The sequence below is a fragment of the Nannocystis pusilla genome, from assembly GCF_026626665.1.
Classification (GTDB): domain Bacteria; phylum Myxococcota_A; class Polyangia; order Nannocystales; family Nannocystaceae; genus Nannocystis; species Nannocystis pusilla.
The window spans coordinates 6575282-6690624 of the sequence record NZ_JAPNKE010000002.1 but is presented as its reverse complement, the minus strand read 5'-3'; the positions used below and the strand labels follow the sequence as shown (position 1 = coordinate 6690624).

Below are 115343 nucleotides of genomic sequence, written 5' to 3'. Positions count from 1 at the left end.
CGGCCCAGCGCCGCGCTCTCTCGCGCCACGCTGCCGGCAGCTCCTCCGAGCTCGGCGTGGAGCGCGAGCCCCACGCGGAGCCCGGCATAGAGGGCGGTCAGGATGCCCTGCGACGACAGCGGATCGAAGGCCATCGCGGCGTCGCCGACGGCCACCCAGCCCGCTCCGTGCGCCTGTGCCAGCCGCGAGGTCGAGGCCGGGCCGCCGCGCGGTCCGAGGATTCGCCGGTAGGGAGCCGCCTCGAGCCTTGCGCGGACCCGGCGGGTGCGGGCCAGGAGCTCGTCGAACCCCGCGGGCGTCGCGGCGACGCGGGCGGCGGGCAGATCTGCGTCCGTCAAGAAGACCACGACCCGCCGCCGCCGCGGCAACAGGGCCGTGTACCACCAGCCCTCGGGGACCGACTCGACCAGGGTGAGGCTGTCCCGATCGCAAGGCTCCGCCTGCTCGTCGCGCTCGTGGACTGCGATGATTGCGATCTGCGCGTCGTCCTGAATTCGGCGCGCGCCGAGCCGGCGTGCCACGGACGCGGCCCGGCCGGTGGCGTCGACGATGAACGCGCAGCGGGCCTCCGCGGCCGCGCCCTCGTCGCCCTTCAACGCGAGCCGGAAGCCCCCGGCGTCGTCGCGCACGAATGTATGGAGGCGCGTCGCGGCGCGGACCTCGACCCCCTCCTCTCGCGCGCGGCGGCGGAGGGTGGCGTCGAAGCGAGCGCGGTCGAGGTGAAAGCCGTGGCCCCGCGGATCGCGGAGGAAATCGTGGATCACGGGCGAGGGCCCGCCCCACACGCTCTCGTTGCCGTACGACGGCAGGTGCTCGTCGGCGAGGAATGCCTCGAGCGCCCCGAGATCGTGCAGCAGAGGGACCGCGGCGGGGGGCAGGCCCTCGCCGGCCGCGAAGCCGAGGCCGGCGGGGGTCGCGTCGACGAGCAGCGCCCGACGCCCCGCGCGCGCGAGGGTCAGAGCGGCCGCCGCACCGGCTGGGCCGCCGCCGATGACCGCCACGTCGAACGCGCGAGGTTCGTCGTGCGCTGTCGTCATTTCAGTCCTCCCTCTTGTGCGGGTAGCCGACGAACGGGCGGGCGCTCGCGTTGTGCGGGACCGTGAGCGGGGCCTCCCCCGTGAACTGCACGCCCGTCTCCACGTAGAGCTCCGCCGGCATGTTGTTGACGTTCGTCGGCCCGGGAAGCGCTCGACGATCCCCAGGTCGCCGAAGCGCTGGATCATCGTCTCGAGCTGGCCCTGGTAATCGTCGTCGGCGCCGAGCCAGCGGTACCAGACCTCGCGCCCCTGGAAGGCCGCCATGGCGTCCTCGGGGGTCGTGGCCGCCATGATCTGCCGGTACGCGGCCTCGGTGAGCACATGGTTGGGGACGCGGTGCGGCCAGAAGGTGGGCAGGTAGGGGTCGTACTCCGGGACGTACCCCGAGCGGCAGCTCGCGGTGTCGGTCTGCCAGGGGACGGCCATCCAGCGGGTCAGGTCCCCGGGGCCGTTGAAATAGAGCGGCCCGCCGACGGTGGCCCCGCGACCCTGCACATAGACCTGCTCGGGCGAGAGCTGGTCGCCGTAGTCCTGATTGGCCACACCGTCGGGCCACGTGCGGATCCGGAACGGCTCGGTGAACATGGTGTAGTTGCGGATGGGCCAGGTCACCTCGCAGCCGGGGTGGAAGGGCCCGCCCAGGCAGAACTCCATCGCCGCGCGGTCCAGCGTCGCGGGCTGATCCTGCACGGGCACCTGGTCGATCGACGTCGGGGCCGCGGGCGGGGCGCCCCGCCAGTCCGCGTCGAAGTCGCCGTTCGCCCACTGCCAGAGGTACTGGTATTGCAGCTCGGTGACCGCCATATAGGCGTCGCTGGTGGGGTCGCTGAAGGCAGTGGCGTCGCCGTAGTACGACGGCCACTCGGCGATGCTGATGCCGCCGCTCAGGCCGGTGTTGTCGGGCGCGGTCAGGCGGATCTTGCTGTTGAAGCGCCGCGGGTAGCGGAACTGATTGAAGAGGATCCGTCGCTGGGCGGCGAACTCCTGGCCGGGCGCCGCGAGCACGTCGAGCTGGTCCGGGAAGTAGTTGGGCCCCTTCCAGCCGAACTGCGCGGCGAAGCCCTTGTTCACCCACTGCGTGGCGCTGAAGCGCTCGAGGATCGGGTAGATGTCGCTCGTGAACGACGGCCGCGCCTTCTGCGGCCACCACTGGCCGGTGTAGGTATTCGCGAGGATGTCGTAGAGCGTGACCATCGACTTGAGGTCCGGCGCGTATTGGGCGGCGCCACGACGACCCAGGCCGGCTTGGCTTGCAGGGTCTGCTGGCCGAGCTTCACGGTGGCCTGGATGACGCCGTCGCAGGTGTCGTCGCAGTAGCCGTCGTTGTTGCCGTACGTGTAGGCCCTGCCGCCGTCTACGGCCGGGATCGACTGACCGCGACCGCCGAGGAAGAGGAGTCGGCCGGCCTCGTCGGTGCCGAGCTCGGCCAGGACGACCGACTTGCCGAAGAACTGGCCCGCGAGCTGGTGCGCGGCGAAGTCAGTCTGCGACGCGCCGGTGATGGACGCCGGGGCCGGGGTGATCTCGAGCTTCTTGCGGTCGTCGCCCTTGATCAGCGCGTTGCGGCGACTGACCGGCACCGACTCGGGCAGGTCGAGCGCGACGCCGAACTGATACCAGGACGCCTTCTTGTTGGCGACCTGCACCGTCCAGGTGATCTGCGCCTCGGCGGCCGTGATCTCGCGGACGACGTTGCCGTTCGCGTCGAGCCCGTAGATGCGGAAGCGCGCGGCCTGGCGCTTCAGGGCGCCCTGCTGGTCGCGGTAGAAGCCCGGCTGCTGGGCGACGGGGGTGGGTACCTCGGGGCCGATGAAGTACTCGTCGCTGTTCCCGATTCGCGCCACCCCGATGCCCGGGTAGATGGCGACGCTGACGATTTGCGAATCCACGGGGTCGTCTCCGTTGATGGTGGTGGTGTCGAACCAGGCGCTTTTTTGGATCGTCTGTTCGACGGTCGAGCTGTCAAACACTCGGACGAACGAGTCGCTCTGTCCGACGGCGAGCGGGCTCTGATTCGGCAGCGTCCCGCCCTGGTATGGCGGTACTCCCGGCAAGAGCACCTCGAGGAAGCGATTCTTGTCGTCCCAGGTCTCCCCCGGCGCGTCCGCCCAGGGCGGGTAGTCGCCGCCCGTCTGGATGGCGTCGAAGTCGGGGCGCCGGGTGAGGTAGTGAGCCACGTGGCAGGCGCCGTCGGGGCTCGGCAAGAAGATGTACTTGCTCTGTGACGGATACTGCGCGTCGGGGTCGAGCTGGCGAAAGTAGAGGATCTTCCGCACCGAGGCCATGAACCGAGAGGGCCCGAATCCGACGCTGCCGCTGGCCCCCTTGCGCTCGAGGGTGGCCTGGAATTGGTACGGGGAGTCCATGGTCGGCGCGGCGTCCGCGATCGTCTGCAGCGTCAGGTCCTGCGTGCTCTGCAGGACCCGCATGAAGCCGCCGCTCGTGAGCAGGCCATTGTCTCCGTACGCGGCGAGATCTGCGTCGAGCGCGTTTGCGGCGTCCTCGGGCAGGGAGACGAGCATGGCCATCTGATAGGCCTGCGCCGGCGCCGTGAACACCGAGGCGTGGTAAAGGAGGGTGAGATCGATCGTGTAGCCCTGGTCGAGGGTCAATCGTTGCGGCCGCGAGAGCACGAGGAACTCGTGCGCTGCCGACAGCTCATCGCCCTGCGTCGCTTTCTCGGCCGACATCGCTCACATGTCTCCGTTGATGACGGTGGTGTCGAACCAGGAGCTGCGCCGGATCGCCTGCTCGACGGTCGAGGTGCCGTCGACGACGCGCACGAACGAGTAGCTCTGCCCGACGGCGAGCGGGCTCAGTCGCGGCAGATCGCCGCCCTGATAGGGCGGGACCCCCGGCAGGAGCACCTCGGCGAACGCGTTCTGCTCGTCCCAGCCATCCCGCGGGGGTGCGCCCCACGGCGGGTAGGCCCCGCCCTTTTGGATGGAGTCGAAGTCGGTGTAGCGGGCGAGGTAATGGGCCACGTAGCAGGTGCCGTCGGGGGCCGGCAAGAAGATGTACTTGCTCTCCGACGGGTACTGCTCGTCGGGGTCGAAGGGACGGAAGTAGAGGATCTTCCGGACCGACATCACGAACGGGTTGGGCCCGAACTCGGGGTAGTCGTCGGGCCCCTTGCGCTTGAGGGAGGCCTGGAAGTCGTACGGCGCGTCCATGGTCGGCTCGGCGTCCGCGATGCTCTGCAGCGTCAGGGGCGCGGTGTTGTGCAAGATCCGCATGTAGCCGCCGCTGCTGATGAGGCTGTCCTCGCCGTACCGGTCGATGTCGGCGTTGAGCGCGGCCGCGACGTCGTCGGGCAACGACGCGAGCATGGCCATCTGGTAGGCGTGCGCCGGCATCTTGAACACCGCGGAGTGGTAGATGAGGATCAGGTTGAACGTGAACCCCTCGTCCGAGACGTAGGGGAACGCCCGCGAGAGCACGAAGAACCCGTGCTGGGCGGAAAGACCATCGCTCTGGCTTCGTTGTGGTTGGGACATCGGTCGCTCCTGATGGGAAGGGCCTCGCGCCCGCGGGGCCACGAGGGCCTCCGGGCGCGGGGCGGGGTGGACAGGGTCGGCGCGGGCTAGCCGATCTGCAGGAACGGATCGAAGGAGTAGTACCGCGGCGCCGAGCCTTGATACGAGACGGCGATCTCGACCCGGTACTGCATCAAGCCCCGGTTCAGCGCCGTGAACTTGATGGACGGGACCCGCAGACCGGTGCTCTTGACGATCGAGTTCCGCGTCGTCATGACGCCGATCGGATTGTTGCCGTAATCGATGGTGTTGCGCACCCATCCGGTGCCGGTCTGCGACGTGCTGGGGTCGTAGTCGAGGTAGGGCAGGGTGGCGGGCAGGCTGATGAACTCGGGCAGGTCGATGGGCGTGAGGTCGTCGTTGTTCATCGTGTCGAGCGAGAGCTGGTTGCCGTTGAAGTTCATCGCATTGAACCGCACGACCGCGCACTTGTAGTTGTCCTGCTCCGAGCGGTTCACCGCGTTGATGGACACGTCGTCGCCGAGGGCGATCTGCACGTGCGTCTGCACGTCCGACTGCAGGATGTAGTTCACGTAGAGCACGACCTGGCCGTTGTTGCCGGTGTGGCTGAGCCAGCCGGGGCTGTCCAGGGTGTCGTTGCCGTTGTTGTAGGTGTCCCAGATCGTGGCACAATCTACCGAGAACGTCAGTTTCTGATCCGCCATGGCTTCCTCTCCTTCGATTCGCGCGTCGGCTGGGCGACGCTCGTATGGTTGTGATCCGTCTTCGGGTGTACGAGCGCGCGGCGTCGGTGCCGGCGCTCGTCCCTCTTGCACCCGGTGATATCCGGGCTGTGTGAGGCCGACGCGATGCGGCGCGCGGTGCGGCGCGTTCATGGCGACGCCGCGGCTTTCGCAGCGACCTCGGCTCGCCCGGGCGCGAAGATGAGCCCTCTCCGCGGGTGAGAAGAAAGATCGGAGAATTTTGGATCGCAACGGGAAAGTCGTCGCTCTTTACCCGTGAGCGTCACGCGCCTCCCATCCGCGCGACGAAGCCCGGATTGGCGCGTCTCGATCCACCGATCGGCCCGCAATGGGGCTTCAGGACAATCTCACAGGAAAGAGGAGCCTCTCCATGTCCGAATTCGTCGGAATCGGTGTCGCGCTGGGTCCTGGCGCGCGGCGGCCCGCCCGAGTCATCGTTGGCCCGTCCGTACCTCCGAGTCGAGGGCGCAGCCGGGTCGCCGAGGTTGGCATAGGCCCCGACCGGCCGCCGAGAGCTGCTCCGATGCGGGTCCGGTCCCGGGCGCGGCTCAGCTCCAGCCTGCGGCGGCGCTCGAGCTCGCGCGCCGCGCCGCGCGGCAGGCATTACGATCGAGCGGCGGCCTCGCGCACGCCGACGCTGCACGCGACATCGCCGCAGACGCGCTCGTGGTGCTCCTCGAACGATCGATCTCCTTCGCGCCGCGGAGCATCGTCGCGGCTGCGAAGCACCTCGCCCGCAAGCACGCGCTGCGTCCCCGTCTGTCGGCGCTGATCGATCAGGAGCGCGAGCTCTCCGGGGTCGATCCATCCGAGGAAATCCGCTGAGCCGTGACGTCGAGCCCAGGGTTCGCGCATTCTTCGACGGCTCGACGGCGCGGCTCGAAGGGGAGCTGTGCACGGCCGACATCCCGGACTTGAAGCTCCGGCTCAGCGATGGCGCAGAGCTGTGCGGCCATGCGGCGCTCGAAGGTGCGCAGCGGCTGCTGCTCGCGGAGCGTCATCGCGGCGCGGCGCCACGCCAGGCCTCGAACGCGCGCCGCGCCGTGGCCGCGCTGGAGCGGGACGCGCTCCTGCTGTCCGTCGCCGGGCTGCCGTGGCGCGAGGCGCTCGACCGGCTGGCGGCGCAGGGTGTGGTCGTGACGCGGGACGGCCTGCGAAGCGGCCTGCGAGCGGCACGGCGCCGGTGCATGGGCCTCGCGGCGCATGGCAGCAAGGGCTCCGGCCGCGTCGCAAGCTCTGAAGACGACGGGTGCGCATCGGCTTCTTTGCCGTGAGCGGCGCCCGGCGATCGTCGTCCGAGCCATGCTCGCACCGGGTCAAGGCGGCGGCTTCAGGCCGCCCGCGGCCTCCTGGCGCAGCTTGGACCAGAGGCGCAGGAGCTCCGCGCTGCGCGGGTCGAGGCTGCCGCGGGCGTGGACCGCCGCCTCGACCACGAGCATCCGCGCCGCCAGGGCCGGCTGCACGTCGGCGGTCGGGAGGTCGCGCAGCGTGTTGACTGCCGCCTCGATGAAGTCGATCGGCGCGACCTCTTGCATGAACGTGAGCACCGGCTCGACCGACTCCGTCCGGGGCACGGCGCCGATCATCTCGAGGAACGTGATCACCTTCCAGCGCGGCCACAGGTCGCCGAACTCGAGGATCACCTCCCAGCACAGCGGCAAGATCGCCGGCCCGTAGACATCGCGGGCTCTCATGCGGTACCGGGTCCAGATCCGCGTGATGCCGGTGATCTTCCTGCCCTCGGCGGCGACGTCGACCTGGTCGAGCTCCGCGAGCACCTGCCGATACAGCGCCGCGTGCTCGCTCCAGCCGCGGACGATCGCCGCCAGCGTCCGCCACAGCCAGTCGGGGTCGCCGGCGTACGTCGGCAGGTAGGTCGTCGCCGCCGTCGGGTCGGCGAGCACGAGGTCACGCTGGCGCGCGTAGTCCTCGCCGTGGAGCCCCCGCAGGGCCACGAACTCTGGCCATTTCAGCGTCATACCTGCTGCTCCCACCACCACCGATCGATCGGCGGTGCCCGCTTGCTGTTGGTCCCGCAGTGGATCTCGCCGTAATTGACGTGATACGTGAAGAAGTCGTCGACGAACTCGAGGTCGACGCCGGTCTCGGCCGGCGGCCCGAGCGTGGCGCGGATGCTGTTTCGATTGGCACACCCCGTCGACCTCCGGCCCGAACGGTTTGGGGATCACGAGCCGCACCGTCTTGTCGGGTTTGGTCAATACCAGCATGTTGACCACCCCTGGCGTGTACGCGACAAACAGCGACTCGTCCATCGTGAACAGCACCGGCAGCGAAATGAAGTCGCTGGTTTCCAGGTCGAGCTCGTCCATGAGCTTGGTCTTGATGGCGTCGATGTAGCCCTGCACGACATCCTGCACGTCGATGTGGAATGGGTCGTCGAGGATCGCGTCGACCGAGCGCAGCGGGAAGTTCTGGTCGTACAGCTGCTCCGGCGTCGGTTCATTCGCTGGCCGATCGGGCCGCGGTGGCGGCGGCGTGAGCCGCAGCAGCGGCGCGGAGCCCTGCCGCGCCGCCCTCATGCGGCGCAGGATCGTCAGCGCTTCCGTCGGGCTGGCGAGCGCGACCTTGAACTTCTTGGGCGCGTTCTTCATCGGCACGAACGACATCACCTCGTCGACGTGACCGACCACCAGCCACCCGGTATCGAGCGCGAACGGCTCCTGAACCTGCTGTGCGCGCAGGAAATCGAGGACTTCGGGCTGGATGTTGCGCCGGGCGCCGCCGTCGGGGTGCTCGCCGTAGACCAGGCGGCCGAACTTGTACTCCTTGCCGCGACGGCGGTGGGTGAACGGCGGCGAGCACTCGAGGTTGCCGAACGAGTCGAGGCTGCCGCCAATGGTCGGAGGCATCGCCTGGACCCACTCGAAGCCGGGCTCGAGCATGCGCTCGCGCGGGTAGCGGTCGATGATCCCCCCCAGGGCATCTCGCTGCGATTGTTGGCAGTGCGCAGCACGACCGGCAGGTGGCGCGCCGCCAGCGGGCCGGTGCGCGGCAGGCTCGAGAACCCGATCTCCATCGCGTCCTGCAACCAGCGATCCGTGCCGTACGGCGGCGCTGCGGCCTCCGGCGCGGGCAGCCCGGCCGCGGCGACCTGGGCCGCGAGGTCGCGGCGAAACCCCGCGTTGTCGACCGCCTCGCCGACGTACACCCGCGTCGTCGGGTCGAGGTGGTTGAACGCGATCCACGGCGCGACCCGCAGCCGGGCCTGCTCCTCGTGCGTCCCCGCCCCACCTCGATCGATCCGCAGCTTGATCACGACCTCGCCGGTGAAGCTGCCCTGAGCGTACATCACCGCCTCCACCCCGAGCTCCTTCTCGGTGAAGTTCAGGTCCGGCAGCGGCCAGCTCAGCACCGCCGCGGTGCCGCCCTGAGCCGGGTCGCCGATCGCCGCGCCGAGCACCTGCGTCGCCTCGCTGTTGCGGCTGGCGAACACCCGCACGCGCGCCGCGTCCTCGGCCGAGACCTCGAGGAACCCGCGCCACGAGCCCGGCGCCGGCGGGTGCCCGGCCACGCGCCGGATCACCAGCGGGGCGATGTCGTCGGGGTCGGGCGCCGCGTTGATCTGCCCGTCCTCGTTGTCGCAGCGGCGCCTGCGATCCTCGTCGTCGTTGTTGCACAGGATGATCGCGCCCTTGCTGCCGGGGCCCCACGTCCAGCGGTCGTTGTGGCTGCGATCGTCGTCGACCACGCCGTCGCGGTCGGCGTCGACGTGCAGGTGATACTCGGGCATGCACGCCTCGACCGTGCTGTTCGGGCGGGTCGCCGCCGCCGGCCCGCGCTCGCTCTCCCCCGCTGGACTCCGCTGCCTAATCCCATCACCCCTCCTCGGCCCAGAAGCGATCGAGGCACTCGGTCGCCCCGCGCAGCAGCGCCTCGATCCGCGTCCGTTCGTTCGCGCCCCCGATCTCGGCGAGCGCCCGCCCGGCCCACGTGAATTGCGGATCGCCATGAAAACCGGCGCCGAAGATCACCGAGAGACCGACGAACAGCGCCTGCCCGCGCTCGGTGATCAGCGCGAAGGTCCGCGCCTTCGCCAGCGCCTGCTCGACCGTCCGCGTCAGCGCCGGCGCGCCGATGTCCTCGCACTTGGCGGGGAACACCCGGCGGAGCAGCGCGAGCAGGCGGGCCTGCAGGTCGAGCCCCGCGTCGTCGATCAGGCCGCGTTCGGGCCGGGCGAAGTGCTGCAGCGGGCTGCCGCCCGACCGGGCTGCGAGCGCCCGGCGGCGTCGAGGTCGTCGCCGGCCGTGCGGTCGAGGTGGCGCCAGGCCGCGTCGCGGAGCCGGTCGACCCGCCTGTACTCGTCGTCGTCCGCGCGCAGCGGCTCCACCGCCCACACGTGCTGCGGATCGGTGTCGAAGCCGACGCCGAACATGAGCGTCAGCTCGATGTAGATCCGCGCGCTGCGCTCGGATGCCAGGCCGTAGAGCTCGGCTCGCTTGTGGCCGGCGACGATCAGCTCGCCGAGTTCGGGGTCGCCGACGATCCGTCGGTGCCGCGGGCTGAATCGCTCGAGGTGCGCCGACATGCGCGCCACGAAGTCCGCGAGCGCCGCGCGTTCGAACATCCCCCGCTGCATGGCGCTGATCTTCAACATCGCTCGCCGTCGATCCTCTGCCTCGTCCGGCGCGATCTCACTCGAGGACGCCCATCCGCAGGTCGGGAGCGGGTCGTTCGAATAGGATTACGTCGACTGTCTTGAGAAGTTCCGATCTCTGCTCGGGCGTCATCGCCTCGGCGAAGGTGCGGAGCACCCGTGGGTCGTAGAAGCGAAAGAACATCGGCCTTGCCTCACCCTCGACTTCGACCTTGAGGAATTGGCGAAAGTGACGGCGGACCTTGTCGAAGCCGGCGCCGCTCTCGGCATAGATGCCCCAGGCGTCGCCCCAGCCCTCGGTGACGAGGCGCTCGAGCAGCCGCGAGCTCGGTTGCAGGTGGACGAGGTAGGGGGCGATGTCGTCGAAAGCGCGGCCCAGTTCGCCGTCGTAGAGCGAGGCGTAGGGGTCGATGCTCTCCTCGACGAGCTGGAGGGCGCGGTCGGAGCGGGCGGCGTCGATGATGGCGTAGAGCTTGCCGGTGTCGCGGCGGCGCTCGAGCTCGGTGAGGGCCGCGAGGGCGGCGGCGGAGGGGGCGACGGGCTCGGAGGGCGGGGTGCGGTCTTCCACCAGGAAGCGATAGGTCGTGCGAACTGCGGTCATCCAGCCGCGGTTGGCCATCTCGCCGTACCAGGCGGGCTCACCGGCGATGGAGAGGCGGTGCGAGCCTTCGGCCAGGACGTGGGCGCTGACGCCGTCCCAGACGATCTGAAAGTGCAGGGAGCCAGTGGGGTCGCCATGGACGACGAAGTCGGCGTCGGCGCTGCCGACGGTGCGCGGGACGCCGAGGTCGAGCACCAGCTTGCGGTAGGTCTCGCGCCCGGACCACACCTGCAAGACCCCGCGGCGGCGCACGGGCGGGCCGGAGGGCAATTGCGGGTAGCGGCGGAATGTGTAGTCGATCTCTTCGAGCTGGTCGGCGTACTCGGGGTCGATGCCTTCGAGGTTGCAAGCCGCGAGCGGCCCGAGGGTGGTGCGCAGGCGATCGTCCTCGTGAGGCACGCGGCCCTTCTGGGTCTTCTCGGCGATGAACTGGAGCTGGGCCTCGATCTGCGGCAGCAGCGGCCATCGGGAGGGGTCGAGCGTCCGGGTGCGTCGGCGTGCCTCGTTGAGGACCTCGGCGAAGGCGTCGCGCGACAGGATCCGCATCAGGTCGGCCATGGTGCTGCCTCAGCCGTCACGGCCGGAGACGTCGACGATCCGCGGGACGTACACCTGCGTGCCCGCGCGCGGGAGCTGCTCGCCGGGATCCGCGGCGGTCTTCGGGGAGGTCCAGGTGTCGACCCGCGAGGCGGCGGTGCTCTTGAGGCCGAACGCAGGGGCTTCGCCGGGACCGGCGGCGCGGCTGTCTCTTGGGACATGTGTTCCGCCGGACCCGGGGACGAGCGCGGAGAGCCCCGCTGGTTCGGGCGTCGGGTTCGGGCCGAACGTGAAGTACTCGCCGTCGTCCCCGCCCGAGCCACCGCGCCGGTGAAGCGTGTGGGTCGCGACCGTGATCACCTCGACGGGTTGCGAGAGGTCGATCGCGCGGATGTGCGCGGTCATCCTGCTCGGCTTGAACCTCTCGCCAGCGTGCGCGGCGCAGAACCGATAGGCGACGGCGAGTCTGGCGGCGACCCGTTCGGTGTCGAGACCGTCGTCGCGGTTCGGCTGGGCGGCGAGCCCCTTCTCGTCGAGAAGCGAGCTCGCCAGCGAGCCGCGACCGAGCGCGGCGCCAGGCGGAGGTCGGTCGTCGTCGGCGGTCGCGGTGTGGGGATCGGGCGGGAAGATCTCGGCGGAGTCGTCGTGGGTGTCCATTTCACGGCGCCGGCGCTCGCATTCCTCGCAGAACGGGGTGCCGCGCCGGGCGGCGCCGCGGAAGGTGAAAGCCTGCGTGGAGTCGCCGATCACGACCGTCGGACAGCCGGTGGCGATCAGGTCGCCGGAAATGTGTACACATGGGTCGGACCTGCGGGCAGCGGGGCGACTGTTGATCAGCACGGTCGCCGAGCCCTTCCTGATCTTGTCGGCCGGACCGAGCGGATAGCAAACGACGCTGTCGCCCTCGCGGGCGGCGGGCATGAATCCGATGATCACATTGGCGCTGCCGCTGAAGATCGGACCGCCGACGTGCGGGACGGGCTCGACCTTCGGGCACACGTGGAGGTCGCTGATTCGAGCGGCGTCGGGCATGGATTGGTGATCTTATCATGTTCCGGGCGCGGCGACCGAGACGGGCGCTGCGACCGATGCGCGCGCCCGAGATCGCGCCGCGCGCATGCGAACACGGCGGACATCGAGATCCGCCAATTTACGGACATCGACGATCACGTGCATGCTAAACATTCGTCGGCGTGTCGACCTCGTCCTCACCGCAGATCGGCGAGCGCTTCGCCGGTCGCTATGAGCTCATGTCGCCGCTCCGGAGCGACGGCGCGGTACGGTCGTTCCTGGCGCTCGATCACCATGCGGGCCTCGACGTCGCGCTGTTGCTGCTCGACCCGACGCGGGCGCACCCGAACGCGTGGGCTGCGTTCGCCCGAATCGTCGCTGCGGCGACGGCCGGTAAGATCGCGGGGCTGGTGCTGCCGCAGGGGGTGGTCAGCGCGCCACCGGTGCCGCCGTTCTGCCTGGCCGAGCCGCAGATGTTCCGCGGATTCGACCAATTGCGCGACCAGGGGCCGATGCCGTGGCGGCGCGCCCTGACGCTCGGCGAGCGCGCGGCCGAGGTCCTGCTCGCGGCCCTCGCAGCGACGGGCGTCGCTCATCGGGTCCTGACGCCGTCGCGTTGCGGGGTGACTGTCCGCGACGACGTCCGGGTGCTCGATTTCGGGATGGCCGAGCTGGAGCTCGACCGCCCTGACGAGGCGGGCTATCGGGCGCCGGAGCAGCAGCAAGGCGGCGGCGACGCGCGCAGCGACGTATATACGCTCGCGGTCATCCTGACCGAGCTGATCTCGGGACAGAAGTCGGCCGGAAAGACGCCTCCGCGGCTGCTCTCGCTCGCCGCGGTGCCGCAGTCGGTGGATGCGTTCATGGCCAGGGCGTTGTCGCGAGATCCGGCACAGCGGCCCGAGCTCGCGGCGATGCGCGCGGGGCTCCGCGAATTGCTGAGCGACGGGACGACGCCCGCGGCGGCTCCGCGACATACGCCCAAACCCGAGATTTCCCCGGTCTCGATCCTCTCGGCGCCGCCGTCCGCGAGGCCGCGGACGAAGCCGAGGGCTGGCGATGGATCGGGACCGGCTCTGGCGAATGGAGCGATTCAGCCGGCGCGGCCATCGGCAGCTTCTGCCGCGGCGTCGGCGGCTCCGCTGATGCCCGGATCGGAGGTCTACCGGCTGCGGCCGCCCGCGCTCGACGGCAGGACCGAGCTCCTCCCTCCGGCCTCGCCGACTCCGGCACCTGCGATTCGCGAAAGGACCGAGCTCCTGCCTCCGGTCGCGGCGAAACCTGCGAGCGCCGAAAAATCGAGCTCCTGCCTCCGGTCGCGGCGAAACCTACGAGCGCCGAAAAACCGAGCTCCTGCCTCCGGTCGCGGCGAAACCTGCGAGCGCCGAAAAACCGAGCTCCTCCCTCCGGTCGCGCCGAATCCGGTATCTGCGATTCGTGACAGGACCGAGATATTCCCTCCGGTCGCGGCGAAACCGGCAGCTACGCTCACCGACAAGACGGAGATATTCCCCCCGGTCGCGCCGAATCCGGCGCCTCCGCTCACCGACAGGACGGAGATATTTCCTCCGGTCGCGCCGAATCCGGCCCCTCCGCTCACCGACAGGACCGAGCTCATCCCTTCGGTCTCCCGTTCGACCGAGGTCGTGCGAGCGGACGTCGCAAATGTCGGCGGCCAACAGAGGACCGCGTCCGGAAAGCCGCTCATCGGTCCGCTCGCGTTGGCCCGAGCGAAGGCGAGCGCAGCCGTCCCCATACCGATCCCGCGAGCCACTGCGGGCGACGAGCCGCCGCCGGCGACAATCGTCACACCGCCGATCCCGGCCGATACGACGCTTCTGTTGCCGCCCGAACCGGCAGGCCCGGCTCCGACAGTCGAGCCGCTGTTCGTAGATCGGCGGCCTCGGGAGCCGGTCGGAGTTCAACCGGGCGCCGAGGTTCGACCACCCGCTGCCGAGCCGGCGCCGGCGACGGCAATGTCAGCACCGGCGCAACCGTCGACGAGCTCGAAACCGGCGGAAAAATTGTTCAAGAAGGCGTCGATCTGGATCTGCGTCACTTGCTTCGCGGGGCTCGTCATCGCATTGCTGTGGCTGCTGATCACGTGAGCCTGGCCCGGCCTCGCAGACGGTGAGTCGTCCCCCGCGCCCCCGAGCGCGACGGAGTGGAGCTCGCCCGCGCGAATGGTGGAGGTGCGCCGCACGCCCTGCGCGACGGCGATGAGCCTGAGCGGGTGCACTGTCGTCCGTCAGGGCGCGAACACGACGCACCGTACGAGGGTGAAGGCCGCGTCGCCGCCGTTGCGGGCGCCGTGAACGCGGGATTCGATGGCGCGGGCGAGGGCAGTGAGGGGCGCATCGGCGTGCGCGTCGACGAGCGCGAAGAGCTCGGTGTCGTCGAGGTCGAGCGGCCGCGATGAGGCGAGCAGCACGTCGCCGACCGCGAGCGCGGCCTCGAAGCGCTCGACGGCGCGCCCGCTCGTGGAGAGCATGCCGATCGCGTTGGCGACGACCTCGAACGGCACGCCTTCCAACAGCTGCGGCCCCACCAACTCCTCGAGTGTGTGCTGCCGCGGCGCAGCACCACCGCACGGCCCGAGCCTGCGTGCGCCCCACGCACGTGTGCGCCGTCGAGCGCGATGGCGATGCAGCCGACCGCGAGCGCGAGCGACGACCCCGCTGGCATGGGGACGGCCATCGCCTGGCGATCGAGAGCCACGAACGCTTCTGCGAGGTCGAGGGGCAAGGCGTCGAACTCGACGTTCGCATGGCCACCGAACCACCGATACCGGGCCTCGGGGAGGTCACGCTCGCTGGCCGCGCCGACGAAGGTGGGCGGCGTCGCTGCATCCCCGCGCTGCTTGACGACCGCACGGACGACGCGGCGCGCACCGAGCCAGCCGGTGCCGTGGCCGCACATGCCCTCGGCGACGGCGAGGGTGCTGGTGCTCGCGCCCGCCGCGACCTCGACGAGGTCGCGGTCGGGTCGCACGCACAGCCCAATCTCGACCTGGAGCGCACATGGGGCGCGAGGGTGCATCTTCGAGAGCTTCGCACGGTCCGCCGAGAACTACATCCTTCGGATGCTCGGAGCCGTTCCGCTCGATCGAGTCGATGCCGGGTGCTTCCGGGAGATGAAGGACGCCGTGGAAGCGCGCGAGTCGGGGAGTGCGCGGGGTTCCAGCGGAGGGGCATCGAGCCGAGCTTCGTCGCAACCTCGGCGCGGGTGTCCTCGAGGACAGCAACGAGTCGGGCGAGGATGCGGAGGTCCCGCTCGCGTTCAGAATCCGTTCGGGCGCTTGGGGCGCTGGAGCAGCAGGGCTCGATCGTACGTGGGTTCTCCCTCGGCGCACCAAGCGCGAACCCGAGCCTGGAGGCACCCCCAGCAACAACCTCGCGTCACCGGCCTCGAGGCCGATGGCGGTCTTCCGCTCATGACCTCCTCGGGTCCGTCACCCCAGGTCGACTCACCGGGAGCGGCCTGCCTGTGAGGGCTCTGAAGTGGCTGGCGCGACACGCGGGCGAGACCCCCGCGTGGTGCCCCCATCCAGGTGGACAGGTCGAGGATGGCGCCAGCGAGGCCGCGAGCGGCGCGCCATGACCCGGTGCTCCCGCCGCCGCCGTGCGGGCGGAGGCGCAGGTGTCCCGAATTGCGCCTATAGCGTGAGCGAAGCGCCGCGTGAATTCTAAGGAAAAGTTTCGCGTTCTCGGGCCGCGCGGGTAGCGTGAGCGCCCGACGTCGCCGGCAACCGATGCTCTTCGTCAGCTTCGACTTCCTGCTCTTCATCGTCCCCGTGCTCCTGATCTCGTGGGGGCTGTCGCACGTGCCGGTGATGCGGGTCCTGTTCCTGATCGCGGCCAGCTACTTCTTCTACATGGCGGGGCCCGAGACGGACCCGCTGCAGCCGCCGTGGTACTTCGTCGGGCTGCTGGCCCTGTCGACGGTGCTCGACTACCTGTGCTCGCGCCAGATCTGGCAGCAGCGCGCGGCCTTCGACAGCAAGGACCCGCGGACGAAGGCGAGCGCGGCCCGCGTCCGCAACTTCTGGCTCGGCCTCAGCCTGGTCGGCAACCTCGGGCTGCTCGGCTACTTCAAGTACACCAACTTCTTCCTCGGGGTGTTCTCCGACGTCGCCCACGCGCTGGGGATGTCGGTGGTGGTGCCGCACCTCGAGCTGCTGCTGCCGATCGGCATCAGCTTCTACACGTTCCAGACGCTGAGCTACACGATCGACGTGTGGCGCGGCCGGCTGACGCCGGAGCCGAACTTCCGCAAGTTCGCGCTGTTCGTGGTGTTCTTCCCGCAGTTGGTGGCCGGGCCGATCGTGCGCGCGCACGAGTTCCTGCCGCAGCTGCACCGCCCGCCGCGCCTGTCGGCCGAGACGATGACGCGCGGGATGTACCGCGTGATGATCGGCGTGGCGAAGAAGGCGATCCTCGGCGACTGGATCGCGTCGCAGTTCACCGACGCGGTGTTTGGCGCGCCGGAGAACTACACGTCGCTCGAGATCCTGCTGTCGCTGTACGCGTTCACGCTGCAGCTGTACGCCGACTTCAGCGGCTACACGGACATAGCGATCGGCGTGGCGCTGATGCTGGGCTTCGTGCTGCCGGAGAACTTCGAGCGGCCGTACCAGGCGAAGAACCTCGGCGAGTTCTGGCGCCGCTGGCACATGACGCTGTCGACCTGGCTGCGCGACTACGTGTTCTTCCCGCTCGGCGGCAGCAAGGGCTCGCCGGGGCGGGTGTACTTCAACCTGTGGCTGACCATGTTCCTGGTCGGCATGTGGCACGGGGCCAGCTGGAATTTCATCCTGTACTCGAACATCCACGCGCTGGCGATGGTGTTCAACCGCTGGAACCGGCTGCGGAGGCGCGGGACGGGGACGGCGAAGACGCGGGCGATGTGGGTCACGGGCATGCTGCTGCTGTTCGGCGCGGTGTACGGCCTGTCGACCGCGGTGCTGCAGCTCGGCCAGCCGGAGAGCCTGGGCCTGGCCGGCTTCGCGGTGCTGATGTTCCTGATCGTGGCCCGCCTGCCGGAGACGGGCACCGCGTGGAACACCGCGCTCCACGTGCTGCTGACGTTCCACTTCACGGTGCTGTCGCGGGTGTTCTTCCGCGCCGACGACCTCGACACCTCGCGCAAGATGATCGCGGGGCTGCTCCGCTTCGACGCCCACGGGATCCGCGAGGGCCTGATCACGCCGGCGGTGTGGACGGTGCTGCTGTTCGGGATCGGCTACCACCTGCTGACGCCGAAGGGCCTGGTCGACCGCGAGACGTACGCGGTGTTCCGCCGCCTGCCGGGGCCGCTGATCGGGCTGCTGCTGGCGGCGCTGGGCCTGGCGGTCCACCTGCTGCTTTCGAGCGGGCCGCGGGCCAACATCTACTTCCAGTTCTGAGGGACATGACCTTATGACCAGCAGGACCATGGCCGCGGACGAACACGAGGGGCTCCTCGACGGCGAGGAGCGCAAGGTCAAGGTCGACCTCACGCGCGACGAGGAGCACGCGACGAGCTACCCGCCCGGGACCTTCCGCAAGGCGATCGGGGCGATGATCGGGCTGGGCCTGGCGATCGGGCTGACCTACGCAGTGCCGGCGCCGAAGACCGTGGAGGCGGCAGAGACCGCCCAGGCGCAGGAGAGCTCGGTCGCGGCGTCGCTGGCCGCCTGCGTCACGGCGGCGGCCGGGCCGGAGGGGCTCGGCTGCCTGCACCTGGTGCGGCCGTGGACGCTGGCGACGGACCCGGACACCGGGGAGTTCCTGTACGTGCCGTTCTGGAACCTGATCGGCCGCGAGCTGCTGGGGATGGGCCAGAAGGCGGAGGTCGCCGACGCGGAGGTCAAGGAGGCGATCGCGGTCGCGCGGGTGGAGGCCGAGAAGGCGGAGGTCGAGGAGTTCAAGGAGGTCGAGGTCCGCGCGACGCCGGTGCAGGAGGACGAGAAGGTGCCGCCGCTCGCCCCGCACGAGGACGACGCGCTGCCGGTCGAGGTGCCGCTCGAGCGGCCCGAGGCGCTCGATCGCTTCTACGCTGCGCTGACCCGCACGCAGCTCGGCCTGCCGGGCGCGGTGACGCGGGCGATGCACTACGGCGATTCGGCGATCGGCAACGACGGGATCACGGGGGCGATCCGCAGCAAGCTGCAGGCCCGCTTCGGCGACGCCGGCCACGGCTTCCACCTGCTCGGCCAGCCCAACGCGAGCTACCGCCACCAGGGCGTGCGCTTCGACGAGCGCAGCCAGTGGCAACATTGCTTCATCATCTTCGATTGCAAGAAGGACGGCTATTACGGGGTCGGCGGGACGACCTTCGAGTCGGCCGGGGGCGCGGAGATCCGGCTGTCGACGGCGCAAAAGGGGCCGATGGGCCGCAAGGTGGCCCGCTACGAGGTGTGGTACGCGGGGCTGCCGAAGGGCGGCAAGCTGCGGCTCAAGCTCGACGAGCAGGAGCCGATCGAGCTCGAGACGGCGGCCGATCAGCTCGAAGACCGCTGGCACGTGATCGAGACCGACGACGGCGAACACACCCTGTCGGTCCGCGCGGCCGGCGGCGGCAAGGTCCGCGCCTACGGGGTGGCGATGGAGCGCACGGTGCCGGGCGTGGTCTACGACGAGATGAGCCAGATCGGCGCGCTCACCCGCCGCCTGCTCAACTTCGACCCGGAGCACCTGCAGCGCCAGATCCAGCGCCGCGACCCGGACCTGCTGGTGCTCATGTTCGGCGGCAACGACATGAACACGCAGGGCACGATGGAGAAGTACAGGGCGGAGTACTCGGCGGTGATCCAGCTGTTCCGCAAGGCCGACCCGCAGCTGCCGTGCCTGGTGATGGCGCCGCTCGACCACGGCGAGCGCGACGGCTCGGGCAAGATCGTGACGCGGCCGATCGTGACGAAGCTGGTCCAGGCCCAGCGCGAGGTGGCCGAGACCGAGGGCTGCGCCTTCTTCGACACCTACGAGGCGATGGGCGGCTCGGGCTCGATGGGCCGGTGGGTCCGCTCGTCGCCGGCCCTCGGCGCCGGCGATCTGTCGCACCTGACCCATCACGGCCACAAGGTGGTGGGCGCCATGCTGTACCGCTCGCTGATGCAGGGGTACGTCGATTATCGCAAGCGCGTCGCCGGAACGCCGGTCAAGGCGCTGGCCGGGGATTGACGAAGAGGAGCGCGGCGCGAAATCGCGCCCGCGGCCCCGGGCGAAGCTTGGTACAGTCGCGGCGTGCGAACGACGGTGACGTGGGCCCTCGCGCTGGCCGTGGCCGGCTGCGGCGGCAAGGGCAGCATCCTCGACGAGCTGACGGTCAGCGCCGGTCAGACTCAGGGCCCGACGTACGGGCCATCGGGTGAGCCGGACGACTCGGGCGACGAGCCGACGACGGGTGAGCCGACGACGGGCGGGCCGTCGGGGACGAACCCGATCGACGTGCTGTTCGTGATCGACAACACCGGCTCGATGGCGGACGAGCAGGCGCTGCTGGCCAAGAACATCGCCGCGCTGGTGAACACGGAGCGCGACCTGCGAATCGGCGTCACCACGACCGACGCCGGCAATCCGCGCTGCCCGCAGGCCCAGACGACGCCGGAGAACGGGGCGATGGCGATCCGGAGCTGCGTCCAGCGGGTCGCGCAGGGCGAGTTCTCGTTCAACATGGAAGATTTTTCGTACGCCTGCGACGATGTGTGCGACGTCGAATCGATCGGCCTCGTGCCGACGCCGACGACCGAGGAGCCCGAGGCGGCGGTGCGGCCGTGGCTCGAGCGCACGGGCGGCGTCACCAACCTCGCCGACCAGAACCTGAGCCTGGTGCAGGCGCTGCAGTGCGCGCTGCCGCGGGGCGTGAATGGTTGCGGCTTCGAGTCGCAGCTCGAGAGCATGCGTCTGGCCCTGGTGCGAACGATGGACGCGAACCAGCCGGAGTACGGGTTCCTGCGGCCGGAGGCCGACCTGGTGGTGGTGATCCTGACCGACGAGGTCGATTGCAGCTACAACCCGTTGTTCGACTCCATCTTCAAGGACAACAAGATCTTCTGGGAAGACCCGGAGCGTCCGGACGCGACCAGCGCGGTGTGCTTCAACGCGGGGGTCAAGTGCGAGGGCGGAGCGCCGACGTACACGGCGTGCCCGGCGACCAACTACGACATCGAGGGCAATCCCGACGTCGCCGACGACGACGCGGTGCTGTGGCCGGTGTCGCGTTATACCGATTTGCTGGACGGCATTCAGGCGAGCAAGACCGGCGGGGCGCGGGTGCGGCTGCTGGCGATCGCGGGCGTGCCGGTCGGCTTCGAAACTGGCGAGGTGCCGCTGGTGTTCGCGGACGACCCCGACCCCGCCGATCAGGACATTTTCGGCATCGGTCCCGGCTGCGTGCTGGTAGACCCCAATTTCCCCGACTTCCCGCAGACCGCCCGGCCGCCGGTGCGCATGCTCGAGGTCGGCGCCAGCCTCGGACCGCTCGAGTTCCATTCGATCTGCCAACACGACTACTCCGCGATCGTCGCCACCATCGCCCAGCCCTGAGAGCTCCGCATGTCCGCACGCCAGCACCACTTCTCGTTCGCCAAGAAAGTCATCCCGGCGGAGACGTTCCGCGCGCCCGACCGCATGTTCGCCGAGCTGACCGGGCCGCAGCGCGAGGCGTTCTTGTTCTTCCTGTGGACCGAGTCGGGCAAGGGCCTGGCCGAGGCGCTGCCGCACGTGGGGCTGGCGCCGGGCGGGCTCGAGATGGCGAAGCTCGACGTCGTCGGCCACGTGAAGTCGGGCGACGTCGAGGTCGTGGTGGTGTCGATGCCGCCGGCGCTCAACGCCAACGAGGCGATGTTCCTGGCGCTGGTGCGGCGGGCGGGCGCGCCGAGCGTGTTCTTCTACGAGCGCTGCGCCGACCTCGGGACCGGGCAGGTGCACGCGAACGAGGCGGTGCTGGCGGAGACGCGGCCCGACGGCAGCCGCAGCAACTACGGCTTCCACGAGGGCCTCGACCTGCAGGCGTTCAAGACCCAGCTCGAGAAGATCCTCGGTGTCTCGCTGGCGGGCCTCGAGAGCAGCCTCGAGCCGGTGACGGCGGCGGCGTTCGTGGCCGCCGGCGGGCGCGCACGAGCGGGGGGCGGTCGACGATCCGGCGCCTGCCGGAGGCGACGGGGCCGAAGCCCGGCGGGCTGCTCGAGGTGCTGCTGCTGGTGCGCTTCGCCCTGCCGCTGGTGATGTTCGCGCTGGCGTACACGGTGCCGTCGCTGAGCTATCAGCTGTGGCCGGTGATGGGGCCGCTTTACACGCTGCTGTCGCTGGTGATCGGGGTCGCCCTGCTGGTGTTTCTTTACAAGGTGTACGCGGCGAATCGCGGCAAGGCGCCGTTCGGGCCGGGGATGGCGGTGGCCGGGTGGATGATCCCGGTGGTCAACTTCTTCATGCCGCCGCTGATCGTGCGCGGGGCCTACAAGGCGGTGGTCGGGGCCGGCGCGGGCCTGATGGTGCTGGTGTGGTGGCTGGCGTGGCTGATCCAGATCGCCAACGAGATGATGCGGGGGATGCGGGCGCAGCTCAGCCGCGTGGACGGGGGCGACTGGTACATGTCGTTCCCGGCGGGCGGCGGGTTCCATCTGCCGGAGCCGGCGGCCGACTTCTACATCATGACGAGCTCGGGCATCGGCGGGCTGCTGGTGGTGGCCGCGGCCTACGGGATCCTGTGGCACCTGGTGCGGACGATCCGCGCCAAGATGTGATTTCGCTTTTTCACAAAGAAGCAATGGTGGCAGTCGGGCTCGCGCCATTCGGCGAGCCCGACGCGGCTGCGATCAATCGCGGCTGAAGCGGCGCCACAGGCCGAAGCCGACGCCGAGGCCGAGCAGGATCAGGATGCCCAGGGGGACGCGGTAGAGCAGCGGCTTGCCGAGGTCGTCGACCTTGACGCCGAGCAGGCCGGCGGCGTCCTCCGGGGTCAGCTTCCACACGTTGTCGCCGTGGTAGAGGCAATACTTGCCGTCCCAGGTCCACAGGTCGAGCCAGAACACGCCGAAGTGACTGTAGAGATAGCCGACCCGTACCTCGTGGCCGGTGGTCTCGTCGGCGAACTTCTTGGCGTCGCCGGTGAGGTCGTCATAATGCAGGACGCTCTCGCCGTGGGTGATAAGGACGATGCCCTTGCCGGCGTGGGCCTCGCCGGCGGTGAGGGCGACGCCCGCGAGCGCGAGCGCGGGGAGTGAAACGGACAACAGTGGGCGCATTCGGACCTCCGCCGGCGATGCTCCCAGCGCGCCCCCCGAGCTGTCAAACGAGGGGTCGATGGCCGCGGAGGAAGGGCGGTGAGCGAGGGCGGGAGAACGAGGTTCGGTCGCGGGGGGCCGGAGTGGGGCGGAGAATTCGTGCGAGTCGACCGGAGATCGGGCCGGCGTAGGCGCTGGCGCAAAAGATCAGGGGGCGGGCTGGTACGCGACGTCGAGCGCGGCGGCGTCGGGGTCGCGGAAGGTGAAGTGCCACCATTCCTTGTCGTAGGGGGTGAAGCCCTGCGCCTGCATGATTCGACGCAGCCGCCGGCGATGGGAAAGGGCGTCGCCGCCGGCCCGCGCGTAGTGGCTCTCGGGGCCGAAGTGGTCCCAGGCAGTGCCCATGTCGAGCGGCTCGCAGGTGCCGGGCCGGGCGAGGGTGAGGTCGACGGTGTCGCCGCGGTTGTGACCGGAGCGCCGGGCGATGTAGCCGTCGTCGACGAGCCGCCGAAGGCCGCTGCGCTCGGCCCACTCGACCATGGCGAGGCTGGCCCGCGCGGGGCGGTAGGCGTCGTAGACGAGGAGGGTGAGGCCCTCCGCGCTCACCGCGGCCTGGACCTTCGCCAGCGCGCCGGCGGGGCGGGGCCGCAGCCAGGCGCCCGCGGCGGCGTAGCCGGGCAGGACCGCGCCGGTGAAGTTGTCGGCGGTGGCGTAGCGGATGTCGAAGCAGGCGCCGGGCAGCGCGGCGCGCAGGTCGACGAGGCCCGGCGGCGGAGGGCCGACGGGTGAGATAGCTTTCGGGACAGGCGGCGCGGGGCGGCCGGGCTCGGGGTCATGGGCGAGAGGCGAGCGGCCGGGCGCCGGGCTGTCCTCGGGGACATGTGGTGAATCGGGGGCAGAGGGCCGGCCGGGCTGTGAAAGATCGGCGGGGCGGGACTGGATGTCCCCGGGGACAGGGGATGTCTCGTCCGGATGATCGGAGCCGGCGGGCGCTTGCCCGGGGACGGAAGAGTCCGCGGGGACGGCCGATGCGCCGGCGCCGGCAGCCGTCCGACCGGTCGCAGCGGGGACGGGGGCCGAGCTGTCCCTGAGGACATGGGAGGGAGCGGTCGGCGGCGGTCCGGCGCACGCGACGACGAGGAGGCAAACGGCCGGGCGCCAGCCTGCAGCGAGGGCGCGGACGAGGGCGAGCGTCGCGCGGGGCATGTCAGAGGCCGCGGAGGAGGCGGGTGGCGCCGAGCGGGTCGACCGCGGCGGCGGCGAGGGCTCCGCCCATCATGGCGCCGATGACCCCGACCGTGGCGACCTCGCTGCCGGCGAAGAAGAGGCCGGGGATCTTGCTGCGCGGCCGCAGGTAGGGGTTGGCGAACCGCTCGGGGGTCGGGAGGATGCCGTAGATCGAGCCCTGCATCGGCCGCGCGAAGGTCTCGGTCGACAGCGGGGTCGAGAGCTCGACGTGGTCGAGCATGGGCCCGAGGCCCGGAAGCTTTTTGAGGAATTGCGCGAGCAGGTGGTCCTGCAGGACCTTTTTGAATTGATCGTAGTCGTCGCCGCGGCGCATCCAGCGGGTGCCGAGCCAGCCGGAGAAGCGGTCCCACGGGACGAAGGTGACGACCTCGCCGGTGTGCCGCTGCTCGGGGCCGGGGTCGTAGGCGGGGTCCTTGAGCGAGGGGAAGCTGCAGTACAGGACCGGCGCGTCGGGGAGCCGCTCGGGGTCGGCGATGTCCCAGGCGTCGACCTCGGTGTCCCAGGTATCGTAGTACCATTGATTGGAGGCACCGGCGCCGGCCGAGCGGATGTCGCCCTTGAAGCCGAGGTACAGGCAGACGTGGGCCGGGGCCGGCGGCAGCGCGCGCACGCTGGCGGCCCAGCGGGTGTCGGCGACCTCGCGCGGGAGCAGCCGCTGCACGGTCGAAGAGACGCCCGCCGCGCTGATCACCCGGCGGGCGCGAGCTCCTCGCCGTCGCGCAGGCGCACCCCGACCGCGGAGCCGTTCTCGAGCACGATCTGCGCGACGTCGGCGGAGATCCGCGTGTAGCCGCCGGCGTCGGCGACGGTCTGCAGCAGCTCGCGGGCGATCGCCGAGGAGCCGCCGACGGGGTAATAGCCGCCCCACTGGAAGTGCTTGGTGACGAGCGCCTGGATCGCCAGGGAGGCCCGGCTCGGGGTGGCGCCGTGGTAGGCCCACTGGGCGGCGAGGACGGTCTTGAGCCGCGAATCGTCGGTGAGGCGGTCGAGCGCGTGCTTGGCGGTCTCGCCGAAGGCGCGGCGGGCTGTCCTCGTGAACATGTCCATGAGGACATGTGCGGACGGCGGGGCGAGGCGGGCCAGGTAGTAGGCGCGCATGGCCGCCGAGACCTCGCGGACGCGGGCGAAGTAGGCGTCGACGGCGTCGCGCTCGGCCGGGAAGGTGTCGTGCAGGAGGGCGCGGAAGGCCTGCGGGTTGTCGGGGAAGCCGAGCTGGAGGCCGTCGGGGAAGACGAAGGCGTCGTAGACGGGGCCGAGCGAGGCCCACTGCAGCCGGCGCCCGGTGAGCCCGGCGAGGAGCCGCCCGGGCATGCTGCGCTCGGTGACCTCGCCGACGGCGTGGACGCCGACGTCCCAGTGGTACTTGCCGCGCTTGAAGCTGTGCGTGAAGCCGCCGGGGACATAGTGCTGCTCGAGCACGAGGACGCGCTGGCCGAGCGCGGCGAGCATGGCGGCGCAGGTCATGCCGCCCATGCCGGAGCCGATGACGATGCTGTCCCAAAGTGCAGGTGCGGCGAAGCCGGACGGGAGGTTCTTCGACCAGGGGTGACGCACAGGGCGGTCGGACATGCGCGCCCAGCATACAGCGCGCGGCGGCCGCGGTGGCGGAAGGCCGCAGAACGGCGGCAGAGGCCGCCAGAGCCGCGAGCGCGGGCCTGCCCGGGCGGCGGCCGCAGCGACGCCGGCGAGCACGACGGTACACGGGCCATGGACGGGGCCTGTGCGGGCGATCGCGCGATCCGGAGGGCGCACGGGCCCGATCGGTCCCACGCTCGAGCCGAGGAGGTCACACACGATGACGCCGCTCGTCCTGTTGCTCCTGCTGTTTACCGGCTTCGGGCTGTTCGGGGTGCTCAGCGATCGTGCTCAGCGCGCAGAGGCGCTGCGCCGCGGACGCGAGGAGCGCCGCACGACGCTCAAGGACTTCGTGGTGCCGGTGGTGCCGGTGCGGCACCGGTGGCTGCGGCCGCGAACGCATCGCGGGTGAGCGGCGCGCCCGAGGTTCGTTCAGCCGGGCGGGACGACGACGCCGCAGGCGCACTTGATCGAGACCTGGACCTCGCCGTTCTGGATGGCGTCGCAGGCGTCGCCGACCAGCTCGACCTCGCCGGGGTTGTTGAGCTGCCAGCCGTTCTCGTCGCCGAACGGGATGGCCTCGCCGTTGACGTAGACGGTGCACTGGTCCTCGCCGCCCTCGGAGACCGTGCCGTCGAGGGTGAGCTTGCAGTCGCGGACGCCGTCGACGATGTCGGCGAACGCGTCGGCGAGGGCCTGCGCGTCGTCGGCCTTGTAGAACGGGGCGTCGGGGTCGCCGTTGCCGACGCCGGCGCCGGCGTTGGCGACGTCTTGCAGGTGCTGGTCGCTGACCTCGTTGCCGACGCTGATCACGTAGGTGCGCACGCCCTGCCCGAACGCGGCGGCGGCGGCCTCGACGGACTCGTCCTGGCCGTTCTGCGGGTTGGGCTCGGCGCAGGTGTCAGGCTCGCCGTCGGTGGCGAGGACGATGATCTTGGTGCCCTCGGAGGGGTCCATGACGAGGGTCGGCGTGACCGCGGCGATCGACTCGCCGGTCGGGGTCTCGTCCTCGGGCTGGCTGGCGTCCCACGTGGCCGCGATGGCCTGGTAGTTGTCGAGCGCGGGCGGGGTCTCGGTGATGACGGGACACTCGCGGCCGCCCTGGTTGCCCTCGAAGCTGGTGTAGAGCGCCATGCCGAAGCGGACCTGGCCCTCGAGCTGGGGGACGAGGCCGTCGTCGGGGTCGAGCAGGGCGTTGTAGACGGCCTCCCAGCGGTCGGTGTCGCCGAACTGGGTGGTCATGCTGCCGGATTGATCGATGAGCAGCAGGACGGTGGGGATCTGCGGCTCGAAGGTGACGTCGGCGTCGGCACACACGCTGGTGTCGCTGCCGTCGCTGTCGGTCTCGCTGCCGGGGCCGACGGGGAGGTCGAACTTGACGGCGCCGTCGGTGGTCGTCCCGGTGGTGGTCGGCCCGGTCTCGGTCGCGGTGACGCTGGTGATCCCAGGGATGCCGGTGGTGCTGCTGCCGGTATCGGTGTCGGTCCCCGGGGTGCCACCGACGCCGCCGCAACCGCTCAGCGCCGCGACCATTGCCCACATTGTCCCGCATGAAATGCTAATTCGCGCAAGCATCGAGGCAAGCATAGTGAGGTCGACGCGACGCGCTAGCCGGATTACACCTGCCGCTTTCCTCGTGCCTCGACGGGGTTCGCGGAACCTCGCTCGCTAGCGATGGCTGCGCGCGCGCGTATAGCCCGCAGCGCGCTCGCGCAGATCATGCCACATCGCGCTCGCATCGACGACGCGGGGCAAATGCTCGATCGGGGCTCGATCGCCGTATCGCGGCACTTCACGGCCTGCAGGCGCGACGGCGGCCTGCTACGCGCGAGCGCGGGCGCGAGCGGTGAGGCGCTCGTGCGTCCGCGAGGGCGGGGTCGGGGATTCGTCCTGTCGTGCGCGGCCGACAAGCAATGCGGCAAGACGGCGACGGGTGCCTGGATTGCTGTCAATGTCGCGCCGAGGCGCGACGCAGGGCGATCCTCCGCGGTTCGCTCGCGGTGGTGGGGAGCTTTGTCCCTGGTCGACAGGGGTCTTTTGCGCGGTGGGGCGCTAGCCCGGGTGGCGCAGGCCCTTGCGGTGGATCAGGCGGGCCAGGGGGCCGCGCGGCGGGACGGACCACAGCGGCTCCTCGGCGGCGCCGTGGTGGTGAAGAATGTGATTGGCGGCGAGGATGCCGGTGCTGGCGGCGCGCTCCATGAGCGCGGTGGGGAACGGGGTGTGGGCGAAGTCGCCGGCGAGGTAGAGGGTCGGGTCGGGGGTGTCGACGCGGAGGCGCTGCGGATGGGCGCCGGGGCGGAAGGCGGGGCAGTCCTGGCGCAGCAGGAAGCGCTCGTCGAGGGTCTTGGCGGCGCGCGTCTCGGGGTAGAGCTCGTGGAGGGCGCGCAGGAGGTCGGCGCGGATCTCCGGCTCCTCGATCGCGTCGGGCAGGGCGTAGGCGTGCAGCTCGACGACGCTGCCGCCGGTGCGCGCGGCCCAGTCGCGGCTCTCGTCCTCGAACAGCGGGTAGAGCGAGATGTTGTCGACGAGGCCGAGGCCGGTGGTGCCGACGAACGGGGCCCGGCCGGGGGCGCTCGGGCGGTCGAGCCACAGCCGCCACACCGCGAAGCGAGCGGTGACGGTCTGGGCCGCGACCTGCTCGCGCCAGCAGTGGCCGGCCCCGGGGTCCTCGGGCGCGGCGCCCCGCGGGTGGCCGAGCCCGGGCGACTCGGCGACGAGCTGCTGCAGCGCCGGGACGCTGGGGGCGAGGATGCAGGCGTCGACGTCGTAGACCTGTCCCTTGGAGCTGGTGATGCGATGGCGGCCGTCGCTGGTGCGGGCGAAGTGGACGGCGCCCTCGCCCGTGCGCAGGCGGACGCCGCGGCGCTCGAGCACGGCCGCCATGGGCTGCCAGATCGCGGTCGAGAACGGGCCCGAGGCGACGTCGAAGACGATGCCCTCCGGGTTGCCGACGAAGTAGAAGTGAAACATCATCAGCAGCTCGGCGGCGCTGAACTCCGGCTCCGGGTTGAAGAAGGAGTGGGCGAACACATCGAACAGCATCTGCCGCGCGCGGCGGGAAGCCGAGGCGGTCGAGGAAGCTCTTCGCGTCCTCGCGGTCGAACTGGGCGTAGGTGGCGAGCGGGTCGTAGGCCATGATGGCGCGCCCGCAGGTGTCGTCGACGCGCAGGGCGTCGCGCAAGGTCATGGTGCTGCTGCGGCGGATCAGGCTGACGAGGTTCCAGATCGGCAGCTTCGGCAGGCCGGCGAACGACTCGCGCAGGCCGTCGGGGCCGAGCAGCGGGTAGTCGTCGACGGGGCGCAGGAAGCCGAGCTCCGGGTCGATGCGCCGCAGCCAGGCGCGCACAGTAGTACTGGCGGAAGAAGGCGTGAAAGCCCCGCTCCATCTCGAAGCGGGTGCCGTCGGCGAGGGTGTCGGTCCAGGCGCCGGCGCGGCCGCCCAGGAAGGTCTCGGGCTCGAGGACGGTGACGCGAGCGCCTCGCTCGCTCAAAATGGTGGCCGCCGCGAGCCCGGCGATGCCGCCGCCGACGACGAGGACGTCGAGCGGCCGCGGCAGAGCGACCGGGGCGCCCCGGTCAGGATTGTTGGCGAGTCGGCGGGAGATTCCCAGCATGGCGTGTACGAGGTGGGGCGAATCGGTCGAGGTCGGCGTATTTTTATAAAAAAAGAGAAAATATGATGGATGTCTCTCGGGACAGATAGGATCAATGTCCTCGGGGACAGGTGATTGGCGGGGCTCGGTGGAGGTCGGGTGTCTCCGGGGACAGGTGATGCGCGGGCTCGGAGGAGGCCGGGTGTCCTCGGGGACAGGTGATGCGCGGATGGTGGATGTCAGATGTCTCCGGGGACAGGTGATGCGCGGGCGGTCAGGTCGGGTGTCCTCGGGGACAGGTGATGCGCGGGCGGTCAGGTCAGGTGTCCTTGGGGACAGATGATGCGCGGGGGGTCCAGGTCGGGTGTCCCTGGGGACAGGTGATGTGCGGGAGGTGGAGGTCGGGTGTCCCCGGGGACAGGTGATGCGCGGGCGGTGGAGGTCGGGTGTCCTTGGGGACAGGTCGTGCGAGGGCCCGGGTTCGGAGGCCGCGAGCGAGGGCGGGTGGCCTCGGGGTCGGGCGGCGCGCTCGCGCGAGGGGTCGCGCTTCAGGTATGGCTCACGCGGGGCGGCGGGCCAGGAAGGTGTGGACGATGCCCTCCTGCCAGCCGTCCATCGTGGCGGACTGGGTGTCGCAGAAGCCGGCGGCCTGCAGGCGGCGCTGGAAGGCGGCGGCGCCGTCGAAGGCGTTCACGCTGCGGCGCAGGTAGCGGTAGATGTTCGAGCCCGGCGAGGTGACGAGGCCGGCGGGGATGATGATGCCGAGGCACACCGCGTTCCACACCAGGTGGGCCCGCAGCGAGTCGCGCACGCTGTATTCATGAAAACAGACCACGCCGCCGGGCTTGAGCAGCGGGAGCAGCCGGCGCAGGCACAGGTCGGGGTCCGGCATGTTGCGGATCCCGTAGGCCATCAAGATGCCGTCGAACGGGCCGCTCGCGCCGTAGGCTGCCGGATCCATGGCGTCGCCTTGCAGGAACCGGACGCCGGTGAGCTCGCGCTTCTTGCGGGCCAGGTCGAGCATGCCGACCGAGGCGTCGAGGCCGGTGATGCGCGCGCGGGGATACGTGCGCACCAGCGCGAGGGTGGAGAGACCTGTCCCACAGCACAGGTCCAAAAGGTCAGCATCCTCCGGCATCCGCATGCGCTCGGCGCTGCGCCCCAGGTGCTTGTGGTAGCCGGGGTTCATGCCGGTGAGGAGGTCGTAGCGGGCGGCGACGCGGTCGAAGGCGTGCGGGACGGCCTGCTTCTGCGCGCGCAAGGACGGCGGCGGTCGAGTCATGAGGTGGGCTCGGGTGAGGAGTGGAGAGTCTGCGCGAGGATCGGGCGCGAGCGAGGCCCGAATGCGGGGGATGGCGAAGGAGGCCGGACGGCCGCGCCGGACCGGGAGGGTTGGAAAGCAGGTGCGGGGCCGTGAAAGGGGCGAGGCGCAGGCTCTGCGCCGTCGAGCTGCGGCAGGACGGGCGGAGACAGGGGCGGCGGGCCGCAGAGACCCCGCGAGCGGGCTGGACGGCGGGTTCGGCCGCGGGGCGCGGGCCGAACGACGAGCCTGGGGCGGCGGAATCGGCCGGGGAGCGGGCAACGGACGAGCCTGGCGTCGCCGGTCACGAGCTGAGGCTGGCGGCGAGGGGCGGCGGGGCGGCGAGGAGCTGCTCGGACCAGCGGCGCAGGTGAGCGAGGAGGTCGCTGCGGCCGGCGCAGGCGGGGATCCGTCCGGCCGCCTGGTCGACGAGCTCGCCGAGGTGGCCGGTGGCGCCGTCGAGGCCCAGCTCGCGCACGGCGGAGGGCCGGTGGTGGGCGCGGTCCTGGCCGACCGGCTTGCCGAGCAGCTCGGGCCGGCCGTAGGCGTCGCGGATGTCGTCGGCGATCTGGTAGGCCTCGCCGAGGCGATAGCCGAGCCCGGTCCACTGCAAGGGGTCGCCGCCGCCGGTCATGGCCCCGGCGATCACCGCGGCCTCGAACAGGGCGCCGGTCTTGGCCCGGTGGTAGCGGCCGAGGTCGTCGAGGCCGACCTCCGACTCCCAACCCTGGCCGGCGACGATGCCCGAGGGCCCGCCGACGCCGCGCGCGACGACCCGCAAGAGGCCAGGCAAGAGGTGCGGATGGGGGCCGCCGGCCCGCGCGAGGGTGTCGAAGGCGAGGACGATCAGGGCGTTGCCGGCCAGGATCGCCAGCTCCTCGCCGAAGGCGGCGTGCACGGTGGGGTGGCCGCGCCGGACCGCCGCGTCGTCGAAGCACGGCAGGTCGTCGTAGACCAGCGAGGCGCAGTGCAGCAGCTCGATGGCGGCCGCGGCCGCGTCCGCCAGGGCCGGGTGAGCGCCGCCGCAAGCCTCCGCGACCACCAGGCAGAACTCGGGGCGAAATCGCGCCCCGCCCGGGAAGACGGCGTGGCGCATCGCCTCGCCCAGCCGCGGAGGACAGGGAGGTGCGGTCGCCTGGTCGAGGCAGCTCTTCAGGGCTCGGTCGATGCGCCGTCGAGAATCCATGGCCGCTGCTCAGGCCCGCCCGGGCCGCCTTCGGGTCCGAGATAGGCGCAAAAGTGTGCCTGCGTGTTCAAGGATTGTCAATGATTGAGCCGATCGTTGGACAAAGACTTGAAACCTGGAGTGGTCGCGATAATTGGCGACAGTCATGGTGGTGGTGAAGCAGAGCCCCCGCGTAGTCGTGATCGGCGGCGGGGCCGGAGGTCTGGCGGCGGCCGTCGACTGTGCCCGCCGCGGGGCCTCGGTGCTGTTGCTGGAGCGCGGGCCCGAGGTCGGCGGCAAGGTGCGCCAGGAGCGGGTCGGAGGCCAGTCGATCGACGCCGGGCCGACGGTGCTGACGATGCGCTGGGTGTTCGAGGCGCTGTTCGCCGATGCGGACGCCGCGCTGGCGGAGCACGTCCGGCTGCACCCGCTGCCGGTGCTGGCGCGCCACGCGTGGCAGGACGGGGAGCGGCTCGACCTGTACGCCGACCGCGAGGCCACGGCGGCGGCCATCGACCGCTTCGCCTCGGCGGCCGACGCCTCCGGGTACCTCGCGTTCTGCCGCCATACAGAGGCGATCTACCAGAAAGTCCACGGTCCGTTCATCCGCACGGCGCAGCCGACGTTGGCGAGCCTGGTCGGCTCGCTCGGCCTGCGCGGCCTGCCGGGCGCCCTCGGCCTCGACTTCCACCGCACGATGTGGAAGGCCCTCGGCGATTTCTTCCAGGACCCGCGGCTGCGCCAGTTGTTCGGCCGCTACGCGACGTACTACGGATCGAGCCCGTTCGAGGCCCCGGCGACGCTCAACCTGATCGCCCACGTCGAGCAAGCTGGAGTGTGGGCGCCGGCCGGGGGATGTCGGCGCTGACGCGGGCGGTCGCCGAGCTGGCCCGCCGCCAGGGGGCGGAGATCCGCCACGGGGCCGAGGTCGCGGCGATCGAGGCCGACTCGCGGGTCCGGGCGGTCCGGCTGGCGTCGGGGGAGCGGGTGCCGGCCGAGGCGGTGATCTTCGCCGGCGACCTGGCGGCGCTGGGCGGCGGCCTGCTCGGCGCGGAGGCGGCGCGGGCCGTGAAGGCGCCGCCGAGGTCCCGCCGCTCGCTGTCGGCGGTGACGTGGTGCCTGCGCGGCACGGCCGGCGGCTGGCCGCTGGCCTATCACAACGTACTGTTCTCGCGGGACTACGCGGCCGAGTTCACGGCCCTGATGGACCGCGGGGCGCTCCCGGCCGATCCGACCGTCTACGTGTGTGCGCCGGATCGCCAGGCCGATCCCGCGGCGGTCGGCCCGGAGCGCCTGTTCGTACTGGTGAACGCGCCGCCACGCGGCGGCGAAGGGTGGCTCACGGCGAGGGAGATCGAGGCATGCGAACGAGCGACATGGCGAGTGATCGAGCGCTGCGGGCTGTCGATGGCGCCCGCGGAGCCGCCGCGGGTGACGACGCCCGACGACTTCGCGGCGAGGTTCCCCGGCTCGGGCGGGGGGCTGTACGGGACGGCGACGCGGGGCCTGCTGGACGCGCTGGGGCGGCCGACGGCGACGACGAAGCTGCCGGGGCTGTACGTGGCCGGGGGCAGCGTGCATCCGGGGGCGGGGGTGCCGATGGCGACGCTGAGCGGTCGGTACGCCGCGGCGACGGCGTGCGCGGGCCTCAGTTCGACCGGCTGGTCCCTCCGGGCGGCTACGGCTGGTGGTACCTCGACGCGCTCAGCGACGACGGCAGCCACGGACTGACGATCATCGCCTTCGTCGGCAGCGTGTTCTCGCCGTACTACGCCAAGGCCCGCGCGAAGGCGCCGGCCGGCGCGGCCGACCCGATGGCCCACTGCGCGATCAACGTGGCGCTCTACGGGCCCGGGGTGGACGCGTGGGTGTTCACCGAGTACGGCGCCAGCGAGGTCGAGCGCCGCCCGGACCGGCTGCAGGTCGGCAGCAGCTCGATGGCGTGGGAGGGCGACTGCCTGGTGGTCCGCTTCGACGAGCGCACGGCGGTGCTCGGTCAGCGGGTGGCCGGGACGGTGCGCCTGTACCCGTCGGCGTTCCCCGACCGCCCGGAGCGGCTCGACGCCCGCGGCCGTCACACGTGGTTCCCGGCGGCCCCGCACGCGCACGTGGAGGCCGAGCTGTCGACGCCGGCGCTGACGCTGCGCGGGACCGGCTACCACGACGCGAACTTCGGCGAGGAGCCGCTCGAGGCGGCCTTCGTCGACTGGAGCTGGTCGCGCGCGGCGCTGCCGGACCGCACGGTGGTGCTGTACGACGCCCGGCGCCGCGACGGCAGCCAGCTGCAGCTCGGGCGGGTGTTCCACGCCGACGGCCACGTCGAGCCGCTGGCCGCCGCGCATGCCATGACGCTCGGGCGCACGCGCTGGTGGATCCCCCGCTCCACGCGGACCGACGGCGCCCCGGCCACGGTGATCCGCACGCTCGAGGACACCCCGTTCTACGCGCGCACGCAGGTCGCCACCCGCGTCGGCGAGGTGCCGGTGCGCGCGGTCCACGAGTCGCTGTCGCTGTCGCGCTTCTGCTCGCCGCTGGTCCAGACGATGCTGCCGTTCCGCATCCGCCGGGTGAGCTGAAGGACATGTCCTCCGGGGCATGCCCGAGAGAGCATGCCCCGAGGGTCATGTCCTCATGATCATGTCCTGGCGATCATGTCCGAGCGGCGGCGGAGCGGGCGCAGGCCGACCAGGGCGGCGACGACGACGGCGACGCCGGTGACCGCGGGGAACATCAGGGCGGCGAAGTAGGGGAAGAAGTAGACGGTGGGCGAGGGGACGGGGAAGCCGAGGCGCCAGCCGAGCACCAGCGGGTGAGCGGCGGACAGGACGGCGCCGGCCGCCAGGATGGCGGAGAGGTCGAGCATCAAGGCGCAGCGATCGCGGCGCACCAGCCAGTGGACGACGACCGCGAGGGTGGTCCAGCCGAAGCCCATGGTGAGGGTGAAGCCGATGAGGTCGGCGCGACCGGCGACCGAGCTGAGGTCGAAGCTGCCGCGCAGGCCGACCTGCAGGGCGTAGGTGACGGCCCCGAACACCGCCACGAAGCCGAGGCCGAACAGGGCGGCGCTGCGGGCCTCGCCCTGCTGCTCGCGCCGGCGGTGGAGCCACAGCTGCAGCAGGAACACCAGCGCCAGCGCGGCGACCAGCACCCGCGCGCCGCTGCGGTGGCGCTGGCGGTAGAGCTCGTAGAAGGCGTCCCAGTTGCCGGCGCTGTCGGGCAGCCACGCGCGCACGGCGTCCTCATTGGCGCGGCGGAACCGCTCGACCGCGGCGCGGCGGTCCTCGAGGTACGCGGGCGAGAAGGCGGCCGGGTCGGCGATGGCGAACAGGGCGTCGAGGTCGTCGTCGCCGGCCCGCATGTGGGCCGGGAACGGCAGGCCGAGCAAGAGCGCCAGCGACGGGGCGACTGTGGTGATTCGCAAATGACCGTAGTCGGGGTCGCGGCGGACGCCCAGGCCGGCGTGGCAGGTCATGACATTGGCGATCGGCTCCTGCGCGCCGCCGTGGCCGCCGCGCGCCGAGTGCCCGTGATCGGCGGTGAGGACCACCAGGTCCTGGGCGAAGTCGAGGCCGCGCAGCAGGTCGCCGAGCTCGCGATCGGCGCGCGCGACCGCCTCGGCGTACTCGGGCGAGGCGGCGCCGAACTCGTGGCCGACCTCGTCGACGTAGAGCGGGTGGACGAGCTGGAGGTCGGCCGGCGGGAGGGCGGTGAAGTAGTCGGCGTCGAGCGGGAGGACGTCGTAGTGGGTGAAGGCGCCGGGGAACAGCTCTTCCCACCAAGTCAGCTCGCTGACGACCGCGACCGACATGCCGGCGGCGCGGGCCCGCTGCCAGATCGACTGGGCGAACAGCGGGGCCTCGTCGTCGTTGCCGCGGGCGCCGGTGCGGTCCTGCTCGAGGCCGGTGGAGATCGTGGCGTAGACCGGGCGCGACATCGAGGGCACGCCGACGGCGGTCTTGCGACATTGCCCGTGCTCGCGCAGGAGCGCGATCGCGCCCATGGTCTTGGCGGCCTCGTGACCGAGGCCGTCGATCACCACCAGGACGCTGCGGCGCGGTCTACGCGGCTGCGCGTCCGCGGCGATCGCGTCGTCGACATGGACGGCGAAGAAGCCGGTGTCGTGCGACGAGAGCCGCGCCGAATAGGTGACGCCCAGCAGCAGCGGGACGCCCAGGCCGAGCGCGCAGCAGGCGAGGAGGAGCACCAGGCATTGCCGGACGGTCATGTCGCGATCAGAGCATAGAACGTGCGGAGCGCACACGCGAATGCCGACACCCGAGGAGAGGCCCCGACGAGCGCCGCGAGGCGCGGAGCAGGGCGATTGCTGGCACCGCTCGCCCTCGCGATCACGGCCTGCGCGCCGACCTGGAAGGCGCCGCTGGTGGTCGACAGCCGCGAGGTCGCGCGCGCGCTGCACGACCCGGCCGACGTGGCGACCGACTTCGACCCGGCCAGCGTGCCGGTGTTCGACCCGCCGCAGAAGCTCCGGCCGTGCTGCGCGTTCGGCCAGGACCTGCGGGCGGAGGTCGGGCCGGTGCCGGTGCCGCTGTACAAGAACGAGAACATCCGCGCGCCGGAGGACATCGGCCCGCACGGCTACGACAAGGGCGACGCGACGCGCGAGCGCAACGGGCTGGTCTACACCTGCCGCGGCGGGTTCCTCGACATTGCCCACGTGCGCGACACGGCGGACCGCACGCTCTTCCTGGCGCTGCAGCTGGTGCGACGATTGCCCGAGGCGGCGACCGTCGAATGGCCGGAGGAGGGCACGAAGCGGCGGGTGGTGGTCAAGGCGCTGCCGCCGGGGATCATCGAGCGCCACGGCCGGTGGAAGACGGCGGTGACGCTGGCGAGCTGGGCGGTCTATCAATTGTCGACGTGGCACGAGGTGGTCACGTGGTACGGCTTCGAGAGCGTGCCGGGGGTGTCGGAGCGGCTGTCGTCGTTCTCGCCGGAGGACGTGTACTCGAACGTGCTCGGCATCAACCTCGCGGCGGGGCTCGTCCTGGACGGCGAGATCCGCTCGCGCGAGGAGTACGACCTGGCGATGCAGGCGTGGATCCGCGAGGCCCTGCGCCGCCTGGGGGCGCTGCCCAAGGACGGCGCGCGAGCGGCGATGCAGGCGGTCGACGGCCTGTGGTGGGACTCGAAGAAGCGGGTGCCCGAGTTCACTCTGGTGACGCGGCGGTATATCCATACCGAGTCGCCGGTCGCGGCCTGGCTGGTCCAGGATCCGGCGGTCCGCGAGGCCTGCGAGGGCCAGCCGCCCCCGCTGCCGCTGGTCATCGACCACCGCCTCGGGGACCGTGAGATCTCCGAGCTCGCCGCCGTCGAGTTCGAGTTCGGCACCTGGCTGCCCAAGAACTTCCCGCTGCCGATCGCGGAGGGCACGACGGTCACCCAGGCCGACATCCCGGCGATCGCGGCGGCCATCCGCAGCGAGGGGGCCCAGGTGTTCGGCCCCGACTTCGACGAGCCGGGCGAGGGCCGGGCCGACAAGCCGGCCGGGCGCGAAAAAGAAAAAATCGTGCGCCGCGACGTGACGGGTCGGCGCCGAGCCGCCACTACCTCCGCGGGACCGTGAACGCCGGAGTCGCGCCGGCGCCACGCACACTATCCACGCGACGTATGCCCCCGGCCCGCTCCGGTTCGCTGCTTCAGGCCCTCACAGGTTTTGAAGCGCTTTTTAATTGCGGCGGCGAGGGCAGCGGGGTCGGGGCGTCGCAGTGCGGGCTGTTGCTCGCGGGCGTGCGGGTTCGGCTGTCGCTCGCGGGCGCGGGGGCGGTTCGGGCCGTCGCTCGCGGGTGCGCGGTTCGGGCCGTCGCTCACGGGGGCGCGGTGCGGGCTGTCGCTCGCGGGCGTGGGTCGCTCCGCGCGGGGCGTTTCGGCGGGGCGCGGAGGGCGCGGGGACAGGCACGCGGCGTTCGGGGTATCCTCGCGGTCCGTGCTCACGGCCGCGCGCTGCGAAAACAATGTGTTCGAGAGGACAGGCCCGTTCAGACATGTCGCTTGGGGCATGGCGCTGGGGGCATGTCTCTTGGGGCTGGTCATCCCCCGGCTCGCCGGGGCCCACCAGGTCGGGCTGTCGCGCGGGGTGTACACGGTCGACGGGGGGACGGTCACGGTCGAGCTGACGTTCGCGCGCGGCGAGCTGCGGGCGCTGGCGCCGGGGCTCGACGGCGACGGCGACGGGGCGCTGAGCGAGGCCGAGCTGACGGGCGCGGGCGCGGCTCTGGGGCCGGTGGTCGCGGGGGTCGGGCTGGCGGCCGAGGGCGAGGCGTGCGTCGGGGCGGCGACGCGGGCGTGGCTGACGGAGGAGGACGGGGCGTCGCTGGCGCTGCGCTTCGACTGCGCGCGGCCGCCGAAGGAGCTGACGCTGACGTGGTCGCTGTTCGCCGGGCTGTCGTCCGGGCACCGCCACCTGGCGCAGTTCCAGCGGCCGGGAGCTGGCCCCGAGGACATCTTCGCCGAGCCGGTGCTGCAAGCGCGCGCCGGCGGCGACGATCGCGATGGAGGGCGGCGAGGCGGAACCACCCGCGCGGCCGGTGTCGGCGTACTTCGAGCTGGGGGTCGAGCACATCCTGATCGGGACCGACCACCTGGTGTTCCTGCTCGGGCTGGTGGTGGTCGGCGGCCGCCTGCGCTCGCTGGTGGCGGTGATCACCGCGTTCACGCTCGGCCACTCGCTGAGCCTCGCGCTGGCGACTCTGGGGATCTGGACGCCCAGCGGGGCATGGGTCGAGCCGGCCATCGCGCTGTCGATCGCGTACGTGGGGGTGGAGAACTTCTTCGTGCCGGACGCGGCCGGGCGCTGGCGGATCACGCTGCCGTTCGGGTTCGTCCACGGGTTCGGCTTCGCGGGGGTGCTGGCGGAGCTGGGGCTGCCGGCCGGGGAGGTCGGACCGGCGCTGCTGCTGTTCAACCTCGGGGTCGAGGCGGGCCAGCTGGCCGTGCTGGCGCTGGTGCTGCCGGTGCTGCTGCTGCTGGGGCGCTGGGAGCCGTACCGCCGATATCGAGGGGCGAAGTGGATCTCGGGGGCGATCGTGCTGGCGGGGCTGTGGTGGTTTTTCGAGAGGGTGCTCGGCGGTTGAGCGGCGCGAGCCTTCGGGCTCGCGGCTGTGATTGTCACGCCTCTGGTGATTTGCGCCGACCTCGAATGCGTGAAGTACGCGGGCGTGAGGGAGACCCGGCTCGCCCTGGCAGGAGCGGCCGCGGCCTCGCGCCTGTCTTGCGGGACATGTCGTCGCCCGCGCGATGGCGGCGGCGCTGTCGCGCGATGGCGACCGACGCGGCGGCCTCCTACGAGGCGCGGGCGTAGCGGCTCGGGGCCTGGCCGACGTGGCGGCTGAAGGCGGTGCTGAAGGTGCTGGCGGAGGCGTAGCCGACGCGCTCGGCGACCTCGGAGAGGCCGAGGTCTTCGCGGCGGAGCAGGTCCTTGGCGACGGCCATGCGCCAGGCGAGCAGGTACTCCATCGGCGGCAGACCGACGGCGCCGGTGAAGCGCTCGAAGAAGGCCGAGCGCGACAGCGCGGCGGTCTTGGCCAATTGGGCCACCGTCCACGGGCGCGCGAAGTTGGCGTGCATGTGCCGCAGCGCCGGGGCGAGGCGAGGGTCGGCCAGGCCGCGCAGCAGGCCCGGCGGGGTGTCTTCGCCGGGAGTGGAGCGCAGCGCCTCGATGAGCAGCAGCTCGACCAGGCGCGTGAGCACGAGGTCGCGGCCCGACCGGCGCTCGCCGGCCTCGTCGCCGACGAGCCGCACCAGCAGCGACAGGCGCTCCACGCCGCGCACGTGCATCACCGCCGGCAGCAGCGAGACCAGCAGGTCGGCGTCGGGCGAGTCGAACACGAAGTAGCCGCCGAGCAGGCGCACGTCGGGCCGGCCGCCGCGGGTGCCGTGGCGGACCTCGGCCGTGGGCGCGGGCGTCAGCTTGGGGTCGATGCGCTCGGGCGTGGCGGGCTCGAAGCCCGACATGGTGAAGCCCGGGGTGGCCGGCAAGAGCAGGAAGTCGCCGGCCTCGAGGGTGAGCGGCCGGTGGCCGTCGACCGCGAGGCGACAGCTGCCCGCGAGCACGGTGCAGAAGCTCGGGTGGCCGAACGCGGAGTAGCGCACGGCCCAGCGCCCGGCGCCGCTGATCGGCTTCGAGAACACGGCGCGCGGCTGCAGCAGGGCGATGACTTGCGAGAGCGGGTCGGTCATGTCTGGACGATCGCCAATGAAACCAGGACTTCTTGCGATAGATAGTCCGGCATCGGGTCGCTACAGTCAACGCCATGAAGAACGTGCTCATCACTGGTTGCTCCTCCGGTTACGGCCTCGAGATCGCGCGCCACTTCCTGGCCCAGGGCTGGAACGTGATCGCCACCATGCGAACGCCGCGCGAAGACTTGCTGCCCCGCTCGGAGCGGCTGCGCGTGCTGGCGCTCGACGTGACCCGGGAAGGCAGCATCGCGGCCGCGATCGCGGCGAGCGGGCCCGTCGACGTGCTGGTCAACAACGCCGGGGTCGGGGCCCTCGGGGCGTTCGAGGCGACGCCGATGGCGCTGGCGCGCCAGGTGTTCGAGACGAACACGTTCGGGGTGATGGCGATGACGCAGGCGGTGCTGCCGCAGATGCGGGCGCGGCGGTCGGGCGTGATCGTCAACGTGACCTCGAGCGTGACGCTGGCGCCGATGCCCCTGGTGGCCGTGTACACCGCCAGCAAGACGGCCATCCAGGGCTTCACCGCCTCGCTGGCGCACGAGCTCGCGGACTTCGACGTGAAGGTCAAGCTGGTCGAGCCGGGCTACGGGCCGACCACCCGCTTCGCCAACAACGGGCCGAACCCGGCGACGCTGATCCCCGAGGCCTATGCGCCGTTCGCCGAGCGCGTGTTCGCGGCGTTCACCCGACCGGCCGCGGTGACGACCGAGGCCGACGTGGCGGAGGTGGTGTTCCGCGCGGCGACCGATACGTCGGGCCAGCTGCGCTTCCCCGCGGGCCCCGACGCGGTGGCGCTGGCCGGCGCGAACGCGCGGTGAGCTTCGCGCGGCGAATGACGGCGCGCCTCAATGTGTAAATGTCCCGCGGGACAGATGCATGATTGAAAATGAGGTCTCGCAGGACGTGGAGCGCGGCGTCGGCCTCGCTTCGGCGGGCGCAGGCACGAAGAGCACGAGATCAAGGCGATCGTCGATGCAGGACGGCGACCGGGTGATGGCGATGAAGGCGGTGCCCGAGCCGATGTGGACGTCGCCGCCGTTCAAGGAGCTCTCGGCGGTGCAGCTCGACCCGGCCGGCGCGGTGATGGTGCACACCGACGACAAGCTCGTGCAGATCGGCGCGCGCGGCGAGGTGACGGACCGCGGGGGCGGTGCCGAAGGGCCGGACGCTGGCCGGCCGGCTCGCCGTCGGGGACGAGACGATCGACCTGTTCAAGGGCGACTGGGACCCGGCGCCGCGGCTCGACCAGGACTTCGACGGCGACGGCCGCAAGGATGTCCTGGTCGCCAACAAGGCGGGCGTGGTCGTCCACGACCCGCAGGGCCGGCCGCTGCTGCGCCTGCGCAGCCACGACGTCGACGTGAAGGCCGCGATCGGCGACCTCGACGGCCGGCCGGGCGCCGAGGTCGTGCTGTTCGTGGCGCACTTCGGGATCGTGGTGCTCGGGGCGCGGGGCTGAGAGCCGACCTTCGGCGCGGCGGGCGAGCTGTCCTTCGGGACAGCCCACCGGCGGATGTCTCGGAGGACATGTGATTCCCGGCCGCGGGTCGGCGGCGAGGGGCGCGCCGGGTGCTACGGGCTGCGAGGATGTGCGCGCGAGGGCCCGCGGGGGCGGAGCTTTCGCGGCGGGCCGCGGCGCGATAGGGTGGCCTCATGGCGGTGCTGACCCTGCCCGACGGCGAGCTTTATTATGAGGTGCACGGCAGCGGGCCGCCGCTCGTGTTCGCGCACGGGCTCGGGGGCGGGTTTTTGTCGTGGTGGCAGCAGGTGCCGCACTTCCGCAAGCGGTTCAGCTGCGTGGTGTTCTCGCACCGCGGCTTCGCGCCGTCGAAGGACGGGTCGGGGCAGGGGCCGCGCCGGTTCGTCGACGACCTCGACGCGCTGCTGCAGCACCTGCACGTCGACGACGTGCGCCTGGTCGGACAGTCGATGGGCGGGTGGAGCTGCCTGGGCTACGCGCTGCGGCGGCCGGAGAAGGTGCGGGCGCTGGTGATGGCCTGTACGACGGGACAGGTGACGACGCCGGAGATCGACGCGGCGATCAACCGGCTGCGCGGGCGGGCCACGGCGGCGTTCATGAAGGGGGTCCACCCTGCGGCCGGCGAGCGGATGGTGCGCGACCAGCCGGCGATGCACGAGCTCTACCGCGGGATGGACGTCCTCGGCGCGGCCGACAAGCGGGCGATCCGCGACGTCCTGCTGGATCTGCGGACGGTGACCGCGCGCGACCTCGAGGGCTTCGCGGTGCCGACGCTGTGCATGACGGCCGACGAAGACTTCGTGTGCGCGCCAGACTCGGTGGCCCACCTGGCGCGCATGCTGGTCGGCGGCCGATTCGTCAAAGTGCCGGAGACCGGGCACTCGATCTACTGGGAGCGCCCGGCGCTGTTCAACCAGCTGGTCGACGAGTTCCTCGACTCGGTCGAGTGAGGATCACTCGACGCGGCGGATGAGCCGGTTGGCGCTGTCGAGCACGAACAGCGAGCGGCTCGGCCAGTGGTAGGCGAGCGCGAACGGGCCGTTGAAGCGCGCTTCGATGCCGAAGCCCTCGCCGTAGCCGCCGGGGCACACCATGTCGCCGTTGCAGTGCTGGCCGACGTTGGTCGAGACCTCGCGGGTGGCGAGGATGGCCTGGCGGACGGTGTGCTGGGCGAACTCGCCGAAGTAGAGGCTGGCGCCGTCGCTGGCGAGGCCGCGCGGGCGGTGGATCGCGGCCTCGGTGCCGACGCCGTCGACGTAGCCGGCCTCGCCGGTGCCGGCGAAGGTGCCGACGTGGCCGGTGACGGTGTTGAAGCTGCGCAGGGCGAAGCCGTTGGTGTCGGCGACGTAGAGCATGCCGCTGTTGTCGGAGGTCAGGTAGCGCGGGCTGACGAAGCGCGCGGCGTCGCCGATGCCGTCGTCGCCGCCGTTCTCGTAGGCGAGGCCGGCGAGCGTCACGACCTCCTGGGTGGCCGGGTCGAAGCGGCGCAGCACCGCGGCGCTGGCGTCGACCATGTAGACGTGGCCGGCGTAGTAGGTGAGGCCGCGGTTGTCGTCGAAGGTGGCGGCCTCGCCGATGCCGTCGGCGACGCCGGTCATGCCGCTGCCGGCGACGGTGGTGACGGCGTACGGCGGGGTCAGGCTGACCGCGCGCAGGCGCTTGTTCATGCCGTCGCTGACCCACAAGGTCTGGCCGTCGGTGGCGATGGCGTCGAGGCCGGCGAAGCGGGCGTCCTGGCCGTCAGGGGCGTCGACGAAGCCGCTCATGCCGGCGTTCGAGCCGGCGATGGTCTCGACCTCGGCGGTGGCGATGTCGATGCGGCGGATGCAGTTGTTCTGCGCGTCGGCGAGGTAGAGGTGGGTGAGGTCGACGGCGAGGCCGCCGGTGCCGGAGATCCGCGCATCGCCGCCGACGCCGTCCTTGAGGCCGAGCTGGCCCTGGGCGCCGACGAACAGGGAGGTGGTGTTCTTGAGGTTGCAGGTCGGGTTGCAGGCGTCGCCGTTGTCGAGGTTGCCGTCGTCGCAGACCTCGAGCGCGTCGGTCTGGCCGTCGCCGCAGGTGGCACCGGACGGCTCGAGCTGGCAGTTGGGGCCGCAGCCGTCGTCAGGGTCGAGGTCGCCCTCGTCGCACTCCTCGCCCTGATCGAGGTCGAGCAGGCCGTCGCCGCAGGCGGCCCCGGCCTCGACCTGGCAGGCGGCGCTGCAGCCGTCGCCGTCGCTGGTGTTGCCGTCGTCGCACTGCTCGCCGTCGGGGTAGTCGACGACGCTGTCGCCGCAGCCGGCGGCGGTGCAGTCGGTGCGACAGGCGCCCGGCTCGAGGTCGCTGTTGTCGGGGCCGGCGTCGCACGCCTCGTCGCACTCGACGACGCCGTCGCCGCACTCGGCCAGGCAGGCGGGCATGGTGGTGCTGGTGTCGTCGGTGGTGCTGCTCGTCGTCGTCGTCGTGCCGGTCGGCGGGTCGAGGGTGGTGACGCCGGTGTCGGTGCCCGTGGTGGTGGGGGTCGTGTCTTCGACGGTGGTCTCGCCCGGGCCGTCGGTGGTCGTGTCGGTCGTGGTCGCGGTCGAGCCGTCGCTGGCGGTCTCGGTGTCGGCGGCCGGCGGGAGGGCGCAGGCGAACACCAGGCTCGACAGGCCGAGCGCGGCAGAGTTCAAGCTGTGGGGGCGATGCATCGCCCCAGGGTAGGGCCCGAGGCCCGGCGCTGACAACGTGGTCGGACGAAGTTTTCTGCGGGGCTCCCCGGCGGCAAAACCTGGCAAGATGGCGGGGTGCGGAGCTCGGGTCGCACATGTGCGCTCGTGGGGTCGGCGGCCTGCTGGCTGGCTTGCTCGCGGCCCGAGGCGCCGGCGCAGCCGGCCGCGGCGGCGCCGGACGAGGATGTCCCGGCGGTCATGCCCGAAGAGACATGGCTGAAGGGGCAGCTGCACATGCACACCGCGAACTCGGGCGACAGCGCGACGCCGGCGGAGGCGGCGCTGCGCTGGTACGAGGCGCACGGCTTCGACTTCGTGGTGGTGACCGACCACAACTTCGTGACCGCGCCGGCCCACGCGGGCCGCGTGCTGGTGGCCCCGGGGGTCGAGCTGACGCAGAACGTCGAGCGCTGCGAGCCGCCGCCCGAGCCGGGGCTCCGCTGCCTGCTGCACGTCAACGCGCTGTTCGTGGCGGCGGAGCGGGCGGGGCGGTTCCAGTTCCCGCCGGCGAGCTCGCCCCGCCGCGACGAGCTGTTCGCGCGGGCGCTGCAGGCGAGCGAGGAGCTCGGCGGGGTGGCGATGCTGAACCACCCGAACTTCCATTACGCGGCCGACGCGGGGCTGCTGACGGCGCTGTCGGGCTCGGGGCTGCGGCTGTTCGAGCTGGCGAACGAGGCGATCGATTCGAACAACGCGGGCGAGGCGGGGCACCCGTCGACGGAGGCGCTGTGGGACGCGGCGCTGACAGGCGGGGCGCGGCTGTTCGCGGTGGCGACGGACGACGCGCACCACTACGACGACGCGCCGGCGGTGACCGCCCGCGGCGAGACGGCGTACACCGGCGACCGCGGGTTCGTGGTCGTGCACGCGACCCGCGATCTGCCGGCGATCCGCGCGGCCCTGCTGGCCGGGGAGTTCTATGCGTCGACGGGCCTGTTGTTGAACTCGGTGGCGCGCGCGGACGGGGCGCTGACGGTCGAGGCGGCCCAGGCGGGGGTGACGATCGAGTTCGTCGGGGCCGGCGGCGAGGTGCTGCGCACGGTGGCAGGGCCGCGGGCGACGATGACGCTGGCAGAGGCGGCCGGGCCGTACCTGCGCGCCCGCGTGCGCGCGGCCGACGGGCGCAGGGCGTGGACGCAGCCGATCTGGCGCGAGTGAGAGCGGCGGCGGAGGCTGGAGCGAGAGCGCCGGCCGGTCGTGGGCCTGTCTCTTCGGACATTTTTCGATCACGACCGGCCGACGAGCCGCGGGAGCGGCGGCGAGCGGTCGCTCGGGACATGGGATGGCTGCGGGCGCGCCGGTGCAGCGGCGAGTCGCTGGAGCGACGGGCGCGGGTCGGCAGGCGAGATGTCTCTCGGGACATGTCGCTGCACGGCCCGGGCTGTCCGACTTGAAGCGGGTGCGGGCGTCTGCTACGACCGTCTCGTATGCCTTTGCTTGGCTTGATCTGCTCCGCGCTGCTGCTGGCGACCGCGCCGGCCTCGGCGGCCGCGCTCGACACCGACACCGACACCGACACCGACACGGGCTTCGAGCCGCACCCTCCGCCGGAGGTCGACATCCTCTCGCCGGACGACGGGGCCGTGTTCGACGGCATGCCCGATGCCGTCGTGCCGGTCGAGATCAGCTACTCGTACATGCAACCGGAGGAGGTCAGCCTGCGCGTCGACGGCGTCGAGGCCGGCGGCTGCGTCGACGACGGGCAGTGCATCGTCGAGGTGACGCTGAGCCCGGGGGTCCACGAGCTCCAGGCGTTCGGCAGCGTTTCGTCGGTTTCGCAGGTGGTCACGGTCGAGGTCCGGGGTGGTGCGAGCGGCGGTTCGACCGGGACCGACGGGAGCGAGACCGGGACGGACGGCGACGGCGACAGCGACGGCGGTGGTGGCGGCGGCGGCAAGAAATCAGGCTGCGGCTGCGCGGCCGGGCACGGGGGGCCGGGGGCCTGGGGACTGGCGCTGTTGGGCCTGCTGGGGCTGCGGCGCCGCCGGGCCGGGTGAGGCAAGCGGCGCCCGCGGGCGGATCGACGGATGTTCCGAGGGACAGGTCCTGCGGCGACGGGGACGGGCGCGTCGCAGGACGGCTGGCATCCCGGTTCGGTACGGCGCGGGTCGAGGGCGAAGCGCCCTGGCGGGCGCGTCGCAAGCGGGAGGGGCGCAAGAGACCCTGTCGGGGGGCAGGCCGCGCCGGGGGCTGCGGATGCAGTAAGTTCTCGAGGACATGTTCATGAGAACATGTCTATGAGAACATGTCTCATCGCGCATCAGGGTGCGCGGCTCAGCGGGCGCTGATGTGGGCGGCGAGCTCGGTGTGCGAGCAGCTGGTGCCGCTGAAGTGGGCCGCGACGGCGCCGACGGTGAGGGCCGCGGCGGCGCCGAGCGAGGCGGCGAGGACCAGGGAGGAGCGGCGCTGGCCGCGGGCGGCGAGGTTCTCGAGCTGGGCGACGAGGATGTCCATGTCGGGCCAGCGGTCGTCGGCGTCGAGGGCGAGGCCGCGGAGGAGGCACTGATAGAGGGCGCGTGGGACCTGCTGGGTGAACGGCGGCGGCTGGGTCGGCGGGCCGGCGAGGACGTTGTCGATCAGGGTGCGCAGGGTCGGGCCCGCGAACGGGCGCTCGCCGAACAGACACTCGTAGGCGGTGACGCAGAAGGCGAACTGGTCGGAGCGGGCGCAGGCGGGGGCGGCCCGCAGCTGCTCGGGGGCCATGTACGCGGGGGTGCCGACGAGGACGTTGGTCTCGGTGTCGGTCATGCGAAACTTGCCGACGAGGGTCTCGGCGCACGAGCCCTGCGGCCGGGCGACGCTGAAGTCGACGACGCGGACGCGACCGTCATCGCCGACGAGGATGTTGTCGGGCTTGATGTCGCGGTGGATGACGCCGCCGCGGTGCGCCGCCGCGAGCCCGCGCCCGGCCTGGATCAGCAGCGGGAGGACCTCGCGCCAGCTCCGCGGGGTGTCGCAGAACTGGCGCAGGGTCGGACCCTCGACGAACTCCATGGTGAGGAAGACGCGGTCGCCGACGACGCCGACGTCGTGGACGGCGACGATGTTGGGGTGCGAGAGGCGGGCGATCGCCTGGGCCTCGCGCAGGAGCCGGGTGTCGCCCACCGAGACCAATTGCGCGGTCTGCTTGCCGGTGGGGTAGAGGATCTTGACGGCGACAGGCCGCTGCAGGCGGGGGTCGTAGGCCCGATAGACGACGCCCATGCTGCCGCTGCCGAGCTTGCCGAGGAGCGAGTAGCGGCCGAACGAGTCGGCGGCGGTGCCGAACAGCTCGCGCTCCGCGGGGCTCAAGGTGCGCCGGGTGGTGCACAGGTCCTCGAGGTCTTCCGGGAGCGCGACGTCCATGCCGATGTCGATAGCGCGGGTGCTCATGGTGCAGCTGTCCTCGGGTCATGCGCGTGGTGATCGTGGCGATCGCCGAGAGGGCCGTCGCGGCACGACCGCCGGCGGAGCGGGCTCCGCGGCCCTCCGCGATCTGCCGCACCAAAAAAACATCAAGTCGGACGACCCACGCGAACGCCTGTCCGGGTCAGACCCGCGCCGGCGGCGCCAGCTCGCCGGCGCTGCTTCGCGCTCGCAGATGGGCCCAGGAGGGCGCAGGAGCGCAGCGGATGCGAACTGCGTCACATGAACTTCAGGACATGTGATCGAGGTGCCCGGCGACGCGGGATCGAGGTTCCTCGCACCCAGGCGAGCGCCGGCGGCGGCGCAGGCGGAGCGGAGAGCGCGGGCGCTGCGATCGGTGTCACATGCGCTTCGAGACAGGTGCGGTCGCTCGCGGACGCGCTGGGCGAGGATGTTCGCCCGTGCAGCACCGCAGTGGGTCACATGAACCTGGGGACAGGTGGCCGCGGCGTTCGCAGACGGGCAGGTGTCGACGCGCGAGGCGGTGCGCGCAGTAGGTCACATGAACCTGGGGACAGGTGGCTGCGGCGTTCGCAGACGGGCAGGCGGTGACGCGCGAGGCGGGGAGCGCGGTCGGTCACATGACCCTGGGGACAGGTGGCTGTGGTGTCCGCAGATAGGCCGCTGGGGACGCGCGGGGCGGGGGAGGTCGTGGGGCCGGGGATCGCGGTCGGGCACAGGCCGCGGCGCCGAGAGGATGGGCGGGGTGGATGTACTTCGGGACAGGCCGCGGGGCCGGGGGTCACTCGCAGCCGGGCACGAGCAGCGGGACGGGGCCGGCGGGGGCCGGGGCGCCGGCGAGGCGGGCGGCGTCACATGCACTTCGGGACAGGTACCAGCGCTCGCCGCCGAGGTCGATGGCGGCGGCGTCGACCCGGGTGACGCCGCGGGTGACGAGGCAGCTGCTGGCGCGGACGACGTCGGTGCGCTGGCCGTCGAGCTCGATGCGGCGGAACTCGGCGGGGCCCTGGAGGGTGAGGTAGCCCGGGCCGACGTCGTAGGCGTAGGTGCGGACGAAGCGGCCGCGCTCGTCGCGACCGCGGTGCTCGAGGCGGCCGTGGCCGGCGGTCCGCTCGGGCCGGTTGCGCCAGACGTCGCACACGAGCGCGCCGTCGGGGCCGCGCCGGAGGTGGTGGAGGTTGCGGACGCGGTGGAGCCGGGCGGCGGCGTCGGGGGCGTCGCGCGGGGGCGGGCGCTCCAGGCGGGCGCGCGTGGCCGGATCGGCGAGCGCGCCGGCGCAGCCGACGGTGCGCAGCTCGTCGAGCCCGGGCGGATCGTCGGCGAAGCCGGCGCCGGCGCAGGCCTCCTCGCTGAAGAAGAAGCGCTCGCGGGCGGCGAGGATCAGCCGCCGCGCGCCGCCGGCGGGGCCGCTGAGGGCGATGCCGGTGAAGACGCAGGTGAGGGCGCGGCCGACGGCCTTCTGGGTGCCCGGGGAGCGGCGACGGGGAGCTCGTGCTCGGGGGCGGTGAGGGTGAGGTGGCCCTCGGCCAGGCGATAGCCGAGCTGGATGGTGGGTGACCCGAGGGACATGTCGCTCGGGGCAGGCTCGGGGGTCGGGCCGGGGCCGTCCGCGGGGGCGGGCGGGAAGACGGGCCAGGCGAGGGCGGTGAGCGGTGAGATGTCTCCGGAGACAGACGAGCGAGGGGCCGGGGCGAGGCGGGCGCTGTCCTTGCGAATCCGCGAGGGCGGCGAGGCGAGCAGGGCGGCGAATTCTCGTGAGCTGTCCTCGGGGACAGAGGATGGTCGGGCGAGCAGGATGCCCGGGCGTGGAGAGCTGTCCTCGGGGACAGCTGCGTGCGCCGGGGCGAGCAGGTTGGGGCGCGGGGAGAGCCAGCGCGGGGCGGCCGCCCGCGCCTCGGTTTGGCTGTCCTCGGGGACAGGTTGTTCGGCGGCGTCGGCCGGGTCCGCAGGCGCGGGGAGGGATGGGCTGTCCCCGGGGACAGGTGGGGCGACCAGGAGGAGGCGGCCCCGCTCGGGATCTCCGGGGTCGGGGACGAGCCGCCAGGGCTCACAGCGGTAGCCGCCCTCGCCGGGCAGTCGCCACCACAGCAGGCCGCCGGCGCGCGCGTGGTCGACCAGGCGCGCCTGCTGCTCGGCGGACAGCGGCTCGCCGGCGACGCGGACCTCGCGCTCTTCGTCGTCGCCGCGCGCCCCGCCCAGGCGCGCACAGGCGAGGAGCGCCGCGAGCGCGAGGAGGAGGACCCGCATGCGGGCGAAATGTGCCCGCAAACGGCGGCCAAGGGCAACGCGGAGGTCGGGAGGTCGGGTGCGCGAGGCGCAAAATCGCGCGGACGGCCGTTGCCTCGCAGGGCCGCCGGGGTCCACAATCCGGCCGCCATGCCGTGGAGCCGCGAAGACATGGCCGCGCGTGCGGCCCGAAGCTGAGCCCGGGCAGCGTGGTCAACCTGGGGATCGGGATCCCGACCCTGATCCCGAACTACTTGCCGCCCGATTCGGGGATCTTGCTGCACTCGGAGAACGGGCTGCTGGGGATGGGCCCGTTCCCGTACGACGACGAGGTCGACGCGCAGGTGATCAACGCCGGCAAGCAGACGGTGACGATCGTGCCCGGCGGCTCGACGTTCGACTCGGCGCTGAGCTTCGCGATGATCCGCGGCGGCCACGTCGATGTCGCGGTGCTCGGGGCGATGCAGGTGGCCGAGAACGGCGACCTCGCCAACTGGATGGTGCCGGGGCAGAAGGTGGCCGGGATCGGCGGGGCGATGGACCTCGCGACCGGGGCGCGCAAGGTGATCGCGGTGATGACCCACACCGACCGCGACGGCGGGGCGAAGCTGGTCCGCCGCTGCTCCCTGCCGCTCACGGCGATGCGCTGCGTGGACCTGGTGATCACCGACTTCGGGGTGATCGCGGTCGAGGACGGCGGCTTCCGCCTGGTCGAGCGCGCCCCGGAGTGACCCTGGAGGCGATCGTGGCCGCCACGGCGGCGCCGCTGCGGGTCGAGGGCGCGATCGCAGCGTCAGCCTGACCTTTGGGACAGTTTTGTCATGGCCGCCCCGCAAGCAGCTCGTCGGCCGCGGCGCCTGACCTTCGGGACAGCCTGGTCGCGCCGCCCGGCGGTCGGCCGAGCCCGGCGCCGCGTCGGGCCGGCCGATCTCCAGCCTCGGGTCGGCCTGACCTTCGGGACAGCCCGGCTCCGGCGAGGCGCAGGAGCTGCGGGCGAGGTGTGTGAGGAGGCGCACCCGGACCAGGGTTTCGCTCGCGGCAGGGCGGGGCCCGAGTTGCCTCGGCCGCGAGTTTTGGCGAACTTCGCGCGTGATGCACCGTCACTCGCGCTTCGCCGGTCCCTGGCTGCTGTGCCTGCTCGCCGCCTGCAACGACCCGCCCGCCGATGCAGGCGCGTCGGCGTCGACGACGTCGGCGGCGCCCACGAGCGACTCGCCGGCGACGACCGCCACGAGCGAGGAGACGACGGCGACGCCGCCGACGAGCAGCACGTCGGCGATGACGGCGATGCCGACCGAGAGCGCGACCGCGGAGCCGGACACGACGACCGCGACGTCGACGACCGGCGAGCCCGCGTGTACGTGCACGCCGGGCGAATCGGGCGGGTGCGAGGGCGAGCAGCTCCTGGTGTGCCAGGCCGACTGCGTGACGCTCGCGTCGCAGCCGTGCGAGCCGGGCGAGACGTGCATCGGCGGGGTGTGCTCGACGGGGGCCTGTCCGCCGGGCGACACCCAGTGCGTCGACGAGGACCACTACGCGCAGTGCGAGGACGACGGCAGCGGCTACGCCCCGCCGGTCGCGTGCGGTCCGGGCGACACGTGCATCGGCGATCAGTGCTTCTCGCTGTGCGACCTGGCGGAGGCGACGCCGAGCACCGTCGGCTGCTCGTTCTTCGCCAACCGCATGGACAACTACTACGCCGAGGAGAACGACTCGGTGGTGGTCGGCAACCCGCACGCGAGCAAGACGGCGACGGTGCAGCTGTACCTGGCGCCGACCGGGCAGAACGTCGAGTCGCCCCAGGGCGCCCCGGTGACGATCGCGCCGGGCAAGACGCACACGTTCACGCTGGCGAACCCGCCGATCGACAAGGTGTCGGCGCTGCGGATCGGCGGGTCCTACCGGATCGACAGCGACGTGCCGGTGGTGGCGTACCAGCACTCGCCGATCGGCGCGCAGGCGACCAATGACGCGTCGATGCTGTTCCCCGAGCACGCGCTGCAGGCGAGCTACGTGGTGGCGTCGTACCGCCAGACGCAGGAGGAATCGCCGAGCTACTTCAACGTGATAGCGATCGCCGACAAGACCACGGTGACGTGGACGCCGCCGGTGACCACCAGCGCCGGGGCCGGGGTGCCGCAGGTGTTCGCCGGCCAGACCGGGAAGGTGGTGCTGAACCGCTTCGACACGCTGCAGGTGATCGCGCCCGGGCCGAACGGCGACCTGTCCGGGACCATGATCGAAGCCGACCGACCGATCTGGGTGGTCGGCGCGGTCGAATGCGCCAACGTGCCGAGCAGCAACGTGTCGTACTGCGATCACGTCGAGGAGCAGATGCTGCCGCTGGCGTACTGGGGCGCCGAGTACGTCGGCGCCCACGCGCCCACGCGCGGCACGGAGAAGCACTACTGGCGGGTGTACGGCGGCGAGGACGGGACGACCGTGAAGACCGACCCGCCGCTGCCGGGCACGCCGCTGGCGCTGAACCGCGGCGAATGGAAGGAGCTGGTGGTGACCACCGGGACCAGCGTGATCTTCTCCGGCGACAAGCCGTTCCTGCCGGTGCAATACCTCGAGAGCCAGGAGGGCGGCGCGGGCACCGGCGATCCGGCGATGGTGCAGGCGATCCCGGTCGAGCAATTCCTCGACCGCTACGCGTTCGCCACCGGCACCGGCTATTCACAACACTACGCGCAGATCGTCCGGGTGCAGGGCGCAGCCGAGGTGTTCGTCGACGGGCTCATGGTCGGCGGCTACGACGCCGTCGGCGGCTACGAAGTGGCCGACTGGCCGATCGCCGAGGGCGCCCACCTGGCCGAGAGCGCCGAGCCGTTCGGGATCGTCAACTACGGCTACACCGATGTGACGTCGTATGCCTACCCCGGCGGGACCCGGCTCGAGGTGATCAATCCGCAGTGAGCCGGCCGCAGTGAGCGGGCGGCTGGCGTCGGGTCCGCGCATTCGCGCGAGCGCGGCCCGGGTCGAGGTCGGTGTGGTCGCGCGCACGGCGGTCGGGGTCGCCGAGCCGGAGGCGGCCGGCGGTCGGGTCCGCTGATTCGTGGACGGGGTCGCTGCCCGGCAGGCCCGGCCGGCAGCGACTGCCGGGGCTGCTGATTCGCATCGCGCGAGGCGACGGCAAAAAAACAACGCGGATTCGTGGGTGGCCGGCGCGGCGGGCGCGGGGCTCAATCGTCGCTGGGTCCGCTGGACGGGGTCCGGGATTGCGTCACGTTCCTGGGCGAAGGAAGGGTCCCATGCTCTGTGAATCGCTCTCGACCGCCTGGTGGTCGCTGCTGCTGCGCGGCATCCTGGCGCTGCTGTTCGGCTGTCTGACGCTGGCCGCACCCGGCCTCTCCCTGCTCGCATTGACGATGTGGTTCGCGGTGTTCGTGCTGATCGACGGCGTGTTCCTCATCGGCGGCGCGTTCGTCGGGCGCAAGGAGAACGAGCACTGGTGGTTGATGCTGCTCGAGGGCCTGTGCGGGGTGGCGTTCGGCCTGCTCGCGCTGCGGGTGCCGGGCATCACCACCCTGGTGCTGCTGATGTACATCGCCGCGTTCGCGGTGATCACCGGGGTGCTGCGCATCGTCATGGCGATCCGCCTGCGCAAGGAGATCGAGGGCGAATGGTGGCTGGCGCTCAGCGGCCTCGCCGGCGTGCTGTTCGGCGTGCTGATGATGACGATGCCGGGCGCCGGGGCGCTGGCGATGATGGTGTACATCGGCGTGTGGGCGCTTTTCGTCGGCTTCTCGCTGATCTTCCTGGCCTTCCGCGTGCGCCGGATCGGCCGCGCCGGCGGGACCTGGCGCGGCGGACAACCGCTGCCGGCGCATTGAGGCGCGGCGCCAGCAGGCGGAGCGAGAGCGCCGGCGATGCGGGCGCGCTTCGCCGCGTTCAGCGACGGCGGCGGCGACGGAGCCCGGTGAGGCCGAGGACGCCGAGCAGGGCCACGGCCGAGAGCGGGCGCGGCTCGGCGCTGCAGAAGTAGTCGTCGCTCGCGGCCGAGGCGCCGGACCCGTAGCCGAACAGCTCCATCGTGTCGGGGTGCGGGCGGTCCTCCTTCTTGCCGACCCAGTCGACCGCGTCGGCGAGGTCGCGCGCGGGGGTCCAGCGGACGCCGGCGGCGTGGCCGGCGTCGGTGCGGGCGACGGCGAGGGCCTGGTCGGCGCCGACGAGCAGGTCGACCCGGGCCGTCGGGAAGTCGAGGGCGGGGGCGAAGGTCCACCACAGCGACCTGGCTGAAAGGTCAGGCGTGGTCGCGTGCACGAAGGCCAGCTCGCCGGCGCCGGGCGGCGGGGCGTCGTCCTCGACGGGGAGCGAGCGGACCACGCCGGCGAGGTAGACCGCGCCGAAGCGGTCGACGGCGAGCGCCGTGGGCGCCAGCTCGTCGCCGTGGCCGCCGGCGATCACGAGCCGGCGCGAGGCGTCGAACACGAGGCTGGTCCATGTGCCATGTCCGAGCGACCATGTCTGTTGGACCAGGCCGTCGGCGACCACGAGGACGCGCTCGCCGACGAGGACGAGCGCGCGGCCGTCGTCGGCGGCGAGCAGCTCGAGCTGGCCCGCATCAACCTCGTCGAGAGCGTCATGCACGCCGAGGTCGCCGTGCTCAGGGCCTCCGGTCGGATCGAGGCCACGGAGGGCGGCTGAGGCCCGGTCACGCGGGAGATCTGCAAGTAGGCCGCGCAGCCCCCAGCGCTGAATTCGCTGGCTGGTCAGCGCCGGCGACAGGCGATGAGGCGAATCTCATGTCGCCATCGACCGGGGCCGCATATGCGGGTCGCAACCCGCTGCGTGGTCGATCGTCGCAACAGAAAGAGGCTGTGAGCCTTTCGGGACGGGCGTCTACGCCAAGAAAGGCGTTCGTCGCTTCGTGTAACGGATTATGTCAATCACTTCCCAGGGTAGTCGCGACGACGTTCAAGCTCGCTTAATGTTCTCGTGAACCCAACCTTTCTCACATGAAAGGTGCTCGGGCTTTCCGGTATCCTCCCGGGCCCGAGGATTTGCTCTTGAACGTCCCGCTCACGACTCTTACGGCGTTCCTCGCGATCGCAGGCGTCAGCCCTTCCAGCATCGGCGCCTGGCAGCCTGTTCCTTCGCCCCGCACATCCGATTCCCAGGTCTCGACGCCCTCGCCTTCGGCCCCACCGGACGCGCCCGCTTCCCCGGCAGTCACGAAGGCGGACGCACCCGCGTCCTTGACCGCCGCGCCCGCGTCGCCGACGGCCACGCAAACCCTGCCGGTCACCTCGACCACTACGCCCGACTCGGTCCCTGTTCCCGATCCCACCGCTCCGCCCACCACGCAGCCGCAGGCGGGTTCCGAGGAGCTGCGGCGTGAGCTCGAGGCCCTGCGCGCCGAGGTCGCCGAGCTCAAGCGCGCCATTCGACCCAAAGTACGCCCCGGCCCGGTGAAACTGTTCCCCCGGACCCGGTGGCGCCAGGGCCCGTCTCCGAGGCGCCAGCGGCGGTGCCTCCCACACCCCAGGGCGCTGTCGTGGAGGGCGCCCCCTCGGCCTGGGCCGCACCCCCTTCGGCGCGGGGGCCCTTCGCCTGCCTCTCTCGTCGGTGCAAGGAGAAGCGCACCCTGGTCGTACCCGCGATCAGCACCAAGGTCGGCCGAGGCATCCTCTCGCTGAACCTGTACGGCGACTTCGGCTACGCGTTCGGGCCGCAAGGAAAGCACCGGTACTACGATTACATCACCAAGCAAGAGGTCGAGGACGTCGGCCGACGCGATTTCACGAGCTATCCGCTGTACGCCAACCAATTCGCGCTGGCGTACGGGTTCGTGCAGGGCCAGTACGAGATCCCGAACAAGATCCGGTTCCGCTTCGCGCTCCACGCCGGACACATCGTCGAGTCGCTGTACAACGAAGAGCCGAAGTCGTTGCAGCTGATCCGCGAGGCGGCGATCTACTACTTCTTCCACCCGAAGCTGGCGGTCGAGGCCGGCATCCTGCCGTCCTACTACGGCGCCGAGATCGTCCTGAACAAGGAGAACCTCCACGCCACGCGCGCGTACATCGCGGACTTCACCCCCGACTACGAGGCGGGAGTCAGGCTCCATTATCATGTCCGCAAGGACATGACGTTGCGAGTGATGGTCCTGAACGGCTGGCAGGAGATCAGGGACGCGAACGGCAAGAAGGGGTTCGGGTTCGTCTGGAGCGTCTTCAAGCCGTTCAAGATCGTCGGCGACTGGACCATGTACTGGGGCAACGAGGCCCCCGCGGGCGAGAAGACGCCGATCTTCAGGCACTACCAGAACCTGTATTACAGGATCTGGCTCGGAAAGCGCTGGCTGATCTTCCCGATGTTCGACTTCATCATGCAGAAGAACAACGAGAAGGACAAATATGACTTCGTCGTCGCGCCGGCGTTCTCCGCACGGCTGGCGATCACGGAGAAGATCGGCGTCGCCGCGCGCTACGAGTACTTGTACAACAAGGCCGATATCGTCCCAGAGCTGAGGACGAACACCCCGAACGGCTGGCAGAGCCACAGCGGGGCGTTGACCCTCGAATATCTGCCGCTGCCGCAGCTCACCTTCCGCGTCGAGGGGCGCTACGGGGCGAACAAGGACGCCGTCTTCAGGAACAGGGCGAACCAGCTCGTCAAGGACGACTGGTACGTGTACCTCGGCGGCGCGTTCCACTTCTGACGTGCATCAAGCCGGCGCCGCTGGCACCGCCGCCTCCACGCTCCGGACGTCGTTGTCGCTCAGCGCAGCGCCCACCGTCGCCGAACCGGAACGCCCGGTTGCTTGCCCGGCGTCGCTCATCGCCGCCCTGGACGAGAACGACAGCGTGCGACGGCTGGCGAGCACCGGGAGCTCGTGGCCCCGAGCCGTCATTCGCTCGCCCTCCGCTACATCGTCAGCATCGCCACGAGCTCGCCGATCTCCCGCGCCTGGGTCAGGATGATCTGGTCCGCCATCGTGCGCAGCTCGGCGCGCCGCAGATGCGGCATGCTCCGGTGCGACATCGTGATTGCGCCGGCGTGATGAGGGATCATGACCTCGAGGAATCCTCGATCCAGCGCCGGACCGGACAGCGCCATGAGCTTCTCCATGTCCGCCATCAAGTGCGGGTCATGCCGTTCCGGAACGATGTCGTAGCCCGTCAGTTGCGCGCGGAGCGCTCGCATCTGCGAGATCTCCGGCGTCTGGGCCTGCTTGATCATCATCGCCACAGCCTTGACCGCAGGGCTGGCGCCGCGTGCCAGCTCCATGTCTGCCATCTCGATGGCGACCTGGTGATGCGGGACCATCGCGTCGATGAACTCGACGTCCGACTCGGGGCTCTCCAGGCATTCGTCGTGCTCGCCGGTGTCGCAGGCGAGGATGGCGCCGAGCGCGAGCAATCGCAGACCGTGGAATGACATCAGAGCCTCCGTCGATGTTTCGCAAGCATGGGCTAATTGTGAGGGCGCCACGGGCGCCGCCGGCAGATCCACCAGCCATGGCCACGAATCGCCGTGTGCGGCCCTGAATCCGCGTGATCGGTACCCGCGGCGCTAAACGCGCCTGGGAGGTCCGGCGGGCTCGAGCATTGAACCACACGGCGCGAGCGGTCGGGCCATCGCGCTGCGGGCGGATGGGTGGGGCCGGGTGGTGGCGATGAACGTCGCGAATCCGAACAAGGAGTGGCAGCCGCGGACGCAGCTCGATCGCTGCCCCATGATACGCCGTCGAGGCCCCGACCCTCGCCGGCCTGGTCGGGCTGTCGTCTTGAGCTGTCTCTTACGACATGTTTTAAGGGGAATGTCCTTCGGGACATCCGAACGCGCCGCGGCGGGCGCCCGGCGAGCGCCGCCTGCTGCGCGTCAATGGGGGGCGGGCGCGGCGGGGGGCTTGCCGTCGACGGTGAGGCGGCCGTACTGATCGGCCAGGGTGTCGCGCTTGGCGCCGAAGATGCCCTGCAGGGCGAAGGACAGCATCCACACGAACAGGCAGGCGAAGGCGGCGACGACGACGATCTGAAGGATTCCAGCGGTCGTGGCGAGCGGCGGCCGCGAGGCCTCGAGCTCCCACTTGTTGTCAGCGATTTCGGCGGTCGACATGGCTTTCACTCCGGTGCTCGAGGACGAGGCCCCCGGAAGTTGGGCGAGCTTCGAATCGGCACAAGCTCGCCGGCGGCGAGTGATAGTTCGCGGCCGTGAACGATGGTGCGCTCGTCTTCGTCCGTTCCTGCGGCCCTGCCGCCGGGAGGCTCCGCGAATGAGGTGACGCGGGCGACACCTCGCCGGCGCGGCGCGGCCGTCGTTCGTCGACCGTCGGTCGCGCCGTCATCGGCAGCACGACCGCGTCGGCGCGGCCGTGCCGTCGACGTCGCCCACGCGCATCGCGGCGGTGCGCAAGGACTGAGGCCGCGCGGCCTCGCAGGTCATGAGGCCGACGAAGCGGCGATCACGTGCGCGAGCACCGAGGCGAGCGCGGTCAACGCGACCACGGTGATCGCGTAGCGTCGCCAGTGTGCGAGCGTGGCGGGCTCGCCGCTGGCCGTCTTCCCCGCCCATCGCGTGATGTCGACCCGCCGCGCGACGATCGTCAGCGCGACGGTGAGCCAGACGACGCCGTCGAGCGCCGAGGGGAACGCTTCCCCGTTCATGGCGATCGTCGCCAGCGACGCGTACACGATCGCGTTGCCGATGAGCATCCAAAACAGTCGGAGCGCGCAGCCGGCCGAAGCTGGTGCGTGGTCGGGGGTATTCTGTTGTTGCACGGGATCGCCTCCGCAGCCGCACACGGCGGCATGCGAAATGGCGGCCCGACCATTTCAGCGCTCGCTCGACGACCGAGCCAGCCAAATCCTGCTCCCGACGAACCGTACGCCGGTGCACCCTTGCCCGAACACCCTATCGCGTGGGCCGCGACTTCTGACGAGAAAATTGTATGTACTGTCCTTCGCGTATGACATTTCGCGCAGCGACGCTCGAGGCCGCTGGCGCGAACATCGCAGCGGCATCGAGCTGTCCGTCTCGCGGCGTCGGACGTGCTTGTCCGGCTTGCCGCGTGGATTCTCGTGGGATGGCGGCCCGGGCGCAGACCTCTCGAGGAGCGCGTCGCGAAGCGACGCGCTTTGCTCCTTCAAGCGCGGGCTCGGCGGGACTACGATTGCGCCGATGAGCGACGGAGCCGCTCCTGCACAGGAGACTCGCCGGGAGCACCCGCTTCAAGACACGCTGGCGCGGTGGCTGGGGGTGCCGACGGCGCGGCGCGCGGAGATCGTGCGGGACATGTACTCCCGCCATCGCTCCGACGCGGTGAGTTACTGGCTTCAGCTGGTGCTGGCGACCGGCATCGCCACGCTGGGCCTCGTGCTGAGCAGCACCGGGGTGGTGATCGGCGCGATGCTGATCTCGCCGCTGATGTCGCCGATCGTCGGGCTCGGCATGGGTCTGGCGGTGGGCTCGCCGCTGCTGACCCTGCGCTCGATGTTCCGGGTGGCCGCGAGCATCGTGTGGGTCGTCGCTCTGGCGGCGGCGCTGACGGTCGGCTTGCCGTTCCACGAGACGACGACGGAGATCGCGGCCCGCACCTCACCGACCGTCCTCGACCTCGCGGTGGCCGCGTTCTGTGCGATGGCGGCGGGTTTCACCACGGCGCGCCAGAGCGCTGACACCACCAGCGCCGCGGCGGGGACGGCGATCGGCATCTCGCTGGTGCCGCCGCTCTGCGTGGCCGGCTACGGGCTCGGCGTGAGTCAGTGGAACATCGCCGGCGGCGCGCTCCTGCTGTTCACGGCCAACTTCTGCGCGATCATCTTCTGCTCGGCGCTGCTGTTCATCGGGCTCGGCTTCAATCACGTGGTGCTCGCGGAGGACGGCGCGTCCGGCGTCGGTACCCGCTTGCGGGGCATCTTCGGCGCGCGCTACGGGGTGATGTGGCGCCTCGTGCTGCCCGCGCTGCTCCTGGCCAGCGTCTATGTCCCGCTGCGCGCGGCGCTCGGCGAAGTGGCGTGGAAGATCCGCGTCCGCGACGCAGTGACGCGCATCCTCGCCGAGGTCGCCCCGGACGACCGCTCGTTCCGCACCGCGCTCGCGGTCGAGTCCAGCGGCGTGAGCGTTCGCCTGGCGCTCATCGGCTCGCCCGAGGAGGCGCACGCGGTCGAGACGCTGCTCCGCTCGCGCATCGCCGCCGTCGCCGGGCTCGATCCGGAGGTCGATGTCACGGCGGTCGCCGACGAGCGCTCGTTGCAGAAGATCGCCGCCTCGCTGGTCACGCCGCCGCCGGCAGCGCCGCCGCCGCCTCCGCCGCGCCCGTCGTCGCTCCGCGAGCCGATCGAGGAGGCGCTCGTGGCTCACTGGCCCGAGGTCGGCGGGGCGCTGCGAGGCTGGCAGATGGGGTTCGACGCCGAGCGGCCGGTCCTTCACGTCCGGCATCAGGGTCCGTCGCTCGGCGGGGCGGCCGAGGCGCTGCTGGCCGACTTCGTGGGTCTCGCGCTCGGCGAGTCGGTGGCGGTGCGGACCGAGCCTGTCCTCACGGGCAGGTGGACCTCCGAGGCGCTCCCGCCCCGCGAATTCCTCGGGGCGCTGGCTCGCGGGCTCGCGCTCGGGCGCGACGCGAGCGACACACACGCGTGCGTCGAGCGGCCGGCGACGTCCGCCGGAGCCGCGGAGAACGACGAGCCGTCGCGCGCCGCGGGGACGGAGCTCGCCCGCACCGCCGATCTGTTGCTGGAGGCGTTCGCCGGCCCCGGCGTCGAGGTGCGGGAGGGGACGGCGTGGGCCATCGAGCTGGTCGTCGGCCCGTGTCCGCCCACGCCCGAGGTTGCCGGTGACACGAATCGCGGAGTGGACGTCGCCGGCGCTGCTCCCCCGCGACCTCCGCGAGCGACTGAACACCTCAGCGGGCGACGCTGTCGACGAGCTCGATCACGAGTCGCGCGACCTGTTCGGCGTGGTCCTGCCGCGTGAGCAGCGACATGTGACTCGCCCCTTCGACGCTCACGTGGCGGCTGTGCTTCGAGAGGCCTGCGATCTCCGCGTGCAGCTCGAGATTCAGCGCGAAGATCTCGGGGGACATGCCTTCCATCGGCTCGGTGCCGCTGACGACGACGACCGGGCGTTCTTTGACGGACAGGTTGGCCCGCGCGGCGGCCATGGTCCTGTCCCAGGCTGCGAACTCCTTCTGCGAGGTTCGCACGTGCGGCGCTGCCGAGGTGAACATGCACGCGGCCCTGTAGTCGTCGGCGGGCAGCCCGGCGTGGAGACGGCCGAGCGGGTTCGCCAGCCGCAGCAGGCCGATGTACGTCAGGTCTGCGACGACCGTCAGCGTCCGGACCACGCGCTCGTGCGCCTCGCGGGCCTCGGGCGGCAATCGTTCGAGCTGATCGGGGTGTGACGGCTCGATGAAGCCGAGCGCGACCACCTCGTCGGGGTAATGGGTGACGAAGATCCGGATCAGCGCCCCACCGAGAGAATGACCGACGAGGACGTAGGGCCCGTGTTCGCCGGCGTTCCGCAGGAGCGCGTGCAGACGGTGGGCGACGGCGACGCCGTCGTGGGGGGCCGCGTCGTCGCTCCAACCGAGCCCGGCGCGGTCGTACGAGCAGACGCGGGTGCGTTCGGCGACCTTCGGCTGGATCCACGCCCAGACCTGCGCGAAGCCGAAAGCTCCGGCTTCGAGGACGACGGTCGGCCCGCCCTCGCCGGTGCAGTGGAGGTGCATCGAGGTACCATCCACGGTGACGTGGCGGCCGGGCGGATGCACCGCGCGTCGATCCAGCGCTTGCCCGATCTGCTGGTAACTCGCGCCGAGCAACACGAGCCCCGCGAGGACCATCAGGGTGCCCAGACAAAGCCTGCGGAGCCGGCGGAGGAGCGAGGACGGGACGGGCATGGCTGCCGCTCTAAGATGCAGGATGAATCGGCCCGGATCGAGGCGGGACCGGCGCTCGCTGCGGGCGGACGGCGCGTTATCGTTAACGTGTCTCCACCTGACCTCGGAGATCGACGAGGGCTCGGGCCGTGGCGCGCCCTTCGTCGCGAGGGCGGCGGCCGCGAATGCCGACGAAGTTTGGGCGGACAGAGGGATTGGGCCTATGATCGGTGCCCCTCATCTGCGGCGGCCGAGCATTTTCGATGACAGGGAATTCATGTCGCGGCCCCTCCGCGAGCGCGCTGCTCACTCTTTCAGGTCGAGGTCTGCGGCCTCCTGGGTGCCCAACAATCGCCCGAGAGTCTTGACATCGATGCCGAGGCGGCGGGCCGCGTGGGCGCGGATGCCATCGACCTGCTCGAGCACCCAGGTGGCATAGCGGCGCTGCATCTCTCGCATCGGCACGATCGCGTCGAACGGCGGGAGCGAGTCGGGCGGCGCGTTGAAGCTGCGGGGCAGGTCTGCGACCTCGATCATCGCCCCGTGACCGAGCAGGACCAGACGCTCGATGGTGTGGGACAGCTCGCGGACGTTGCCGGGCCACGGGTGGGCGAGCAGGCGCTCGAGGGCCGCGCGAGAGAAGTTGCAGACCGGGCTGTCGGGGTAGCGCGCTCTGGCCTTGCCGAGGAAGTGATCGATCAGCTCGGGCAGGTCGCCGTTGCGCTCGCGCAGCGGCGGCAGCTCGAGGACGACGAGGTTGAGGCGGTACAGCAGGTCCTCGCGGAACCGGCCGTCGCGCACGGCTTGCTCGAGGTCGCGGTTGGTGGCGGCGAGGATGCGGACGTCGATCGGCCGCTCCTTCATCCCGCCGATCGGGCGCACCGCGCCGCGCTCGATCACGTGAAGCAGCTTCGCCTGCAGCGGCAGCGCCATCTCGCCGATCTCGTCGAGCAGGATGCTGCCGCCGTCGGCGGCGGAGAACAGGCCGGCCGAGCTGGAGGTGGCGCCGCTGAACGCCCCGCGCACGTGGCCGAACAGCTCGCTCTCCAGCAAGTTCTCGGGCAGGGCGGCGCAGTTGAGGGCGACCAGCGGGGCCGAGGCGCGGCCGCTGCGCTGGTGGATGGTCGACGCGACCAGCGTCTTGCCGGTGCCGGTCTCGCCGGTGATGAGGACGGGCGCCGAGGTGCTGGCGACGCGGTCGATGATGCGGAACAGCTCCTGCATCGCCGCGCTGGTGCCGAGCAGGCCGGGCGGCCCCGGCTGGACGCGCAGGGCGTGGCGCAGCACCTCGGCCTCGCGGCGGAGCTGCGTGTCGTCGAAGGCGCGGCGGATGAAGATGAGGAGCTCGTCGACCCGGAACGGCTTCGCCAGGTAGTGGAACGCGCCGCGGCGCACGGCCTCGATCGCCGTGTCGAGGGCGCTGTAGGCGGTCATGACGATGACGGGCAGCTGCGGGTTGAGGGCGCGCGCCTGGGCCAGCAGCGTCAAGCCGTCGGCCCCGGTCATGCGCAGGTCGGTCACCATCACGTCGAAGTTCGCCTCCGCGAGGTGCACCAGCGCCGCCTCGGCGGAGCGCGCCGCGGTCACCTCGAACCCCTTCTCCGTCAGGCCGTCGCTGAGGGCCTCGAGCATGTCGAGGTCGTCGTCAACCAGCAGGATGCGCGTCTTGTGCTTCGTCGGCGAGAGCATCGTCGGACATGGGTTCGGCGGGCAATCGTAGCACGGCGTTCGTCCCGCCGCCGGGGCGGTCCTCGAACCGCAGCTCGCCTCGATGCATCCGCATGACCTCGCTGGCGATCGCCAGACCGAGGCCCGTGCCCTCGGCCTTGGTGCTGAAGAACGGCTGGATGCGCGCGCGGAGGTTGGCGTCGATGCCGGCGCCGCGATCGCTGACCGCGATCTCGAGCTGCCCGCCCTTCGACGACGCGCCGAGCTCGACCTCGCCGCGCTCGCGCGACGCGTCGCACGCGTTGAGCAGCAGGTTCGTCAGCGCGTGCTCGAGCAGCCGCGCGTCGCCGTAGATCCACGGCAGCTCGGACAACGAGTGGACGCGCAGCGAGACCCCGGCGCGCTCGAACCGGTGGCCCACGCGAGCGACCGCGCTGCGCAGCACGTCGGCGGCCGGGAAGCGCTCGCGCAGGGGCGCGGCGCCGCGGGCGATGGCCAGGAAGCCGCGCGCGCTCTCCCGGATCTTCGCCACCTGCTCGGTGATCGCCCGCGCGCCGCGGCGGGCGCGGTCGTCCTCGGCGTTGTTCTCGAGCTGCTCGGCGCGCATGGCGATCACGCCGAGCGGCGTCGACAGCTCGTGGGCGATGCCGGCGGCGAACGTCAACATCGTCGCGGCTCGCCCTTCGCGCGCGAGCTGGACCTCCTGGTGGGCGCGCATCGACTCGCGGGCCAGCACGCGCTCGAAGGCTCGCTCCTGGCGTTGCGTGCGGAGGAGGACCCACCCGAAGCCGAGCACCACGAGGCTGGCGAGGCCGACCATGATGATGGTCCGGGCGTAGCGACGAGCTTCGCGCGCACGCTGGCGCTCCGTCGAGCTGACGACGGCGAGGATCCACTCGCCGAACCGTGGGTCCTCGACACGCGACAGGCCCGCGACCGCGAGCTCCTCGGGCAGGCCGAGACGCAGCGCCTCGGTCGGCGTCAACCAGGCGCTGCTCTCACCCGCGGTCGCGGCCTGGACCACGCTCGGGATGTCGACGGGCGTGCCGTCGATGGTCCGCAGGTCGTCCGTCGTGGTCGCCCACACCAGCAGGCAGTGATCGGCGTCGTTGGCGATGGCGTCCTCGTGGAGGAGCTGCCGCGGCTCGACCACGAACGAGGTGTTCGCGAAGCGCCACGAACCGCCCTCCGCGTGGGCGGCGCCCGCCGGCTCGCCTCCGCCGAGCGATGCCAGGCCGGCCCGGAACTCCGACGCCAGCACCTCCGCCAGCACGCGTGTCTCGCGGGAGCTCTCGATGCGCGTCGTCGACACCAGCGAGCGCTCGTCCATCACTCCCAGAGCGGCGATGGCGCCGATTGCGAATACCATCGCGGTCGCCATCAAGCCCGTACGCCAGCGCTTGAGGCGGAGATGGGGCGCGGTCATGGCCGGCAAGACAAGCACGGTTCGCGCCAATTGGGAAACCGGGCCAAATCGGCGGTGAACGCGACCGAAACGGGCATCTTGCCCGGTGACCGGGCATTTTTCCCAGCCCGGCGCGGCGCCGGCAGGCGCGCGAGGAGGCGCGGATCCTTCGCCGCCGGCGTCTCGTCGTCCGCTCGGCTCGCGGCGGCGCTTGGCACATCCCTTGCTCATGCACCTTGCCGCGCATTCATACGCGCGAGCTCGGGAGGCCTCGTGCTTGATTCCTCACCGCCACGACCTACCTACTCTCCGATCACGCTGCGCGACTTCGCGTCCATCCCGCAGATCGCCGCGCTCCCGCCCGATGTCCGCCTGCAACTGACGGCGGTGGCCCGGGTGCTGCCGTTTCGCGTCAATCGCTACGTCCTCGACGAGCTCATCGATTGGAGCCGCGTCCCGGACGATCCGATCTATCAATTGACGTTCCCCCAGCCCGGAATGCTGGACCCCGCCGATCTGCAGGTCGTCGCCGACCTGCTGCGCGCCGAGGCGTCCGGCGGCGAGATCGAGGCGGCGGTGCGGCGGATCCAGCGCGGCCTCAACCCGCATCCGGCCGGCCAGATCACGCTCAACGTGCCGACCCTGGACGGCCGGGCCGTGCGCGGCATGCAGCACAAGTACCGCGAGACGGTGCTGTTCTTCCCGGCGCAGGGGCAGACGTGCCACGCCTACTGCACGTACTGCTTTCGCTGGCCGCAGTTCGTCGGCCTCGACGACCTCAAGTTCGCCGCCCGCGAGTCCGAACAGCTGGTCGAGTACCTGCGCCGTCATCCGGACGTGACCGACGTGCTCATCACGGGCGGCGATCCGCTGGTGATGCGCACGGCGGCGCTGCGCCGCACGATCGAGCCGCTGCTGGAGGCCCGCCTGCCCGGGCTCACCAGCATCCGGATCGGCACCAAGGCGCTGGCGTACTGGCCGTTCCGGTTCACCACCGACGCCGACGCCGACGACCTGTTGCGGCTGTTCGAGGAGGTCACCGAGCGGGGCATGCACCTGGCGCTGATGGCCCACTCGTCGCACCCGCGCGAGTTCGAGACGCCGGCCGCGGCCACGGCGATCCGCCGCGTGCGCTCGACGGGCGCGGTCATCCGCTGTCAGGCGCCGCTCATTTGTCGGGTCAACGACGACCCGGAGGTGTGGGCGCAGCTGTGGCGGGCGCAGGTGCGGCTCGGCGCGGTGCCGTATTACATGTTCGTCGAGCGCGACACCGGGCCGAAGGAGTACTTCAAGGTCCCGCTGGCGCGGGCGCTGAGCATCTTCAGCGACGCGCAGCGGCAGGTGTCCGGTCTGTGCCGCACCGCCCGCGGGCCGTCGATGTCGGCCACGCCGGGGAAGGTCGTGGTCGACGGCGTGGTCGAGTCGGGCGGAAAGCCGTGCTTCTCGCTGCGGATGCTGCAGGGGCGCGACCCGGCGTGGGTCGGCCGCTCGTTCCTCGCCGAGTACGACGAGCGCGCCGCCTGGCTCGACGAGCTGCGTCCGGCCGGCGACGAGCCCGAGTTCTTCTTCCAGCGAGCCCTGCGCGACGCGCAGCGGAGGTGACAGGTATGTGCGGGATCATTGCAGTGTTCGGCGATGTCGACGGGAACGTCGCGGCGGCGGCGGAGGTAGCCGCGGGGCGGCTCGCCCACCGCGGCCCCGACGGCAGCGGCTTGTGGATGCGCCTCGGCAGCGCGGTGCTGTGTCACCGACGGCTCGCGATCATGGACCCCGAGCAGGGCAAGCAGCCGATCCGCGGGCGGGACGGCGCCGCGGTGGTCCACAACGGCGAGATCTACAACTTCCGCGCGCTCGCCCGCGAGCTCGCCGCCGCCGGCCGTCCCTGCGTCAGCGGCTCGGACAGCGAGGTCCTGGCCCATCTCTACGAGGAGCGCGGCGAGGCCTGCGTCGCGGCGCTCGACGGGATCTTCGCCTTCGCCGCCGTCCACGGCGACGATTGGCTGGTCGCGCGCGACCCGATCGGCATCAAGCCGCTCTACTACGGCCGCGACCGCGCCGGCAACCTGTGGTTCGCGTCGGAGCTCAAGGCGCTGGTCGACAATTGCGTGTCGTTCGAGGTGTTCCCGCCCGGCCACCTCATGACCGGTCGCGGCGGCCTGCGCCGCTGGTACGCGCCCGCGTGGCTGAGCGGCGAGGCGAGCGCGACAGGTGACCCGTCCGCGCTCCGCCAGCGGCTGACCGACGCGGTCGAGAAGCGGCTGATGAGCGACGTGCCGCTGGGTCTCTTGTTGTCGGGCGGTCTCGACTCGAGCCTGATCGCCGCCCTGGCGACCCGGCTCGTGCGGGCCCGTGATCCTCGCGCGGAGGTCCACAGCTTCGCGATCGGCGTGCACAAGGACGCGCCCGACCTGCGCGCCGCCCGGGAGGTCGCGCGGTTCCTCGGCACCACGCATCACGAGGTCCTGTTCCAGGTGGAGGACGGGATCGCCGCGCTCGACGACATCATCCGGCACGTCGAGTCCTATGATATTCCGACGATTCGGGCGAGCATCCCGATGTATTTCCTGAGCCGCTATATCCGCGACCGAGGGGTCAAGGTCGTTCTATCGGGCGAGGGCTCCGACGAGATCTTCGGCGGCTATCTCTATTTCTATTACGCCGAAGATCCGGAGGAGCTGCGACGCGAGACCGTGGCGCGCGTCGCCAACCTCCACCTCAGCGACGTCCTGCGCGCCGACAAGAGCACGATGGCGCACGGGGTGGAGGCGCGGGTGCCGTTCCTCGACCTGGCGTTCCTCGACCTGGCGATGTCGCTGCCTCCCGAGCTCAAGCAGCCGCGCAGCGCGGGGCCCGGCGGCGAGGGGCGGATCGAGAAGTGGGTGTTGCGCCAGGCGTTCGCCGACGAGGCCGATCCGCTGCTGCCGGCGTCGGTGCTGTGGCGCCAGAAGGAGCAGTTCTCCGACGGCGTCGGCTACGGCTGGGTCGACGCGTTGCGCACGCACGCCGAGCGCGTGGTCGGTCCGCACGAGCTGGCGCGGGCGGCGGAGCGCTTCCCGTACGCGACGCCGGCGACCGCGGAGGCGTACGTCTACCGCGAGCGCTTCGAGGCGCTGTTCCCCGGCGAACACGCGGCCCGGTGCATCGTCCGCTGGACGCCGCGCTGGCAGGCCGACAGCGACACCTCCGGCCGCGCCAACCCGTTCCATCGCGCGGCCAACGAGCGCGCGGGAGCCCGGACCGGCTAGCTCGTCGCCCGCCGCGATTCGCGTCGCGGGCGTGATTCAACCCGAGCCGCGCCGGCGCGGGTGTGAGGCCTCCTGCGCCCGCTCGTCGCGCGCCGCGATTCGCCCGGGCGCGGGCTTTCCGGGCCCGCTCGTCGCGATTTCGCCGTCGCGGGCGTGATTCACCCCGCGCCGCGACGGCGCGGGTGCAGGGCCTTCTGCGCCCGGAGCTCGTCGAGCAGGGCCGCCAGCCGCGCCTGGGTCGCGCGGGTGTCGCGATCGTCGTGCTTGCGGTGCGCGAGGTTGACGATCTCGGTCGGATCGGCGTCGAGGTCGTAGAGCTCGAATTCCTCGCGTTGACGCCGCGGCGGGTCGCCGGCGCCGATCTGCGAGTGCTCGTAGTAGCGGGCGTACTTGTAGAGCGGACCGCCGGGGTCGAGGCGGGCGAGCACGGCCTCGACCTTGGCCGGCTCCTCGACGGCGTCGTAGGCGAACCCGAGAGTCGTGGTCTGGTCGAGGCCCTCGGAGACCTCGTCCTCGGTCATGAGGTAGATCGGCGCGTCGTCGCCGGCGGCCCCGCGCAGCAGCGGCGAGAGGTCGCGGCCGGGCAGCGGCTGCGCCTCGCTGTGGGTGCGCGCCAGCTCGGCGGCCAGCGCGGCGGCGTCGAGCCCGGCGAGGCCGAGCAGGGTCGGCAGCAGGTCGACGTGCGAGGTGGGCCGATCGACGCGCCGCCCGGCCGGGATGCCGGGGCCGGCGACCAGCAGCGGGACGCGCCAGCTCTCGTCATAGACGTTGTGCCACTTCTGATGCATGCCGCCGTGGGCGCCGAGCATGTCGCCGTGATCGGAGGTGTAGACGACGACGGTGTCGTCGGCGAAGCGCGAGGCGGCCAGGCGCTGCAGCACGCGAGCGACCTGGGCGTCGACGAGCTTGTGCAAATAATAGAAGCGGCGATAATTCGCGGTCTGCGGCTGGGCGATGAAGACCTTGCGGTACTTGTCGACGAAGTCGGCCTGACAGCCCGGCTTGGTCCGCAGCGACTCGTCCTGGGTCGGCGGCTCGTCGATCTCGGGCACGCTGTCGTCGAACAGGTCGTAGCCCCACGAGCGCCACAGCAGCCCGAACAGGACGATGTCGTGCGGGTTGACGAACGAGGCCACGGCGAGCCACGGGGCGGCGTCGTCCCCGGCCTCGAGCGCGTCGAACGTCTCCTCGACCTGGTCGCCGAACAGCGGGTCGCGCAGGAGGCCGCAGTTGGAGCGCGCGGCGCCGTGCGGATCGGGGCCGATCCACCCGGAGAAGCCGTGGGGGGCGAGCCGTTCGCTGGCGGCGTAGAGGGCGGTGGTGTCGACGAGCGGGACGCCGCCGTCGTCGCTGCTCGCCAGCGATTCATGGGTGTCGGGGGCGACGAGGTCGGCGTGCGAGACGTGCCATTTGCCGCGGTAGAAGGTGCGATAGCCGGCGGCGCGGAAGTAATGGCCCATGGTCGGGACGGTGTTCGGATCGAGCCAATACACGTCGGGATCGCGGGCGGCCTTGGCGGCGCCGTCGGTGGCGCGGACGCCGTGGAGGGTCGGATAATGGCCGGTGAACAGGCTGGCCCGGCTGGGCGCGCAGGCGACGGAGGCGGCGTAGTGGCGGTGGAACTCGGTGGCGCGGGCCCGCAGGGCGGTCTGGCCGAAGCTGCTCGCGCCGGAACGTCCGCAGCGCGTCGCCCTCGTAACAGGGCGGATAACGCTCCTCGTCGGTCATGATCAGCAGGATGTTGGGACGCCGCGCCATCGCTCGCTCCTCCGGACGCGACGATATCACGAGGCGCTCGGCGACGGGCCACGCGCGGATGCACGCGTCGGCAGGGACGCGGAAGCGCGCGCGCATGCGAGGCGGCCGACGATAGACATGTCCGAAGAGACATGTCGTCGGGCGCGGGAGAGGCGCCCCGGAGCGGCCGGAGTCTCCAGGCGGAGACATGTCCGAAGGGACAGGCCGCTCGCCCGGCTCGCCGGCTCAATCGTCGTCGTCGTGGTCGTCGTGCGCCGGGGCGGCGTGCGCCACGGCCTTGGCCGGCTCGAGCTTCTGCAGGGCGTCGACGACGCCCGCGCGCACGGCGAGCAGCGGCTGCGGCATGAGGCCGCCGATCAGCAGGGTGGCCATCATAGCGACCGAGGCGCGGTACTCCCAGCCGCGCAGGTCGGCGAAGGAGCGCAGGTCCTTGGCGTGCTGCGAGCCGGGGCCGAGGAAGGTCTGCTTGAACGCCTTGAACAGGGCGACGCCGTTGATCGCGGTGACGACGAGCATGAGCGCGGCGGCAAGCTGGTGCTCGTAGAGGAGGCCCTGGATCGCCAGGTCCTCGGCGACGAAGGAGATCGTGCCGGGGAAGCCGACGGCGGAGGCCGACAGCAGCAGGAAGCCGGTGGTGAGCCGCGGGGCGCGACGGACCAGGCCGCCGAGCAGGCGCATGTCGGTGGTGCCGGCCCGGGCCTCGACCTCGAGGGCGATGAGCATGAGGCCGCAGACCTCGACCACCGACGACATCGCCTGCAGCAGCCCGCCCGACACGCCGGGGGCGTTGAGCGTGGCCAGACCGGTGAGCACGAGGCCCATCTGGCTGACCCAGAAGTAGCTGATCACGCGCCGCAGGTCGTACTGCCCGACCGCCAGGACCGCGCCGTAGAGGGCCGTGATCGCGCCGAGGATCACGAGCGGCGTCGACACCTGCTCGCACAGCCGCGGGAACAGCGGCATGACCACGCGCGCCAGGCCGAACGAGCCCAGCGAGGTGAACAGCGCCGGCATCGCCGAGTAGCCGGGGGCGCGCCAGCCGGCCGCGGTCAGCCACAGGTGCAGGGGGAAGATGCCCATGCGCAGCAGCGCAGCGAACAAGAACAACCACCCGACGGAAGACGGCAGCGAGGTGCTGGCCTGGGTCAGCGCCAGCAGGTCGAACGGCGAGGCGGACCCGGCGGCCCCGGCCTGGGCCATGAGCACCAGCGCGGCCACCAGCGCCAAGGTGGTGCCGGCGATAGCGAGGGTCATGACGAGGTGCAGCGGGCGCGACTTGCTGCGCCGGGTGTCCTGCCACAGCGGCAGCATCGAGCCGACCCAGAACAGCGACAGGGTGGCGGCGTCGAGCGCGAGGAAGCAGCCGAGCAAGGTGCCCTCGACGGCGAGGATCCGCGCGGCCGTGTGGCCGCGCAGGTCGGAGCGCGGGGTCGACAGCAGCGAGGCGAGCGCGATCGCGGCGGTCATCGGCAGCAGCAGGGCGTTGAGGCCGTCGACCGCCATGTGAAAGCGCAGCGACAGGAACAGCCCCGACTCGAGGTCGTCGCGGTCGAAGTGCGAGTCCCAGCCGTTGAGGAGGAACGCGCCCACGGCGACGGCGAACACGACCCAGGCGACGCCGATGGCGACGTCGCGCTGGCGCGTGGGCTCGCGGATCATGAACTGGACCACGAACGCGGCCAGCAGCGGGGACAGCCACAGCAGGGGGATCGCGAGGGCGACGAGGTCGTGCGTCATGTGCGGGCCTCCGGCGCGGGCAGGTCGGGCGCGAGGGCGGGCGAGGGGGCGATGGCGCCGTTCATGTCGGGCGCCATGACGGGCAGGGGCGCGCCGGTGCCGGCCTCGGGCTGGCGGCCGTGCAGGGCGAGCAGGCCGCCCTCGAGGCGGTCGAGCAGGCGGGAGAGGTTCATGATCGGGCGGGTGACGAGGCGGTCGAGCGCGGGCTCGACGGCGAACCGCTCGAGCGCGAGGCGGTAGAGCGCGCGGCGGCGGACCAGAGCCACGCCCTCCCAGCGGGCGGCGGCCTCGTCGGAGTCGGTGCGGCCGAGCGCGGCCTGCTGCCACAGCGCGTCGTGCAGGGCCGTGGGCGTGCGCAAGAACTGGTAGTAGCGCAGGGTGGCGTGGGCGATCAGGTGGATCGTGGCGAGGGTGTAGAAGCCGAGGCCGCACTCGACGAACATCAGGCCGACCTGGCTGGCGGTCGCGTGGGCCACCGCCGACTTGGCGTCGGCGCTGACCTGGCTGCTCAGCGCGGCGATCACCGCGGTCACGAGGCCGACCACGACCAGGACGATCCGCGCCGTCGACGACTGCTCGATCAAGGGCGCCGCGCGCAGCAGCAGGAACACGCCGGCGTGGACCGAGAGGCTGCCGTAGAACACCGCGGACGAGGCGGTCGGGCCCTCCATCGCCCGCGGCAGCCAGCCGCCGACCGGGAACTGCGCCGACTTGCCCATGGCCGCGAACACCAGCGCCAGCGCGACCGCGAGGCCGGCCGCGGTGCCGCTGTGATTCGGCAGCGCGGCGAAGATGTCGACCCACACGGTGGTGCCGAGCCAGTGGTGCAGGCCGACGGCGCCGAGCAGCAGGCCGATGTCGCACACGCGGTAGGTGACGAGCACGCGCAGGGCCGCCTGCACCGGCATGGCCCGCTCGTGGAAGAAGGCGACCAGCAGCACCGAGCTGAGACCGACGAACTCCCAGCCGATGAACAGCAGCTCGACGCTGCCGGCCAGAACCAGCAACTGCATGCCGGCGGCGAAGAACAGGGTGAGCACGAAGAAGCGGATGAAGCCGGGCTCGCGGTGGAGATAGGTGACCGAGAACCGCACCGTCGTCAGGACGATGAGGGCGACGAACGCCGACATCGCCGCCGACAGGCCGTCGAACAGCATGACCAGGGGGAAGCTGTACTCGGCGGCGTCGTACCAGTTGCCGAGCCGATAATCGACTGTCCCATGGGACAGGTGCAGCAGCACCCCGCAGGCGGCGCTGAGCAGGCTGAGCCACACCGCGACGGTGGTGACGCGGGCGACCAGGCGCTCCGACGGGCGGGTGCGCGGCAGCAGCAGCAGGGCGATCACGATCGCCGCCAGCGCCGGCCACACCGGCGCCAGGGCGAAGCCGGCAGACAGCAGATCAGGGAGCATGCTTCACCTCGTTGGGGGTGACGACGCGGGCCGGCGCCAGGCAGTCGACGCGGCCGGCGCACCAGTCCTCGGAGCGGGCGACCACCGGCAGCTCGATCGGGTGCGGCGTGTACTCGCGGAAGCCGAAGCGGGCGTCGTAGGTCCACATCTGACGCGTCTCCGGGTGGATCGCGGTGACCCGCACCCACTCGTTCAGCACCAGCTCGGCGACCGCGGCCTGGCGGGTGAGGATGTCTTGCAGCACCTCGGGGGTCGCCTCGACGATCACCTCGAGCCGCATCGGCTCGTGCATCTCGGTCGCCTGGGTCGGCAGGCCGGTCCGCAGGTCGCTCGACGAGCCGTTCATCACCCCGGCCAGCGCGGTGACGTTGTGCGGCAGCTTGGTGCCGGAGCCGAGCTTCTCGGGGTCGACGCTCGAGCAGTAGTAGTCGAGGGCGATGCCGGCGCCGACCGGCGAGGTGGCGGCGAGGGTGCGCTCCAAGATCTTGTGGTCGGGGTCCTGCGTGGGGTCGTAGGAGATCAGCAGGCAGCGGCGGTCGAGGAACAGGCCGTAGGTCAGCTCGCGCCGGCCGACGATGCTGCAGGCGCAGGTGGCGTGGCCGAGCTCGGCGCGCGGCTCGCCGAGGTCGACCGCGCGGGCCTCGACGTGCCGCTTCGCCGCCGCGGGGCCGTCGAGCTTCGGCGCGGTCACGAACCGGCGGGCCCGCTCGATCGCGTTGCGGCGGCACATCTCGTCGAGGATCACCTTGAGGTCGGCGAGCTCGCGGCGGGCCGAGGCCGGCAGCAGGTCCTCGTCGATCCACGAGATCGTCTCGGCGCAGGTGTCGTAGACCCCGGCGACGAACACCGAGTCGGCCGGGATGACGATGCCGCGCTCGGCCAGCCGCTCGCGCACGTCGGGGCGGTTGCCGATGTGGGCCAGGTAGCGCGCGTTGGGCCCGCCGCTGCGGCCGCCGCAGGCGGCGCACGAGTAGGCGGCCAGCAGCGGGTTGTTGACCGACGAGGTGTCGTGGCCGAGGGCGACGATCAGCTTGCCGAAGCGCTTCGTCATGCCGAGGTTCTCGAGCAGCGAGGCGACGCGGGCGGCCATCTCGTCGACCGAGAAGCCGGGCAGCAGGTCGTCGCCCGGGGCCTTGTCGAGGCCGATGCGCGCCGGCGTGAGGCGGGTCTTCGGCTCGGGCAGGATCTTCTTGCGCAGCGTCTGGCGCAGGCGCCCGGCGGTGCGCGGGGCGAAGATCGACAGCAGCAGCGGGACCACCGAGAACACGCCTGTGACGATGCTGACGAGCAGGCCGAGCCACAGCGAGCGCGAGGCCCGGCCGAACAGCTCGCGCGCGCGGGCGATCCGCTGCAGCCGCTGCTTGCGCAGCTGGGCGAGGTCGAACTGCTGCGTCAGCACGACCTCGTCGATGCGGTGCTGCGGGGTGACGATCACCGGGCACAGCGGGAAGGTGCGCGGGTCGTCGATGCCCTGATAGGCGAACGCCACGCCGAAGAAGCCCGGGCCGCCGTAGGTCTCGACCTCCGGCGAAATCTCTTCGAGGTAGCGGCGCGACGACTCGAAGCGGTCGTCGAGGCACAGCATCACCTGGAACCGCGGGGCCACCTTGGGCATGCTGGCCACGCGGGCGTTGGCCGCCACCGCGTCGAGCAGCGAGACCCGGTAGTGGCGCTCGTAGGCCTCGTGCCACAGGCGCATGCGGGTCATGTCGTCGTGGCGGTCGAGGAACGCGACGAGGGTGTCGATCTCGCCGCGGCCGGCGGCGCGGATCGTCGGCGCGCCGATGCCGGCGTGCTGGGCCAGCTGGAACAGCGGCCAGGCGGTGTCGTGCGGGCCGCGGACGGAGGGCGGGGCGATCTGCGGCAGGCGGGCGCAGTAGCGGCGGATCTGCGCCGCCGGCCCGTCGTGCCCGACCTGGCGGGCGATGTCGCGGAAGGCGAACAGGTCGAGGGCGAGGCGCACCGCGAGGAAGTCGAGCAGCTCGACCTTGGCGCGCGAGCGGCCGATCGGGCCCGGCGCGTGCTCGAGCCGGTGGAACATGCCGGACCAGCCGGGCAGCTGCAGCAGGGTGCGCTCGACGTAGGCCTCGTACTCGTCGGGCTCGACGCCGAGCTCCGCCAGCAGCTCGAGCGCGGCGTCCTCGGCCGTCACCTTGCGGGTCTGCCAGTCCTTCATCCGCTTCGCCGCTCCGCCGAGCCAGCTCGGGCGGATCGACACGCCGGCCTGCTTGATCCGCAGCCACGCGAGGAAGAACCCGTCGCCGCGGTCGGGCATCGCCCAGTGCGACTGCCCGCGGTCGAGGAACGCCGCGCACAGCGGGATCAGCACCGGGTGCACCAGGTCGTTGGCGTCGATGTCGCTGCAGGCGCGCAGCAGCTCGCGGTGGGTCCACAGCTTGCGCGCGCCGATCACCGGCATGCCGGCGTAGTGGGCGCAGGCGTCGACGCAGGCGGTCCACAGCGCGCGCACGGCCACCGGCTCGCGGCGCTCGGCGAACGCCGCCGCGTGCAGGCGGTCGCCGAGCAGCGCGGTCAGCTCGGCCATCGGCGTGCGGAACGGCGGGCGGCCGACGATGTGCGCCGCGAGCTCGGCCTCGTGGCCTTGCAGGTGGGCCAGCTGCGGCTGCAGCCAGTCGGCGGTGGCGGCGAGGATGGCGTTGCGGGCGTCCTCGCCGGTGTCGGCGGCGAAGTACGTGGTCGCCTGCTCCTCGACGATCTTCCAGTGCAGGTCGGCCGGCGTCTCGGCGCCGATGCTGTAGCGGGTGACGGTGCGGGCCACCGCGCGCGCCGACGGGAAGCCGGGGACCAGCGGCTCGTCGGACAGCGGCTCGTCGGCGAACACCGCGTCGAGGTCGGCCTCGGTGATCCGGCCGGCCGCGTGCTCCTGCCGGTAGCGATCCTCGGGGAAGTAGCCGCGCACGCCGAGCTTGCGGCGCGCGGCCAGCATCGCCTGGTGGAACGGCAGGTGCTGGAACGCGACCAGCAGGTTGTTGTGGACGAAGACCTCGAGCGGGGCCTGGATCGGCAACCATTGAGCCGCCCGCCCTAACGCGTGACGAAGGCGATCGCGGGGGCCGTGCGCGAGCGCGGCGTCTGGTGTGGTCATTGTCGAGGGTCTCCCTGGCCGAGCAGTGACGAATCCAACGATGTTCGCCGGCCAAATACGGCGCGCCTCGGACGGCGTCCGTGGACTCGAGCGTGCCCATAGACAGGGCCGGGCACGAGCGCATGACGAAGAATTCACCGTCGACCGCGCGCAGCTTCATACCCCCGAACGGCCGCGATCCGGGCCGCTGCGCCGCGTACCGCCGGGTGGGGGTCGCTGCGTCGTCGCTGGCAGAATGAGCGCGCGGCGCTCCGCGCCCGAGCGGGCCCGACGGCGCGGCGAACGCTGGCCGGGAATCGTCTCCGGTCGAGTGCGCGAGCACAGGCCCCGCCGCGCCGGCGACGAGGTGCGCGTGACGGGGCCATGCGTCACCACGGCCGGCACGCAGGCCCGCGGCCGTCGGGCGACGTGGCGGCCGCACGGGACATGCGCGGCTCCGCGGCGCGAGAGGGTCTCGCAGACCGCCGCTGCGACCGTCGGCGGCGCGCCGAGAAAGATGAACGAATGCTTACGCAACCTCGGGGCGTCGAGTGCGCCACGCCGGCGGCGCGCGGCCACGACCGCGAGGGCGCGCGTGGGCGGGTCGGCGGTCGCTCCGGAGAGGAGAGGGCGCAGGTCCGTCGGGGCGGCCGCTCTCGCGGGTCCGCGGCGAGCCCGGGTCCACGAGGCGGGGTTCGGTCGCCGCCTTCCCGCCGCGGGTCGGTCGCGCCGCGGACCTTCGTCCGCGGGCGAGATCTGCGCCCGGCCGGCGGGTCGTTGCGTGTGCAGGGGTCCGGGCGAGGTCTCGCCGATACGCGGTTTTGCGGCGAGTCGCGGCGGCGTCGGCCTGTCGGGCCGCCCGCGCCGGGTCCGGCCCGGATCTCGAAAAGCCGGTCCATTGGCCTTTGAACGATGTTCTTCAGAAAATCTGGCGACCGACGCGGCGGCGCCGGGAAACCCTTGTACGCGGCGGTCGCCTCGCCGACACTTCCTGCGCCCGCGCTGCGGGATCAAGGAGTGACTACCTCATGGGTCTGCTGTCCAAACTGACCGGCAAAGTGACGCCGCAGAAGAAGCCCACCGACGACGCCCTCTTGCTCCACGGGATGCTGCTGATGTGCGGCGCCGACGGGAGCTTCGACGAGGCGGAGCTGCCCACCGTCGAGAGCTACTTCGCCCAGTTGCCCGAGTTCGAGGGCAAGGAGTTCGGCGACGTGTATCAGGAGGCGGTGAAGATCCTGAAGCGCTTCCCCAACCTGAAGGACTCGGTCAAGGCGCTCGGGGACCTGTCGTCGCAGCTGGTCAAGAACAAGGCGTACCTGCTGGCGGCGGACATCGCGATGTCGAGCGGCGACGTCGACGAGCAAGAGGACGCGATGCTCGAGGCGATGCAGCGCGTGCTCAACGTCGAGGACAGCCTGGCGACCAAGATCCTCGAGGTGTTGACGCTCAAGTATGCCCGCGCGTGATGGCGTGAGCAGGTAGCGCGGCGCGCCGACCCGGAGCCGACAGGCGGTCCGGGCGGCGCGCTTCGTGCGTGTAGACAGGTGTGATCCGAGAGGTGAAGTGATGCGCATTGATCCGCGGCAGTTCCAGGTCCGGCGCGAGCAGCAGCTGCGCGACGAGGTGATGCAGGACTTCGGGGTGCGCAAGGCCCTGGCCAAGCTCCGCGAGTGGCGCGGCGGCAAGGGCTACGGCTACCGGCGCAACCTGCTGAGCTCGACGCTGCGACTGACGCGGTCGATGTCGCCGGAGATCGCCGACACCGTGGCGCAGTGCAAGGAGATGCTCGGCTACGAGTCGCCGGTCGAGGTGTACGTGACGCCCGAGCACCAGTTCAACGCGACCTGCTACCGCGAGGTCAAGGGCCCGACGGTCTTGACGCTGTCGAGCCGGCTGCTCGAGGCGTTCACGCCGGCCGAGCTGCGGTTCGTGATCGGTCACGAGCTCGGGCACGCGGTGTTCGACCACTACGGCCTGCCGATGCCGATCACCGCGACCATCGAGGAGCTGGGGATCCCGTTCGTCTCGCGGCCGACGTCGCTGCGGCTGTACGCGTGGTGCCGCAGCGCCGAGCTGTCGGCCGACCGCATCGGCCTGCTGTGCGCCGGCGACCCGGAGGCGGCCGCCAGCGGCTTCTTCAAGCTCGCCAGCGGCATGGCCAGCGAGCGCGTGCGGCCCGACCTGGCGACCTTCGCCCGCCAGGTCGAGAGCCTGGCCTCGGCCCCGGAGGCGCGCGAGAAGGAGTACGACGAGGACACGCTCGACTGCTTCAGCACGCACCCGTACAACCCGGTGCGCGTGCGCGCGGTGTGGGCGTTCAGCCGCTCGGAGCCGTACCTCGAGGCGCTGGGCCGCAGCACCGACAGCGCGTGGGCGCTCGAGGACGTCGAGCAGGTGATCGAGCGCGACCTGCAGCTGATGGAGCCGTCGTACCTCGAGGAGAAGAACCAGACCTCGGACACGCTGCGGCGGCTGCTGTACACCGCGGGGCTGGCGGTGGCGGCCGCGTCGGGCGGGGTCGAGGCCTCCGAGCTCGAGGCGCTCGGGCGCCTGCTCGGCTCGGACCACGCCGACGAGCCGACCGACGTGCCCAAGCTGCTCGGCGACCTGGACGGGCGGATCCAGGCCGCCCTCGAGGTGCCGCTGCGCAACCGCGCCCAGCTGATCCAGCACCTCACGATCGTCGCCGCCGCCGACGGCTCGGTCAGCGAGGAGGAGCTCCACGTGATGGAGGACATCGCTCGCCGGCTCGAGGTCGGCGCGCAGGTGGTGCACCAGACGATCCGCGGGGCGATGCACCCGATCGATTGAGGCGCGCCGGCTCGAAGTGCATCCGACGATCCGCGGCGCTGCGATCGCCCGCGGTCGTCGGCTCAGTCGAGGCGGAGGACCACCCAGTCGAAGTGCAGCCACTCGGGCGGGCCGAGCTGCTGGCACTCGGGCGAGTGGATGTGCGAGCGCAGGTTGCGGAACAGGTGCTTTTTGCCCTCGACCAGGAACTGCAGCTGCTCGCCCTGGGCGATCGGCTTGTTGTCCAGCTCGAAGGTGTAGACGTCGGGGTCGGGCTCCGGGGCGCAGCAGTCCGGGCAGCTCCCGCACATGCCGGTCGGCTTGAAGCCGACCTGGTACGGCATGTTGGGGTCGTACAGGGTCTGGCCGAAGCTGGCGGTGATGACGGGCACGCCGGCGTGCGCGACCGTGAGGCCGGTGACCAGGCAGTCTTCGGTGCCCTGGTGAATGGCGAAGCGGAGCTTGACGCACTCGAAGTTGTGCGCCGGAGGTTCCAGTCCCAGCGAGAGCGGGAACACGAAGCCCTGGCCCGGCACCTCGCTCGACGGGCAGTCCTCGGTCTCCACCAGCTTGAAGCCGGCGGGGGTGGCCTCGAGCCGGCCGGAGTAATCCTTGCCCTGCCAGGCCATGCATTCGGCGGCGGGGGGCGACGCGTTGTCCTCGGCGAGCAGGAGCGGGAGCTGCGGTCCCGTCACGTCGATGCTGCCGCACGCCACCGGGTCCCCGGTGTCGCTGGTGACGGTGGTCATCGGCTGCGGGTCGGTGGTGGTCGTGGTCGCGTCGGTGGTGGAGCTCGAGGTCGCCGGCGGGTCAGTGGTGACGTCGCTGTCGCTGACGTTCGCGGTGGTGGCCGGGCTGGTGGTCGAGCCGGTCGGGTCCGGGTCGGTGCTCGTGGTGGTCGATGCGCTCGTCGTGGTCGTCGGCCGCGTCGGGTCGGCGCTCGCGGCGGAGCTGGCGCTGCCGACTTCGGTGTCGCTGACGGTGAAGGCCGGGTTGTCGAGGGTGCAGGCCGAGACGCACAGCAGTAAGCCAATGGGACGCATGCGACGACTGTAGCCGGCCGGCCGCCGGCGGTCAGCCCGCGCAGGTGCGGGCGGGGCGAACGGCAGAGTCGGCCGGCCCGGGGCCGCAGGCGCGCAGACGCGCCGCGCCGCGAGCGCGGGCGGGGCGCGGGCGGGATGTCTCCAGAGACAGGTTCTAACAAGTCAAAGGCGGAGATGGCCCGAGGCGCACGGGGTGGCCAGGAGAGGATGTCTCGAGGGACAGGTTGCGACGTCGATGAAGGCCGAGGTCCGGGGGCAGGATGTCTCGAGGGACAGGTTGCGTGCTCGGGTGGTTTGACGGTCGCGTGGGAGTGTTGGCCACGGGCCGAGCTCGGCAGGTGCGGCCGTGCGTGACGCCGCGAGCGCCGGGCGAGGATGGGACGAATCCACGGCGGGAGGCCGATGGCGGACGCGCAGTTCGAAGACAGATCGCGGGGCTCGGCGAGCAGCGGGACGCGGCGGATCGCCCGCGTCGGCGCCCGTGATCGGCTCGGCGAGCTCGCGGCCGTCCGCGAGGAGGCGGTGGGTCCACGGGGTGGCATTCGAGTCGGGAGCGGGAGCCGTCGCGTCGCTCCGAGTCGCTACTTCGTTGCCGCGATAGTCGGCGGGTGCCGGCGGCTTCAGGGCGCTTTGCCGGGGCGGGCGGGCCTGGTACACCTCGGCGGCGATGAACGATGTCGCCAGCCCGCACGCGACGGCGAACGATCTCGAGCAGCACCGCTCGGCGCTCACCGGTCACTGCTACCGCATGCTCGGCTCGGCCGCGGAGGCCGACGACGCGGTGCAGGAGACGATGGTGCGAGCCTGGCGGGCGCTCGATCGCTTCGAAGGTCGGTCGGCGCTGCGCACCTGGCTGTACCGGATCGCCACGCGCGTGTGCCTGGACGCGCTGAGCCGGCGCTCGCGGCGGGCGCGGCCGATGGAGCTCGGGCCGATGGGCACGGTCGACGACGCGCTGGTGTCCCTGCCGGGCGAGCAGTGGGTCGAGCCGATCCCCGACGTCCTCGCGTTGCCGGCCGACGCCGACCCGTACGAGCGCGCCAGCCTGCGCGAGAGCATCCGCCTGGCGTTCGTGGCGGCGCTGCAACACCTGCCGCCGAAGCAGCGGGCGGTGCTGCTGCTCACCGAGGTGCTCGGCTGGCCGGCGGCGGAGGTCGCGGGCAGCCTCGAGACGTCGGTGGCGGCGGTCAACAGCGCGCTGCAACGGGCCCGCGCGACGATGGCGAGCCGCGGGGTCGGCAGCGGGCGCGCGTCGCTGTCGGCGGCCCAGTCGCAGCTGCTCGAGCGGTTCGTCGACGCGTTCGAGCGCTACGACATGGACGCGCTGTCGAGCCTGCTCCACCAGGACGCGACGCTGTCGATGCCGCCGTTCTCGCTGTGGCTGCGCGGGCTGCCGACGATTCGCACCTGGCTGTCGGGCCGCGGCGCCGGCTGCCGCGGGTCGCGGCTCGTGCCCACCGCGGCCTCGGGGTCGCTGGCGTTCGGGCAGTACCGGCCCGACCCCGCGGGCGGCCACACCGCGTGGGCGCTCATCGTGCTCGAGACGGCCGGCGAACAGATCGTCGGCTTCAATTCGTTCCTCGACACCGCCGCGTTGTTCCCGCGCTTCGGGCTGCCGCCGGCGCTGGAACCATGAAAAGTTTTTGCGAACGACCGATGAGTTCACGGAGCGACTTCGGTCCATGGCCCAGAACCTTCAAGGAGGAACCACATGGCAGTCACCAACTCGCGCAAGCTGTTCGTCAACCTGGCCGTCCGCGATCTCAAGCGCACCGTCGACTTCTTCACCAGGCTGGGGTTCGCGTTCAACCCCCAGTTCACCGACGAGAAGGCGACCTGCATGATCGTCAGCGAAGAGGCCTTCTTCATGCTGATGACCGAGGACCGCTTCAAGGACTTCACCGCGCGCGAGATCTGCGACACGCGCACGCACCTGGAGGGCCTGTTCGCGCTGTCGGCCTGCAGCCGCGCGGAGGTCGACCAACTGGTGAACACCGCGATCGAGCACGGCGGCAGGGCGATCGGCGAGCCCAAGGACCACGGGTTCATGTACTACCGCGCGTTCTACGACCTCGATGGGCACCACTGGGAGGTGGTGTTCATGGAACCGAACCACGTGCAGTCGTGAGCCCCGCGCCGGGCGCTCCGCGGGGCGCCCGGTTCGATGCGACGAGGGGAGTCGATGTCCCTTGGGACAGGTCTCGTGTTTCGAGGCTCACGAGGAGAGGGCCAGGAGCGCCGCGCGGATCTCCGGAGGTAGCGGGGCCTTCGCGCCGGCGTCGTAGTCGAAGCTGACGATCCGGCCCTCGCCTTCGGCGGCGACCCGATCGAGGCGCTCGCTGACGATCCGGTAGCGCATGGTGAAGCGATCGTCGCCGATGTCCTCGGCCCTGGCCGCGAGGATGACGGTGTCCGGATACGTGAGGGGATTTGAAGGTGCAGGAGGTCGAGGCGAGGATCGGGCCGACCCCGCCGGTGTGGCCGCCGCGGGTCCAGCGAATCTCTTCAAAGAAGGCGATCCGCACCGACTCGAACCAGCGGAAATACACGACGTTGTTGACGTGCGCGAAGGTGTCCTGGTCGCCCCACGCGACCGGCCAGCGGCGAATGACGGGGAATTCGGCGAGGCGGGCGTCGGCGGTCATCGCCGTGACCATAGCGAAGGCTCGCCGACCTGCCCAGGGCGCACGGCGCGAGGCCGACGAGCACGGCGACGCGGCCGCGGTCGGTGGAGCCGGGCCGGCGAGCCGGCGGCGGGAGCCGATATACTCGCGGCAGCATGGCGAGCATCGACCACGAGGCGCGGCGGATCTACGCGAAGATCGTCTACTGGGGCCCGCCGGCCGCCGGCAAGTGGGCGAACCTCGAGGAAGTCCATCGCCGCACCAGCCCGCCCGATCGGCCGCCGGCGGCCAAGGAGACGAGCGTCGGCTTCCCGCTGGCGCTCGGCGAGCTGCGCGGCTACGCGACCGTGTTCGCCCTGCTCCGCTGCCCCAGCGACGGCGCGTGGACGCGGCACGTGTTCGACGAGCTCGGCAGCGGCCCGCCCGACGGCGTCGTGTTCATCGCCGACTCGAGCCCGACCGCGCTGCTCGACAACGTCGCCTGGGTGCAGAAGCTGAACACCGAGGTGAGCGCCCGCGGGCTCGACCTCGGCAAGCTGCCGGCGGTGTTCCAGTACAACAAGCGCGACGTCGCGGGGGCGCTGCCGGTCGAGCAATTGCGCCGGGCGATCAATCCGTGGCAGCACCCCGACGGCGAGGCGATCGCGGCGCGCGGGATCGGCGTGTTCGAGACGCTCAAGCAGGTGAGCCGGGGCGTGCTCGAGGAGCTGCGCAAGGCGCCGTGAGGCCGTTCAGGACGGGATAGGATGGGCGTGCGGTTCGATAAGGTCAGGTGCAGCGCGTTGGGCCTCGTGCTCTTGAGCGGCTCGGTCGCCTGTCGGGCGGCAGCGCTGTCGCGCGGCCCGGCCCTGCCGGACCCGGCATCCGTGCGGAAGCCCGGCGGGGCGACGACGGCGGACCCCTTCGTGCACGTGGGTCTCGACGAACGAATGAGCTGCGCCGTCCACCGGAGCGGGCGGGTGTCGTGCCGGGGGATGGGTGTCGCGCCTGCGTATGTACCGGGCGTGGAGGCGGCGCTCGAGGTGGTCGTCGCGCGGCTGGAGGCGTGCGCGCTCACCCGCAGCGGCGATGTGTGGTGTTGGCGGCACGCGGCGAATCCGGAGCCGCTTCGCCTCGATGGCGGCGCGGTTCGGCTCACCCCTGGTGAAACGCGGATGCTCGTCCGAGCCGATGGTTCGATGACGACGCGGTTCGGCGCGCCGATGCCAGGCATCGCCGACGTCGTGGGTGCGGCCTCCGGTTCGACCTTCGAGTGCGCGCTCCACAGGGACGGTCGAGTGTCGTGCTGGTCGCACGCGCTAGCGACGGAGACGCCGACGATCCGGCGCGTGCCCGAGCTGGATGACGCCCGGACGATCGCGGCCGGCGGGGAGCGACTGTGTGCAGTCACGACGGCGGGCGCGGTTCGTTGCTGGAGCATCGAAAGGGGTGAGGGTATCGACTTTCGCCTCGACGAGGTGCCCGACCTCGCGTCGCCGGCCGCGCAGGTGGTGGTGGGGGACAGTCACGCCTGCGCGTTGCGGACCGGCGAGGACGTGGTCTGCTGGGGGAATGTCCCCTGGCCGCCGGTCGCCGGCGTGACGAAGGACGGTGAGGCGCACCGGATCGAAGGCTTGCCGGCGGTCGCGGCGCTGTACGGCGGTCCCTGGCAGGTTTGTGCCCGCGGGCGCGACGACACGATGTGGTGTTGGGGCCGGGACCGCGAGGGACAGCTCGGCGACGGTGTGGCGAGCGCCAGCGCGGGTCGTCCCGGTTCTCTGCGATTGCCCAATGTGCGGCAGCTCGTGGCAAAGACGGAGTCGAGCTGCGCGCTCCTGAACGACGGGGAGATTCGTTGCTGGGGGACGGAGCAGGCCTGGACCCGACCGCACGCGGTCGGCCGGATCGAAGGGGCCCGCGAACTCGCGGCGCAAGACGACGCGATGTGCGTGCGCACCGAGGCGGGCGAGGTACGTTGTCGTGAGACGCGATTCAGCGCGATGACAGCTCGTCGCCAGCCCGACAAGCGGTGGCGGGCCCCGCTCCCGCCCGTTCGCGGCGCATCCAGCGTGACGGTCGGGAGCCGGCGTGCCTGCGCCGTCGGACCCGACGGGCGCGGCCGCTGTTGGAGCAAGTACGAGGACCGCGACCTCGACTTCGACGGCTTCGCGATCCCGGGCGCGGTCGAGGTCGTGGCCAGCCTGAGCGAGGCGCTTTACGTGCGCACGAACGAGGGCCGCCTCCATTGCCTCGGACGACCCTCCGATTGTATCGATGGCGCAGGACTCACCGACGTCGCGGCGATCGCCGTGGGCGGGTGCCATGTCTGCGCGCTCGATCGGTCCGGTGCGCTCCGTTGCGGCGGATGCAACAAGGCCGGTCAGATCGGGTCGGGGGAGCGCACGAACGTGCGACATCCGCTGCAGCCCGTGCCGGGGCGCTACTTCGCGGTCTCGACCGATTTCGACCTGACCTGCGCGATCACCCGGCCGGAGCGAGAGGTGGTGTGTTGGGGTGACTGGTCCGCGGAGAACCCGGCCGAGCTGCGAACCGTCCCCCATGTCCGTCGTCCGGCGCTGGCGCTCGCGGCGGGCACGTCCCACGCGTGTGCTCTCGTCGAAGGAGACGAGGTGGTGTGCTGGGGCGGCAAGAACACCCACGGGGAGCTCGGCAACGGCTGGGCGGCGGTCCGTCCGCGGCCGACCCTGCTGCCGAGTCCGAGCGCCGAGCCGGCGGTCACGAAACCTACGCTCGGCGAGCAGCGATCAGCGCCGGGGCAGTAAGTCGCGCCCCTTCGTATCGGTGCGCATCAACAGCTCAAGGAGCTGTGCCATCGGGGAGATCTCCTGGTCCCAGCGGTGTTCACCACGCAAGACTGCATCCGCAAGGACGCTAGCGAAGTTGAAGGCGCTGGAGCCCTGAATATAGTCCGGATCGATCATGAAGGCCGATCCTCTCCACGCGACCGGAATACCCGCAGTCGGCAGCGTGCCTTCGGCCGGTGGGGGGGACGCTGGAGGACGCCGGAACTGTACTCTCGATGAAAGTGCGATATATGCGGTTTCGAGCCGTTCGATGGTCGTCGCGAGCGCGGCTTGCCCGGCCTCCGTGAGCCCCGAAATACTCTCGAAGTCGATGCCGAGCTTCGCGGACAGATCGGACCCTTTCAGGAGCTGCCCGGCCTGTCCACCGCCGTCGTTCGTCCGGATCTCGTTCAGGGCGGTGAGCGTCACGTCCAGCTTGGCCTCCGCCCAGGCGAGGCTTTGCCGAAGAAAGGCTCGCTGGGCGTCGGAGAAGTCGCCGACGAACCTGTCTTGAATGGGCTCTTGCAGCACCTTGTTTTGAAATTTGTTCCCCGTAGCGAGACGATAAACGAACGAGGTCAGGGTGTCCGGATTGCTCGCAGCGGTGCTCGCAGAGATGAGCGGGAGCTCATGCGCCAGCCGTGAGTGAAAGTAGGCGTCGTTTTTTAAAGAGATGCCGGCGATATGCACGGATTCATGGATGACGACGAGCGCGCTCTGCACGGTGTTGAGCCCGAAGAACGACGGGCACAGGAACAGCCGCTTGAACCCAGTCCACTCACCGCCGGCAAAATTGTTGGTGCAATCATAAGTTTCTTTGTCGGGGTTACAGACCACGGGATTCTGCGTCATCGTCCCTCTTTGCTCACTCGCATACTCGTCAGAGCGCCGAGCTCTGCGGACATCGACCGGAGATGAGTCTTGACAGCCTCGACATCGACGGTATTACCGAAGGTCTGCTGCGCGAGCGCTGCGAATTGATCGGGGCGAGACTTGGCGCCCGCGCTCGGCATGGTCCGCGCCGCCTTCAGGGCTCTGTCGAGATAGGCCGTTGCGGTGGCGTGAGCGGTCTTGAACTTCGCCTTTTGCTCGTCGCTGCAGATGTTGGCTAATCGGTGGACCTCGCCACCGGGACGCTGGCGCTGCTGAACGACGTGGGTGAGCTCATGAGCGAGCAAGCGCCGGCCCTGGCTGCCGTGCAGGTGCTCTCCGGAGGCCAGGCCTACGTGCTCGCCGACCGTGAACGCACGGGCGCCCAGATGTGAGGCTGCGGCGCGGCTTGCGGGGCCGTCATGAATTCTGACCGCCCCGAAGTCATGACCGAGGCGGCTCTCCATGAATCGTCGTTCCTGGAGGGGGATCGGGTAGCCCGGGGAGCGCAGCGCGTCGGCGACGATTGCGCCGGTCTCGCCCGATTGCGCCGGCGGTGCGGGCGACGCTGGCTTCAGAGAGACGCTCAAATGCTCGTTGCGAGGCTCCTCCTCGCGGCAGGCCGCACACGGACTCTTCTTTGGTTGCTCACCGCAGGCTGTGCATGATGTTTCCGGCGCATGCATCACCCTGTCCGCCACCGCCTCCGCCTGCTTCTCGTCAGGGCTCTCCGGGGTGCTCACTTTCAGCTTCGTCTGGACGAGAAGAGGCGCCTTGCCTGGGCGGCGGGGAACTTCGGCCACAGTTTGACGAATACGACTCAGGGGCGCGAAAGACGACATCGATCGTATCTCCGGAGGCGCTGACGAACGAGCAACACCCGCTCAGCCTTGGCGAGGCTAATCGATTCGGTATAGGCCATCAAGTCGCGAAACTGCCCTGTCCGGCCCGGGGGCCGTGAATGAAGAGAGCCAAAGCCGAGCGAGTCCGAGCTGGTCGAACGACTTACGCGTTCGAGCTCGGCGGGCGGCTGCGAGGCCAGCGCAGGCGACGCGGACGACCGGCGAGCCAGCTGTCCGGAGAGACATACGAACCAGGATGTCAGACTGTGCTTTAGAACATGCCATTGTTCAAAACCAGTCCTCGCACGCGACGGTCAGGCCGCCGCGGCCGCGAGGGCTTGCTGGCGCTCGCGTCGGGCCTTGCGCTCGCGCTCCCAGGCGACCGCGAAGCCGGGGCTGGCGGCCTCGCGGCGCGCGAGCTCGGCGGTGAGCTCGGCTTGTTCGCGGGCCCACGTCGCCAGGGCCTCCGCGCCGAGAGCGGCGGCCGCGTTGGCGGCCGAGCCGAAGGCCGCGCTCGACATCCCGAGCATGCGCACGAGGCCGCCGCTGGCGTGCAGGCGCGCGGCCAGGGTCGCGGCCGAGGCGGGCGCCGTGGCGGCCGACGCGAACACGGCCGGGGCCCAGGCGAAGCCGTGCACGAGGTCGTCTTCCCAGTCGACGACGTCGTCGCGGTATTGCAGGCCGAGCGCTGCGCCGGCGACCACGGCCTCGACCAGCAGTTGCGCCTCGGCAGGGAGGCCGGCGGCGGCGGCGGCCAGCGCGGCCGGGAACGCGAGGCCTTGCTTCTTCCACGCGACCGCGAGGTAGCGCTCCAGCGTCGCGGGCTCCTGGCCCGCCGCCGTCGCGCGCTCCTCTGCGACCGATTCGCTGGTCATCCGCTCGGCCCACGCGAAGTCGCGGATGAACGAGGGGGCCAGCGCGCGCAGCGGAGCCAGCGCGGCGTCGCGGGCCCGGTCGAGGCGGTCGATGATCGCCCGCTCGCGCAGGCCGACGACGACCTGGCCGTCGTCGATCCTGTCGTGGGCGAACGCGCCGATGATGGCGAACAGGTGGGCCGCGGCGGCGGTGCGGGCGATCTCCGGGGGCATGCGCGACGGATCGGCGAAGAGCAGCATCGGCAAGCCGAGCACCGCCCCATTATTAAAGACGCGGCTCCACGGCGTGCCGGGGTTCGGCGTGAGCCCCAGCCGATGCGGGAGGTCGTGCGCGATCGCGGCGAGATCTGCGGGCAGCTCGCGGACGAAGCGGGCGTAGGTGCGATCGATGCCTTCGTGAACGGGATTGCTGTGGCTCATGGCGGTCCGACGAGCGAGGTCTTCGTCGTCTCCTCGACGGACCGCTGTTCACTCGCCGTGCCCGCTCGGGGCCCGCTGATCTCGCGGGGTTGCGGCGACGACGAGGACGAGCGGAAGTTTCTGCCGACCGACCTCCGGCAGGTTCTGCCGATCGCCGTGCGCGGGCCGCCAGTGCGCTCGGGGGCTCCGCGTCGCGGTCCTGGCGAGCCAGGGTTCGCACTGATGCAGGCGCGGTGCTAGCGCGTGCGCTCGCGCGAGGATCGGCGTCGGGCGAAAATCGGCGAACGGAAGCGGGGCCACGGGGGCACACACGCTTCATGCTTCATCGCCTGACCTATTTCCTGACCCTCTCGACCGCGGCGCTCGCCGGCTGCGGCTCGAACGAACACTGCATCGGCGACTGTGAGCCGCAGACCACTTCGTCCGACACGGCCGGGCCCGTGACGAGCACCGAGGGGGTCACGTCGACGACGGCGGGCGGCGGGACGACGACGGCGGAGACGACGACGGGCGAGACACCGACGACGAGCATGCCGGGGAGCACGAGCACCGCGGCCGAGGAACTCACGACAACCGGGGGTAAGGCGCAAAGGTCCTGCCGGGAGGGCATCTCGTGCATGATTCATTGCCTCATCCAGGTGCCGGACCCGACCCCGCCCGAATACGACGTGAACGAGTGTCTCTTCATCGGCTGCCTCGACGAGCTTTCTCCCGCGGAGATGCTCAAGCTACAAGACCTGCGGGAGTGCGCCGAGACCACCTGCGCGGCGATGTTTGACTGCGCAAACGACGAAGACGCTTGCCAGGGGTGCGCCTGGCAGATCATGGGCGCTACGAACCCGCCGCCCGCGGGCGAGTGCGAGGCCCTGGCGATCGCCTGCCAGTGAGCCGCGGCCGCGACGGGTGAAGCCTCGGGTCGAACCCGCGAGGGCGGTCGTCCGCGGCAAGACATGCCCCGAAGAGCATGCCCCTAGAAGCATGTCTCTTCGGGCATGCCCGAAGGTTCAGCTCACGGCGACGGTGGCGAGCTCGCCCTCGACGTGGACCTCGCAGCCGGTGCGGGCGCGGACCTCGTCGAGCGTGTGGCCCGGGGCGATCTCGACGAGGAACAGGCCCTTGGGCCCCGTTTTGAAATAGCCGAGGTCGGTGACGACCTCGTGGACGACGGCCTTGCCGGTGAGCGGGAGGGCGCAGGTCTTGACCAGCTTGGGCTCGCCGTCCTTGTTGTTGTGCTCCATGCAGACGATGACGCGGCGGGCGCCGGCGACGAGGTCCATGGCGCCGCCCATGCCCTTGACCTTCTTGCCGGGGATCATCCAGTTGGCGAGGTCGCCGCGCTCGCTGACCTCCATGGCCCCGAGGACGCACAGGTCGATGTGGCCGCCGCGGATCATGGCGAAGCTGTCGTGGCTGCCGAAGAACGAGGCCCCGGCCTGGAAGGTGATGGTCTGCTTGCCCGCGTTGATGAGGTCGGGGTCGACCTCGTCCTCGCGCGGGAAAGGGCCCATGCCGAGCAGGCCGTTCTCGCTGTGGAGCACGACGTCGATCCCGGCCGGGATGTAGTTGGCGACGAGGGTCGGCATGCCGATGCCGAGGTTGACGTAGTAGCCGTCGCGAAGCTCTCGGGCGACGCGCTGGACGATCTGCTCGCGGGACAGGGGCATGGCGTGGTTTCCGGGTGGGAGGGTAACAGCAGACTGGAGATCAGGCAGAGAAGTCGAGGAGCAGCGGCGGCGGGTCGCCGAGCTCGGTCAGCGCGAGGCGCGGCAAGCGAGCCGCGAGCACCTCGTCGGCAGGGTCGGGCCGCGCGGCGAGATCGCCGGCGCGCGGGGCCTCGGCGGCGACCACCCGCGCCGAGGCGCCGCGCTCGAGCTTGACCCAGCGCGCGCCCCGCGGCGGTGAGCACGAGCGGGCGCTGCAACCTGTCCGCGAGGACATGTGCCGAGGGACCGTCGCTGGCCTGGCACAGGCGCAGCACCTCGGCGGCGAAGGCGAGGGCGAGGCCGCAGTCGTAGCGGCACGGCTCGAAGGTGACGAGGCGCAGGTGCTGGCGCAGGAGCAGGTTGTTGAGGCGCCAGTCGGGCTTCGGGACGTAGGCGTCGTGGGCCGCGACGTAGTCCTCGTGCACGCTGTCGCGGTCGCCCGCGCGCAGCTTGCCCGGGCCGCGGAGGATCCGCGCGGTGAAGGCGTCGACGCAGCAGCGCGGGTAGCCGAGGCGGCGGCCGAGCTCGCCGGCGTAGTAGGCCTTGTCGCGCGGCGGCAGGTGGGTCGCCAGCAGCGGCCGCTCGGCGGCGCGGGCGGCGGCGGCGGCCTCCGGGTCGCGGGCGACGTACACCAGAGTGTGCTCGTGGCGGTGGACGCCCACGGGCCCGCGCGCGGTGACGACCGCGGCGCCCATGGCCTGGAAGCGCCCGGCGATCGCGCTCGTCTCGAGCGCGGTCGCGGCGATCCGGATCGCCGGCTTGAGGCCCGCGGCGAGCGCGAGCCACTCGACGTCGATGCGCTGGTGGCCGCCGTGCATCTGTCTCTTCGGACCTGGCGAAAAGGTCAGGCGCTCCGGACGGTCCGGAACTCGATCGGCTTGGCGTAGCGCTCGCCGAGGATGATGCGCTGGACGTAGATGCCCGGGGTGTGGACGTGGTCGGGGTCGAGCGCGCCGGCGGGGACGAGCTCCTCGACCTCGGCGATCGTGACCTTGGCGGCGGTGGCCATCGCCTGGTTGAAGTTGTTGGCGGTGCGGCGAAACACCAGGTTGCCGTGGGTGTCGCCCTTCCACGCCTTGACGATGGCGAAGTCGGCCTTGAGCGGCGCCTCGAGCACGTACCAGCGGCCGTCGATCTCGCGCACCTCCTTGCCCTCGGCGATCGGGGTGCCGTAGCCGGTGGGCGTGTAGAAGCCGCCGATGCCGGCCCCGCCGGCGCGGATCCGTTCGGCCAGGGTGCCCTGCGGGACGAGCGTGACCTTGAGCTTGCCCGACAGGTAGAGCTTCTCGAAGGTCTTGTTCTCGCCGACGTACGAGGCGGTGATGCTGCGCACCTGCCCGGCCTCGAGCAGGATGCCGAGGCCGACGCCGTCGACGCCGCAGTTGTTGCTGACGAGGTCGATGTCGCGGACGCCCTTGCGATGGATCGCCTGGATCAAGTTCTCGGGGTTGCCGCACAGGCCGAAGCCGCCGCTCATGAGGGTGATGCCGTCACGCAGGTCGGCGACGGCCGCGTCGGCGCTGGGGTAGGTCTTGTCCATGGCGCGGCGATTGTCGGGCGGTGTGAGGCGCGAGGCAAGCGCGCCTTCGCCGGCACATGTGAGGCGGCGCAGCGGGCTCCTCACCGAGGCCCTGGAAACGCCCGGAAACGGCCGAGAACGGCGGCGCCGCGCGGCTCGCGGGCGGTTCGCTGCCGCCGCCTGGTCGGCCTGGCGGGCTGTGGTAGAGGAGTGCCCATGGCTTCCCATACACGGTTCTCCGGCGCCCTCGCGGCGATCTTCCTGCTCTCTCCCCGGCCTGCGGCGACTCGACGGCGACGACCACCGCGACCACGGTGGCGACCACCGAGTCGTCCGGCCCGAACACCGCGACCGAGACGTCGAGCGACACGACCACGACGACCACGACTGCGACCACCGAGGCCGTGACGACCTCGGCCTCGGACCCGACGACCACGACGATGACGCCGGTGACGTCGACCGGGCCGGCGACGAGCGAGACCACCGCGGCGTCGGCGACGACCGGCGAGACGACCAGCGCGGTGACGACCGAGACCGGCGGCGAGACGACGACCACGACCGGCGAGTCCACCAGCGAGACGACCGGCGAGCCGATGGGCGCGACCTGTGAGCAGGACAGCGACTGCGAGATCTTCACCGACTGCTGCACCTGCGACGTGATCGCGGTGGGCGAACAGCCGCCCGCCTGCGACGTCCAGGAGTGCTTCGTCGACGTGTGCAGCACCTACGACCTCGGCCCGCAGCAGGCGGTGTGCCGCTTCGGTCGCTGTACCTTCGAGAAGGTGACGTGCAACCCGAGCGCGGTGTCCTGCAATGCGCAGCCGCCCGACTGCGCGCCCGGGACGCTGCCGAGCGTGGCCGGCGACTGCTGGTCCGGCCAGTGCACGCCGGTCGAGGCCTGCAACTGGGCCCCCGACTGCGCCGCCTGTGCGACCGACCCCGATCCGCTGGTGTGCGTGTTCAAGGCCCAGAAGGGCGCCTACCAGGTGTGCGAGCCGAAGCCGGCCGCCTGCGGCGACGCGCCCGAGATCGACTGCGAATGCGGGCAGGAGATCTGCGACGCTTCGCCGCCGCACACCGAGTGCCACGATCAGACGCCAGGGATCGTGTGCGAGTGCCCGTTCTGCTGAGGGCTTGCCTCGCCCGCGTTGGCTTGCGAGCCGTCCGCCGGCCTCACCGAGGCCGGCGCTGACGGGGGCGAAGCCGCCGGGGTAGCGGGGAAGTGCTCGGTGATGAAGGCGATCGAGCGATCGAGCACGTGACCCATGGCGAGACCGGAGGCGAGCGCGGAGCTGGCGATGAGCTCGCGGTTGGCGAGGTCGAGCTTGCTGGCGACCTGGTAGACGAAGATCGCGCCGAGCGGGGCGAACGCGACGGCGAGGAAGTGGTCGCGGAGCCGGTTGGTCTCGTTGTCGATCTTGGCCTCGGGGATCTCGTCGAGGAGGAAGCGGGTGACCATGATGCCGGCCCCGAGGGTGGCGAACATGATGACCCATACCGGGGCGCCGAGCGCCGCGATCGTGCCGTCCTTGGCCGGGGCCGGGATGTCGAACATGAACAGCCAGTCGTCGCTGGCGAGCGCGCTGAAGCGGCCCTTCTGGACGTATCCGAGCCCGATCGACACCAGCTCGGACTTGAGATCGCCGGAGGTGAGGGTGTGATAGCCGCGGAGGATGACGACCGCCATCGTCGCGGCGAAGCAGGCGAGGGTGATACGGCCGAAGATCACCATCGTCAGCACGGTCTTCTGCCAGCGCCATCGGCTGTCGAGCAGGCGGACGATGCCGATGCTCATCAGGCCGGCGGCGAAGATGGCGAACAGTAGACGTAGGGTGTTGCCGTCCTTCTCGAGGCTGAGCCGCGAGGTGGGCTTCTTCGAGGTGTCGGCGGGGAGCTCGATGGTGGCGCTGGCGAGGTAGTGGGCCTGCACCTCGCACTTTTGTTGAGATTGCTGACTGTCGCCGATCGGCGCGGGCGCGGCACGGGGTGCGGTGACCTCGGTCTTCTTCTTCTCGGTCTTCTTCTTCTCGGTCTTCTTCTTCTCGGTCTTCTGCTCGCTCTCGTTCTGCTGTCCCTCTGAGTCCGCGGGCGGGCACTTTCGGCGACGGACGCTGAGGTTGATGACTTCGGGCGACACGCCGCTTCGCAGCCGAAAGGTGAACGTGAAGACGCCGTCTCCCAGCGTACGGTGGTCGATGTGCAGCATGGCGCCGCTGCGGTCGTAGACGAGCAGGACCACCATGAACTCCTCGCCGGCGGGCAGCGCCCGCGAAGAGGCGTGGAGGAACGTCCCCGAGACCTGATACTCGTCGGTGTCGGGGCCCTTGAAGACGCTGTGCGTCGCGTAGAGCTCAAACTCGGGTTCGGCCCGCTGAGCGGGGATGATGCATTCGAAGGCTTGGCAGTCCGAGAGGCGGCTGTTGACGAACCACAGGGCCCCCAGCACGAGGATGAGGATGACGACGGGCGGTACGGCGGCCCGAAGCAGCTCGGCGTGACGAGAAGTCATCTTCATGGCGTGCCGGGTCCTTGGTGATCAGGGGATCCCGAGCCGCTCCTTGAGCGACTTCGGGAGGGTGAGGCGGTGCACCGGCGCGTACGGGTCGCGCGTGGTGCAGAAGTCCCACGTGGTGTTGAAGTAGCCCTTGTCGCTCCTGCTCTTGCCCCACTCCTGGGCGCTGTCGACCTGCCTGGCGGGGTCGCGAAATTGAGCGAGCCGTCGGCGTAGATCTTGACCGCGTCCCTGCGGTTCTTGAGGACGCGGGCGATGAGCCGCGCGACGTCGGGCAAGAGGCCGATCACGGCGGAGGCGGCGAGCCCCCCGTTGGGCAGCATCCTTACCAGCGGGAGCAGGGTGTCGACCAGAGCCTGGCCTTGCCCCTCGCCCTCGAAGAGGTTGTCCAGCAGGGTGGCGGTGTCGCGCGACCGGCTGTGGTCGCGGATGAAGAAAGAAGTGAGCGAGATCGACTCGAGGTCCTTGCTGGGGAAGGAGGCCAGCAGCAGGCCGTCTCCGTCGTACTGGTGGATCCGGTCGGCGCGGCCGGCGACGTTCTCGCGCTGGACGCGGAAGGACATCGGGCTGATGTACATCTGGCAGCGGCACTCGTCGTCGTCGTCGCCGGCCTTGCCGGCCTTGCCGTCCTTGTCGTCCTGCGTCTTGACGCTGGCGCTGGCGAAGGTGGCGACGTAGCCGTGCATCACCTCGAGGGTCGCGCGGTCGAACATGATTTCGTTGAGATAGATCTGGAGCGTGTTGTGCGACATGAGCATCCTGGAAGCGGCCCGGCCGCTCCGCCGATAGGACGGAGTCGGCCGGCCGCGTCGATCCATGAGTGAGAGTCGAGCAGGGGTCCGTCACGCGGGGCGGCGATTTTTTTCGCCGGCGCGCGGCCGCTCCGGCGTCCGCTATCGATGCACGCGGACCTTCATCTTGAGGGCGATCGGCGGCTCGAGCTCGCCGAGCGTCCATTTATAGGTCTCCGTGCTGGTGAGCGCGGGGACATCGAAGGTGATGGTCGTCGTCCCGTCCCCGTTGGTCGTCCAGGAATAATCGCCGGGGTGCGACGGGTCCTCCCGCGGGCGCGTCATCACTTCCGAGAGCCAGTAGCCGGAAATGTCGGGGGTCAGGTGGATGGTGACCGTCGTCGCGGAGGTCTCGGTGACCTCGCAGAGGTAAATGAGCTCGGCCGAAAATCCCGGGAGGTGGGCATCGCCTCCGGACGTGAAGTTCAGCTCGAGCGGGGAGCCACTCGGGGGCTGGTTGGGGAGGCTGGCTCCGGTCGCGTCCTTCAATAACCAGGTCGTCGCCATGATGTCGTCCTTTCGTCCACGATCGCTGCGTTCGGGCTCGTCTCGTGGCGGCACGCGCCGCGAGATCGGCCGGGTAGTGACGCCGGCGCCGTGAACCGTCACGCCGGCCGGATGGCCCGGGCGCGCGCGAAAAATTTCGCCGGGCGCGCGTGACGGTCCGGCGAACCCTCGTCACTACCCGGCCGGAGGGGACCATGGCGGAAGAGAGATTCATCGGGGCGAGGGTGTCGCTGGACAAATTGATGGAGCACTATCGAAGGGAGCCGCTGTCCGAGCTCGACGCGGAGGGGCTCGAGGGCGCGCTCGTCGCTGGAAGCGGGTGCCATCTGATCTATCGCAACATCCATCCCATCGACTTCGACAACCCGAGCATTCCGACGCGCCTCGGTTCGTTCGCCCCGCCGTCGTCCGGCAAGTGGGCTCCAGTGCTGGTGAGCGCGCGACCGCGCATCGAACCGGCGATCGCGAGCGTCGGTCGTTTCGAGCTCGCCGGCACCCCGCGCATCGAGAACCTGGGGACGGCATGGCTGGTGAGACCGGACGTGATCGCCACGGCAGGTCACCTGGGGCACTATTTTCGCGAGCTGCAGACGCTGGGCAAGGGCGAGCTGTTCGTCGATTTCGTGGCGGAGAAGGGGACGACGCAGTCCCAGGAGTTCAAGGTGACGCAGCTGCTCGGCGTGTCCGACGCGCTACACGTCGCGTTCCTGAAGATCGACGTGACGCGCCGTTCCGCGGTGCCGCCCGGCGGGCTGGTGAAGTTCGCCGGAGAGCTGCGGGAGGACCAGAAGGTGTGCCTCATCGGGTATCCGGCCGAGCGGACGGCGTTCTACCCGAAGGACCTGATCACCAGGGTCTTCGGCGAGGTGTTCGATGTCAAGCGAGTCGCCCCTGGGAGGCTGCACAAGGTCGCTGCCGACGAGCTGTGGCACGATTGCTCGACGCTCGGCGGCAGCTCGGGCTCGTTGCTGGTCGATGCGAGCACGGGGGAGGTCGTCGGTCTCCATTATGGCGGGGTGTGCAGCGGCGACACCCTGCCGTGCCAGTACAACCTCGCGGCGCCGGCTCCGGCGATCCGGGCGTTCATGGACAGTCTCCACATTTGAGGCCTCAGCGCGAGATTGCCAGCTGGTCGCGCAGGCCGGCCGCCCACCGATCGAGGCCCGACAGCGTGCTGTGGAGGTTCTCGTGGTCGGACTCGAGCTGCTGGATGAGCTGCTCGAGCTGACGCTTGGCCTTTCGCAGGCGGCTGCGCGCGGTGTCTTCGGGGACGTTCAACAGCACGCCCAGCTCCCCGCCGGTCATCTGCTCCCAATAATACAACTCGAGGATGATCTGGGATGCGAGCGGGAGACGACGCAGCGCGTGAAGGAGGAGCTTCTCTTCGGAGCGCTGCGCCAACAGGGAGACCGGGCTGGCGCCGAGATCGATCGCGGACGTCTGCTCGAGGTCGAGAGGCGCCGGGGCCCGTTGCTTGGCCCGCAAGAACTCTCGCAGGATGTTATGGGCGATCCCGAACAGGTAGGTGCGAAATGACGAATCCTCGCGGAATCGTTCCTGGCCCTCGACGCAGGCGACGAAGGTCCGCTGGACCAGGTCTTCGACTCCGAAGTCGACCTTGTTGCGGAAGAAGCGGCGGATGCTGTCGAAGTGGCGCTTGAAGAGGTCGTTGCCGGCGCGACGGTCCCCCGAACGCCACGCCTGGAGCAGCTCGACGTCGCTCATCATGAGCTCACCCTATCACAGGCCGTCGCTACGCGACACGGCGTATACTGCCGCTGGGTCTGCGATGGACAGTGAGCCGACCAGTTCGCGGATGCACAGTCCGCCGAGCCGCGACCTCGAGGGCGAAGCGATGAGCCGCAGGATCGCGTGGCGCCTCTTCGGCGAGCCGTCGGAGACCGTCAAGATCGGCCGGTTTCGCGTCGGGGAGACGCTCGGGCAAGGCGGCATGGGAGTGGTGTATGCGGCGGACGACGAGCAGCTCGATCGCAGGGTCGCGCTCAAGGTGATCCGTCCAGAGGTGGTCGCCCGGGCGCCGGGCGAACACGGCCGGCTGGTCCGCGAGGCCAGGGCGCTGGCGAGGCTGTCGCACCCGAATGTGGTCCAGGTCTTCGAGGTCGGTGAACACGCGGGGGTCGTCTTCATCGTCATGGAGCTGGTGCCCGGCACGACGATGGCGCACTGGCTCGCCGGCGCACCCAGGCAGAGCGAGGACATCCTCCGCCGCTTCGTCGAGGCCGCGCACGGGCTCGCGGCGGCGCATCGCGCGGGCATCGTGCATCGCGACTTCAAGCCCGCGAACGCGCTCGTGGGCGAGGACGGTCGGGTGCGGATCGTGGACTTCGGGCTGGCGCGCGGGGAACGGCTCGCCGACCGCACGGTCACCACGGCCAGCGAAAGCGAAGATTCGGCCTCGTCCGCCACTGCGACCACGGGCTCGCTGGCCGGGACGCCCGCGTATATGTCGCCCGAGCAGCTGGTCGGCGCGGCGTGTGACGCCCGTAGCGATCAGTTCTCGTTCTGCGTCGCCCTCTACGAGGCGCTTCACGGCAGCCGGCCATTCACCGTCGAAGCGATACTCGCCTGTGCGCAGGCCGGAGGCCGCGCTCCGGTGCTCCCGCACGCGAAGCACATGCCGCGCTGGCTGTGCCGATTGCTGACGCGAGGTCTCGCGCTCCGAGCCGAGGACCGCTATCCGGCGATGACGCGGCTCATCGCCGAGATCGAGGGCGCGCTCGGCCGGCGCAGGCGAGCGCGGATGTTCGCGCTCGGGGTGCCGGCGATGATCGCGGCGGCGGTGGCGGGACACCAACTGAGTCCGGCGTCGGCCGAGTTCATCGGTTGCCCGGCGCCGGAGGCCGCGCTCGTCGGCGTGTGGGACGATGCGGGCCGCGCAGCCGTCGCTACTGCGATCGCCACGACCGCGGCCCCGTTCGCACCGACCGTCCGAGACCGAGTCGTCGAGGCGCTCGACGTTTATGCGGGAGTGTGGGCGCGGGCACGTCACGATGCCTGCCAATCGTCGGTGACACCGGGCGACCAGTCGAGACCGCGGCTCGAGGGAGGATTCGCTGTCTCGAGGGGGCGCGCGACGCTCTCGTGAACCTCGTGGCGCAACTATCGAGGGGCGACGCCGCGGTCGCAGCGGAGGCCGAATCGCTGGTGGCTGGGTTGCCGGATCCGCAGCGCTGTCGCTTCACTCTGACGACCGCGAGCGCGCCCCTCTCCGGAGAGGTGGCCGCGCTCGCTTCACGCGCCAGGGTGCTCGAGGCGACGAAGCAAGGGCGGGAGGCGGTGGCGGCGATCGAGCTCGCGCTCCGAGCGAGCATCCGCGTCGCCGATCGCAGCGCGGAGGCCGATTTGTGGCTGTCGCTGGGGCGGGTTCGGAGCCGCCTCCTGCGCGAGCCGTACCTCGCCCGCCGGGCGCTGCACGCGGCATACGATCGCGCCGCCAGGGCTGGCCGGCCGGACCTGCTGTGGGAGATCTGGAGCGAGCTGGCGCTCGTGGACGGCTTCGAGCTCGGCGACACGGCCGGCGCCGAAGTGTGGGTCGAGCACGCGTACAGCACCGTCGTCGATGCGGCGGAGCCGACGGTGAGCGCGACGTTGCAGTCGGTTCGGGCCCAATTGCTCGAGCTGCAGCCGGATCGCGTACAGGAAGCGGTGGCGCTCCGGCGCGCGGTGATTCGCACGTTGAACCAGGTGCTTCCGGCCGACCATCCGCGCCTCGTCGGGGCTCGCGAGGCGCTGGCGAGCAGCCTCGGTCGCGCTGGAGAGGTGGAGGAGCGGCGCGTGCTGCGGGGGGCGCTGTGCGAGGAGCTCACGACCCGCTATGGCGCCGAGCACCCGTGGGTCGCTCGTTGCGAGCTCGACCTCGGCATCGATGCGGTGGAAGATCAGCGGTATTCGGCGGCGATCGGGCCGCTCGAGCACGCTCGAGCGATCCTCTCCGCGACGTATGGGCCGAGCAGCGTGCGCGTGGCGACGGCGGAGCTCATGATAGCCGAGACGGAGCGAGCCTCCGGAGCGCTGGAGCTCGCGGAGAGCCGGGCTCGCTGGGCGCTCGCGGTATACACGAGGGAGCTGCCGCGCGGTCACCCGGATCGCGTCGCGGCGCTCCTGGCGCTCACGAATGTCTATCTCGCCAGCGGCGCCGTCTCGCCGATGCTCGAGACGAGCATCGAGCTGCTGCGGCTTCACGACGAGCAGCAGACGACGGTGAGCATGGATGTACCGGGGCTGTTGACGAACATCGGCGAGTGCCTGTGTGATCTGGGCCGCTGCCGCGAAGCGTTGCCCTACTTCGCGCGGTTGTCGGCGCTCTACGTGGGGGAGCCCCCGGAGGAGGCGGTCCTGCGCGCCTTCCCGGCGTTGGGCATCGGCCGCGTGCACCTGGCCGGCGGGGCGCCCTCGCTCGCCATTCCGTTCTTGGAAGAGGCGGTCTCGATCTTCTCCGCAAACCCAAGTACGCGGATCGGAATGGAAGCCGCGTACGCCCAGGCGGCGCGAGCGTTGGCGGAGGCGCTCGAACAGGCCGGGAGCGCTCGCAGTCGGGTGCGCGAGCTGAGGCGTTTGGCGGACAGGCTCGTGGTGGAGCCCGGTTAGCTCCGCTCATGCGCTGGGGCGTCGATCCGTGGCGCGCGAGCGGCGACTGACGTGATATGTCCGAAGGGGCAGGCCGATCGGACGCCGGCGTGATGGTTTACGGCGAGGTCGGGGGCGTCGGCGCGAGGGCGAGGCGGTGCATGTCGTCGCCGAACGCGGCGGCGAGGCGCGCCTCGAGGGTCGGGCCGGGCGGCAGGGCGATCTGCAGCTTCTCGTGGATGTCGGCGAGCGGGCACCCGCTGCCGAAGCTGGCGCCGTAGCCGAGGTGGAGCTCGAGGACGAGCTCGGCGGACTCGTCGGGCGGGCGGGGGACGAGGGCCAGGGTCTGGCAGCGCGCGCCGGGCTTGCCTCGACAGGTGGTTGCAGGTGGGCCACCGCGTCGAACAGCCGGGTGGCACGCGGGGCGGCGCGCCGGATCTCGGCGACGGTCGGGTACTCGGTGCGCGGCTGCGGGCCGGCGCCGCGACCGCGCAGGAGGCCGCCGAAGAGCCCGAGCGTGGCGATGGTCGCGACCGCTGCGCCGATCGTGCCGACCGCGTGAATGGCCTTGTCGATCGCGTCGGGCTGGACGGTGTGCGGGCCGGGGAGGCGCTCCGCGAAGACGGTGGCGAGCCGCAGGAGGTCGGTCGGCTGGAGCGAGACGACCTTGCCGTCGTCCCACACCCTGACGGCGGAGACGGCGGCGCCGTTCGGGTCGCCGTCGGGCTGCGCCCGGACGAAGGGCCGGTCGCTGCGCAGCGTGAAGTCGGCGGAGTAGCGGTCGAGCGGGATGGTGTTCGAGTCGTGGGTGATCCGCAGCAGCACGAACCGCTCGAGCTCGGGCGCGTCGTCGCCGAGGGCCGCGGCGAGCTGCTCGCGCGGGACGGCGGCGACGTGGACCGCGGGGTCGAGGGCGCGGCGGATGACCTCTGCGACCTGTCCCTTGGGGAAAGCACGCTCGGCGGCGCCGCAGATCGCCTCGTCGTAATGGTGCCCGCGCTCGAGCTGCGCGAGCGAGGGACCGCAGGCGAGGGCGGGGGCGAGGACCAGCGAGGCGGCGCGGCGGAGCATGGCGGTCAACGGAACACCCGGATCAGGTCGAGGCCGAACATGAGCCGCAGCTCGTGGCGGTGGCCGGTCGGGAGGTGGAGGTACTGGTGGGCGACCTCGAGCACGACGCCGAGGCGGCCCGTGTCGAGGACGAGGGAGGTGCGGACGCCGAGGGCGCGCTGGCGCTCGGCGACGCCGACGACGAAGGCGGGGACGACGGCGAGCGAGGCGTCGTCCTTGCCGAGGACGCCGAGGCCGAGGCCGGCGAGGAGGAGGTGCTCGCGGGTGACCTTGCCGGCGCCGAGGCTGTAGCCGAGCGCGGGGACGAGGGCGGCCTGGTTGCGGCCGCGGTGCAGGCCGGCGCCGGCGTACAGCAGGGCGTCGAGGGCGAAGTGGGCCCTGTCGCTGCGCTGGCCGGCGAGGCGGGCGCCGAGGCCGACGCCGATCCGGAAGCCGGGGACGAAGCGTGGCTTCGGCAGGCCGTAGTAGGGACGGTGGGGCGCCTCGGTGAGGGTGACCCGAGGGACAGGTCGCGGCTCGGGCAGGTCGACGCGCTGCGGCGGTGCGGGCGACGGATCGGTCGGCGAGGTCGAGAGGGCGACGGGCTGCGGTGCGGGCGACGGAGCGGTCGGCGCGGTCGAGAGGGCGACGGGCTGCGGTGCGGGCGACGGAGCGGCGGGCGCGGGCGAGGGGTCGACGGGCTGCAGCGGTGCGGGCGACAAACCGGTCGGCGCTGCCGAGAGGGCGACGGCGAGCAGGGGCGCCGAGAACATGCGGCGCGGAACCTAGCACGCGCGGTCCGAGAAGGCGACGAACGGGTCGGCGCGCTCGTGCATCAGGGCGGCCGCGAGCCTGATTCAGGTGTGCTCGACGCTCACGTCGTAGATCACGACCTCGCCGTAGGCCTCGCACGACTCGCCGGGGACCTGCTTGTCGCCCTGGCAGGACGACTGCACGTAGGCGCCGGCCTTGAAGTAGGCGCCGGAGAACGCCTGCGGGTGGCTGTAGATGAAGGTGTCGTCGTAGTAGCAATCGACGTGATCGTCGCTGACCTCGAAGGCGACGGTGAAGCGGTCGCCGAGCTGGTAGTCCTCGGTCAGGACGGGACCGTCGTCGCCGTCGAGGTCGATGAACAGCTTGCTGCCCTCGAGGCGGAAGACGATCACGTCGTCCTCGTCGTCGTGGATCTGGCCGACCACGATGTGGGGCTTCTCGACGGGGAGGTGGGTGATGGCCTGGTCGATGAAGAGCCGGTGGGTGCCCCGCGAGGACGACCACGCGGCCTCGTCGGCGCCCTGGTCGATCATCTCGCGCAGCTCGGAGCGCGGGTAGCCGGAGTTGTCGGTGGTGGTGCCGCCCGCGTGCGCGCGGAACACCACGCCGTCGCGCGCGTCGTTCAGGTGGAAGTACAGCGGGTCGGCGAAGGTCGCCAGCTCGGGTTGTTCGATCTCGTCGGGGCTGCCGGGATGATCGGTGTCGACCGGGAGCGTCAGCTTCCAGTTCGTCAGCTTTAAAATGTCGGCGGGCAGCATCGCCGGGTCGCCGGTGCTCGTGCCGCTCGCGTCGGTGGTGGTGCCGGTGGTGCTGGTGATGTCCGTGGTGTCGGTGGTGTCCGTGGAGGTGTTCGTGGGGTCGCCGGTCGTCGTGGGAGCGTCGGGGGTCGTCTGCTGGGGTCCGCTCGTGCTGCCGGTCGTGGGCTCGGTCGTGGTCTCTGTGCTCGTGGTCGCGGGCGCGCCGTCCGTCTCGCCGTCCTGGCCGCCGGGGCAGGCGGCGAGCAGGAGGAGCGCGAGCGAATGGGCATAGTTCGAGGTGGGCATCGGCCGAAGGTAGCCGGGGCGCGGGAGGTCCACCACTCATCTCGGTACGACCGTTGCGATTCGCGCGAGGACGCGCCGTGCGCAGGTGCAGCGGCGCGCCCTCACGAGGGGCAGTGCCAGGCGGAGGCTAGGAGCTGCTGCCGCTGCCCGGGAGGACGTGCTTGAGGACGAAGGCGCCGATGGGGCCGAAGTCGTCCCAGTTGCTCTGGGTGGCGCCGCAGCTGGGCATGCTGCTCCAGCCGGGGAGGTTGGCGTTGCCGCCGGGCGGGTCGTACAGGCGATGAGCGCCGGCGGGGAAGTCGGCGTCGGTGTAATAGCAAGTGGCGCCGAGGGAGTCGCCGAGCGAATCGACGTCGTCGTAGACGGACTCGAGGATGAACTTATAGCTGCCGACGATCGGGGACGGGGGAGATAGGCGCTGGTGGTCTGGTCGAACCACGGCGGGTTGTGCCGCAGGTCCTTGAAATGGACGGGAGTGCCGAGGACGGTGCGGGATTCGCCGTCGTAGAAGGCGCGGTAGGCGTTGGCGACGGCGTTGTAGTTGTCGAGGCCGTAGCTGCGCTCGCCGGGGTTGTTGGCGTCGAGGTAGGAGTTGGGGGTGATGCCCAGGAACTCCTGCGGCTTGGAGAAGGCGTGGCCCTGGCAGGCGATCACCGAGGTGGAGGGGATCTCGAGGTTGACCGGGCCGAGCCCGAAGCCGTCCTCGAGCCAGGCGGCGTCGCCGTCGAACTTGAGCTCGGAGTACTGGAGGATGAGCGCCTCGCTGCTCTCGTCGTCGGAGGCGGGGCAGATCGAGTGGTAGATGCCGCTCCACGGGCTCAGGCCGGTCGTGGGCGGGAGGCCCGACGGGCTGCCCACCGACGGGAAGTCGCTCGACGGCGGCGTCGCCTTGGCGGCGATGGTGTACTTCCACGCGTCGAAGCCCGGCGCGGGGGAGCTCGTCGTGACGTCTTTGATCCACAGCGGAATGATTTCCTCCGTCGGTGGACTTACCGAGTAATCGTAGATCGACACGGCGAAGAACGCCTGTCGCCCCTCGTCGATGGCTTCCGCGGTGTTGGTCGCGGAATCGTAGGCGTACAGCCGGCCCTCCGCCGTCGGTACCAGGAAATCGAAGGTCATCCAGCTGTAGTCGGCCCTTTGGAAGGTCCCCTGGTTCCACTGCGAATAGGCGGAGACGCCGACGACCGGCATGTCCGCCGAGGAGTTCCGCTTGGTTCGGATGTTGGAGAACGGGAAGTCACCGACGAACGGCGAGTTGGTGGTGCATCCGGGGGGAGGCACTCGCGGAAGGCGACGGCGTCGTCGGTCCAGCCGCCGACGTCGTCCGCCGCGAGGCCGTCATCACAAGCGGCGCCGGCCACGGCTGCGAGGGAGAAATTCAGGGTAAGGAAGGTATGGGTCGAGGAGCGCATGAAGGTCGTCTCTTCTCTGGGTTCCAGTTCGGCCACGGACGGGCGAGGCCATGGTGGCGATGTGGTTTATGTGGGCAGTGCGACTTGGTCCAGACCATTTGTGCCCGGCCACCAAGCTTTCTGTCACTCGACCGCTCGCGGGCGAGACAGTCGCGGTGGCGCGCTCGGCCTTCACGCGATGGCCGTCTCCGTGTGCAGAAGAAATCACCGCGCGGCGTGAGCCGTCGCGCGGCGGAGTCGGACTCGGTTCGGACGAGACGCGTGTCGCGGCGCCGCAGACAAGATCGAACTCACAGGATAGGCGGCACGGACGGACGAGGAGCTGGGTCATCGCTCCCTGACGACGCGAGATCGCGTCTCGCGCGATCGGTGCCGGGGAGCGAGCGAAGGACGGACCTCAGGGGATGTTCTTGAGGACGAAGGCGCCGACGGGGCCGAAGTCGTCCCAGCTGCTCTGAGTGGCGCCGCAGCTGGTCATGCTGCTCCAGCCGGGGAGGTTGACGTTGCCGGCGGGCGGGTTGTAGAGGCGGTGGGCGCCGCTCGGGGAGTTGACGTCGGTGTAATAGCACTTGCGCCGAGCGGGTTGCCGACTGAATCGACGTCCTTGTAGACGGACTCGAGGACGAACCGCCAGGAGCCGACGGCGGGCGGCAACGAGGGGAGATAGGCGCTGGTGGTCTGGTCGAACCACGGGGTGCTGTGGGCGAAGTCCTTGAAGAACACGGGCGTGCCGAGCTCGGTCCGCGGCTCGCCGGCGTAGAAGGCCCGGTAGGCGTTGGCGAGGGCGTTGTAGTTGGCGAGGCCGTAGCGCCGCGCGGCGTAGTGCGCCGTGCTGTCGTACAGATTGGGGGCGACGCCCAGAAGCTCCTGCGGCTTGGAGAAGGCGTGCCCCTGGCAGGCGATCACCGCGTGGGACGAGACCTCGGCGTTCTCCGGGCCCCACCCGTAGCCGTTCTCGAGCCAGGCGGCGTCGCCGTCGAACACGAGCTTGGCGGACTGGAGGATGAGCGCCTCGCCGCTCTCCTCGTCGGAGACGGGGCAGATCGAATAGTACGTGCCGCCCCAGGGGGTCAGCGGCGGGGTGGAGCTCGGGCTGCCCAACGACGGGAAGTCGACCGCCGGCGGCGCCGCCTTGGTGCCGATCGTGTACTTCCACGCGGTAAAGCTCGGCGTGGGGTAGGCCGTCGTGACGTCCTTGATCCACATCTGATAGGTCTTCGTCGTCGTGGGGTTGACGGAAGAATCGGTGATCGTGACCGCAAAGAACGCCTGCTGCCCCTGGTCGATGAACTCTCGCGTATTGGTGGCCGAGTTGTACGCGTAGAGGCGGCCCTCCTCCGTCGGGACCAGGAAGTCGAAGGTCATCCAGGTGTTGTCGGCGCGCTGGAAGTTCCCCGCGCCCCAGGACGCGGAGGCCAGGACACCGTCGACCGGGGTGCTGGCCGGGGAAATCTGCTTGGTGCGGATGTTGGAGAACGGGTAGTCGCCGACGAACGGCGAGTTGGTGGTGCATCCGGGGGGAGGCACTCGCGGAAGGCGACCGGGTCGTCCGCCCAACCGCCGCCGTTGTCTGCCGCGAGGCCGTCGTCGCAGGCGCCGGCGGCGGCCGCGAGGGAGATGTTCAGGGCGAGGAGGGCTTTCGTCGAGGAGCGCATAAGGGTCGTTCTCGTCTCGGAAGTCAGGGCTCCGGGTCGGTCCGGAGCTCACGGTGGTTTGGTGTTTATGTGGGTAGTATCGATTGGTCCAGATCCATTTCGGCCGGATCCGAGTCTCTCTCGCACCTGGGCGGCTTCGCCACGAGCGAGTCGCGGGCCGCGCTCGGCCATCACCCGATGCGGCCCCCCCGTGAGGAAGGAGCATAGGCGGGCAATGTGAGCAATTCCGCCCCGTGGCACGGACCCGGTTCAGACATCACGCGGCGGCGTGGTATCCCGTATAAGATCGAGCCCACGCGATGGATGTCACGGATGGACGAAGGTCCGGCCAATAGCTCCTCGGGCGACGCGCAATGGATTCCCCCGCGGGATCACTGGCAGGTGAGCAGGCCGCCATGCCGCTCGACCTCGGGCCGTCTTCTCTCGCAGCGACCGCGCGCTCCGACGCGGCCGGGGTGACTCCCGCCTCCGGGCGGGTGGATGACTCCGATCGCGACCGGGCGACGCCGATGGCGGTGCCGCCTCCCGATGCAGGCGACCCACTCGGCAAGCAGCTGGTGAAGCGGGCGCTGTTCCCCGCCGCGCGCAGCCGGTGCGGCTCGGGCGGTTCAACGTGCTGGGGCTCGTCGGTCACGGCGGCATGGGGGTCGTGTACGCCTGCTACGACGACCAGCTCGACCGCAAGGTCGCCGTCAAGGTGTTGCACCGCGAGGTCGTCCGCGAGCAGGAGAACGCGCGGCGACGGCTGCTGCGCGAGGCCCAGGCGATGGCCCGGCTGTCGCACCCCAACATCGTCACCGTCCACGAGGTCGGACAGGTCGACGACATGGTCTACGTGGCGATGGAGTTCGTCCGCGGCCAGACGCTGGACGCGTGGGTCCAGAGGTCGCCGTCGTGGCGGCAGATCTTGGCCGCGTTCGTGCAGGCGGGCCGCGGCCTCGAGGCGGCGCACCGGGCCGGGCTCGTGCATCGCGACTTCAAGCCGCAGAACGCGATGATCGGCGAGGACGGACAGGTCAAGGTCCTCGACTTCGGCCTCGCCCGCCTGCACGACGACGACCTGGGTGAAGAGCTGCCGAGCGGGGCGCAGGCGAGCCTGGAGGGCGCGCTGCTGCTGCGGCCACTGACGCGCACGGGTGTCATCCTCGGGACTCCGGGTTATATGTCGCCGGAGCAGCACCTGGGGCTGCGCGCGAGCGCCGAGAGCGATCAGTTCAGCTTTTGCGTCTCGCTGTACCAGAGCCTGTACGGCGATTGGCCGTTCTCCACCGAATCGTTCCAGGCGCTGCGCGAGGACGTGGTGCGGGGCCGCGTCACGCCACCGCCGGCCGGCAGCCCGGTGCCGGCGCGGGTGTTCAAGGCGCTGCGGCGCGGCCTGATGGCCGATCCGAGGGCACGCTTCGCGTCGATGACGGAGCTGCTGGCGGAGCTCGAGCGCGAGCCCGGGGCGCTCTACCGCCGCGTCGCTGCGCTGGCCGCGACCGCCGTGCTCGCCGGCGCGGGCGGAGTGATCGCTACCGTGGGGAGCCCCGGCGTCGCGCAGTGCCCGGACGCGCGCCCGGAGCTCGCGGGCGTGTGGGACGGCGAGCGCGCGGCGGAGGTCGGCGCCGCGGTGCGGACGAAGGCGCCGGCGCGGGCAGAGGAGATCTTGGCCGCCATCGAGCCGCAGCTCGAGCGTTACGCGACCACCTGGGTGCAGCTGCGGAACGACGCCTGTCGTGCGCACGCCGAAGGGCGGCAGACGGCGCACTTGTTCGATCTGCAGACCTCGTGCCTCGACCAGCGACGGGCCGCCCTCGACGCGACCGTCGACGCCTTCGCGCTCGCCGAAGCGACCAACCTCGACGACCTGGTCCAGACGGTCGGCGGGCTGCCGCCGCTGGTTGCCTGTGCCGACACCGGGGCGCTGACCGCCGCGATCCCGCCGCCCACGGATTCACTGGTGCGGGCGCGGGTCCAGCAGCACCGCGAGACGCTCGCGCGCGCCGAGGTCCACGAGCACACGGGGCAGACCCGCCTCGGGTTGCAGCTGGTCGAGAGCGTGTTCGCCGACGCGGAGGCGACGAAGTACGAGCCGCTGCTCGCCGAGGCCCATCTGCGCAAGGGGAGCCTCCAGGTCCGCGACGGGGCTGCGGCCGCGGCGCTGCGGTCGTTCGACGAGGCGCTGGCGACGGCGATCGGGTCGGGTCACGCGGGCGTGGCGGCGCTGACGAGCTCGCGGCGCGGACACCTCCTGGCCTATCAATTGGCGCGACCCGACCAGGCCCGGGACGAGCTGCGATTGATCGCGGCGCTGAACCGAAGGGTGGCGGAGGACGTCGAGATCTACGGCGAATTCCTCAACGTCGCCGGGGCCATTCATGCCCAGGCCGGGAACTGGACCACCGCCGGGGCGAGGTGGGAGGAGGCCGTCGCGCTGCGCGAGGCGCATGGCCGGCTGGCGACGCCGCTGGGCATCGGCATCTTGTTCAATCTCGGCGCGCAGCTGCTGATCGTCGGGCACTACGAGGCGGCGGCGGAGAGGTTTCGCCGGGTGCTCGAGCTCTCGGAGCGATTGTCCGGCCCGAATCACCCCGACCGCACGATGTACGAGAGCACGCTCGCCTACGCGTTGACGGGCCTCGGCCGGACCCGTGAGGCGCTGGCGCGGATGCGCGAGCTGGAGGCTCGCGTCGGCGAGGGGGAGAACAAGGTCACGCGATTGACTGTCTTGCTCGGGCTCGGCCAGGCGGAGCTCGCCCTGAGCGACGGCCGCGCGGCGCTGCAGCACTTCCTTGCCGCGCAGCGGACGAGCCCCGAGAGCTTTTCGAGCCGCGAGTGGGCCGTGTTGATGCGCGCGGCGGCGGTGGCGGGGGACGTCCCGGCGATGGAGAAGGCGCGCGACCAGGCGCTCGCCGGGATCGACGAGCACACGGACCTCCGCGGTCTGACGTATTACGAGGTCTTCTCCGGGCACGGGCAAGCGCTCGCGTCGCTCGGCCGGCTGCGCGAGGCTCTGGTGCCGCTCGAGCAGGCGCGGTCGGTGCTGGTCGAGTCGGACGATCCGGTCCACGTCGCGCGCCGGGGGCGGCTCTCGCTCGAGCTGGGCCGGCTGCGCGGGCAGCTCGGCGAGCACGAGGTCGCCGAGAGCGAGCTGCGGGCGGCGCTCGCGGACTTCGAGGCGGTGCTGTCGCCGCAGAACCTCGAGCTCGCCGACGCCATGCTCGCTCTCGGCGAACTCGCGCTCGCTCGCGGTCGGCTCGACGAGGCCGCGCAGTGGGCGAGCCGGGCGGAGTCGATCTACGCCACGACCGCCGAGCCCGAGCACGCCCCGTGGCTGCAGGCCCGGGCCTTGCTCGCGCGGGCGCGGGTCGCGGAGTGAGGGTGGTCGGTATGATCATATGTCCAAGCGGACATATGATCATATGTCACAGGCCGAAGGGGTAGGTCTCGGGCAGCTCGGGGCTCGGGCGGCGCGGGGCCTGGAGCGGCTCGACGGCGTGGGTCTCGTCGAACCACACGTACTCGTCGAACTGCAGCGGGAGGCTGGCGTGGAAGTAGTGGCTCATGCGCTCGGAGTCGGGGCGGTAGATCACGCCGATGGCCCGCTCGAGCCGCGGCTGCATCAGCTCGTCGCGGAGCTCGGGCCGCCGCGGGGTGCGGAGGGGCAGGAGGAACGCGGGCACCCGGGCGTCGTGGCACAGCCGCTCGTAGCTGCCGGGCAGGGACGGGCGCACGCGCATGCGCTGCATCGGGCCGCCCCAGTCGGAGGCGGCGGCGACGGTGCCGTGGTCGGTGCCGAAGCCGACGGCGTAGACCGCGTCGCCGAACTGCTCGCGGCACGCTGGCCGACGTTGAGCTCGCCGCGGACGCTCATCTCGGTGGCCTCGGCGTTGCCGAGGTGCGAGTTGTGCTCCCAGACGATGCCGCGGGCGTCGGGCCCGTGGTAGCCGAGGAGGGCCTGCAAGGTGTGGAACATGTGGGTGTCGCGCAGGTTCCACGAGGCGGCGGAGCCGTAGTACATGGCGCGGTAGTAGCGTTCGGCGTTGGTCACGACGTGGGCGTTCTGGGCGGCGTCGAAGAAGGCCTCGCCGTCCTGGCCGGCGTAGTCGAGGCGCCGCTCGAGCATGTCGCGGAGCATGGCCACCACCGCCGCCTCCGAGCTGGCGTAGCGGCCGACGAGCACGGCCTGGCCGTAGGCGGCAGGGTCCTGCTGCCACGGGGTCAGCATGCCGTAGCGGGCGCGGGCCACCCGGGCGGCGTCGGGGTCGACCTCGTCGAGGTAGGCGAGCACGTGGGCGATCGACGTGAACATGCTGTAGAGGTCGAGCCCGTAGAAGCCGGCCCGCCGCGCGCGCTCGGGGCGGCCGAGGTTGTGCGCGCGCAGCCACTCGACGAACTCGCTGACCTCCTCGTTGCGCCACATCCAGGTCGGGAAGCGCGAGAAGGGGGCGAACTCGACGCGCGAGCGCGGCGCGTCGGTGACGTAGCGGTGGATCCGCATGGCGTCGGGCCAGTCGGCCTCGACCGCGACGAAGTCGAAGCCGCAGCGCTCGATGAGCGCCCGCGACAGCCGCGCGCGCAGGCGATAGAACTCGCTGGTGCCGTGCGTGGCCTCGCCCAGGAGCACCAGGCGGGCGTCGCCGATGCGCTCGATCAGGGCGTCGAGGGCGTGGTCGTCGAGGTCGCGCAGCGGCTCGCCGCACTCGCGGATCAGCATGGGCACCGCGCGGTCGTCCTCCCGCGCCGGCGCGCGCACGAGGCCGCTCTCGTCGGGCCAGCCCTGCTCGCCGATGAGCGGCACGAAGCGCACCGGGCCGAGCGAGTCCTCGCGCAGGCGGCCGTCGGCGTCCCGGGTGATGCGCACGAGCGTCTGCGAGTCCGCGCCCGCGCCCACCGGCATGACCAGTCGACCGCCGGGGGCGAGCTGATCGAGCAGCGCCTGCGGGACGGCGGGGCCGCCGGCGGCCACGGCGATCGCGTCGTACGGGGCGTGCTCGCGCCACCCGAGAGTGCCGTCGCCGCAGCGGACGTGGACGTTGGTGAAGCCGAGCCGTGCGAGGCGCTTGCTCGCGTCGTCGGCGAGCGACTCGAGCCGCTCGACGGTGAAGACCTCGCCGGCGAGGTGGCTGGCGACCGCGGCCGCGTAGCCGGAGCCGGTGCCGACCTCGAGCACGCGCTCGTCACCGCGCAGCGCGAGCGCCTCCAGAGTCAGGGCGACGATGAACGGCTGGGAGATGGTCTGTCCGCCGCCGATCGGCAGCGGGGCGTCCTCGTGCGCGAGGTCGGCGAGCTCCTCCGGGACGAACTCGGCGCGGGGGACGCTGCGAAAGGCCTCGAGCACGCGTTCGTCGGTGATGCCCCGGCCGGCCAGCTGCAGATCGATCCACTCGTCGCGGGTGTCCATGACACCGCGAACATACCCGCGGTCGCGCAGCGGTCGAGCGCACCGAGCCGTGGTGGCAGATCGATCTGCCTGCGGCGACCAGGCTCGGCCGATCGAGGCGGCGAAGGATCGCCGGCGAGCGACGCATCGACGGGAGTCGTCGGCGACCTCGTGCAGGGATGAATGGCCACACGGGCGGGCGACATCGGCCAGGAGCAAGCGCGCGGCGTGGCTCTGGCGCAGCGCACGCGGAGGCGCGGGGCGGCGCGGGGCCGGGAATGATTCGCCGTCGCGCGCGCGAAGGCGGCGCGACGGCCCGCCTGAGGTTGCAAGCATCGCCGGTCTGCGTGCATCGACATGAGAGCGAGGGACGAGCGGTGAGCGGACCCGACAGACAGGAGGCGGCGGTCGAGCTGATGCTGCAATTCGCGGCGCGCACGGGGCTCACGTCGGACCGGCCGCCGCGGCGCTATTTGTGGACCGACGCGTTCGCGGTCTGCAACCTGCTCGGGCTGGCCCAGGCGTGGGGCTCGGCGCCGCTCTACGACGTCGCGGTGAGGCTGGTCGACCAGGTCCATCACGTGCTCGGGCGCCACCGACCGGACGACCCACGGGCGGGGCGGTGGATCAGCGGCCTGTCCCCCGAGGCAGGTGAAGCCCACCCGACGCGCGGGGGGCTGCGGATCGGCAAGCCGCTGCCCGAGCGCGGGCCCGACGAGCCGTTCGACCCGGACCTCGAGTGGGAGCGCGACGGGCAGTACTATCATTACCTGACGAAGTGGATGCACGCGCTCGATCGGCTGTCCCGCGTCACCGGCGACCGCGTCGGCAACGGGCTGGCGCGCGAGCTGGCGGCGGCGGCCCACGCCGGCTTCACGTACGCGCCGCGGCCCGGGCGCGCAAGCGGATGCACTGGAAGATGAGCATCGACCTCAGTCGTCCGCTCGTGCCTTCGATGGGCCACCACGACCCGCTCGACGGGCTCGTCACGTATCTGCAGCTCCGCGACGGGCGCGGCGAGGCGGCCGAAGGCCCCGACCTCGCGACCGAAGTCGCAGAGATGACCGCGATCGCCGAGCACCGCGACTGGGCCACCGACGATCCGCTGGGGCTCGGCGGGCTCATGAGCGACGCGTATCGCCTCGACCAATTGATGCGCCGCGGCGCCGGCGGCGAGGCGCTGCTGGCCCCGGTGCTCGCGGCCGCCAGCGCCGGCGCGTCCGCGTATTTGCGCCCGGGGCCACTGGAGCAGCCGGCGAACCGCCGCCTGGCGTTCCGCGAGCTGGGTCTGGCGATCGGCCTCCACGCGATCGAGCGGCTCGCGGCCGCGGTGCGCCGCGAGCCGGGCCCCTACGCGGCGATGCCGGCGGCCCGCCGCGATGTCGAGCGGCTGGCGACGTTCTTGCCATGGGTCGAGGTGATCGAGTCGTTCTGGTCGCAGGCGGAGCACCGCCGCAGCCAGACCTGGCTGGCTCATCGCGACATCAACGAGGTCATGCTGGCGACCAGCCTGGCGCCCGAGGGGTACCTGTCGCTCGCGGAGGCGGCGGCGAACGAGCCGGGCTCGGCGCCGTTGCGCGCGACCGGGACGGGCTCGCGCGGCTGAGCCGGAGCCGGCGATGATGCACGCGCCGTCCGGATCGCAGGCCAGGGGCGTGAACCTCGTCCGGTGGCGCGGGGCGTCGAAGAAGGCCGCGGTGCCGCGGCGTAGAACGGGTACGGATCGGCCATCTGCGCGGAGTCGAAGGGTCCGTGGGGCGCGAGCGCGGCGGGGTCGATGAGCTCCGATTCAGCGTCGGCGAAGGTCTTCCATCGTCAGGCTGGCGCGCGGTCGCGGAGCGGGAGAGTCGGTGCCGACCCGGTGATTCTCGTCCGACTGCCGACAATCGCGACGGTCTGCGGCCGGAGGTCGGGCACTCTGCGCCCCGGGCTTGATGTCCGCGGCCGTCTGGGTTAGACGCCCCTCATGCGAATGCGCGCGACCTCGCGGACTCTGGCGCTCCTCACGTCGACCACGGTCCTGCTGTCCGTGGCGGAGGCGCAGGCCGCCGACCGCGGTGCGTTCATCTGGGACGGCGATTACTGGGGCTTCGACTACGAGGCGTTCGAGCAGGGCCTGGCCTCGGGCGGGGCGAGCCCGGTCGAGCGCGCGCTGGCGCTGCCGGCCGACCTGTCGCCGTACAACCTCGTGATCGTCGTGCTGCCCGCGACTGCGCCGGGCCCGGCGGAGGCCAGCGCGCTGGTCGAGTTCGTCGACCGCGGCGGTGCGCTCGTGCTGGTGTCCGACTACGACGGCTACTCGCCCGAGCCGTCCGGGGTGTTCAACGCGCTCCTGCCGGAGCTCGGCGTCGAGGCCCGCTTCACCACCGGCGGGTCGTACGGCTGCTCCGACGCGGCGATCTTCCACCCGCACCCGCTGACGACGGGGCTCACGGTGTTCCACTCGTCCGCGCCCGACCACGTGATCCCGGGGCCGGCGACGCAGGTGGTGGTGGAGACGCCGGACAACGAGCCGTTCCTCGGCGTCGAGCGCAACGTGATCCTGCTCGCCGACTCGAACCCGATCAACACCGCGATCTGCTCGCCGGAGCTGACGAACATCCCGTTCTTCGCCAACCTGCCGGCGTTCGCCTGCGACGTCGACGGCGACGGCGTCAGCAACGCGTCGTGCGACGGCGACGACCCGGACGACCTCGATCCCGCGGTCACCGAGCCCGGTCAGGACACGACCGGCAGCGAGAGCACCGGCAGCGAGACGGGCGACGCGACGAGCGGCGACGCGACCGGCGGTGACACGACAGGAGACGATCCGACCGGCGCCGATCCGACCGGCGGCGCCGGCTCGACCACCGCGGCGACGGGCGGCGAGCCGGGCGGAGGCTCCGACACGACCTCGGCCGGCGGCGCGACCACCTCGAGCTCGACCGACGACGAGGGCGGCTGCGGCTGCCGCAGCGACGGCGACGGCCGCTCCGCGGCCTGGCTGATGCTGCTCGGCCTGGTGCTGCGGCGCCGCCGACAGTGAGGCGCGCCGAGCGGCCCGCGCGGGCCCGCATGTCTCACGGAGCATGTTCCATGAGACATGCGATGATTCACCCGCGGTCGCTCAGCCCGGGATCACGCAGATCCCGACGTCGGCGAAGGCCGGCGGGGGCTCGCCGCCGACGCCCTCGTAGAACGACACGCACTCGGCGCCCTGGCCGGTGCACTGCGGATCGGAGATGTCGCAGAACGAGAGGCAGCAGGCGCTGATGTCCTGATCGCACTCGAGCGCCGACTCCGAGCCCCAGCACAGGAGGCCCGGGTCGCACACGTTGCTGAACTGGCACGGGTCGAACTCCTGGCCCTCTTCGAACGAGTACTCGGCCAGGCACACGAACCGCTGGCCGTTGCTGGCCCAGTCGGGCAAGCAGCCCTGGCCGGTCGGGCAGTCCTGCAGCAGCGGGTCGCAGCCCTGCAGGCACACGTGCGCGATGCCGGGGATCCAGAACACGCAGATGTCGGCCGAGCCCGGGCAGTCGTAGGCGTCCTCGTTGCCGGTGCACAGGGCCACACATTGGCCGGTGTTGTCGGCGTGGTTGATGTTCCAGCAGGCCAGGCCGTAGTCACAGTCGTCGACGCCGCTCCACCAGCCGTCCTCGACCTTGCAGGGGTCGCCGACCTTGCCGGGGTTCTCGACGACCGGGGTACACTTGTTGCCGGTGAACGCGGGCTCGCCCTCGGGCGCGAAGGCCATGCACTTGTAGCCGTCCGGGCAGTCCTGCTGCCACGGATCGCACATCGACGCCTCGCCGTCGGTCACGCTGCTCGTCGGGTCGTCGACCGTGGTGCTGCCGGTCGTCCCGCTGGAGGTCGGGCCGAGGGTGGTGGATTCGCTGGTCGAGGTCGAGGTCGAGGTCGACGTGTCGTCCGTCGTCGTCGGGGTCCCGGTGGCTTTTGAATCAGAGTCGGAGCAACCGCCGAGCAGCGCGGCGCAGAACAGGGTGATGAATCGGGCGGACTTATGCATCATTTTCTCCGAGGTATGGGCAAGTCATTGCGGACGACGAGCTCGAACCAGTCATCGACAGGCGCGCAGCGTAGCAAGCCCGCGCCGCTCCGCTCGTCGCTGCCTCGCAACCGGGCTCACACCGGCAGCCACCGAACATGGCCGGTCGCGGTCGGTCCCGTCTCGAGGAAGCGCGCGTCCTGGAGTCGGCGTCACGCCATAGAAGTGCACCTCGCGGGCAGAACGATCTCGCCCTCGTGAAAGTTCGCGAACGAACACGCTCGGGGCGCTGATATCCTCCGGCCTCGCCCCATGTCGTGGACCCCCCATAACACCGCTCCGATCGCCCAATTTGCCGCCGCGCCGCGCTCCCCGCGCTGCGGGTGTTCGCCGGCAAGCCGCACGCGCTGGCGTTCCTCGCCGACGGCTCGCTCGTCGTCGGCTCGAGCCAGGGCATCACCCTGCACGACCCCGCGGCCCCCTCCCCGCCGCGCGCGACCGTCGAGGGCATCGGCGGGGTCGAATGGATGGTGGCCCACCCCGACGGCGAATCGGTGGTGGCGGCGGTCCGCGAGCCGCGAGGGCGCGCCCTCGTGCGCGTGTGGCCGGGGTCGGGGCGCGTGGTCTCATTGGTGCCAGCGCCGATCGCCGGCTACCAGTTCTGCGGCGCGCTCGCACCCGACGGCGCGCGCGTGTACTGGCGCCGCAGCGGTCCGCCACCCGTGCTCTATACCGTCGACGCGCGGACGGGGGCGGTGCTCCGCGAGCTCGAGCTGCCGCAGGAGGCGAACCGCGCCGGCGCGCTGGCGGTCCGCCGCGACGGCGCGGTGTACATGCAGGGCGACAAGATGCTCGTGGTCCACCCCGACGGCCGGGTCGAGCCGCGCGCCGACAGCCCGTTCTTCATCGCGCCCGAGCCGTTGTTCGTGGCCGACGACGGCGGCCTGGTCGGCACCCGCG

Annotated in this window: 96 protein-coding genes and 6 pseudogenes (2 of these 102 running past the window's edge); 43 read left to right on the top strand and 59 right to left on the bottom strand. The window is 71.3% G+C overall.

All coding sequences use genetic code 11. From position 1 onward, the window contains the following. From OV079_RS29525 to OV079_RS29510, 4 genes are all read right to left on the bottom strand, one after another. Positions 1-2042: the 5' portion of a LodA/GoxA family CTQ-dependent oxidase gene (locus OV079_RS29525; protein ID WP_267778674.1), read on the bottom strand. The gene continues 139 nt to the left of window position 1, outside the view; only the first 2042 of its 2181 coding nucleotides appear in the window; it begins with the start codon at positions 2040-2042; the stop codon falls past the left edge of the window. A gap of 62 nt (positions 2043-2104) precedes the next feature. After that, positions 2105-3727 (bottom strand): LodA/GoxA family CTQ-dependent oxidase, encoded by a 1623-nt coding sequence (locus tag OV079_RS29520; RefSeq protein ID WP_267772297.1) that lies wholly within the window; start codon positions 3725-3727, stop codon positions 2105-2107. 3 nt (positions 3728-3730) lie between these two features. Next, on the bottom strand, positions 3731-4534 hold the full coding sequence (locus OV079_RS29515; RefSeq protein WP_267772296.1) for a hypothetical protein: 804 nt from the start codon (positions 4532-4534) through the stop codon (positions 3731-3733). A gap of 86 nt (positions 4535-4620) precedes the next feature. Then, the gene (locus OV079_RS29510; protein ID WP_267772295.1) at positions 4621-5238 is read right to left on the bottom strand and encodes a hypothetical protein; all 618 of its coding nucleotides are present in this window, start codon (positions 5236-5238) and stop codon (positions 4621-4623) included. Between the two features lie 705 nt (positions 5239-5943). Here OV079_RS29510 and OV079_RS29505 point away from each other — a divergent pair. After that, on the top strand, positions 5944-6102 hold the full coding sequence (locus tag OV079_RS29505; protein WP_267772294.1) for a hypothetical protein: 159 nt from the start codon (positions 5944-5946) through the stop codon (positions 6100-6102). Positions 6103-6191: 89 nt separating this feature from the next. Next, complete coding sequence (locus OV079_RS29500; RefSeq protein ID WP_267772293.1) at positions 6192-6551, top strand: hypothetical protein; 360 nt, start codon at positions 6192-6194, stop codon at positions 6549-6551. Positions 6552-6593: 42 nt separating this feature from the next. Here the strand turns inward: OV079_RS29500 and OV079_RS60630 are convergent, their stop codons facing one another. The 6 genes and pseudogenes from OV079_RS60630 to OV079_RS29470 all read right to left on the bottom strand — a co-directional run bounded on the left by OV079_RS60630 (position 6594) and on the right by OV079_RS29470 (position 12062). Then, on the bottom strand, positions 6594-8147 hold the full coding sequence (locus tag OV079_RS60630; protein WP_267772292.1) for a protein-arginine deiminase family protein: 1554 nt from the start codon (positions 8145-8147) through the stop codon (positions 6594-6596). A 92-nt stretch (positions 8148-8239) separates the two neighbouring features. After that, positions 8240-9028 (bottom strand): annotated as a pseudogene (locus OV079_RS29490) (protein-arginine deiminase family protein); the annotation flags it as partial. 85 nt (positions 9029-9113) lie between these two features. After that, the gene (locus OV079_RS29485; RefSeq protein WP_267772291.1) at positions 9114-9398 is read right to left on the bottom strand and encodes a hypothetical protein; all 285 of its coding nucleotides are present in this window, start codon (positions 9396-9398) and stop codon (positions 9114-9116) included. Positions 9399-9451: 53 nt separating this feature from the next. Further along, the gene (locus OV079_RS29480; protein WP_267772290.1) at positions 9452-9892 is read right to left on the bottom strand and encodes a hypothetical protein; all 441 of its coding nucleotides are present in this window, start codon (positions 9890-9892) and stop codon (positions 9452-9454) included. Positions 9893-9929: 37 nt separating this feature from the next. Then, positions 9930-11051 (bottom strand): immunity protein Tsi6 family protein, encoded by a 1122-nt coding sequence (locus OV079_RS29475; RefSeq protein ID WP_267772289.1) that lies wholly within the window; start codon positions 11049-11051, stop codon positions 9930-9932. Positions 11052-11060: 9 nt separating this feature from the next. Then, positions 11061-12062, bottom strand: a complete 1002-nt coding sequence (locus tag OV079_RS29470; RefSeq protein ID WP_267772288.1) for a PAAR domain-containing protein — start codon at positions 12060-12062, stop codon at positions 11061-11063. 161 nt (positions 12063-12223) lie between these two features. On the opposite strand from OV079_RS29470, the gene OV079_RS29465 reads away from it, so the two are divergent. Continuing rightward, positions 12224-14149 carry a serine/threonine-protein kinase gene (locus tag OV079_RS29465; RefSeq protein ID WP_267772287.1) on the top strand — a complete coding sequence of 642 codons (1926 nt, stop codon included), beginning with the start codon at positions 12224-12226 and terminating at the stop codon, positions 14147-14149. 140 nt (positions 14150-14289) lie between these two features. Here OV079_RS29465 and OV079_RS29460 read toward each other — a convergent pair whose 3' ends face one another. Further along, entirely contained in the window at positions 14290-14592 is a 303-nt protein-coding gene (locus OV079_RS29460; protein ID WP_267772285.1) for a hypothetical protein, read from the bottom strand. 1200 nt (positions 14593-15792) lie between these two features. On the opposite strand from OV079_RS29460, the gene OV079_RS29455 reads away from it, so the two are divergent. The 5 genes from OV079_RS29455 (at position 15793) to OV079_RS29435 (ending at position 21765) form a co-directional block, all read left to right on the top strand. Continuing rightward, positions 15793-17445, top strand: coding sequence for an MBOAT family O-acyltransferase (locus OV079_RS29455; protein ID WP_267772284.1), 1653 nt, complete (start codon positions 15793-15795; stop codon positions 17443-17445). A gap of 13 nt (positions 17446-17458) precedes the next feature. Next, positions 17459-19201 carry a GDSL-type esterase/lipase family protein gene (locus OV079_RS29450; protein ID WP_267772282.1) on the top strand — a complete coding sequence of 581 codons (1743 nt, stop codon included), beginning with the start codon at positions 17459-17461 and terminating at the stop codon, positions 19199-19201. A gap of 63 nt (positions 19202-19264) precedes the next feature. Continuing rightward, complete coding sequence (locus tag OV079_RS29445; RefSeq protein WP_267772281.1) at positions 19265-20566, top strand: hypothetical protein; 1302 nt, start codon at positions 19265-19267, stop codon at positions 20564-20566. Positions 20567-20575: 9 nt separating this feature from the next. After that, on the top strand, positions 20576-21247 hold the full coding sequence (locus OV079_RS29440) for a hypothetical protein (RefSeq protein ID WP_267772280.1): 672 nt from the start codon (positions 20576-20578) through the stop codon (positions 21245-21247). Continuing rightward, positions 21211-21765 (top strand): DUF4328 domain-containing protein, encoded by a 555-nt coding sequence (locus OV079_RS29435; RefSeq protein ID WP_267772279.1) that lies wholly within the window; start codon positions 21211-21213, stop codon positions 21763-21765. The genes OV079_RS29440 and OV079_RS29435 overlap by 37 nt, the downstream gene beginning before the upstream one ends. A gap of 72 nt (positions 21766-21837) precedes the next feature. Here OV079_RS29435 and OV079_RS29430 read toward each other — a convergent pair whose 3' ends face one another. The 4 genes from OV079_RS29430 to OV079_RS29415 all read right to left on the bottom strand — a co-directional run bounded on the left by OV079_RS29430 (position 21838) and on the right by OV079_RS29415 (position 25062). Continuing rightward, on the bottom strand, positions 21838-22254 hold the full coding sequence (locus tag OV079_RS29430) for a hypothetical protein (RefSeq protein ID WP_267772278.1): 417 nt from the start codon (positions 22252-22254) through the stop codon (positions 21838-21840). A 198-nt stretch (positions 22255-22452) separates the two neighbouring features. Next, a complete protein-coding gene (locus OV079_RS29425) occupies positions 22453-23451 on the bottom strand; it encodes a M15 family metallopeptidase (protein ID WP_267772277.1) in 999 nt (332 codons plus the stop codon). A gap of 1 nt (position 23452) precedes the next feature. Further along, on the bottom strand, positions 23453-24154 hold the full coding sequence (locus tag OV079_RS29420; protein ID WP_267772276.1) for a phytoene desaturase family protein: 702 nt from the start codon (positions 24152-24154) through the stop codon (positions 23453-23455). 26 nt (positions 24155-24180) lie between these two features. Beyond that, positions 24181-25062, bottom strand: coding sequence for a phytoene desaturase family protein (locus OV079_RS29415; RefSeq protein ID WP_267772275.1), 882 nt, complete (start codon positions 25060-25062; stop codon positions 24181-24183). A 226-nt stretch (positions 25063-25288) separates the two neighbouring features. Here OV079_RS29415 and OV079_RS29410 point away from each other — a divergent pair, with 226 nt between their 5' ends. Then, the gene (locus OV079_RS29410; RefSeq protein WP_267772274.1) at positions 25289-25480 is read left to right on the top strand and encodes a hypothetical protein; all 192 of its coding nucleotides are present in this window, start codon (positions 25289-25291) and stop codon (positions 25478-25480) included. Between the two features lie 20 nt (positions 25481-25500). Here OV079_RS29410 and OV079_RS29405 read toward each other — a convergent pair whose 3' ends face one another. The 5 genes and pseudogenes from OV079_RS29405 to OV079_RS29385 form a co-directional block, all read right to left on the bottom strand. Further along, a complete protein-coding gene (locus OV079_RS29405) occupies positions 25501-26601 on the bottom strand; it encodes a vWA domain-containing protein (RefSeq protein WP_267772273.1) in 1101 nt (366 codons plus the stop codon). 519 nt (positions 26602-27120) lie between these two features. Further along, positions 27121-28143: pseudogene (locus OV079_RS29400) on the bottom strand (FAD-dependent oxidoreductase); the annotation flags it as partial. Further along, positions 28041-28682, bottom strand: coding sequence for an FAD-dependent oxidoreductase (locus OV079_RS58800; RefSeq protein WP_420829434.1), 642 nt, complete (start codon positions 28680-28682; stop codon positions 28041-28043). The pseudogene OV079_RS29400 and the gene OV079_RS58800, both read right to left, overlap by 103 nt. A 538-nt stretch (positions 28683-29220) precedes the next feature. Beyond that, positions 29221-29943 (bottom strand): class I SAM-dependent methyltransferase, encoded by a 723-nt coding sequence (locus OV079_RS29390; protein ID WP_267710781.1) that lies wholly within the window; start codon positions 29941-29943, stop codon positions 29221-29223. Between the two features lie 322 nt (positions 29944-30265). Further along, positions 30266-31147 (bottom strand): polyprenyl synthetase family protein, encoded by an 882-nt coding sequence (locus tag OV079_RS29385; RefSeq protein WP_267772272.1) that lies wholly within the window; start codon positions 31145-31147, stop codon positions 30266-30268. 145 nt (positions 31148-31292) lie between these two features. Between OV079_RS29385 and crtD the strand changes: the two are divergent. Then, positions 31293-32857 (top strand): annotated as a pseudogene (crtD, locus tag OV079_RS58795) (1-hydroxycarotenoid 3,4-desaturase CrtD). Beyond that, complete coding sequence (locus OV079_RS29370) at positions 32764-33702, top strand: carotenoid 1,2-hydratase (protein WP_267772269.1); 939 nt, start codon at positions 32764-32766, stop codon at positions 33700-33702. The pseudogene crtD and the gene OV079_RS29370 overlap by 94 nt, the downstream one beginning before the upstream one ends. Before the next feature lie 59 nt (positions 33703-33761). On the opposite strand, the gene OV079_RS29365 is transcribed toward OV079_RS29370, so the two are convergent. Continuing rightward, positions 33762-35351: an alkaline phosphatase family protein gene (locus tag OV079_RS29365; protein ID WP_267772268.1), complete on the bottom strand. Its 1590-nt coding sequence runs from the start codon at positions 35349-35351 to the stop codon at positions 33762-33764. Between the two features lie 96 nt (positions 35352-35447). On the opposite strand from OV079_RS29365, the gene OV079_RS29360 reads away from it, so the two are divergent. Further along, on the top strand, positions 35448-36710 hold the full coding sequence (locus tag OV079_RS29360; RefSeq protein WP_267772267.1) for a DUF4056 domain-containing protein: 1263 nt from the start codon (positions 35448-35450) through the stop codon (positions 36708-36710). A 925-nt stretch (positions 36711-37635) separates the two neighbouring features. Further along, the gene (locus OV079_RS29355; RefSeq protein WP_267772266.1) at positions 37636-38217 is read left to right on the top strand and encodes a HupE/UreJ family protein; all 582 of its coding nucleotides are present in this window, start codon (positions 37636-37638) and stop codon (positions 38215-38217) included. Positions 38218-38425: 208 nt separating this feature from the next. On the opposite strand, the gene OV079_RS29350 is transcribed toward OV079_RS29355, so the two are convergent. After that, the gene (locus tag OV079_RS29350) at positions 38426-39322 is read right to left on the bottom strand and encodes an AraC family transcriptional regulator (RefSeq protein ID WP_267772265.1); all 897 of its coding nucleotides are present in this window, start codon (positions 39320-39322) and stop codon (positions 38426-38428) included. A gap of 74 nt (positions 39323-39396) precedes the next feature. On the opposite strand from OV079_RS29350, the gene OV079_RS29345 reads away from it, so the two are divergent. Beyond that, the gene (locus OV079_RS29345; RefSeq protein ID WP_267772264.1) at positions 39397-40143 is read left to right on the top strand and encodes an SDR family oxidoreductase; all 747 of its coding nucleotides are present in this window, start codon (positions 39397-39399) and stop codon (positions 40141-40143) included. Positions 40144-40170: 27 nt separating this feature from the next. Here OV079_RS29345 and OV079_RS29340 read toward each other — a convergent pair whose 3' ends face one another. Beyond that, positions 40171-40368 (bottom strand): hypothetical protein, encoded by a 198-nt coding sequence (locus tag OV079_RS29340; RefSeq protein WP_267772262.1) that lies wholly within the window; start codon positions 40366-40368, stop codon positions 40171-40173. 107 nt (positions 40369-40475) lie between these two features. Here OV079_RS29340 and OV079_RS29335 point away from each other — a divergent pair, with 107 nt between their 5' ends. Continuing rightward, entirely contained in the window at positions 40476-40784 is a 309-nt protein-coding gene (locus OV079_RS29335) for a hypothetical protein (RefSeq protein ID WP_267772261.1), read from the top strand. Between the two features lie 194 nt (positions 40785-40978). Continuing rightward, on the top strand, positions 40979-41755 hold the full coding sequence (locus tag OV079_RS29330) for an alpha/beta fold hydrolase (RefSeq protein WP_267772260.1): 777 nt from the start codon (positions 40979-40981) through the stop codon (positions 41753-41755). Between the two features lie 3 nt (positions 41756-41758). Here the strand turns inward: OV079_RS29330 and OV079_RS29325 are convergent, their stop codons facing one another. Further along, a complete protein-coding gene (locus OV079_RS29325; protein ID WP_267772259.1) occupies positions 41759-43474 on the bottom strand; it encodes a hypothetical protein in 1716 nt (571 codons plus the stop codon). 126 nt (positions 43475-43600) lie between these two features. On the opposite strand from OV079_RS29325, the gene OV079_RS29320 reads away from it, so the two are divergent. Then, positions 43601-44653: a CehA/McbA family metallohydrolase gene (locus OV079_RS29320; RefSeq protein WP_267772258.1), complete on the top strand. Its 1053-nt coding sequence runs from the start codon at positions 43601-43603 to the stop codon at positions 44651-44653. 269 nt (positions 44654-44922) lie between these two features. Then, positions 44923-45492 carry an MYXO-CTERM sorting domain-containing protein gene (locus tag OV079_RS29315; RefSeq protein WP_267772257.1) on the top strand — a complete coding sequence of 190 codons (570 nt, stop codon included), beginning with the start codon at positions 44923-44925 and terminating at the stop codon, positions 45490-45492. Positions 45493-45769: 277 nt separating this feature from the next. Here OV079_RS29315 and OV079_RS29310 read toward each other — a convergent pair whose 3' ends face one another. The 3 genes from OV079_RS29310 to OV079_RS29300 form a co-directional block, all read right to left on the bottom strand. Next, entirely contained in the window at positions 45770-46867 is a 1098-nt protein-coding gene (locus OV079_RS29310) for a serine/threonine-protein kinase (protein WP_267772256.1), read from the bottom strand. Positions 46868-47642: 775 nt separating this feature from the next. Continuing rightward, entirely contained in the window at positions 47643-48002 is a 360-nt protein-coding gene (locus tag OV079_RS29305) for a hypothetical protein (protein WP_267772255.1), read from the bottom strand. 239 nt (positions 48003-48241) lie between these two features. Further along, positions 48242-49108: a hypothetical protein gene (locus tag OV079_RS29300; protein WP_267772254.1), complete on the bottom strand. Its 867-nt coding sequence runs from the start codon at positions 49106-49108 to the stop codon at positions 48242-48244. 129 nt (positions 49109-49237) lie between these two features. Here OV079_RS29300 and OV079_RS29295 point away from each other — a divergent pair. From OV079_RS29295 to OV079_RS29285, 3 genes and pseudogenes are all read left to right on the top strand, one after another. Then, a pseudogene (locus OV079_RS29295) lies at positions 49238-49889 on the top strand (3-oxoacid CoA-transferase subunit B). 290 nt (positions 49890-50179) lie between these two features. Further along, positions 50180-52006, top strand: a complete 1827-nt coding sequence (locus tag OV079_RS29290; RefSeq protein WP_267772252.1) for an IgGFc-binding protein — start codon at positions 50180-50182, stop codon at positions 52004-52006. A gap of 335 nt (positions 52007-52341) precedes the next feature. Next, positions 52342-52923 carry an HdeD family acid-resistance protein gene (locus tag OV079_RS29285; protein ID WP_267772251.1) on the top strand — a complete coding sequence of 194 codons (582 nt, stop codon included), beginning with the start codon at positions 52342-52344 and terminating at the stop codon, positions 52921-52923. Between the two features lie 58 nt (positions 52924-52981). On the opposite strand, the gene OV079_RS29280 is transcribed toward OV079_RS29285, so the two are convergent. Next, positions 52982-53521 carry a hypothetical protein gene (locus tag OV079_RS29280; protein ID WP_267772250.1) on the bottom strand — a complete coding sequence of 180 codons (540 nt, stop codon included), beginning with the start codon at positions 53519-53521 and terminating at the stop codon, positions 52982-52984. Between the two features lie 39 nt (positions 53522-53560). On the opposite strand from OV079_RS29280, the gene OV079_RS29275 reads away from it, so the two are divergent. Continuing rightward, positions 53561-53737: a hypothetical protein gene (locus tag OV079_RS29275; protein WP_267772249.1), complete on the top strand. Its 177-nt coding sequence runs from the start codon at positions 53561-53563 to the stop codon at positions 53735-53737. 307 nt (positions 53738-54044) lie between these two features. On the opposite strand, the gene OV079_RS29270 is transcribed toward OV079_RS29275, so the two are convergent. After that, on the bottom strand, positions 54045-54347 hold the full coding sequence (locus OV079_RS29270) for a hypothetical protein (protein ID WP_267772248.1): 303 nt from the start codon (positions 54345-54347) through the stop codon (positions 54045-54047). 240 nt (positions 54348-54587) lie between these two features. Between OV079_RS29270 and OV079_RS29265 the strand changes: the two genes are divergently transcribed. Then, positions 54588-55754 carry an outer membrane beta-barrel protein gene (locus OV079_RS29265; RefSeq protein ID WP_267772247.1) on the top strand — a complete coding sequence of 389 codons (1167 nt, stop codon included), beginning with the start codon at positions 54588-54590 and terminating at the stop codon, positions 55752-55754. 206 nt (positions 55755-55960) lie between these two features. Here the strand turns inward: OV079_RS29265 and OV079_RS29260 are convergent, their stop codons facing one another. The 3 genes from OV079_RS29260 to OV079_RS29250 form a co-directional block, all read right to left on the bottom strand. Continuing rightward, entirely contained in the window at positions 55961-56455 is a 495-nt protein-coding gene (locus OV079_RS29260; protein WP_267772246.1) for a DUF305 domain-containing protein, read from the bottom strand. A 462-nt stretch (positions 56456-56917) separates the two neighbouring features. Continuing rightward, positions 56918-57154: a hypothetical protein gene (locus tag OV079_RS29255; RefSeq protein WP_267772245.1), complete on the bottom strand. Its 237-nt coding sequence runs from the start codon at positions 57152-57154 to the stop codon at positions 56918-56920. Positions 57155-57477: 323 nt separating this feature from the next. Continuing rightward, complete coding sequence (locus OV079_RS29250) at positions 57478-57816, bottom strand: hypothetical protein (protein ID WP_267772244.1); 339 nt, start codon at positions 57814-57816, stop codon at positions 57478-57480. Between the two features lie 400 nt (positions 57817-58216). Here OV079_RS29250 and OV079_RS29245 point away from each other — a divergent pair, with 400 nt between their 5' ends. Further along, entirely contained in the window at positions 58217-60010 is a 1794-nt protein-coding gene (locus OV079_RS29245) for a DUF389 domain-containing protein (RefSeq protein WP_267772243.1), read from the top strand. Here OV079_RS29245 and OV079_RS29240 read toward each other — a convergent pair. From OV079_RS29240 to OV079_RS29230, 3 genes are all read right to left on the bottom strand, one after another. Beyond that, positions 59940-60935, bottom strand: a complete 996-nt coding sequence (locus OV079_RS29240; RefSeq protein ID WP_267772242.1) for an alpha/beta fold hydrolase — start codon at positions 60933-60935, stop codon at positions 59940-59942. The two genes, OV079_RS29245 and OV079_RS29240, sit on opposite strands and share 71 nt — an antisense overlap. A gap of 285 nt (positions 60936-61220) precedes the next feature. Then, positions 61221-62603, bottom strand: a complete 1383-nt coding sequence (locus OV079_RS29235) for a sigma-54-dependent transcriptional regulator (protein WP_267772241.1) — start codon at positions 62601-62603, stop codon at positions 61221-61223. After that, a complete protein-coding gene (locus tag OV079_RS29230) occupies positions 62560-64008 on the bottom strand; it encodes a sensor histidine kinase (RefSeq protein WP_267772240.1) in 1449 nt (482 codons plus the stop codon). Before OV079_RS29230 ends, OV079_RS29235 begins: the two co-directional genes overlap by 44 nt. A 252-nt stretch (positions 64009-64260) precedes the next feature. Here OV079_RS29230 and OV079_RS29225 point away from each other — a divergent pair, with 252 nt between their 5' ends. After that, positions 64261-65589: a KamA family radical SAM protein gene (locus OV079_RS29225; RefSeq protein ID WP_267772239.1), complete on the top strand. Its 1329-nt coding sequence runs from the start codon at positions 64261-64263 to the stop codon at positions 65587-65589. 5 nt (positions 65590-65594) lie between these two features. After that, positions 65595-67232 (top strand): asparagine synthase B, encoded by a 1638-nt coding sequence (gene asnB, locus OV079_RS29220; RefSeq protein WP_267772238.1) that lies wholly within the window; start codon positions 65595-65597, stop codon positions 67230-67232. A 158-nt stretch (positions 67233-67390) separates the two neighbouring features. Here the strand turns inward: asnB and OV079_RS29215 are convergent, their stop codons facing one another. The 4 genes from OV079_RS29215 to OV079_RS29200 form a co-directional block, all read right to left on the bottom strand. Next, the gene (locus tag OV079_RS29215; protein WP_267778670.1) at positions 67391-68875 is read right to left on the bottom strand and encodes a sulfatase-like hydrolase/transferase; all 1485 of its coding nucleotides are present in this window, start codon (positions 68873-68875) and stop codon (positions 67391-67393) included. 340 nt (positions 68876-69215) lie between these two features. Continuing rightward, positions 69216-70727: a complex I subunit 4 family protein gene (locus OV079_RS29210; protein ID WP_267772237.1), complete on the bottom strand. Its 1512-nt coding sequence runs from the start codon at positions 70725-70727 to the stop codon at positions 69216-69218. After that, a complete protein-coding gene (locus OV079_RS29205) occupies positions 70724-72139 on the bottom strand; it encodes a proton-conducting transporter transmembrane domain-containing protein (protein ID WP_267772236.1) in 1416 nt (471 codons plus the stop codon). The genes OV079_RS29210 and OV079_RS29205 overlap by 4 nt, the downstream gene beginning before the upstream one ends. Continuing rightward, entirely contained in the window at positions 72129-75245 is a 3117-nt protein-coding gene (locus tag OV079_RS29200) for a DUF2309 domain-containing protein (RefSeq protein WP_267772235.1), read from the bottom strand. The genes OV079_RS29205 and OV079_RS29200 overlap by 11 nt, the downstream gene beginning before the upstream one ends. Before the next feature lie 1007 nt (positions 75246-76252). Between OV079_RS29200 and OV079_RS29195 the strand changes: the two genes are divergently transcribed. Together OV079_RS29195 and OV079_RS29190 are read left to right on the top strand one after the other, a co-directional pair. Next, the gene (locus OV079_RS29195; protein ID WP_267772234.1) at positions 76253-76693 is read left to right on the top strand and encodes a tellurite resistance TerB family protein; all 441 of its coding nucleotides are present in this window, start codon (positions 76253-76255) and stop codon (positions 76691-76693) included. A gap of 100 nt (positions 76694-76793) precedes the next feature. Next, positions 76794-78038, top strand: coding sequence for a M48 family metallopeptidase (locus tag OV079_RS29190; protein WP_267772233.1), 1245 nt, complete (start codon positions 76794-76796; stop codon positions 78036-78038). A gap of 62 nt (positions 78039-78100) precedes the next feature. Here the strand turns inward: OV079_RS29190 and OV079_RS29185 are convergent, their stop codons facing one another. After that, positions 78101-79060 (bottom strand): hypothetical protein, encoded by a 960-nt coding sequence (locus OV079_RS29185; protein ID WP_267772232.1) that lies wholly within the window; start codon positions 79058-79060, stop codon positions 78101-78103. A 667-nt stretch (positions 79061-79727) separates the two neighbouring features. Here OV079_RS29185 and OV079_RS29180 point away from each other — a divergent pair. After that, positions 79728-80696 (top strand): sigma-70 family RNA polymerase sigma factor, encoded by a 969-nt coding sequence (locus OV079_RS29180; RefSeq protein WP_267772231.1) that lies wholly within the window; start codon positions 79728-79730, stop codon positions 80694-80696. A 75-nt stretch (positions 80697-80771) separates the two neighbouring features. Further along, entirely contained in the window at positions 80772-81188 is a 417-nt protein-coding gene (locus OV079_RS29175) for a VOC family protein (protein ID WP_267772230.1), read from the top strand. 87 nt (positions 81189-81275) lie between these two features. Here OV079_RS29175 and OV079_RS29170 read toward each other — a convergent pair. After that, a pseudogene (locus OV079_RS29170) lies at positions 81276-81705 on the bottom strand (acyl-CoA thioesterase). A gap of 134 nt (positions 81706-81839) precedes the next feature. Here OV079_RS29170 and OV079_RS29165 point away from each other — a divergent pair. Together OV079_RS29165 and OV079_RS29160 are read left to right on the top strand one after the other, a co-directional pair. Further along, positions 81840-82409 (top strand): gliding-motility protein MglA, encoded by a 570-nt coding sequence (locus OV079_RS29165; protein WP_267772228.1) that lies wholly within the window; start codon positions 81840-81842, stop codon positions 82407-82409. A gap of 279 nt (positions 82410-82688) precedes the next feature. Further along, entirely contained in the window at positions 82689-84446 is a 1758-nt protein-coding gene (locus OV079_RS29160; RefSeq protein ID WP_267772227.1) for an RCC1 domain-containing protein, read from the top strand. Here OV079_RS29160 and OV079_RS29155 read toward each other — a convergent pair. The 4 genes from OV079_RS29155 to OV079_RS29140 all read right to left on the bottom strand — a co-directional run bounded on the left by OV079_RS29155 (position 84429) and on the right by OV079_RS29140 (position 88093). Then, the gene (locus OV079_RS29155; protein WP_267772226.1) at positions 84429-85319 is read right to left on the bottom strand and encodes a M35 family metalloendopeptidase; all 891 of its coding nucleotides are present in this window, start codon (positions 85317-85319) and stop codon (positions 84429-84431) included. The genes OV079_RS29160 and OV079_RS29155 overlap by 18 nt on opposite strands. Further along, positions 85316-86080: an eCIS core domain-containing protein gene (locus OV079_RS29150; RefSeq protein ID WP_267772225.1), complete on the bottom strand. Its 765-nt coding sequence runs from the start codon at positions 86078-86080 to the stop codon at positions 85316-85318. Before OV079_RS29150 ends, OV079_RS29155 begins: the two co-directional genes overlap by 4 nt. Before the next feature lie 413 nt (positions 86081-86493). Further along, the gene (locus OV079_RS29145; RefSeq protein WP_267772224.1) at positions 86494-87474 is read right to left on the bottom strand and encodes a hypothetical protein; all 981 of its coding nucleotides are present in this window, start codon (positions 87472-87474) and stop codon (positions 86494-86496) included. A gap of 334 nt (positions 87475-87808) precedes the next feature. After that, on the bottom strand, positions 87809-88093 hold the full coding sequence (locus OV079_RS29140; protein WP_267772223.1) for a hypothetical protein: 285 nt from the start codon (positions 88091-88093) through the stop codon (positions 87809-87811). Between OV079_RS29140 and OV079_RS29135 the strand changes: the two genes are divergently transcribed. Continuing rightward, the gene (locus OV079_RS29135) at positions 88092-88361 is read left to right on the top strand and encodes a hypothetical protein (protein WP_267772222.1); all 270 of its coding nucleotides are present in this window, start codon (positions 88092-88094) and stop codon (positions 88359-88361) included. The two genes, OV079_RS29140 and OV079_RS29135, sit on opposite strands and share 2 nt — an antisense overlap. 117 nt (positions 88362-88478) lie before the next feature. Here the strand turns inward: OV079_RS29135 and OV079_RS29130 are convergent, their stop codons facing one another. Beyond that, positions 88479-89138, bottom strand: coding sequence for a CoA transferase subunit B (locus OV079_RS29130; RefSeq protein ID WP_267772221.1), 660 nt, complete (start codon positions 89136-89138; stop codon positions 88479-88481). A 40-nt stretch (positions 89139-89178) separates the two neighbouring features. Next, positions 89179-89412, bottom strand: a complete 234-nt coding sequence (locus OV079_RS29125) for a hypothetical protein (protein ID WP_267772220.1) — start codon at positions 89410-89412, stop codon at positions 89179-89181. Here OV079_RS29125 and OV079_RS29120 point away from each other — a divergent pair. Further along, positions 89411-90064, top strand: coding sequence for a hypothetical protein (locus OV079_RS29120; RefSeq protein ID WP_267772219.1), 654 nt, complete (start codon positions 89411-89413; stop codon positions 90062-90064). The genes OV079_RS29125 and OV079_RS29120 overlap by 2 nt on opposite strands. Here the strand turns inward: OV079_RS29120 and OV079_RS29115 are convergent. Further along, positions 90022-90717: a CoA transferase subunit A gene (locus tag OV079_RS29115; protein ID WP_267741658.1), complete on the bottom strand. Its 696-nt coding sequence runs from the start codon at positions 90715-90717 to the stop codon at positions 90022-90024. The genes OV079_RS29120 and OV079_RS29115 overlap by 43 nt on opposite strands. 293 nt (positions 90718-91010) lie before the next feature. Between OV079_RS29115 and OV079_RS29110 the strand changes: the two genes are divergently transcribed. Further along, entirely contained in the window at positions 91011-91826 is an 816-nt protein-coding gene (locus tag OV079_RS29110) for a hypothetical protein (RefSeq protein ID WP_267772218.1), read from the top strand. Here OV079_RS29110 and OV079_RS29105 read toward each other — a convergent pair. The 3 genes from OV079_RS29105 to OV079_RS29095 all read right to left on the bottom strand — a co-directional run bounded on the left by OV079_RS29105 (position 91787) and on the right by OV079_RS29095 (position 94506). Next, a complete protein-coding gene (locus tag OV079_RS29105; RefSeq protein WP_267772217.1) occupies positions 91787-93211 on the bottom strand; it encodes a hypothetical protein in 1425 nt (474 codons plus the stop codon). The two genes, OV079_RS29110 and OV079_RS29105, sit on opposite strands and share 40 nt — an antisense overlap. Continuing rightward, positions 93208-93921: a hypothetical protein gene (locus OV079_RS29100; protein ID WP_267772216.1), complete on the bottom strand. Its 714-nt coding sequence runs from the start codon at positions 93919-93921 to the stop codon at positions 93208-93210. Before OV079_RS29100 ends, OV079_RS29105 begins: the two co-directional genes overlap by 4 nt. A gap of 180 nt (positions 93922-94101) precedes the next feature. After that, positions 94102-94506 (bottom strand): hypothetical protein, encoded by a 405-nt coding sequence (locus tag OV079_RS29095; protein ID WP_267772215.1) that lies wholly within the window; start codon positions 94504-94506, stop codon positions 94102-94104. Positions 94507-94655: 149 nt separating this feature from the next. Between OV079_RS29095 and OV079_RS29090 the strand changes: the two genes are divergently transcribed. Further along, positions 94656-95612, top strand: coding sequence for a trypsin-like serine peptidase (locus tag OV079_RS29090; RefSeq protein ID WP_267772214.1), 957 nt, complete (start codon positions 94656-94658; stop codon positions 95610-95612). A gap of 4 nt (positions 95613-95616) precedes the next feature. On the opposite strand, the gene OV079_RS29085 is transcribed toward OV079_RS29090, so the two are convergent. Beyond that, on the bottom strand, positions 95617-96234 hold the full coding sequence (locus OV079_RS29085; RefSeq protein WP_267772213.1) for an RNA polymerase sigma factor: 618 nt from the start codon (positions 96232-96234) through the stop codon (positions 95617-95619). A gap of 127 nt (positions 96235-96361) precedes the next feature. Here OV079_RS29085 and OV079_RS29080 point away from each other — a divergent pair, with 127 nt between their 5' ends. After that, positions 96362-97612, top strand: a complete 1251-nt coding sequence (locus OV079_RS29080) for a serine/threonine-protein kinase (protein WP_267772212.1) — start codon at positions 96362-96364, stop codon at positions 97610-97612. A 401-nt stretch (positions 97613-98013) separates the two neighbouring features. Next, positions 98014-99114 carry a tetratricopeptide repeat protein gene (locus OV079_RS56325; RefSeq protein WP_267772211.1) on the top strand — a complete coding sequence of 367 codons (1101 nt, stop codon included), beginning with the start codon at positions 98014-98016 and terminating at the stop codon, positions 99112-99114. Positions 99115-99120: 6 nt separating this feature from the next. On the opposite strand, the gene OV079_RS29070 is transcribed toward OV079_RS56325, so the two are convergent. The 5 genes from OV079_RS29070 to OV079_RS29050 form a co-directional block, all read right to left on the bottom strand. Next, positions 99121-100164: a hypothetical protein gene (locus tag OV079_RS29070; protein ID WP_267772210.1), complete on the bottom strand. Its 1044-nt coding sequence runs from the start codon at positions 100162-100164 to the stop codon at positions 99121-99123. A 5-nt stretch (positions 100165-100169) separates the two neighbouring features. Then, the gene (locus tag OV079_RS29065) at positions 100170-100916 is read right to left on the bottom strand and encodes a hypothetical protein (protein ID WP_267772209.1); all 747 of its coding nucleotides are present in this window, start codon (positions 100914-100916) and stop codon (positions 100170-100172) included. Between the two features lie 84 nt (positions 100917-101000). Next, positions 101001-101960, bottom strand: coding sequence for a polysaccharide lyase family 7 protein (locus tag OV079_RS29060; RefSeq protein WP_267772208.1), 960 nt, complete (start codon positions 101958-101960; stop codon positions 101001-101003). A gap of 36 nt (positions 101961-101996) precedes the next feature. Beyond that, on the bottom strand, positions 101997-103244 hold the full coding sequence (locus tag OV079_RS29055; RefSeq protein WP_267772207.1) for a hypothetical protein: 1248 nt from the start codon (positions 103242-103244) through the stop codon (positions 101997-101999). Between the two features lie 605 nt (positions 103245-103849). Further along, complete coding sequence (locus tag OV079_RS29050; protein WP_267772206.1) at positions 103850-104902, bottom strand: hypothetical protein; 1053 nt, start codon at positions 104900-104902, stop codon at positions 103850-103852. A gap of 720 nt (positions 104903-105622) precedes the next feature. Here OV079_RS29050 and OV079_RS29045 point away from each other — a divergent pair. Next, complete coding sequence (locus OV079_RS29045; protein ID WP_267772205.1) at positions 105623-108391, top strand: protein kinase domain-containing protein; 2769 nt, start codon at positions 105623-105625, stop codon at positions 108389-108391. Between the two features lie 46 nt (positions 108392-108437). Here the strand turns inward: OV079_RS29045 and OV079_RS54520 are convergent. Then, positions 108438-110416: pseudogene (locus OV079_RS54520) on the bottom strand (protein-L-isoaspartate(D-aspartate) O-methyltransferase). A 356-nt stretch (positions 110417-110772) separates the two neighbouring features. Here OV079_RS54520 and OV079_RS29030 point away from each other — a divergent pair. The 3 genes from OV079_RS29030 (at position 110773) to OV079_RS29020 (ending at position 113420) form a co-directional block, all read left to right on the top strand. Then, positions 110773-111318, top strand: a complete 546-nt coding sequence (locus OV079_RS29030) for a hypothetical protein (protein ID WP_267772204.1) — start codon at positions 110773-110775, stop codon at positions 111316-111318. After that, positions 111315-112001, top strand: a complete 687-nt coding sequence (locus OV079_RS29025) for a hypothetical protein (protein ID WP_267772203.1) — start codon at positions 111315-111317, stop codon at positions 111999-112001. Before OV079_RS29030 ends, OV079_RS29025 begins: the two co-directional genes overlap by 4 nt. 360 nt (positions 112002-112361) lie before the next feature. Next, positions 112362-113420, top strand: a complete 1059-nt coding sequence (locus OV079_RS29020) for a DUF4350 domain-containing protein (RefSeq protein WP_267772202.1) — start codon at positions 112362-112364, stop codon at positions 113418-113420. Between the two features lie 81 nt (positions 113421-113501). Here OV079_RS29020 and OV079_RS29015 read toward each other — a convergent pair whose 3' ends face one another. Continuing rightward, a complete protein-coding gene (locus OV079_RS29015) occupies positions 113502-114407 on the bottom strand; it encodes a ribulose phosphate epimerase (protein WP_267772201.1) in 906 nt (301 codons plus the stop codon). Positions 114408-114766: 359 nt separating this feature from the next. On the opposite strand from OV079_RS29015, the gene OV079_RS29010 reads away from it, so the two are divergent. Next, positions 114767-115343 carry the 5' portion of a hypothetical protein gene (locus OV079_RS29010; protein ID WP_267772200.1) on the top strand. Its footprint extends 95 nt past the window's final position, so 577 of the gene's 672 nt are visible here — the first part of the coding sequence; its start codon is at positions 114767-114769; its stop codon lies beyond the right edge, outside the window.

Excerpts from the sequence above, each read along its gene's own strand:
- OV079_RS29205 (WP_267772236.1), bottom strand. The coding sequence starts at position 72,139 with ATGCTCCCTGATCTGCTGTCTGCCGGCTTCGCCCTGGCGCCGGTGTGG.
- OV079_RS29125 (WP_267772220.1), bottom strand. The coding sequence starts at position 89,412 with ATGTCCTCGCGGACAGGTTGCAGCGCCCGCTCGTGCTCACCGCCGCGG.
- OV079_RS29115 (WP_267741658.1), bottom strand. The coding sequence starts at position 90,717 with ATGGACAAGACCTACCCCAGCGCCGACGCGGCCGTCGCCGACCTGCGT.
- OV079_RS29095 (WP_267772215.1), bottom strand. The coding sequence starts at position 94,506 with ATGGCGACGACCTGGTTATTGAAGGACGCGACCGGAGCCAGCCTCCCC.
- OV079_RS29145 (WP_267772224.1), bottom strand. The coding sequence starts at position 87,474 with ATGAGCCACAGCAATCCCGTTCACGAAGGCATCGATCGCACCTACGCC.
- OV079_RS29330 (WP_267772260.1), top strand. The coding sequence starts at position 40,979 with ATGGCGGTGCTGACCCTGCCCGACGGCGAGCTTTATTATGAGGTGCAC.
- OV079_RS29210 (WP_267772237.1), bottom strand. The coding sequence starts at position 70,727 with ATGACGCACGACCTCGTCGCCCTCGCGATCCCCCTGCTGTGGCTGTCC.
- OV079_RS29520 (WP_267772297.1), bottom strand. The coding sequence starts at position 3,727 with ATGTCGGCCGAGAAAGCGACGCAGGGCGATGAGCTGTCGGCAGCGCAC.
- OV079_RS29235 (WP_267772241.1), bottom strand. The coding sequence starts at position 62,603 with ATGCTCTCGCCGACGAAGCACAAGACGCGCATCCTGCTGGTTGACGAC.
- OV079_RS29515 (WP_267772296.1), bottom strand. The coding sequence starts at position 4,534 with ATGTCCCAACCACAACGAAGCCAGAGCGATGGTCTTTCCGCCCAGCAC.
- OV079_RS29180 (WP_267772231.1), top strand. The coding sequence starts at position 79,728 with ATGAACGATGTCGCCAGCCCGCACGCGACGGCGAACGATCTCGAGCAG.
- OV079_RS29350 (WP_267772265.1), bottom strand. The coding sequence starts at position 39,322 with ATGACCGACCCGCTCTCGCAAGTCATCGCCCTGCTGCAGCCGCGCGCC.
- OV079_RS29365 (WP_267772268.1), bottom strand. The coding sequence starts at position 35,351 with ATGACCGTCCGGCAATGCCTGGTGCTCCTCCTCGCCTGCTGCGCGCTC.
- OV079_RS29025 (WP_267772203.1), top strand. The coding sequence starts at position 111,315 with ATGAGCATCGACCTCAGTCGTCCGCTCGTGCCTTCGATGGGCCACCAC.
- OV079_RS29455 (WP_267772284.1), top strand. The coding sequence starts at position 15,793 with ATGCTCTTCGTCAGCTTCGACTTCCTGCTCTTCATCGTCCCCGTGCTC.
- OV079_RS29450 (WP_267772282.1), top strand. The coding sequence starts at position 17,459 with ATGACCAGCAGGACCATGGCCGCGGACGAACACGAGGGGCTCCTCGAC.
- OV079_RS29415 (WP_267772275.1), bottom strand. The coding sequence starts at position 25,062 with ATGTCCGACCGCCCTGTGCGTCACCCCTGGTCGAAGAACCTCCCGTCC.
- OV079_RS29315 (WP_267772257.1), top strand. The coding sequence starts at position 44,923 with ATGCCTTTGCTTGGCTTGATCTGCTCCGCGCTGCTGCTGGCGACCGCG.
- OV079_RS29130 (WP_267772221.1), bottom strand. The coding sequence starts at position 89,138 with ATGCCCCTGTCCCGCGAGCAGATCGTCCAGCGCGTCGCCCGAGAGCTT.
- OV079_RS29345 (WP_267772264.1), top strand. The coding sequence starts at position 39,397 with ATGAAGAACGTGCTCATCACTGGTTGCTCCTCCGGTTACGGCCTCGAG.
- OV079_RS29405 (WP_267772273.1), bottom strand. The coding sequence starts at position 26,601 with ATGGTCGCGGCGCTGAGCGGTTGCGGCGGCGTCGGTGGCACCCCGGGG.
- OV079_RS29015 (WP_267772201.1), bottom strand. The coding sequence starts at position 114,407 with ATGATGCATAAGTCCGCCCGATTCATCACCCTGTTCTGCGCCGCGCTG.
- OV079_RS29070 (WP_267772210.1), bottom strand. The coding sequence starts at position 100,164 with ATGCTCCGCCGCGCCGCCTCGCTGGTCCTCGCCCCCGCCCTCGCCTGC.
- OV079_RS29175 (WP_267772230.1), top strand. The coding sequence starts at position 80,772 with ATGGCAGTCACCAACTCGCGCAAGCTGTTCGTCAACCTGGCCGTCCGC.
- OV079_RS29120 (WP_267772219.1), top strand. The coding sequence starts at position 89,411 with ATGTGCCGAGGGACCGTCGCTGGCCTGGCACAGGCGCAGCACCTCGGC.
- OV079_RS58800 (WP_420829434.1), bottom strand. The coding sequence starts at position 28,682 with ATGCTGGGAATCTCCCGCCGACTCGCCAACAATCCTGACCGGGGCGCC.
- OV079_RS29245 (WP_267772243.1), top strand. The coding sequence starts at position 58,217 with ATGAGCGACGGAGCCGCTCCTGCACAGGAGACTCGCCGGGAGCACCCG.
- OV079_RS29020 (WP_267772202.1), top strand. The coding sequence starts at position 112,362 with ATGCGAATGCGCGCGACCTCGCGGACTCTGGCGCTCCTCACGTCGACC.
- OV079_RS29185 (WP_267772232.1), bottom strand. The coding sequence starts at position 79,060 with ATGCGTCCCATTGGCTTACTGCTGTGCGTCTCGGCCTGCACCCTCGAC.
- OV079_RS29510 (WP_267772295.1), bottom strand. The coding sequence starts at position 5,238 with ATGGCGGATCAGAAACTGACGTTCTCGGTAGATTGTGCCACGATCTGG.
- OV079_RS29240 (WP_267772242.1), bottom strand. The coding sequence starts at position 60,935 with ATGCCCGTCCCGTCCTCGCTCCTCCGCCGGCTCCGCAGGCTTTGTCTG.
- OV079_RS29285 (WP_267772251.1), top strand. The coding sequence starts at position 52,342 with ATGCTCTGTGAATCGCTCTCGACCGCCTGGTGGTCGCTGCTGCTGCGC.
- OV079_RS29230 (WP_267772240.1), bottom strand. The coding sequence starts at position 64,008 with ATGACCGCGCCCCATCTCCGCCTCAAGCGCTGGCGTACGGGCTTGATG.
- OV079_RS29440 (WP_267772280.1), top strand. The coding sequence starts at position 20,576 with ATGTCCGCACGCCAGCACCACTTCTCGTTCGCCAAGAAAGTCATCCCG.
- OV079_RS29290 (WP_267772252.1), top strand. The coding sequence starts at position 50,180 with ATGCACCGTCACTCGCGCTTCGCCGGTCCCTGGCTGCTGTGCCTGCTC.
- OV079_RS29310 (WP_267772256.1), bottom strand. The coding sequence starts at position 46,867 with ATGAGCACCCGCGCTATCGACATCGGCATGGACGTCGCGCTCCCGGAA.
- OV079_RS29140 (WP_267772223.1), bottom strand. The coding sequence starts at position 88,093 with ATGCACGAGATGCCCTCCCGGCAGGACCTTTGCGCCTTACCCCCGGTT.
- OV079_RS29390 (WP_267710781.1), bottom strand. The coding sequence starts at position 29,943 with ATGACTCGACCGCCGCCGTCCTTGCGCGCGCAGAAGCAGGCCGTCCCG.
- OV079_RS29105 (WP_267772217.1), bottom strand. The coding sequence starts at position 93,211 with ATGAAGATGACTTCTCGTCACGCCGAGCTGCTTCGGGCCGCCGTACCG.
- OV079_RS29135 (WP_267772222.1), top strand. The coding sequence starts at position 88,092 with ATGATTCATTGCCTCATCCAGGTGCCGGACCCGACCCCGCCCGAATAC.
- OV079_RS29165 (WP_267772228.1), top strand. The coding sequence starts at position 81,840 with ATGGCGAGCATCGACCACGAGGCGCGGCGGATCTACGCGAAGATCGTC.
- OV079_RS29200 (WP_267772235.1), bottom strand. The coding sequence starts at position 75,245 with ATGACCACACCAGACGCCGCGCTCGCGCACGGCCCCCGCGATCGCCTT.
- OV079_RS29300 (WP_267772254.1), bottom strand. The coding sequence starts at position 49,108 with ATGCGGGTCCTCCTCCTCGCGCTCGCGGCGCTCCTCGCCTGTGCGCGC.
- OV079_RS29255 (WP_267772245.1), bottom strand. The coding sequence starts at position 57,154 with ATGTCGACCGCCGAAATCGCTGACAACAAGTGGGAGCTCGAGGCCTCG.
- OV079_RS29425 (WP_267772277.1), bottom strand. The coding sequence starts at position 23,451 with ATGCCCCGCGCGACGCTCGCCCTCGTCCGCGCCCTCGCTGCAGGCTGG.
- OV079_RS29410 (WP_267772274.1), top strand. The coding sequence starts at position 25,289 with ATGACGCCGCTCGTCCTGTTGCTCCTGCTGTTTACCGGCTTCGGGCTG.
- OV079_RS29355 (WP_267772266.1), top strand. The coding sequence starts at position 37,636 with ATGGAGGGCGGCGAGGCGGAACCACCCGCGCGGCCGGTGTCGGCGTAC.
- OV079_RS29190 (WP_267772233.1), top strand. The coding sequence starts at position 76,794 with ATGCGCATTGATCCGCGGCAGTTCCAGGTCCGGCGCGAGCAGCAGCTG.
- asnB (WP_267772238.1), top strand. The coding sequence starts at position 65,595 with ATGTGCGGGATCATTGCAGTGTTCGGCGATGTCGACGGGAACGTCGCG.
- OV079_RS29325 (WP_267772259.1), bottom strand. The coding sequence starts at position 43,474 with ATGCATCGCCCCCACAGCTTGAACTCTGCCGCGCTCGGCCTGTCGAGC.
- OV079_RS29470 (WP_267772288.1), bottom strand. The coding sequence starts at position 12,062 with ATGCCCGACGCCGCTCGAATCAGCGACCTCCACGTGTGCCCGAAGGTC.
- OV079_RS29080 (WP_267772212.1), top strand. The coding sequence starts at position 96,362 with ATGAGCCGCAGGATCGCGTGGCGCCTCTTCGGCGAGCCGTCGGAGACC.
- OV079_RS29195 (WP_267772234.1), top strand. The coding sequence starts at position 76,253 with ATGGGTCTGCTGTCCAAACTGACCGGCAAAGTGACGCCGCAGAAGAAG.
- OV079_RS29475 (WP_267772289.1), bottom strand. The coding sequence starts at position 11,051 with ATGGCCGACCTGATGCGGATCCTGTCGCGCGACGCCTTCGCCGAGGTC.
- OV079_RS29480 (WP_267772290.1), bottom strand. The coding sequence starts at position 9,892 with ATGTTGAAGATCAGCGCCATGCAGCGGGGGATGTTCGAACGCGCGGCG.
- OV079_RS29100 (WP_267772216.1), bottom strand. The coding sequence starts at position 93,921 with ATGTTCGACCGCGCGACCCTCGAGGTGATGCACGGCTACGTCGCCACC.
- OV079_RS29060 (WP_267772208.1), bottom strand. The coding sequence starts at position 101,960 with ATGCCCACCTCGAACTATGCCCATTCGCTCGCGCTCCTCCTGCTCGCC.
- OV079_RS29385 (WP_267772272.1), bottom strand. The coding sequence starts at position 31,147 with ATGGATTCTCGACGGCGCATCGACCGAGCCCTGAAGAGCTGCCTCGAC.
- OV079_RS29085 (WP_267772213.1), bottom strand. The coding sequence starts at position 96,234 with ATGATGAGCGACGTCGAGCTGCTCCAGGCGTGGCGTTCGGGGGACCGT.
- OV079_RS29155 (WP_267772226.1), bottom strand. The coding sequence starts at position 85,319 with ATGACGCAGAATCCCGTGGTCTGTAACCCCGACAAAGAAACTTATGAT.
- OV079_RS60630 (WP_267772292.1), bottom strand. The coding sequence starts at position 8,147 with ATGCCTCCGACCATTGGCGGCAGCCTCGACTCGTTCGGCAACCTCGAG.
- OV079_RS29065 (WP_267772209.1), bottom strand. The coding sequence starts at position 100,916 with ATGTTCTCGGCGCCCCTGCTCGCCGTCGCCCTCTCGGCAGCGCCGACC.